Origin of the sequence: Rhizobium sp. BK602 (assembly GCF_014195095.1) — a bacterium.
Classification (GTDB): domain Bacteria; phylum Pseudomonadota; class Alphaproteobacteria; order Rhizobiales; family Rhizobiaceae; genus Rhizobium.
The window spans coordinates 1-86753 of record NZ_JACIBC010000014.1; the positions used below are offsets into that span (position 1 = coordinate 1).

The following is an 86753-nucleotide window of genomic DNA, read 5'->3' on the forward strand; positions in this document are numbered from 1 at the left end:
CGGCTTATAATCCCACCCCCAGAGACAAGTCAACACACCTCTCGTAAAAATTCTGACATTTTTATATCTACCCGTTTTTATTAAGCTTTTTTGAAGTCCGGAATGGAACTATCCCCATTGCCGCGCGATTGCCGGCAAAAATATTGTCCAGATGGTCAAAATTTTCGATTTGCGGCTTCCGGAAGACGCTTTTGTTGCGGCGGCAATAATCGACATCCCGGTTTTCCGTGCGCCAATGCCATCGAAACGGATCTTGGCGGCGGCGGCGGCTTCCATCCCTTTACTCAAGCAAAGCCTTATAAAAACCGAGATTTCGCAGGAAATTTCTGCTATATATGGGTGAAAAGGGAGGACACAATGAACATAACAAGGCCAGAAAGCATCATCGAGGTCAGTATCGACAGCGCCACCGGACGGCGGGCGCTCGGTATCATGAGCATGCGCCAGGCGCTGGATCTGCCCGATCTGGTGAAGTTCACCTATACGCATCCCGACCCGCGAAAGGCCGCCGCCGGCATCGTCGTCAGCCGGGAGGAGCTCAAGCGCTTCCTGACCTGCCATTGACGGCCTGAACGCCGGAGAGCGAAGCGCGCGCATGCGCGAACCCCTTATCACGCCCTGTCCTTGATAGGCCTCCTTCAGGCCGCGGCCCGATTGCCCGCCGCAAGCCGAAGCAGCACGATGGCGTTAAGACCGCCACCCTCACGGTCCTCCAGACAAAGCGCGCCATGATGCGCATCGAGGATCTGCCGGACGATCGTCAGCCCTAGCCCGCTTCCCCCCAGATCGCGATTGCGCGACTCCTCCAGGCGGATGAAGGGCTCCAGCACATCCTTGCGTCGCTCTGCCGGAATGCCCGGCCCGCGGTCGCCGATGATGATGGCAGCCCGGTCGCCGCGGCGCTCGACGCGGATATCGGCGCTGCCGCCATAGCGCAGCGCATTGTCGATCAGATTGTCCAGCACCCGTGCAAGCGCCGTCTGCGGTATCGTCACCGCCAGTTCGCGCCCAAGCGCCGAGAGGGAGACGAGGCCTTGCGCATCCTGGCGTTCCGCGATCAGGGCATGCACGGCGGCATCGAGATCGGCGACGTCCCTGTCGCCGGAAACGACCGTGCTGCGGGCGAGCCCCAGCGCCTCCTCGACGAGATGCTGCATCGCCTCGACATCGGCGATCGCCCGCTCGCGATGCGGCGTGTCCGGCATCATCTCCATGCGCAGGCGAAAGCGGGTGAGATAGGTCCGCAGATCATGGGACATGGCCCCGAGGATCAGGGTGCGGTTGTTGACCAGCGCGGCGATGCGCAACTGCATGTCGTTGATGGCGCGGATCAGCATGCGCAGCTCGCAGGCGCCGCGCTCGGGAATATGGATCGGCTGCAGGCTCTTGCCGATGGAATTGACAGTGCGCGACAGCCGCGTCAGCGGCCGGGTCTCGCGCGCCACGGCGGCGACCGCGATCACCGCGACCAGCATGCCGAGAATGCCGGCGATCAGGCCCACGGGAATTCCGCTCAGCCGCACGGTCGGCGTGTCGGCAAGCCGGAAGACCGCCACCTTGCCGCCGGCAACCCCGATCGAGACCTCGATGATCCGATCCGGCGCACCGACAGAAAACCAGCCCTGCGGCCGTTCGGGAAGCGAGCGCATGCCGAAATAGCGGTTGCCCAGGGCAAAATTGGCAAAATCGCGGGCCAGCCGATCGCCGAACGTCGCATCGGTGCCGCTGTCCTGCCTCTGCGCCGGGACATCGGCCAGATGCAGATCCAGGCCGCTGGCATTGAGCGCGCGCACCGCCTGTTCCTGCGCCTCGGGCGGGATGGCATCGAGCAGGCGCACCGCCGATTTGATCTGCGCGCCGGGAGACAGGCGCGAGCCCATCGGCGCATCCGTCTTCCAGCCGACGGCGACAAAAGCGGCCAGCTGGATGACCGACAGCGCCACGGCAACGATCATGATGATGCGGGACACGAGGCCGAGTTTCATCATCGCTCACACATCCCTTACATCCGCGGTCAGGAGATAACCGGCATTGCGCACTGTCGTGATGATCTGCGTGCCATCTGGCAGATAATGCGCGAGCTTGGTGCGCAGGCGCGAGACGGTGACATCGATGGTGCGGTCGAAGGGGTCGGCACCGCGGCCGCGTGTCCAGTCGAGCAGCTGGTCACGCGACAGCACCCGGCGCGGCCGCTCGAGGAAGCAGACAAGCAGGTCGAACTCGGCCGTGGTCAGGCGCACCGGGCCTTCGCCCTCGACCTCGATCGCCCGGCCGTCGAGATCGACGACGAGACCGGCAAAGCTCTTGCGCCGGCGCGGGAGATCGATTTCCTCGACGCGCTCGGGGCCGACCCGTCTCAGGATGGCGCGGATGCGCGCCAGCAATTCACGCGGGTTGAAGGGCTTGCCGAGGTAATCGTCGGCGCCCATCTCCAGGCCGAGAATGCGGTCGATATCCTCGGATTTCGCCGTCAGCATCAGGATCGGCACGCGGCTGCGGGCGCGAATGCGGCGGCAGGCCGACAGGCCGTCCTCGCCGGGCAGCATCAGGTCGAGAATGATGAGATCGGGAAAGCCCCTGGCAAGCGCGCGGTCCATGGCGGCGGCACTGTCGGCCGCCTCGACGGCAAAACCCTCACGGCTCAGGAACTCCTCGAGGAGTGCCCTTATTTCGCGGTCGTCCTCGACCAGAAGAAGCGATGCGGAAACCATGGCTCATCCATGCGAGGCAAAGGGCGGCTTTGACAATAAGGAAACGGCCGGCGTTACAAACTGTAACAAATTTCCGCTTCCTTGAAAAATCCCGGCAACAGAAGCAGGGCAGCTTGCGGTCGTCCCTCCGGAGCAAAGGCGACAACGACCCCGACGTCGCCCTACCGACCCATCGCCGCTCCGGACTCCCGGCAGGGTTCGTGTCGACCAGGCGCGAGCCCTGCCTATTCACCTCGATGCCCGTCCTCCCCCCCCAGCCATGACGATTTGCTTCGCAGCCGCGCTCATGCGAAAGGATGGGCAATGGCCGGCGCGCGCCGGCGATCGTCATACAGGCATGGGGCAAGGCGTGGGCCAGAGGCATTCTCCGCAAAGATCGGGCAAGACGGCGAAAAGCCGCGAGGCGGTCGACGGCAAGCGCGTGACCCTGCCGCGCGCGCTGTCGAAGCTCGGCTATTGCTCGCGCACCCAGGCGGAGGCGCTGATTGCGGCCGGCCGCGTCACGGTCGACGGGCGCCGGATCGTCGATCCCGCCGCCTGGATCGATCTCGACCGCGCGCGGATTGCCGTCGACGGCGCTGCCATAGCCGCCGAGAAGAAGCTCTATTTCATGCTGAACAAGCCGCGCGGATTGGTGACGACGCGCGACGATCCCGAAGGCCGCCCGACAGTCTATGACTGCTTGAGGGAGATCGACGCCCGGCATCTCGCGCCGGTCGGCCGGCTGGACAAGGCCAGCGAAGGACTGCTTCTCTTCACCAACGACACGGTGCTGGCGCAGGCCTTGCTGGATCCGATCACGCATGTCGCCAAGACCTATCATGTGCAGGTCAAGCCGATCATGGACCAGGAATTGCTGGAGCGGATGGAGAGCGGCATCATCGATGACGGCGAGCTTCTGACCGCAACCGCAGCCCGTCCGCTGCGCAGCGGTGAACGCGGCGGCTGGATCGAGGTCGAGCTTCGCGAGGGCCGCAATCGGCAGATCCGCCGGATGCTGGAGGTGCTCGACGTCGAATGCCTGCGCCTGGTGCGTGTCGCCTTTGGCGATATCGTGCTCGGCGATCTGGCGAAAGGCGCGGTCAGGGCCTTGAGCGACGCGGAGGTTGCCGGGCTCTACCGGCGCGCCGGCATGGACAGGAACGGACGTAACGCAGCCAAGGCGGGACGCAATGCAGCCCCATGATTTCTGGCAGTCCTTCGATCCGCCGCGCAGCTTCGAGACATCCGGCGAATTCCGGGATTTCTACGTGGCGGAACTGCCCGACGGGCGGCAGTTGCGCCTGCCGATCCGCGTGCTGGCCGATGGCGAGCATGCGCTGGCGTCGCTGATCGTCAATCAGGCGAGCTTTTCGGTGCAGGAAGCCTTGGCCGAAGCGCTGGCCGCTCGGATCGCGGCCCATGACGTCGAGGTGGTTGCCGGGCTGCCGACCCTGGGGCTGACGCTGGCGAGCGCGACCGCCCGCGCGCTCGGCCATGAGCGCTATGTTCCCCTCGGGACCTCGCGCAAGTTCTGGTATCGCGAGGAACTGTCGGTGTCGCTGTCCTCCATCACCACGCCCGAGCAGCAAAAGCGGCTCTATATCGATCCGCGCATGCTGCCGTTGCTGCAGGGCCGGCGGGTGGCGCTGATCGACGATGTGATCTCAAGCGGCGCCTCGATCGCCTCCGGGCTGGAACTCTTGACCGCCTGCGGCATCGAACCGGTGATCATCGGCGCCGCCATGCTGCAATCCGACCGCTGGCGCGAGCGTGTCGATGCCGGCGGAAAGCCATGGAGCGCGCGGATCGTCGGCGTGTTTTCGACTCCGATCCTGGAAAAGACCGAAAATGGCGGCTGGCGCAGACCGGCTTGAATCTGGGAGCGGAGGCTCTTTCCATAGGGAAGGATGGGCGATGCCTGCCGAAAATCGATTCCGATTTGCGGCATTATGCGCTAAGGGTCCAGTCAAGAAGCGTCCGCCGGGGCGGATGCATGAGCCTGCTGGTGACCGTATTGCGAATTCTCTCCGAAGCCCATTTTCCGGAACTGCCGAACTATTATCGCGGCAAGGTGCGCGAGAACTACGATCTGCCGGATGGCAGCCGCATCATCATCAGCACCGACCGGTTGAGCGCCTTCGACCGTATCCTCACCTGCATCCCCTACAAGGGCCAGGTGCTGACGCAGACGGCGCGCTACTGGTTCGAGGCGACCAAGGATATCTGCCCGAACCATGTCATCGCCTATCCGGACCCGAACGTCGTGGTCGGCAAGCGGCTCACCATCCTGCCGGTGGAGATCGTCGTGCGCGGCTACCTCGCGGGCACGACCGGCACCTCGATCCTGACACTCTATAAGAAGGGTGAGCGCGAGATGTACGGCATCACCCTGCCGGATGGCATGCGCGACAACCAGATCCTGCCCGAGCCGATCATCACGCCGACCAGCAAGGAATTCGACGGCGGCCATGACGAACCGCTGACGCCGGCGCAAATCGTCGAGCAAGGGCTGCTGACGCAGGAACAGTGGCAGACCTTGTCGCGTTACGCGCTTGCCCTCTTCGCCCGCGGGCAGGAGATGGCCCGCAAGCGCGGACTGATCCTCGTCGATACCAAATATGAATTCGGCACCGACGAAACCGGCGCCATCATCCTGGCCGACGAGATCCATACGCCGGACAGCAGCCGTTACTGGCTGGCCGACAGCTATCAGGAGCGCTTCGACAGGGGCGAGCGGCCGGAAAGCTTCGACAAGGATTTCGTGCGCGCTTGGGTGACCGAGCGCTGCGATCCCTATAAGGACGAGATTCCGGAGATCCCTCTCGACCTCATCGAACAGACGTCGAAAGTGTATATCCGCGCTTACGAAGCGATCACGGCAACGCCTTTCGTGCCTGATGACCGCGACGCAACACCGCGCGACCGGGTTCGCGCAAGTCTCGAGCGCTACTTCCCGTAAGGATTGCCGCACGGTTTCCCGGCCGGAAATCGCAGGCCGGGAGCCGACCGAAAGTTGCAACGGCGACAAAAACCCGCTTTGCGCACCGCCTCAGGTGGCAATCGGAGGGTATGTTTTTTGCAACACTTTATAATTTTTTTACCCAGACCCTGATATTTGGCACGATCCCACATATGTTCGCCGACGAGAAATGGCAAAAGGCACTGTGCTATTGCAAAACTCGTTGATAGATTGGCGCCGACCGCTTCGGTTCATTTTTGTAATGCGTAGGCAGGAGCGCCGACACATATGGGGCCACACAGGCCTTGTAAGATAGTGATCACGTAGATTGAATTGTGGGATAATGTGATGGTTTCCATTCGTACTGCCGCCCCCGCCCTGCTGCTTTTGCTGGCAGGCTGCGTCAGCGGCCCCGATCATAAGCCACCGGAAATGCCTCTCCCGGCCAAATTCTCTGAGGGCGGTACGAAGATCAACGGCGACGTCGCCGGTTCGAAATGGTGGACTGCCTTCGGCGACTCGAGACTGAATGCATTTGCAGACCAGGGCCTCAGCCAGAACCTGAGCATTCTGCAGGCTCTGGAACGCATCAACCAGGCACAGGCCACGGTCATCACCGCCGGCGCCGGCGGATTGCCGAACCTCAGCGTCTCCGGCGGCCACACCGTGAGCGGCCAGAAGGGCAGCCTGCGCACCCAGACCGAAACGGAGAACACCACCAGCGGCGGTCCGTCAGTTTCCTGGCTGCTTGACCTCTGGGGTCAGTATCGCCGCGCGCGGGAAGGCGCCCTCGCCTCGCTCGATGCCGCCTATTCCAGCGTCGACACGGCACGCCTGACCTATCTGCAGGATCTGGCGAATAGCTACGTCAACGCCCGCTACTACCAGACGCTCATCTCGATCGCTCAGGAAAACCTGAAGTCTCGCCGGGACACGCTCTCGCTGACGAAGTTCCAGCTCGATGCCGGCGCGGCGTCCCGTCTCGACGTCGTTCAGGCCGAAGGCCTCGTCAATTCGACGCTGTCGACCATTCCTGGCTTCGAGATCAGCTATCGCCAGGCGGTCCATCACATCGCGACCCTGTTGAACGTGCCGTCTTCGACCGTAATCGCCCAGATGCAGGGCGGCGGCAAGCAGCCGGTCTTCCGCGGCCGCGTCAATTCGGGCGTCCCGGCCGATCTCATCCGCAACAGACCCGACATCCGTGTCGCCGAGCGTAATCTCGCCGCCGCAACGGCGCAGATCGGCGTGGCGGAAGCGCAGCTCTTCCCGACGATCACGCTCAGCGGCGCGATCACGCCGTCCTATATCCATACCTCGTCCAGAAGCGGCGGCCTGACCTCCTGGTCCTTCGGTCCGTCGCTGACGCTGCCGATCTTCGACGGCGGCACGCTGCGCGCCAACGTCAAGAGCGCTGAATCGAGCAGCCGTGAGCAATATGTGGTCTGGCAGCAGACGGTACGGTCGGCTGTCGAGGATGTCGAGAACGCCCTGTCGGCCGTCTCCCGCGACGCGCAAACCGTCTCGGCACTGCGCGCGCAGGTGAAGTCCTACCAGGAAGCCCTGCAGCTCTCGACCGCCAGCTATAAGGACGGTGCCTCCTCGCTGCTCGACGTTCTCGACGCACAGCGCAACGTGACCAGCGCTCAGCAGAGCCTGGCACAGGCTGTCCAGCAGAGCGCGATCGACTACATCTCGCTGAACATTGCGATCGGCGCCGGTTATGTTCCGGCTGAAAAGGGACCGGTCGCAAAGCCGGTCAAGGTCGCCGCGAAGGCCGCGAACTAAGGGAATAAGGGCTCGGCTCTGCCGGGCCTCGCTCTACGACAAAGCCGCCGCAGGCAACTGCGGCGGCTTTTCTTTGCGCCCTGGATGATCGGCAAAATAAAATGGCGCGCTCCGCTTCCGCAAAGCACGCCCCTGACAGCCCAAAACCAAGCAGCCAAAAAACAAAAAGGCCGGAGTAATCCGGCCTTTCGTCATCCATCCTCACGCCAGTGCCAGTACATCCGTGGTCAAAGGGAAGGCGGAACCGCAGCCAGAGTGACCATGAAAGGTTAACACGGGGTCAACGCCACTTTCACAATCTCAGCAAGTGCAAATGGGCTCGCTTTGAAGCGCGCCACGCACTCGCCGGCTGCATGACTGAAATCTATATCGGTGGCGATTGCGGTGTTTTCAAGGCCATGGGCATCATTCGTTCCGCCGCGATAATTTCAATCGCTGAATAAAGCGCATGTCGTTCGCGCAAAACCGCTGCACACTTTTGCACGACATGCTTTAGAGCCGCAGTAATGCCGAAAATCCTAAGCAAGACTTCCTAAAAATTATTCGAGCCTTGAGGATATCACCTGCCTCCGTTCAAGCTGCATTCATGCAAATCTGCTTAAAACCACGGAAAAGATTGAAGGAATAGCGTGGGATCTTCCAAAGTCCCGCACATGCTCCAACTTTGATCTTATCGAAACTGGTAAGACCATGCCGAATCCTGTAACCGCGTCGAGCCGATTGCCGGCCATGCGAGAACGGATGGCGACAACAGGCGCAGCCGCCGCACGCATCCGTGACGCTGGCGACACGCAAGGGAGAGCATTCATGAGACACAAGCTTCTAGCCGCGATCACGCTGACCGCATTCGTCGCGCTGCCGGCGCTCGCAGAAGCCGCAGCCGGCTTTGCCACCGCCAATGTCAACATGCGGTCCGGCCCGAGCACGCAATATCCGGCGGTCACCATGATTCCCGTCGGTGCCCCGCTCGAGATCAATGGCTGCCTCAACGAAACGCCCTGGTGCGACGTCAGTTTCTACGGTGGCCGCGGCTGGGTCGCCGGCCGCTATATCCAGGCGAGCTATCAATCGCGCCGCATCTATGTCGGTCCGCAATATTACCGCCCACTCGGCATCCCCACCATCACCTTCGATTTCGATGATTATTGGGGCCGCTATTATCGCGACCGCGATTTCTACCGCAACCGCGACCGTTGGCGCCGTGGACCGGGCTGGATCGATCGCCGTCCGAGCCAGGGCTGGGATCGCGGATCGGATTGGGATAACGGATCCGGCCGCAACTGGGACCGCCGTCCCGACCGCAACCGCGACTGGAACGACCAACAGGACTGGGGCCGCCAGCAGCCCGACGGGGACTGGAACCGGCGCAACAATGATGACGACTGGAACCAGCCGCGCAGGGATCGCAATCGCGATTGGAACCGCCAGCCGGACAACAACCAGGATTGGGGCAGCCGCCCCGACCGCCGTCGCGACGACAATCGCCAGGACAACCGGCAGCGCCAGCCCGACCCGCAGCAGGCACAGCCACGGCCTCAGCCGCAGCCGCAGCCGCAGCCGCAGCCGCAGCCGAATAATCGCCCGAACGCCGGTCAGCCAGGCCCCTATAGCCCCGACCATGTCGATCCCTGCCCGGCGTCGGAGCCGAATTGCCGCATGTCGATCAGAGGCTCGAACCGGTAAGACTCCCGGCGGTATGAAACAGATGAAGGCCAGCGGCTCCACAGCCGCTGGCCTTTTTCATTGGCTTGTTCACGATAATCGACCGACCCTGCACCGAAGGGACACGGCAGCCGAGGGAAGGGGTAATTCTGGGGAAGCGCCGGTTCCAAGGTTGCGCGAAACGGTTCGGCATTCGCCGGCGGGAAGGATTGACGATCAGGCGGCGCCGGGCGCCGCGCCGCCTCAATGAACTTTCAGATGCGCCTCGCGCATTGCCGAGATGAACATCTCGCGGGCTTCCTCGGCAGACTTCCTCCCGTCGATCGCCGCCCGGCAAACGCTTCTCGCAGCCACGTAAAACGGACCGCGCCGATCCGGCCAGAGATTGGCCATGCAATTCAGCGCCTCGGAAGGGCCGGTCACCGTCTGGGAGCTGCCTTGAGCGAAGCCGATCTCGATCGGGTTGCTCCATTTGATGTGTCGCATGAATTATCCTCCTCACGCGCTATCAAGTGCCCGAGCCATCCGGCGAGACGGCTTCGTGCAATGACTATAATCTCAATCAGACAATTCGAAAATATGGAACATCGCAAGCACGGAAGGTGAAGCGAGAGACAATCAGAGAAGGGAGATGCGGGTTCATATGCAGCCGCCCGGCTCTGTCATGCTTCACGCCATGGCGATGTTCATTGCGTGAAACCACTTTGGAAAACGGCAAGGAAAACCGATCCAGCCTATTTTTCCCGCGCGATACGCTTGGCGTCATCGGCCGAGAAGCCGGCGCGGCGTGCGAGTTCTTCCAGCCCGAATATCCGGTCCAGCAGATCAACCAGCCAAAGTTCAAATCGTTTCCACATGGTAAGCCTCCACCGCAGCAGATAGTGCCGTTGTAGCGATCCCGCGATGAACACCTCATGAACACCGCGCCGGCTTACCGGTCGTCTCAACGAAACAGGGGTGGCCGCTGCGCGTTCGAGAGCAGCTCCTGCTTCGTGGCGAAGTCGCCGAACAGCCTTTTCAGCCGTACCTCCTCCTCCTTGCCGATCCTGTGGCGCCGCGCGAAATCCTCGATGCTCCAGACTTCCCGCAGCTTGGTTTCGCCAACGCTTTCTACCGAAATATGTGAACTCATCGCGCTCGCCCTCTTTTTTGTTAAAAAAGATAATGCCCGAAACCGGCAAAAGTTCCCCGCCTCATCCCGTCATGAATGGACGGATGTCGTCGTCATGACCGGCCGGGATATTCTTAATCCCCCGTTAAATCGCCGCATTTACAGTTCAACGCCGGGCTTCGACGTCTTCACGACCATTTCGTGAGCGAATGCCGGCGGCGCAGGGTCCCGAAAATGGCGATCATTTTCAGACTTATGCACCGGCAAGGCGCTGGCTGCGCTCCTGCGCGTCCCAAAAGACGCGGAGTACGGCCCCAGCGGCTTCGGCAGCAAGTATCGGCACAGGAACCAGGGGCACGACCGGTCCGCAATGGCAGGCAAGAGCAGATCAGGCCAGAGGATAGAACCCTCCTTCTCAGGCGGCAGGGAGCCCGATGACGACGGCTTCAGCGCCGGAGAACGCGTTGCCGGCGGCGGGCGATCCTCCGAGCGTGAAAGCCCCAGGCGCAACAGTGCGCCAAAAGCCGAAAAGCCACGCCGTTCCAGCCGCCGGCGCAAGCAGCAGCGGCGCTCCGGCGGCGGCGTCTTCGGCTTTCTCCGCAGGGCGGTCTATTGGGCAATCGTGCTTGGGCTGTGGGCCGGCATCGGCCTGGCCGGGCTGGTCGCCTATTACGGATCGCGCATGCCGAGCGCCAGCACCTGGGCCATCCCGGAACGCCCGCCCAACGTCAAGATCGCCGATCTCGACGGCAGCATCATCGCCAATCGCGGCACGACCGGCGGCGAAGCCCTGGCGCTCGGCGACATGTCGCCCTACATTCCCGAGGCGCTGATCGCCATCGAGGACCGCCGCTTCTATTCCCATTACGGTTTCGACCCGATCGGCCTCGGCCGCGCCGTCGTCACCAACATCCTGACCGGCCATGCCGTGCAGGGCGGCTCGACGCTGACGCAGCAGCTCGCCAAGAACCTGTTCCTGTCGCCGGAGCGCACGCTGGAGCGCAAGGTGCAGGAGGTTCTGCTCGCCATCTGGCTGGAGCACAAGTTCACCAAGGACCAGATCCTGGCGATGTATCTCAACCGTGTCTATTTCGGCTCGAACGCCTATGGCGTCGAGGCGGCGGCGCGGCGCTACTTCAACAAATCCGCCCGCGACGTCAACCTCGGCGAGGCGGCCATGCTCGCCGGTCTCGTCAAGGCACCGTCGAAACTGTCGCCGGCGCGCGATCCGGCCGCCGCCGAAGCCCGCGCCCAGCTGGTGCTGCAGGCGATGCGCGACCAGGGCTATATCAGCGAAGCCGATATCAAGACGGCGATGTCGCAACCGCCGACACGCGCCAAGAGCTATTGGAGCGGCGCGGAAAACTATGTCGCCGACATGGTCATGGGCCAGCTTCCCGGCCTGATCGGCGGCGACATCAAGGAAGACCTGACCGTCGACACCACCATCGACATGTCGCTGGAGGAAAAAGCCGAGCAGGCGCTGAACGACGTGCTCGCCAAGGACGGCAGGAAACTCAATGCCTCGCAGGCGTCGCTGGTCTCCGTCGACGCCACGGGCGCGATCCGCGCGCTGGTCGGCGGCCGGGACTATGGCCAGAGCCAGTTCAACCGCGCCGTCACCGCCAAGCGCCAGCCGGGCTCGGCCTTCAAGCCCTTCGTCTATACAGCGGCGCTCGAAATGGGCCTGACGCCGAATTCGATCCGCAACGACGCCCCGATCAGGATCGGCAACTGGGCGCCGGAGAATTACGAGCAGAAATACAATGGGCCGGTGACGCTGGCGACGGCCGTCGCCCATTCGCTGAACACCATCGCCGCCCAGCTGGCGATGGAAGTCGGGCCGGACCAGGTGGTCAAGGTCGCCCATAGGCTCGGCATCGAATCCGACCTGCAGGCCAATGCCTCGATCGCGCTCGGCACGTCGGAGGTCTCGCTGCTGGAACTGACCTCGGCCTATGCTTCCTTCATGAACGGCGGCTACAAGGCGACGCCGCATGTCATCACCAGGGTGACGACCGCCAACGGCAAGGTGCTCTACCAGGCGAATTTCGACAATCCGCCACGGGTCCTGAACCCCGACGTCGTCACCAACATGAACACGATGATGACCGGCGTCATCAATTTCGGCACCGGCAAGGCCGCCCGCATTCCCGGCTGGCAGGCCGCCGGCAAGAGCGGCACGACGCAATCCTTCCGCGACGCGCTGTTCGTCGGCTTCACCAGCCACCTGACCACGGGGGTCTGGTTCGGCAACGACGACGGCAAGTCGATGAAGAAGGTGACGGGCGGCGGATTGCCGGCCAAGGCCTGGAAGGAATTCATGGTCGCCGCCCACAAGGGCCTGACGCCGACGCCGATCTTCGGCGGCGGCCAGATCATCGACAACGGCGTGCCGATGGCGCAGACGGCGCCGGGTACGGATCAGCCGACGACGATCGGCTCCATCATCTCCGGCGCGCTGGGCGGCGGCGAAGCCGCGCAGCCGCACGGCCAGCCGACGGTCCAGCAACGGCCGTCGCAGCAGCCGATGCCGCCGCAAACGATCGATCAGGCGATTGCCGCCGGCGATTCGGAGGATCTGCCGCCCGCCGGCCTCGCGGACGACAGCAACCCCTATAGCGACAACGGCATGATCCCGCCCGCCGACGTCGGCGATCCCGGTCCGACGCCGGTGAGGGCCAGGCCGCATCGCAGCTCGCTTCTGGATGTCATCCTCGGACGATAAGGCCGCATTTCCCGCGATTGGCGCTTGCATGGCCGAAGCAAGGCTGATCTGATAGCTGGTCGCGCCAATTCTCCAGGTCCGCAGGCGCAAAGCGGCACTGTTGAATTCGCGCGACAAACCATTCGTTTTGCTGGATTCCGGGTGATTTCCCGCCTTGCAGTCAGTAAAACCGCTACTTATATACGCGGCATCACCGCAGTCATGGCTGCGCAATCCTCAAGACCATCCCGTAAGGGGCTGTCAATGGAATGCCTGACAGGGGTTCCGATAGCTTGCTTCAAGGAGAGAATGACATGGCAAAAGTAATTGGTATCGACCTTGGAACCACGAATTCCTGCGTCGCCGTCATGGACGGCAAGGACGCGAAAGTGATCGAAAATGCCGAAGGCGCCCGCACCACCCCCTCTATGGTAGCCTTCACGGACGACGGCGAACGCCTCGTCGGCCAGCCGGCCAAGCGCCAGGCGGTCACCAACCCCACCAACACCCTCTTCGCCGTCAAGCGCCTGATCGGCCGCCGCTACGAAGATCCGACCGTTGAGAAGGACAAGCACCTCGTTCCTTTCCAGATCGTCAAGGGCGACAATGGCGACGCCTGGGTCGAGGCACAGGGCAAGGGCTATTCGCCCGCACAGATTTCCGCAATGATCCTTCAGAAGATGAAGGAAACCGCCGAATCCTATCTCGGCGAAAAGGTCGAAAAGGCCGTCATCACCGTTCCCGCCTACTTCAACGACGCACAGCGCCAGGCAACCAAGGATGCCGGCAGGATCGCCGGTCTTGAAGTGCTGCGCATCATCAACGAGCCGACGGCGGCTGCGCTCGCCTACGGCCTCGACAAGAAGGACGGCAAGACCATCGCCGTCTACGACCTTGGCGGCGGCACCTTCGATATCTCCATCCTCGAAATCGGTGACGGCGTCTTCGAAGTGAAGTCGACCAACGGCGACACCTTCCTCGGCGGTGAAGACTTCGACATGCGTCTCGTCGAATATCTCGTTGCCGAATTCAAGAAGGACAACGGCATCGACCTCAAGGGCGACAAGCTCGCTCTGCAGCGCCTCAAGGAAGCTGCCGAAAAGGCCAAGATCGAGCTGTCGTCCGCGCAGCAGACCGAAATCAACCTGCCCTTCATCACGGCAGACGCCACCGGCCCGAAGCACCTGACGCTGAAGCTGACCCGCGCCAAGCTGGAAAGCCTGGTCGACGATCTGATCCAGCGCACCATCGCGCCTTGCAAGGCTGCGCTGAAGGATGCCGGCGTCACGGCTGCCGAGATCGACGAAGTCGTTCTCGTCGGCGGCATGAGCCGCATGCCGAAGGTCCAGGAAGTCGTCAAGCAGCTGTTCGGCAAGGAGCCGCACAAGGGCGTCAACCCGGATGAAGTCGTCGCCCTCGGCGCCGCCATCCAGGCCGGCGTTCTCCAGGGCGACGTCAAGGACGTCCTGCTCCTCGACGTGACCCCGCTGTCTCTCGGCATCGAAACGCTGGGCGGCGTCTTCACCCGTCTGATCGAACGCAACACGACGATCCCGACGAAGAAGTCGCAGACCTTCTCGACCGCCGACGACAACCAGTCGGCCGTGACCATCCGCGTCTCGCAGGGCGAGCGCGAAATGGCCGCCGACAACAAGCTGCTCGGCCAGTTCGACCTCGTCGGCCTGCCGCCGGCACCGCGCGGCGTGCCGCAGATTGAAGTCACCTTCGATATCGACGCCAACGGCATCGTCCAGGTTTCGGCCAAGGACAAGGGCACCGGCAAGGAACAGCAGATCCGCATCCAGGCTTCCGGCGGTCTCTCCGACGCCGACATCGAGAAGATGGTCAAGGATGCAGAAGCCCATGCTGCCGAAGACAAGAAGCGCCGTGAGGGTGTCGAAGCCAAGAACCAGGCCGAAAGCCTGATCCACTCCAGCGAAAAGTCGCTGAAGGATTATGGCGACAAGGTCACGGAAGCCGATCGCAACGCGATCAGCGACGCGATCGCAGCGCTGAAGACGGCGACCGAGGCTTCCGAGCCGGACGCCGAAGACATCAAGGCCAAGACCCAGACGCTCATGGAAGTATCCATGAAACTCGGCCAGGCCATTTATGAGGCCCAGCAGGCGGAAGCCCCCTCGGCTGATGCCTCGGCAGGCGGCAAGGACGACGTCGTCGATGCCGACTACGAGGAAATCAAGGACGAGGACGACCGCAAGCGGTCTGCATAAGCGCGAACCTTGATGGTTTTGCGGAAACTTAGCTCCGGCTGCCTTCTGGCAGCCGGAAATCCATTTCCGGGGTCTTATCGTTAATGGCAAAAGCGGATTTTTACGACACGCTGGGTGTCGCCAGAACGGCGGATGAAAAGGAGCTCAAGAGCGCTTTTCGCAAGCTGGCAATGCAATTTCATCCGGACAAGAACCCGGACGACAAGGACGCCGAGCGCAAGTTCAAGGAAATCAACGAGGCCTACGAGACGCTCAAGGACCCGCAGAAGCGGGCCGCCTATGACCGTTACGGCCACGCCGCCTTCGAGCATGGTGGCATGGGCGGCGGTGGTTTCGGCGGCGGCGGCTTTGGCGGCGGCGGTTTCTCCGATATTTTCGAAGATATTTTCGGCGAGATGATGGGCGGCGGACGCGGACGCGCTCGCTCCTCCGGCGGTCGCGAACGCGGCGCCGATCTTCGCTACAATATGGAAATCTCGCTCGAGGAAGCCTTTGCCGGCAAGACAGCGCAGATCCGCGTGCCGACCTCGATCACCTGCGACGTCTGCTCCGGATCCGGCGCCAAGCCGGGCACGCAGCCGAAGACCTGCGGCACCTGCCAGGGTTCGGGCCGGGTGCGCGCCGCTCAGGGTTTCTTCTCGGTCGAACGCACCTGTCCGACGTGCCACGGCCGCGGCCAGATCATTCCCGACCCCTGCGGCAAATGCCATGGCCAGGGCCGCATCACCGAGGAGCGTTCGCTCTCGGTCAACATTCCCTCGGGCATCGAGGACGGTACGCGCATCCGCCTGCAGGGCGAAGGCGAAGCCGGCCTGCGCGGCGGACCGTCGGGCGATCTCTACATCTTCCTGTCCGTCAAGCCGCATGAATTCTTCCAGCGCGACGGCGCCGATCTCTATTGCGCCGTGCCGATCTCGATGACGACGGCCGCCCTCGGCGGCACCTTCGACGTTGCCACCCTCGACGGCACGAAATCGCGCGTCACCGTTCCCGAAGGCACGCAGGTCGGCAAGCAGTTCCGCCTGAAGGGCAAGGGCATGCCGGTGCTGCGCTCGAGCCAGGTCGGCGATCTCTATATCCAGATCCAGATCGAAACGCCGCAGAAGCTGACCAAGCGCCAGCGCGAATTGCTGCAGGAATTCGAACAGATCTCCTCGAAGGACAACAATCCCGAATCGACGGGCTTCTTTGCCCGCATGAAGGATTTCTTCGACACGTTCAGCGACTGAGTGGCGAATCACATCGCTTTTGCAAAAACCGGCCGGTGATTCGGCCGGTTTTTTGTTTTGATGGGCGAATCACCCGCCCTCGTGCTTCGAGACGGCCCTGCGGGCCTCCTCAGCGTGAGGGCTCATCCTCTCATCCGGCCTGCAGCGTCACATTCCACCGCGGGCCTGCAGTTCACTCCACCCTCATCCTGAGCCCGTCGAAGGACGAGGGTGGCCACGGACGCCGCCGTTTCATTGCCATCAAGGAACTGCGGCAAGCTCTCCCACTCATGCCGAGGTGCCTTGGCGCAACGCGACAGGGCCTCGAAGCATCGAGGCGGCCCCGATTTTTCCCAATATCCTTGCGCTGAGCCCTGCTTCGGCATACCCCTCGCCCATCGATTAAAGCGCGTCGCGATCTTTCAGATTCGCTTTATGCGCTTTAGGTCTTTGATGTTGCGCATGTCGTTCTCGCAAAACCGCTGCACACTTTTGCGCGACATGCTTTCAGAATCCGGATGTCCGATGCCACACAAGGTTTTCATCTCGCGACTGAAGCTGACCGACTTCCGCAATTATGCGGCGGCGGCGCTTACGCTTGACGAGCGGCATGTGGTGCTGACCGGCGACAACGGCGCCGGCAAGACCAATCTGATGGAGGCGGTCTCCTTCCTGTCACCAGGGCGCGGTCTGCGGCGGGCGGCCTATGCGGATGTCGTCCGTGTCGGGGCGCCCAACGGCTTTTCGATCTTCGCCGAGCTTGAGGGCATGGAAGACAGCGTCGAGATCGGTACCGGCGTCGATGCCACCGACGAGACGACGGCGCGCAAGCTCAGGATCAACGGCACGCCGGCCAAGACCGTCGACGAACTGACCGACCATCTGCGGGTGCTTTGGCTGACGCCGGCCATGGATGGGCTGTTTACCGGCGGCTCCTCCGAGCGCCGCCGCTTCCTCGACCGGCTGGTGCTGTCGCTCGATCCGGCGCATGGCCGCCGCGCCAGCGATTTCGAGCGCGCCATGCGCAGCCGCAACAAATTGCTTTCGGAGGGCCGATTCGATCCGTCCTGGCTCGCCGGAATCGAGGAACAGATGGCAAGCCTCGGCATCGCCATGGCGCTGGCACGGCAGGAAATGCTCGGCCTTCTGTCGCGGCTGATCGCCGAGACGCGCGAGGCGACGCCCTTTCCCTCGGCGGCGCTCGAACTATCCGGCTTTCTCGACGGACAATTCGACCGGCCGGCCGTCGATCTCGAGGATACCTACGCCGCCATGCTGCGCGAAGGCCGCTATCGCGACGCGGCCGCCGGGCGCACGCTGGACGGACCGCACCGCGCGGATCTCCTGGTGCGCCATCGCGAGAAGGACATGGAAGCGGAGCGCTGCTCGACGGGCGAGCAGAAGGCGCTGCTGGTCGGCCTCATCCTCGCCCATGCTCGCCTCGTCGGCAATCTCACGGGCCATGCGCCCATCCTTCTGCTCGACGAAATCGCCGCGCATCTCGACGAAGGCCGACGCGCCGCCCTCTTCGACCTGATCGACACGCTCGGCGGCCAGGCCTTCATGACCGGCACCGACAAGGCAATGTTCTCCGCACTCGGCGAACGGGCGCAATTCTTCACCGTCGCGCATGGCGGCATTACGAAATCGTAGCGGCGCATTTTCCGCGGAGCATGATACAATCATCGCCATGGACCCTTTGACCCCAGACGAAATCGCCCGTTATCAGCGTCACATCCTGCTTCCCGAAGTGGGCGGCGCGGGCCAGCAGAAATTGAAGGCGGCGCGCGTTCTGGTGATTGGCGCCGGCGGGCTCGGCGCGCCGGTGCTGCAATATCTCGCCGCAGCCGGCATCGGCACGATCGGCATTGCCGATGACGACCGGGTTTCGCTCTCCAATCTGCAGCGGCAGGTGATTCATGACACCGGCACCATCGGCGATCTGAAGACGCAAAGTGCAGCCGATGCCATCGCCAGGCTCAACCCGCATGTGCGCGTGATTCGCTTCGAGGAACGGTTTTCGACGGAGACCGCAGCACGGCACCTCGCGGGCTTCAACCTCGTCGTCGACGGCTCCGATAACTTCGACACCCGCTATGCCGCCGCCGATGCGGCGGAGCTCGCCCGCCTGCCGCTGGTGACCGGCGCGGTCGGCCGTTTCGACGGATCGGTGACGACGCTGAAACCCTATGAGACCAATGCGGACGGCACGGCGAATCCCGGCTATCGCGACCTCTTCCCGACGCGCCCGCCCGAGGGGCTCGTTCCCGCCTGCGCCGAGACCGGTATCATCGGCGCGCTGACCGGCGTCATCGGCACGCTGATGGCGATGGAGGCGATCAAGCTGATCACCGGCATCGGTGAACCGCTGATCGGCCGGCTGCTGCTCTATGACGGGCTCGCCGCCCGTTTCGACACCATCCGCTACCGCCGCAAACGCGCCAAAGCCGCCGCCGAATGAGCGAAATCACCCTGCAACGCCTTGATGAGCGCTTCGAGCGCTGGGACGAACTGCTCGCGCTCATCCTCGCCTCCTTCGCCTATATGGACGGACTGATCGATCCGCCCTCCTCGGCCCTGTCGCTGACGCCGCAATCGCTCAGGGAAAAGGCAAGGATCGAAATCGGCTTTGCCGCGCTGGACGAACATCGATTAGCCGGCTGCGTGTTCTGCCGCCCGGAGCCGGAAAGCCTCTATGTCGGCAAGCTGGCCGTCCTGCCGGCTGCGCAGGGCAAGGGGATCGGCAAGCGCCTGCTGGCACTCGCCGAGGAAACCGCGCGAGAGCGTGGTCTTGGCACATTGCGGCTGGAAACACGGATCGAGCTGACCGGCAATCATGCCACCTTCGCCGCCTGGGGCTTCCGCAAGACCGCCGAGAACCGCCATGCCGGCTTCGACCGCACCACGTCGATCGAGATGCGCAAGGCTCTGATCTAGGCTGCGGCCATGATGACATGCGCCTGAATTTTGGCGGCAACCGCGCCGTTGCCATGTCTTTCTGCAATCGCGGATGCGGCGTGGTCGGTCGCCGCTTGCAGTTTTCCCGCTTCCCTGGTCTCGATTTCGTTGCGCAGAAGCGTTCCCTGACAATAGGCGATCGCTGGAATGTATGGCGAGGATGCGCGGCTTTGTTCGGCTCTCGTTTCGATCGTCACATGGGAGAAGCCTGCCTCCTCCAGCTCGCGGCGGATGAGGTCCGTGTCGTGATAGCCGTGCGGCGTGCGTGCCAGAAAGCGCGGCGGATCGTCGGGAAAGATCTCGGCGAGCGCATTCGTCACATCGTCCGCGAATATATTCTCCCCGATGCGATCCCACACGTTGAACAGAAAATGTCCTCCGGGCTTCAGGACCCGCTTTGCTTCGCGATAGGCCAGCACGCGGTCGGGAAAGAACATCGCGCCGAACTGACAGAAGGCGAGATCGAAGGCGGCATCTTCGAACGGCAGGGCCAAAGCATCCGCCTGGCGCCATTGGATGCGGCTGTCGGCAGCCTGTCGCGTCGCCGCATAGTCGAGCATCGGCTGGTTGAGGTCGGTGACGACATAGCGTGTTTCGGGCGCCAGTTTCGGCGCCAAGGCACGGGTGACGACCCCGGTGCCCGCGGCGATTTCCAACACGGCGCCTGGTGCCAGGGAGGCTGCTCGTTGCGCAAGATCCGCGGCAAACGGCTCGAAAATCAACGGCACCATGTAGCGGTCGTAGTTTTCCGGAATCGAGCCGGCGAACACCTTGTCGGTTTCCAGCATCGTCATCACCCGTCATCCGTTTGACAGGCCGCAAGTATAGCACATGATTTTACGCTTCGGTCGTTTTCGACCTGGAAATATCCGACGACGGACGCAGCCGCGGCCCGGCTCAGCGGAACGGCAAGACCCGGTTCGGCGGGCGATGACCGTCGATGAAGGTGCGGATGTTGATGATGACCTTGTCGCCCATGTCGATGCGGCTTTCTAGGGTGGCCGAGCTCATATGCGGCAACAGCACCACCTTGCCCTCATTGGCGAGCTTCACCAGCTTCGGATTGACGGCCGGCTCGTTTTCGAAGACGTCGAGGCCAGCACCGGCGATCCTGCCCTCGCGCAGGATCTTGATCAGCGCCGTCTCGTCGATGACGTCGCCGCGCGCCGTGTTGACGATATAGCTGGTCGGTTGCAGCAGTGCCAGGCGCCGCGCCGAGATCAGATGGAAGGTCGCGGGTGTCGACGGGCAATTGACGGAGACGATATCGACGCGCGCCAGCATCTGGTCGAGGCTGTCCCAATAGGTCGCCTCCAGCTCGTCTTCCGTTGTCGCGCTGACGCGCTTGCGGTTGTGATAGTGGATCGACAGGCCGAACGCCTTGGCGCGGCGGGCGACGGCGGTGCCGATGCGGCCCATGCCGACAATGCCGATGCGCTTGCCGTGAATGCGGCGGCCGAGCATCCAGGTGGGCGACCAGCCGGCCCATTCGCCGGGCTTGTCGGTCAGCACGCGCGCACCCTCGGCAAGACGGCGCGGCACCGCGAGGATCAGCGCCATGGTCATGTCGGCGGTGTCCTCGGTCAGCACGTTCGGCGTGTTGGTGACGGTGATGCCCCGGCGGGCGGCGGCCTCGACGTCGATATGGTCGGTGCCGTTGGAGAAGCTGGCGATCAGCTTCATCTGCGGCCCGGCCTCCTCGATCAGCGCGGCATCGATGCGGTCGGTGACGGTCGGCACCAGCACATCGACCGTCCGCACCGCGTCGATCAGCTCCGCCTGCGTGCGCGGCCTGTCGTCAATATTCAGTTCGGCATCGAAGAGCTCGCGCATGCGGGTTTCCACCGCATCTGGCAGTTTGCGCGTGACGTAGACCTTCGGTTTTTTCTTCGTCGTCATGGCGGCCGGGGATGCCTTGTTCAGATGTTCTTAACCAAGAAGCAGGATAATTTTCCCGTTCCGGGCATTTCTACCAGACCCGCAGGCGAAGACAAACAAAACTCGCGGGCGCGATCTCAGGATTTGCCGATGGTCGGAGCGAAAGGCAGCCAGACGGCGCCTTGATCATGATGAGCGAACGGGAATCCCATGCGTGGCAAAGTACTCAAGTCCTGCGCTGTTTTCGCGATCGGCCTGATGATGGCCGGCGCCACCGCCGACCTTGCCGCGGCCCAGGCCGCGAAGGGGCCGAGCGGCCTGCCGCTGCCGCGCTTCGTCACGCTGAAATCGAAGCGCGTCAACCTGCGCGTCGGCCCGAGCGCGGACTATGCCGTCTCGTGGCTTTACCTCAAGCAGGGCCTGCCAGTCGAGATCATCCAGGAATACGATAATTGGCGCCGGGTGCGCGACGCCGACGGCACCGAAGGCTGGGTCAACCAGTCGCTGCTCTCCGGCCAGCGCTCGGCGCTGGCGGCACCGTGGATGAAGGGCAAGGGCAAGGCGGTCTTCGTCAATATGCGCCGCGATGCCCAACCGTCCGGCACCGTCATCGCCAAGCTCCAGCCGGGCGTGATGATGAACATCCGCGAATGCACCGGCGACTGGTGCCTGGCGACCGCCGACGGCACCGAAGGCTGGGTCGCGCAATCCGAGATCTGGGGCGCCTATCCGGGCGAAGCCTTCAAGTAAGCGATAGCCCCCTGCAGCCCGACAAAAAACCGCCCGCGACGATCTGTTGCGGGCGGTTTCGATTCGATTGCAAGCACGAACAGATCTTTAGAGAAGCCCGAATTCCCTGGCGGCTTCCGACAGCGACTTCATCGGCCGCGGCCCGATCTGCTCGATGACGATTGCGGCGGCGAGGTTGCCGAGCTTGGCGCAATCTTCGAGACTGCGGCCCTGGGTATAGCCGAAGAGGAAACCGGCGGCGAAGAGATCGCCGGCGCCTGTGGTATCGACACGCTCCTCGATCGGATGGGCGTCGACGACATGGCGTTCGTTGCCGCGCACGATGACGGCGCCGTCCTTGCCTGTCGTCACGGCGGCGATCTTGCAATCGGCTGATATCAGATCCAGCGCCTTGTCGAAATCGTCGGTCTCGTACAGCGACAGGGCCTCGTCGCGATTGGCGAAGACGATATCGACCGTGCCTGAACGCATCAGATCGAGGAATTCGTCACGATAGCGGCCGACGCAGAAGCTGTCGGACAGCGTCATCGACATTTCCCGGCCATGGGCATGGGCGATACGCGCGCAGTCGCGGATCGCTTCCTTGGCGCGCGGCGGGTCCCAGAGATAGCCCTCGAAATAGGTGACCTTGGACTCGGCGACGACATCGGGCTCGACATCTTCCGGCCCGAGTTCGACGCAGGCGCCGAGATAGGTGTTCATCGAGCGCTCGCCGTCCTCGGTGACGAAGATCATCGAGCGCGCCGTCGGCGGAAACTTGCCCTTCGGCTTGGTTTCGTAATGGACGCCCTGGGCGCGGATGTCGTGGGCGAAGATCTCACCGAGCTGATCTTCGGCGACCTTGCCGAAATAGGCGGCCTTGCCGCCGAAATTCGCCACGCCCGCGGCCGTGTTTCCAGCGCTGCCGCCGGACGCTTCGAGCGCCGGCCCCATGCGCGAATAGAGCAGCTCCGCCCGCTCGGCATCGATGAGGTTCATGGCGGCCTTGGTGATTTTGTTGTCGATCAGGAACTGATCATCGCAGCGCGCGATAATGTCGACGATAGCATTGCCAACGGTCAGTACATCGAAACGAGTCATCGATAAGGAGGTCCCAGTATTGGTGATAGCCGGTAATCGGTATTATCGGTTTTTCGGAAGTTTGAAAGAAAAATCCGCGCCCCTGTCAGCAACTAAATCCCGATCAGTCATTTGCCTGTCACTTTCCATCTGTAAATGCTTATCAAGCGACTGGCGGAGAACGTCGATACGGCATTCACGGTCAGTCTCGGAAGGTATGATACCTTCCGCCTCACCGGTACGCGCGCCGACCACGGATGAACTGGCGGCCTGTGCACCGGGAGGATTCCGGCGGGACCGGAAGCGGAAAAGCGGGCCGAGCCCGCTTTTTTTGCGCTTCTCCGCTTTTCAGCTTTCCACGATACGTCAAGCTGGTACAACTTGCGGGTCAGTTCGCTTCTCCCGCCCCTCACACTCCACGCGTGGCATGTCCGAAATCTTTTCCGATGTCCTGCCGGTCTTCCTGCTGATTCTCGTTGGCTGGGTGATCGTTCGCACCGGCGTATTGACGGCCAGCGTCGGCGAGGCGATGAGCGAATTCGTCTTCAAGATCGCCGTGCCGCTGCTGCTGTTCCGGACCATCGCGGAAGCGGATTTTCGCGGGACCTCGCCGTTCCGGCTGTGGATTGCCTATTTCGCGGGTGTCGCCGTCACCTGGACGGCTGGACATCTGGCCGCGACGCGGCTGTTCGGACGGGATGCGCGCATCGGCGTGCTCGCCGGCGTCTCCTCCGCCTTTGCCAATACCATCTTCATCGGCCTGCCGCTGGTGGGGCGCACGGTCGGGCCGGAGGGCATCATGGCGATGTCGATCCTGATCGCCGTGCACCTGCCGACCATGATGATCGCCGGCACGCTGCTGATGGAGCAGGCCGAGCGCCGGGAAAACGGCGGCGCCGGCCGCAGCATGGGCGAACTGCTGACGCAGGTCGGCAGGAATCTCATCCGCAATCCTCTGGTCATCGGCCTCCTGTGCGGACTTGTCGTGCATCTGGCCGGCATTCCGCTGCCGGCAACGCTCGGAACCGTGGTCGACAACATCGCCAATATTGCCGGCCCGGCGGCGCTGATTTCACTCGGCATGGCGCTCAGGCAATACGGCGTTTCCGGCAATCTCGGCATCGCCAGCGTCACTGCGGCCTTCAAACTGGTGCTGCTGCCCGCCTGCGTGCTGGCGGCCGGCTATCTCCTCGGCCTCAATCCGCAATGGCGAGCGGCCCTCGTGCTGACCGCCGCCGTCCCGACCGGCGTGAATGCCTGGCTGATTGCCAATCGCTTCGGCGTCGGTCACAGTCTCGCCGCATCGACGATCACGCTGACGACGGCGCTCGGCGCCTTCTCTGTGTCGGTCTGGGCCTATCTGCTCGGCTAGAAGACAGCCCACTTTGGGTGAGCCAGGGCCGGCAAAGACCGCGATACTCTATCTCCACCCTTTTGGAGAAGCAGGCAGGAAAATGGTCATATATTTGCGCATAGCCGCCGTTAAGGATGGAGCGCAGCAAAGGATGGAACCATGAATATTGCAGCTCCCCTCGCCACCAATCCCGCTTCGGCCTATGCGCAGAAAGTCTTCGTGCTCCAGGGCGGCGGCGCGCTCGGCTCCTATCAGGCCGGCGCCTTCGAAGCGCTGAGAGAGCATAATATCGAGCCGGACTGGATCGCCGGCATCTCGATCGGCGCCATCAACGCCGCGATCATGGCCGGCAACGTGCCGGGCGAGCGGCTGGAGAAGCTGCGCTCCTTCTGGAACAAGGTGAGCGTGCAGATGCCGGTCGATCTCCTGATGGAGAAGCGGCGCGAAACCAATCCTTTCTACCGCACGGTCAGCAGCTGGTGGGTCTCGGCCTTCGGCGTGCCCGGCTTCTTTTCGCCCTGGCAGATCCCCAGCTGGTTCCAGGCGCGCGGGTCGGCCGGCGCCACCAGCATCTACGACACCGGGCAGCTGCGCCAGACCTTGCTCGACCATGTCGATTTCGATCGCATCAATCACGGCCCCGTCCGCCTCAGCCTCGGCGCCGTCAATGTCCGCACCGGCAATTTCGCCTTCTTCGACAATCACGATATCGAGATCGGCCCCGAGCATGTCATGGCAAGCGGCGCCCTGCCGCCGGGCTTTCCGGCGATCAAGATCGGCAATGAATATTACTGGGACGGTGGCCTGGTCTCGAACACGCCGCTGACCTATGTGCTCCGAAACGGTGCGGCGATCGACACGGTGGTCTTCCAGGTCGACCTCTTCAGCGCCGTCGGCCCGCTGCCGCAGGATCTCGAAGAGGTGGAAGAGCGGCGCAAGGATATCACCTATTCCAGCCGTACCCGGCTCAACACCGATCTCTTCCTCGAGCGCCACCGTCTGCGGCGCAGCATCGCGGAACTCTATGCCCGGCTGCCGGACGAGGCGAAGGCGGACCCCGCCATCCAGAAACTCCGGGACCATTGCTCCGAATACAGCGTCACCATCATCCACCTGATCTACCGCAACAAGCAGTTCCGCTCGCATTCCAAGGATTACGAATTTTCGGCACTGTCGATGCACGAGCACTGGGAAGCCGGCCGGCACGATGCCCGCAAGGCGCTGAACGCCGAGGACTGGCGGGTGCCGCCGAGCGCCGAGGACGGGCTGAAGGTCTATGATCTCGACCAGAGAACGCGGTCGCGCCGGCATTCGAGCTGACCCAGGGAGCAATTCCAGCAAAAGTGCGCGGCGGTTTCCCGTCCGGAACTGCATCAGGACTCTTGGCACGAAAAACCCGGCCGAAAGGCCGGGTTCCGGTAAACCTCCGCTGAAAGCAGGCTCAGTTCGTCGCTGCGGGTGCTGCGTTCGGATCGGGCAGCGGCACCGGCGTATCGGCCAGCGTGCGCAGATAGGCGATCAGGTCGGCGCGATCCTTTTCCTTCGGCAGGCCGGCAAAGCCCATGGCCGTTCCGGGGATGAATTTCTTCGGCGCCGCTACGAAGTGATAGATGTGGTCGTAAGTCCACTTCTCCGAGCCGCCCTTGGAAAAATCCTTGATCGCGGCCGAATAGGCGAAGCCCTCATGCTCGGCAACCGGACGGTCGACGAGACCCCAGAGATCCGGGCCGACCTTGTTCGGCCCGCCCTTCTCTCCGGAATGACAGGCCTGACACTTCTTGAAGATCGCTTCGCCGGCCTTGGCATCGGCGGTCTGCAGCAATTGCGCGATCGGCGTTTCCTTCGCCTCGGCGGCCTTGCCGCCGGCACCGGCGGCCGGCTCCTCAGCGGCGACGATTTCGAAACCGGGCTTTTCCGGCGTCTCCGAATGGAAAATATATCCTGACGCGAGCGACACGGACTTCAGCACGAAAAGCGTGGCCAGAAGTGCCCCGACACCCATGTTCACGTAGGATGAATTCATCTGCTATGCTCCCCTCGCCTCCGGCAGCGACTGCCGGCCCATCTTGAATTCGCGCGAAACCTATGTCTTTTGGCTGTTTCTTGCAACTCTGTAAACGGTCTCCACCATGAGACCTTTTGACACTTTTACGGCGAGAATAGAAGGCCCAACGATGACAGATTCCAACTTAGACAAGACGCTGGTACTCATTCCGGCCCGGATGGCCTCCACCCGCCTGCCGGGCAAGCCGCTCGCCGATATTTGCGGCCTGCCCATGATCGTACAGGTTGCCAAGCGCGCGCGCGAGGCGGCGATCGGTCGCATCGTCGTCGCCGTCGATCATCAGGATACCTATGCCGCCGTCGCCAATGCCGGCTTCGAGGTGGTGATGACCCGCGGGGATCATCAATCCGGCTCCGATCGCATCCACGAGGCGCTGCAGGCCGTCGACCCTGATGGACGGGTCGAGTTCATCGTCAATGTCCAGGGCGACCTGCCGACCATCGATCCGAAGACCATACATGCGGCCCTGCGTCCGCTCGACAACCCTGCCGTCGACATCGGGACTTTGACCGTCGAGATCAAGGACGAGGAAGAAAAGACCCTGCCGAGCGTCGTCAAGGTCGTCGGCTCGGCTGTTTCCGACAGCCGCCTGCGGGCGCTCTATTTCACCCGCGCCACCGCGCCCTACGGCAAAGGCCCGCTCTATCATCATATCGGCCTCTACACCTATCGCCGCGCGGCGCTGGAGAGGTTCGTCAGCCTCGGCCCCTCGCCGCTGGAACTGCGCGAATCGCTGGAGCAGCTCAGGGCGCTGGAAGCCGGCATGCGCATCGATGTCGAGATCGTTGACACGATCCCGCTCGGTGTCGATACTGCCGCCGACCTCGAAAAGGCCCGACGCATCCTTTCCGGCGCCTCTCGCTGACATCCCCCCTCAAAGGCAGCCCCATGACCATCAAGACCAACAAGATCTCCTTCCAGGGCGACTATGGCGCCAATTCTGACATGGCCAGCCGCGACATGTTCCCGACCATGGAGCCGCTGCCGTGCCAGACCTTCGAGGATGCCTTCAGCGCCGTCGACAATGGCGAGGCCGATCTCGGCATGATCCCGATCGAGAACACGATCGCCGGCCGTGTCGCCGACATCCACCACATGCTGCCGGAATCGCACCTGCATATCGTCGGCGAATATTTCATGCCGATCCGCTTCCAGCTCATGGTGCTGCCGGGCGTGAAGAAGGAAGAAATCCGCACGGTGCACAGCCATATCCACGCACTCGGCCAATGCCGCAAGATCGTGCGCGCCAATGGCTGGAAGCCGGTCATCGCCGGCGACACGGCGGGGGCGGCCAAGCTGGTGCAGGAAACCGGCGACCGTAGCATGGCGGCACTGGCGCCGCGGCTGGCGGCCGATCTCTACAAGCTCGATATCATCGCCGAAAATGTCGAGGATACCGAGAACAACGTGACGCGCTTCGTCATATTGTCGCGCGACGAAAGCTGGGCTGAGCGCAGCTCGCCGGAGGAAAAGATCGTCACGACCTTCGTCTTCAACGTCCGCAACATTCCGGCGGCCCTCTACAAGGCGCTCGGCGGCTTCGCCACCAACGGCATCAACATGACGAAGCTGGAAAGCTACCAGCTCGACGGCCGTTTTGTAGCGACGCAATTCTACGCCGACATCGAAGGCCATCCGGACGACGAGAATGTGCGGCATGCGCTGGAGGAACTGCGGTTCTTCTCCGAGAAGGTCCGCATCCTCGGCGTCTACAAGGGGCATCCGCTGCGCGGGCAGCTCTAAGGGTCACAGTTCGAAAGCCCCTCATCCGGCCTATCGGCCACCTTCTCCCCGCAAGCGGGGAGAAGGGGATAGACGCACCCACAGCCTTCCATCCAGCCAACGAGCTAGACGCGGATATAAAGGTTGCCCCCTCTCCCCGCTTGCGGGGGGGGTGGGCTAGGGTGAGGGGCAAAGCCACATACCCTGCCATTTACTTATCCGGCTCACAGACCCTCAACCGATGGCCATCCGGGTCGAGCACGACAAAGGTCGGGCCGAAATCCAGCGTCGTCAGTTCCTGGGCGACCGGCAGGCCGCGGGCCCTCCAATCCTTATAATGCTCCGCCACCGCCCCTTCGCCCTCGACCATGAAGGCGAGTTCGCCGCGATTGCCGATGGCGGAGGGCTGCGGCTCGACGCTGCTGCGACGCCAGAGGCCGAGCGTAAAGCCGTTGTCGAGGGGAAAAGCTGCGAAATTCGGGGCGGCGACGGCCGGTTCGCGGCCGAGCAGATCGCGGTAGAACGGGATGCTCTCGGCGGGGTCCTTGACGTAGAAGATGATGAGATTGGGGCTGGTCATCGGGATATTCCTCTTGGTTTTGGAGATATGAAGGCAATGCTTTCCCGCTCCCGGAAAGCCATGACAGGTCTTGCGGGCGAGGTGATCGGTGAATGTTTGCGATGCTTCTATCTGCGCTATCGGAAGCGCTCGTCCTCGCGATAGGGCGTGCGACCGTCGAGAAAACCGAGATCGCGCTTCAGGAAGTCGGATGATTCGTCGAGATCCAGACGCGGATGGCGGCGGCCGAAAGACTGAAGCACGATCTCAGCGAGACGCTGCAGCCCAAGCTGCGCGAAGGGCAGGCCGTAGACATCGGCCGCGGAACCATGCCTGTCCTTCTTGGCGACGAGAACGGGGCTTTCCATGAACGCTCCTCCTTGTTGGAATGGAACGGATCATAGCCCCTCATACTGACAGTTTCTGGCAGCAGCCTATCGCCGATCGATCAATCGTGACGCATGCCCTCGCGCGCATGCCATTCCCTGGCAAGCGTCACGCGACGGCGCGGGTAGCGGGCCTCCAGCACGGCGAAATCGATGATGCGATCGGCGCGGAAATGGCGAAAATCCTGACGCAGTTCGCACCATGCCATGACGATTCGCGCATTGTCGAAATAGCCGAGCGCGAAAGGCCAGATCCGCCGGGTGGAAATGGCGCCGTTGACGTCGCCATAGGTCAATTGCACCATGCGTTCGCCATGGATCGCCTTGCGCATCAGGGAGAGGTCGGCCTTGTCTTCGGTCACGCGCCGCGTCGCAACGACCACGGCGGCCTGATCGATCGCCTCGCGCATATCGGCCGGCAGGACGGCGGCGATCTTGGCGAGCGCATCGGCACCGGCCGCCGCCAGCCGCGAATCGGTTGCGCGCGCCACCCAGCGGGAGCCGAGCACCAGCGCCTCGATCTCATCCTGGGAAAACATCATCGGCGGCAGCATGAAGCCGGGCTTCAGCACGTAGCCGATGCCGGGCTCGCCCTCGATCATGGCACCCTGCGACTGAAGGCTGGCGATGTCGCGATAGAGCGTGCGCAGGCTGACGCCGGTTTCCTCGGCCAGAACGGCACCGCTGACCGGACGACGATAGCGCCTCAGCGTCTGCAGCAGGGCCAGCAAGCGTTCCGAGCGCGCCATGACGGAAAGAAGCCTATCGCTTCCACTCCACCCAGTCGCGCATCAGGCGATGGGCGATGGCGCCCTTGGGCGGAGAGGTATTGCCGGAGGCCGAGACGCGGTCGAGCATCTCGAGCGTCTCTTCCGGCGTGAACCAGCGGCAGTCGTCGAGCTCGGTGGCGTCGATATGGATGTCCGTCGATTTCGCCTCGGCATAGCAGCCGATCATCAGCGAATGCGGCATCGGCCAGGGCTGCGACGCATGATAGCGCACGCGGCCGGTATGGATGCCGGACTCCTCGAAGGTTTCGCGGCGCACGGCATTTTCGATGGTTTCGCCCGGCTCGACGAAGCCGGCGAGACAGGAATACATGCCCGGCGCGAAATGATGGCTGCGGCCGAGCAGGCAGCGATTCCGCTCCTCGTCGACCGTCAGCATGATGACGACAGGATCGGTGCGCGGGAAGATCATGTGTTCGCAGGCGGTGCAGACCCGCTTGTAGCCGCCGATGCGGCTTTCCATCACCGAACCGCAGCGGCCGCAGAAGCGGTTGTCGCCGTTCCAGCGCAGGAGGCTCATGCCCTGCGCCGCCTCGCCGAGGATCTCGCCTTCCAGCAGGAACTCGCGCCAGAGCGAGCGCATGTCGGCCGGCTTGTAATGGCTGGCAAGCTCGTCGGCATTGATGCGTACCGGCACGGCCAGCCGCGGCTCGCCGGTCTTGCGGTAGCCGAGCAGCACGGCCGCCTCCCAATCGGGATCGAGCTCCTGCAGCTCGTAGCGGGCAAACAGCGGATCGAGCACCTGCCCGTCATGTTTCAGAACCAGCCGGTCCCTGGCAAAGGCGAGGATATGCGTGCCGTCCTTGGAGAGGGCGCGCTGGATCGACTCCTCGTCGCGATGCTCGGCGTCCCGGTTGAGCTGGTTTTCCGCAAAGGCCGTGAGGCTGCTGGGTTCCGGGTGGGGCGCATCGGAAGAGAAGATCGAATAGGTCATTGTGACAGCGTGTCCCGCAGCTTGGCTATGAAGTCGTTCATGTCTTCGTCCGTATAGGGTTCGGCCTTGCCGTGGCCCCAGATCGGGCCGGGCCAGTTCGCGTCCCCCTCGAACCGTGCAATGACATGAACATGAAGCTGACGGACGATATTTCCAAGAGCCCCGATGTTGATTTTTGTCGCGCCGGTCACCGTCTTCAGGGCATCGGCGACCTTGTTGGTCTCGAAGGTCAGCAAGACCTGGTCGAGCGGTGTCAACTCGAATATTTCCGAGATGCCGGGCCGGCGGGGCACCAGAACCAGCCATGGCCAGCGGCTGTCCTTCGACAGGCGCACGTCGCAAAGGCCGGTGATCGTCACGGAAACGCTGTCATTCGCCAGACGTTCGTCGAGCGTAAATTCCTTCAATGGGTGGTCCTCCAGAGTGTTTTATCAAATGTTTAGCAGTTTTTTTTGACCTTGGCTTGCTTTTGATGACGATATTGCCGATATGTGCCTCCGGGAGGTTGGTGGTGGACGAGCCACTCGCCAACCGGGTCAGGTCCGGAAGGAAGCAGCCCCAACGAGCCCGGCACGGGTCATCGTGCCAGCCTCCCACCCTTTTTGAAAGCAAGGCCCGGCTTTCTGCGGGCAATAAGCAGGGCCATGAGCGACACCGAGCGACAAGCAAAAGATGCCGCTTCGACCGGCACCGGTTACCGGGTGCTGGCCCGCAAATACCGTCCCAAGGATTTCACCGACCTGATGGTCGGCCAGGAGCCGATGGTCCGCACGCTAACCAACGCGTTCGAGACCGGCCGCATCGCCCAGGCCTATATGCTGACCGGCGTGCGTGGCGTCGGCAAGACGACGACGGCCCGCATCCTGGCGCGCGCGCTCAATTACAAGACCGCCGAGACCGATCGTCCCACAATCGACCTGCGTGAACCCGGCGAGCATTGCCAGGCGATCATGGAAGGCCGGCATGTCGACGTCATCGAGATGGACGCCGCCTCCCATACCGGCATCGACGATATTCGCGAGATCATCGAGCAGGTGCGCTACCGCCCGGTTTCGGCGCGCTACAAGGTCTATATCATCGACGAAGTGCACATGCTGTCGACGGCCGCCTTCAACGGGCTGCTGAAGACACTGGAAGAGCCACCGGAGCATGTGAAGTTCATCTTCGCCACCACCGAAATCCGCAAGGTGCCGATCACCGTGCTGTCACGCTGCCAGCGCTTCGATCTGCGCCGCATCAGCGCGTCGGATCTCGTCGGGCTGTTCACCACCATTTCGGCCAAGGAAGGCATCGAGGCGGAGCCGGAAGCGCTCGCCATGATCGCCCGCGCCGCCGAGGGCTCGGCCCGTGACGGCCTGTCGCTGCTCGACCAGGCGATCGCCCATGGCAGCGGCGTGGTCGCGGCCGATGCCGTACGCTCGATGCTGGGCCTTGCCGACCGCGCCCGCATCGTCGATCTCTTCCATCACATCATCAAGGGCGATGTCGCAGCCGCTCTGGCCGAATTCAACAGCCAATACGAGGCCGGCGCCAATCCCGTGGTCGTGCTGACCGACCTCGCCGATTTCACCCATCTCGTCACCCGCCTGAAATATGTGCCCGACGCCGCCGACGATCCGTCGCTGAGCGAAATCGAGCGCGGCAAGGCGAGCGAATTCGCGCAGAGCGTGGCAGTGACCGCGCTGTCGCGCATCTGGCAGATGCTGCTGAAGGGCATCCCCGAGACGGAAAGCGCGGCGCGCACCGCCGGTGCTGCCGAAATGGTGCTGATCCGGCTGGCGCACGCCGCGCATCTGCCGGCACCGGAAGACGCGGCGCGCAGGCTCGCCGAATTTTCCGACGGCAATGGCGGCGCGCGTCCCGTGCCCGCTTCGCCGAACGGCAATGGCGGCGGAGCCCCCGTCTCCTATCAGGGCAACGTCATGGCGCGGGCGGTCGAGACCCCCGCTCCCCGGCCAACGCCGGCGGCACCCGTCGCCATGCTGCGCTCGGTTCCGAACACGCAAGCCGATGCTCCTCCGGTCGGCCGCATCGAGCAGAAGCCGGCCGAGGCGCCGAAACCGCTGGTTCCGGTCAATTCGATGGCCGACATCGCCGAACTCGCCAGCCAGAAGCGCGATCCGAAACTGAAGGCGATGGTGCGCAGCTTCGTGCGCCCGGTGCGGCTGGAGCCCGGCCGGCTCGACGTCAGCCTGACACCGGGGGCACCGGGAACGCTCCTGAACGAGCTTGCCGTCAAACTGAAGGAATGGACCGGCATTCACTGGATCGTCAGCCTCAGCCGCGACGAAGGCGAGCCGACGCTGGTGGAGGCCGAGGCGAACATCAAAAAGCAACTAGTGCAGGATGCACTGCAAGATCCCGATATCGCGGCAATCGTTGCGCGCTTCCCGGGCTCCAAGGTTTACGTCACGGTCAAAGAACCCGAAGCACTTGAAGAAGAACAGACCGCCGCTCCGGCAACGGCCGAATCCGTCGACGGCGATATCCTGCCGGGTGATGACATCGAATTCTAAGGATACGATGGCGAACCGAAGAGCCGCCCAGTAAAATCTGCTGGGTGGCTTTCGAATGATATTGTACTAAATCCTAACGAAAGACACGGGAAGAAGGACGAGCAACGATGCGCGACATCATGGGCATGATGGGCAAAGTGAAGGAAATGCAGGCCAAGATGGAGAAGATGCAGGCGGAGATCGCCGACATCCGCGTCGAAGGCAAGGCCGGCGGCGGCCTCGTCACCGTGACCGTCAACGGCAAGGGCCTGATGCTCGGCCTCAAGATCGATCCGTCGCTGTTCAAGGAAGACGACGTCGAAATCCTCGAGGACCTGATCGTCGCCGCCAACAAGGACGCCCAGGACAAGGCCGAGGCGATCACCGCCGAAAAAACCCGCGAACTGACCGCCGGACTGCCGATCCCGCCCGGCTTCAAGATGCCGTTCTGAGGAAGACGCATCCGACGAAGGTCAGCGCGCCGTCGCCTTGCGGATCAATTCGCGGCCGATCGGTTTCGCCGGCTCGTTGCGCAGCACCAGCGATGTCGTCACGGCGCCGTGCCGTGCGATGGAATCGACGATGGTTTCAAGGTCTGATGGTGAGGGCACAAGGACCTTCAGCAGAAAGCAATCCTCACCCGTCAGCCTGAGGACCTCGATGATCTCCGGCATCTCCGAGAACTGCTTCAGGTAGGGACGGATATGCTCATGCGTCGTCCTGAGCCGGATCACCGCCATCATGCCGAGGCCGACAGCATTGGGATCGACGACGGCGCGATAGCCGGCAATGATGCCGCGCTCTTCCAGCCGCTTCAGCCGTTCGGAGGCCGCCGGCTGCGACAGGCCGACCCGGCGGCCGAGCTCGGAAACCGAGATCCTTCCATCCTGCTGCAGGATCTCGATGATCGACAGATCCGTCGGATCAAGCCCTCTTTCGATACTATCCATTCGTCACCTTCAATTCATCGGCTGACAGCAGTTTTATCCGATGAAGTGCAATGTCAATCGATAAGGCGGCATGTCAGCTTCTCTCCGTCGAAACAACGAGAGAGGACAGAATGCGCGACATCATCATATTGCCGGGCCTCGGCGGCTCCGGCGACGGCCATTGGCAGACGCTGTGGGAACGCCAGGACCCGCGCATGCGCCGGTTCCAGCCGTCGAGCTGGGACAGGCCGGAATTGACAGATTGGATCGCGGCGCTCGACCAGGAGATCAGTCGCTCGAAGACGCCGCCGATCCTTGTCGCCCATAGCCTTGCCTGCCAGTTCATCGCGCATTGGGCGGCTTCCGCGAAAACGAAAATCCTTGGCGCTTTCCTCGTTGCCGTGCCCGATCCCAGCGGCGATATCTATCTGAGCGAAGCTCCGAGCTTCGCCAATCCGCCACGCCGAAGGCTGCCGTTTCCGTCGCTCCTCGTCGCCAGCACCGACGATCCCTATGGGCCGTTCGGCTATGCCAAGGAAAGCGCTTCCGTCTGGGGCAGCGAACTCGCCGATGTTGGTCCGCTCGGCCACATCAATGCCGCCTCGGGGCTTGGCGGCTGGCCGGAGGGCCAGGCTCTTTTCCGGCGTTTCACGGCCGGGCTCGATTGAAGAAGGCCATGCGACCCGTATGTTTACCGGCGCCGGTCCAATCCCTCTTCTTGCGCAGTCCGCTGAGCAGCGCCAGGATAAAAGACTGGAATTTTCATCGGCCGATCCTTCCTGCGTGATTCCGTTCCGTCAGCTTATCGGCTAAAAGCCTCCCATGGCAAAGCGAGTCACCGGTCCCGAAATCGAAAAACTGATCCAGCTTCTGGCGAAGGTGCCGGGGCTCGGCCCGCGCTCGGCGCGGCGTGCCGCGCTGCATCTGATCAAGAAGAAGGATCAGCTCCTCGGCCCGCTGTCCCATGCGATGGGCGAGGCCTATGACAAGGTGAAGGTCTGCTCGCGCTGCGGCAATGTCGATACCGTCGATCCCTGCACCGTCTGCACCGACGACCGCCGCGACCAGGGCGTCATCATCGTCGTCGAGGATGTCGCCGACCTCTGGGCGCTGGAGCGTGCCGGCGCGATGAATGCCGCCTATCATGTGCTCGGCGGCGTGCTCTCGCCGCTCGACGGCGTCGGCCCCGACGATCTCAACATTCGCGGCCTGATCGAACGCGTCGGCGAAGGCGGCATTCGCGAGATCATCATCGCCGTCAACGCCACCGTCGAGGGGCAAACCACAGCACACTATATAACCGACCAGCTCGCCGGCCTGGAGGTGAAGATCACTCGATTGGCGCACGGCGTGCCCGTCGGCGGCGAACTCGACTATCTCGACGAGGGCACGCTGACGGCGGCGCTTCGGGCACGGACGGCGATTTGAAGGAGGAAATGGATTGGTGCGAAGACATTGCCTTTCGCTCACGCTCAAGGCGCTCGTCGCCAATGCTTCTCGTAACCTCCCTCTGCCCTTTCGGGCATCTCCCCCACAAGGGGAGAGATCAGTAACCCGCAGCACCAACAGACCTCAAATTGAGATTGTCTCCTCAGAGACTGAAGCATATCGGGTTGGTGAAAGGTGCGGCAAACTCCCGACAATCTCCCCCCTTGCGGGGGAGATGTCGCGAAAGCGACAGAGAGGGGTTCGGGAGGCTCGGCAAACTCGACATTTCCTTTCCCTAATCTGCATCCTCCTCCTCACCCTCCTCCCTCTGCCCGCTTTCGCCGCCTCCAAGGCCGACGTCGAAGCGCAATTCCAGACTTGGATCCAGAAAGACCTGTGGCCGGAAGCCAAGAAGGACGGCATTTCCGAAAAGACCTTTCGCGCCGCCTTCGCCGGGGTCACCCTGAACTGGAGCCTGCCGGATCTCGCGCCGCCCGGTTTTCCGAAGCCGAAGGAGCAGAAGCAGACACAGGCGGAATTCTCCTCGCCCGCTCCCTATTTCGACGAGGGGCGGCTGCAGAGATTGGCGACGACGGGGCGTAGCTTTGCCACACAATATGGCCCGGCACTGAAGCGGATCGAGAAGGCCTATGGCGTGCCCGGCCCGATCCTGCTCGCCATCTGGGGCCGCGAGACCGGTTTCGGCGCGGCCAAGCTGCCGAATTCGGCGGTGCAGGTGCTGGCGACCAAGGCCTTCATGTCGACCCGCAAGGAGATGTTCCGCACCGAGCTCATTGCGGGCCTGCGCATTCTCGACCATGGCGACGTCACACCCGACCAGTTCATGGGCTCCTGGGCCGGCGCGCTCGGCCAGCCGCAATTCATGCCGACCAGCTACCTGAAATATGCCGTCGATTTCGACGGCGACGGGCATCGCAACATCTGGACGTCTGTGCCGGACACGCTCGCTTCCATCGCCAACTATCTGGTGCAGAAGGGCTGGCAGCGCGGCCGCGGCTGGGGTTACGAAGTAACGATCCCGGCCAATGTCTCCTGCGCCCAGGAAGGGCCGGATCTCGCCAAGCCGATCTCGCAATGGGCGTCGCTCGGCATCGCCAGGATCTCCGGCAAGGCATTTCCCTCCGACGAACTGGGCGCCGGCGGCATGATGCTGGTGCCGGCCGGCCGCGACGGGCCGGAATTCATCGTCACGCCGAACTTCTACGTCATCAAGGAATACAATAATTCCGACCTCTACGGCCTTTATATCGGCAATCTCGCCGATCGGATCGCCTATGGCGCCGGCGCCTTCCAGGGCCAATGGGGCGATGTCGGCAAGATGCTGCGCTCGGATGTCGCCGGCATGCAGAAGACGCTGGAGCGGAAGGGCTACGATGTCGGCGGCACCGATGGCCTGCCGGGCTACAAGACACGGCGCTCGATCGGCCAGTGGCAGGAAAAGAGCGGCCTGAAGCCCACCTGCTATCCCGAAAGCTCGATGCTCGGCGTGCTGAAATAGGCGGCACGGCCGGGTTTCGGCGCGAACAGCTTGCAATTTGCCGGGAACGGGCTTATATCCGCATCAAATTCTTGATCGTCTGATGAAGAGTGGGCCGCAAGGACCCGCTCTTTTTTATTAGCTCGATCTCCAAATGCATGACAATGCAGGAGTGAACGCTTGTCGGAAGAGACAAACGCAAACAATGCCAATGAACCCAGGCTGATCGTCGAGACTGGCCTTGACCAGCGCGTCGCCGCCATCATCGAGCCGGTCCTCGTCGGCATGGGCTTCCGCCTGGTGCGCGTGCGCCTCATGAACCAGAACGGCCTGACATTGCAGGTCATGACCGAACGCAACGACGGCACGATGGATGTCGAGGGTTGCGAAGAGGTCTCCACCGCGATTTCGCCGGTGCTGGATGTGGAAGATCCGATCGATAAGGCGTATCATCTGGAAGTATCTTCGCCGGGTATCGACCGCCCGATGGTGCGCAAGTCCGATTTCCAGCGCTGGATCGGCCATCTCGTCAAGTGCGAGACCTCGATCCTGGTTGACAACCGCAAGCGCTTCCGCGGCAAGATCGCCGAGGTCAACGACGATGGCTTCACGATCGAACGCGACCAGGTCGCTTACGGCGAGGAGCCGAAGGTAACCATTCCGTTCAGCACGCTGGCCGAAGCCAAGCTGATCCTGACGGACGATCTCATCCGCGATGCGTTGCGCGCCGACAAGCAGGCCAAGGCCGAGGCTGCGAACCAGAACGAAGCGGACGACGAAGAATAACCGATCAACGAACCGCCTAACGGGACGGGAACCCCGAGGCAGGAAGACGGAGACTAAAGACAATGGCAGTCAGTGCGAACCGGCTCGAACTTCTGCAGATCGCAGATGCTGTGGCCCGCGAAAAGGTCATCGACCGCGAGATCGTGCTTGCCGCAATGGCGGACGCGATCCAGAAGGCCGCGCGCTCCCGTTACGGCACGGAGTCGAACATCCGCGCCGACATCAATCCGAAGACCGGCGAGATCCGCCTGCAGCGCCTGCTCGAAGTCGTCGAGAAGGCCGAGGACTATTCCACGCAGATCCCGCTGGAACTCGCCCGCGACCGCAATCCGGACGCAGCCCTCGGCGACTTCATCGCCGATCCGCTGCCGCCGATGGATTTCGGCCGCATCGCCGCACAGTCGGCCAAGCAGGTCATCGTGCAGAAGGTGCGCGAAGCCGAGCGTGACCGTCAGTTCGACGAATTCAAGGATCGCGTCGGCGAAATCGTCAACGGCACGGTCAAGCGCGTCGAATACGGCAACGTCATCGTCGACCTCGGCCGTGGCGAAGGCATCATTCGCCGCGACGAGATGATCCCGCGCGAAAACTTCCGTTACGGCGACCGCGTCCGCGCCTATGTCTACGACGTCCGCCGCGAGCAGCGCGGTCCGCAGATCTTCCTGTCGCGCACGCATCCGCAGTTCATGGTCAAGCTCTTCACCATGGAAGTACCCGAGATCTATGACGGCATCATCCAGGTGAAGTCGGTTGCCCGCGATCCCGGCTCGCGCGCCAAGATCGCCGTCATCTCGAACGATTCGTCGATCGACCCGGTCGGCGCCTGCGTCGGTATGCGCGGTTCGCGCGTCCAGGCCGTCGTCGGCGAGCTGCAGGGCGAAAAGATCGACATCATTCCCTGGTCCAACGAGCCGGCGAACTTCGTCGTCAACGCGCTGCAGCCGGCGGAAGTCGCCAAGGTCGTTCTCGACGAGGACGCCGAGCGCATCGAAGTCGTGGTTCCGGACGAACAGCTGTCGCTGGCCATCGGCCGCCGCGGCCAGAATGTCCGCCTCGCCTCGCAGCTGACCGGCTGGGACATCGACATCATGACGGAAGCCGAGGAATCGGAGCGCCGCCAGAAGGAATTCAACGAGCGCACCAACCTGTTCATGGAAGCGCTCGACGTCGACGAGATGGTCGGTCAGGTTCTGGCCTCCGAAGGCTTTGCCGCCGTCGAGGAACTGGCCTATGTCGATCTCGACGAAATCGCTTCCATCGACGGTTTCGACGAAGAGACCGCCCAGGAAATCCAGGAGCGCGCCCGCGAATATCTGGCGCGCCTGGAAGCCGAAATGGACGAGAAGCGCAAGGCGCTCGGCGTTGCCGACGAACTGCGTGAGATCAACGGCATGACCGCGCAGATGATGGTTGCGCTCGGCGAGGACGGCATCAAGACGATCGAGGACTTCGCCGGCTGCGCCGCCGATGATCTCGTTGGCTGGAGCGAGCGCAAGAACGGCGAGACGAAGAAATTCGAAGGCCTGTTCTCCAAGCTCGAAGTGTCGCGCGTCGAAGCTGAACAGATGGTCGTGCAGGCTCGCCTGCTGGCCGGCTGGATCACCGAAGCCGATCTTGCCGCCGAAGCCGAAGAGGCGTCGGAGGATGAGACCGAGCAAGACGCATGACGAGCGCCGAAGGGCCGCAGGCACCCTCCGAAGACGATGATCTCGGGGGTGCCGTCAACGGCCGCATGTGCATCGTAACACGCGAAAGCGGATCGCCGGACGAGCTGATCCGCTTCGTCGCCGCTCCGGACGGGACCATCGTCCCCGATCTGAAGCGGCAACTGCCGGGACGCGGCTGCTGGGTCAAGCTCGACCGGGCGCTGGTGGACAAGGCGGTGGCGAAGAAATTGTTTGCCCGCGCCCTGAAGGCGGAGGTGACGGCACCGAGCGATCTCGGCGCCATCGTCGATCGTCTTCTCGTGGCGCAGCTTGCCGGGATGATGCACATGGCGCGCAAGGCGGGCCAGTTCGTCAATGGCTCGTCGAAAGTGGACGGTGCCGTTCGCAACGGTTCGGCGCTTGCCGTGTTCCACGCGATCGATGCCGCCGCCGATGGCGTCCGCAAGATCGACCAGGCGCGAAAGGCCTGGCATCTCGGCATGGAGACCGAAAAGGAAATACCGTCATTCCGTGTCTTCACGGAGGCGGAAATGGAAGAACAGATGGGCCAGAACGCTTTTATCCATGCCGCAGCGCTTGCGGGGCGGGCGGGTGAAGGTGTAGTGAAGCGCGCAAACCTGCTCGAACGGTACCGCAACGGCGGTCAGTCCCGGGCAACGGGCGGCGCTGGCCGGCGAAAACAATGACGCGGTCACCGGCCAATGCCGGACGCCTCATTAAGGTACATGCATTGAACGACAGGGTCTGACGGACGATTCCGTGCCCTGTCCGAAGGAACGGGAACGGAATGACCGACAATCAAGACGACAAGACGCTAAGTGTTTCGGGTAAGAAGACCCTCACCTTGAAGCCCTCAGGCGTGAACCAGGGCACCGTGCGCCAGGACATGGGCCGCGGTCGCACCAAGGCGGTCGTGGTCGAGACACGCAAACGCCGCCCGCTGCGCCCTGAAGACGAAAAGCCGACGATAACGGCCGCCCCCGTCACGGCATCCGTGACGCGTGTCGCCGAACCGACACCGCAGCCGCCGCGCCCGCCGCAGCCGGCTCCGCGCATTCATCAGCCAGGCGGCCAGCAGCAGCGTCCGCAGCAGTCCAACCAGGGCAATCAGCAGCGCCCGCAGCAGGAGCGTTCCTCGCGGCCGGTGGTCCTGAACCATTTGTCGGCCGGCGAAATGGACGCCCGCCGCCGCGCGCTCGCCGAAGCCCAGGCCCGTGACGCCGCCGATGCGATCCGCCGCGCCGAGGAAGAGGCACGCCGTGCCGAGGAAGAAGCTGCCCGCGTGATCGCCGAGCAGGCCGAAGCTGCCCGCCGCGCCGCCGAAGAGGCCGCCCGTGCCGCCGAAGCCAAGACCGCGGCGCCCACGCCCGTCGCCGAAACCCAGGCGGAGGCGCCGAAGCCCGCCGCACAGCCGGCAGCCGCTCCCGTCGTTGCCCGTCGCCCGGATGCGGCGCCGCAGGCGGCACGTCCCGGCGCAGCCGCTGTCGAAGCCCCCGGCAACCGCCGCCGGGTCAATCAGGAAGACGATGATCGCGGTCCTGCGCGCGGCGCTCCGGCGCGCGGCAAGCTCGTGCGGCCGGAACCGGCAAAGCCGGTCACCACCCGCCCGAAGACGGAGGACGACCGCCGTCGCGGCAAGCTGACGGTGACGACGGCCGATGTCGACGAAGACGGCAATGCCCGTGGTCGCTCGCTGTCGGCCATGCGCCGCCGCCAGGAGAAGTTCCGCCGCAGCCAGATGCAGGAAACGCGCGAGAAGATCTCGCGTGAAGTCGTGCTGCCGGAAACCATCACCATTCAGGAACTGTCGCAGCGCATGTCCGAACGCGCCGTCGACGTCATCAAGTACCTGATGAAGGAAGGCCAGATGATGAAGCCCGGCGACATCATCGACGCCGACCTGGCCGAGCTCATCGCCGGCGAATTCGGCCATACGGTCAAGCGCGTATCGGAATCCGACGTCGAACAGGGCATCTTCAACGTTGCCGACGAGGAAGGCGAACTGGTTTCGCGTCCGCCGGTCGTCACCATCATGGGCCACGTCGACCACGGCAAGACCTCGCTGCTCGACGCCATCCGCCATGCCAACGTGGTCGCCGGCGAAGCCGGTGGCATCACCCAGCATATCGGCGCCTATCAGGTCGAGCAGAACGGTCAGAAGATCACCTTCATCGACACGCCCGGCCACGCCGCCTTCACGGCGATGCGCGCTCGCGGCGCCCAGGCAACCGATATCGCCATCCTGGTGGTCGCGGCCGACGACAGCGTGATGCCGCAGACGATCGAATCGATCAACCATGCCAAGGCGGCGGGTGTTCCGATCATCGTGGCGATCAACAAGATCGACAAGCACGAAGCCAATCCGCAGAAGGTCCGCACGGAACTCCTGCAGCATGAAGTCTTCGTCGAATCGATGGGCGGTGAAGTGCTTGACGTCGAAGTCTCCGCCAAGAACCGCGTCAACCTCGACAAGCTGCTCGAAGCCATCCTGCTGCAGGCGGAAATCCTTGATCTCAAGGCCAATCCGAACCGCACGGCCGAAGGCACGGTCATCGAAGCCCAGCTCGATCGCGGCCGCGGCTCCGTTGCCACCGTTCTCGTCCAGAAGGGCACGCTGCGTCCGGGCCAGATCGTCGTCGCCGGCGATCAGTGGGGCCGCGTGCGCGCTCTGGTCAACGACAAGGGCGAGCATGTCAAGGAAGCGGGTCCGGCCATGCCGGTCGAGGTGCTCGGTCTTTCCGGCGCACCGCAGGCCGGCGACAAGTTCGCCGTCGTCGAAAGCGAAAGCCGCGCCCGCGAGATTTCCGAATATCGCCAGCGTCTCACCCGCGACAAGGCGGCTGCCCGCCAGTCTGGCCAGCGCGGCTCGCTGGAACAGATGATGACGCAGCTGCAGAGCACGGGCGTCAAGGAATTCCCGCTGGTCATCAAGGGCGACGTGCAGGGCTCGATCGAAGCCATTGCCGGCGCGCTGGAGAAGCTCGGTACCGACGAAGTTCGTGCCCGCATCGTCCATTCCGGCGTCGGCGGCATCACCGAATCCGATATTTCGCTGGCCGGCGCGTCCGACGCGGCGATCATCGGCTTCAACGTCCGCGCCAATGCCCAGGCTCGCACGCTGTCCGAGCGCGAAGGCATCGAGATCCGCTACTACAACATCATCTACGACCTCGTGGATGACGTGAAGGCGGCGATGTCGGGCCTGCTCTCTCCGGAACGGCGCGAGACCTTCCTCGGCAATGCCGAGATCCTCGAGGTGTTCAACATCACGAAGGTCGGCAAGGTCGCGGGTTGCCGCGTCACCGAAGGCAAGGTCGAGCGTGGCGTCGGCGTCCGCCTGGTGCGCGACAACGTCGTCATCCACGAAGGCAAGCTCAAGACGCTCAAGCGCTTCAAGGACGAAGTCTCGGAAGTCAACATGGGCCAGGAATGCGGCATGGCCTTCGAAAACTACGAAGACATCCGCGCCGGCGATACGATCGAATGCTTCCGCGTCGAACACATCACGCGCACGCTGTAAGGTCATAAAGTTTAAACGATGGGACGGGCGCCGGAACATGCAGTCCGGCGCCCGAACCTTTAGAGCCATTCCAGGAAAACTGCGCAGCGGTTTTCCGTCCGGAATTGCGTCAAAACACGAAGATAGAGCGGTCCAACGTTTCTCAGGAAGAGCTGAACCGCTCTAGGAACCAAAGCCAATGGCAACAAGACCAACCTCCTCCGCGCCCTCGCAGCGCATGCTGCGCGTCGGCGAACAGGTGCGCGCCGCGATCACGCAGGTCCTGCAGCGCGGTGAAGTGCGCGACGACCTGATCGAGCGCACCGTGATCTCCATTTCCGAAGTGCGGATGTCGCCGGACCTGAAGATCGCCACCGCCTATGTGACGCCGCTCGGCGTCAGCGATCACCAGACCGTCATCGACACGCTCAATCGCCATGCGAAGTACATTCGCGGCCGTCTCGGTCCGCAGCTCCGGCAGATGAAATACATGCCGGAAGTCCGCTTCCGCGACGATACCAGCTTCGACAATTACAAGAAGATCGATGCACTGCTGCGCTCGCCCGAGGTGAGCCGCGATCTCGAAGACGACAACGATCAAGATCAATAACAGAGACAGGCAATGTCCAAACCACGCAAGCCCAAAGGCCGCCCGATTTCCGGCTGGCTGATCCTCGACAAGCCGGTGGATTTCGGCTCGACCGAGGCCGTTTCCAAGATCAAGTGGCTGTTCAAGGCGCAGAAGGCCGGCCATGCCGGCACGCTCGATCCGCTTGCCTCCGGCATGCTGCCGATCGCGCTCGGCGACGCCACCAAGACCGTTCCCTATGTCATGGACGGCCGCAAGATCTATGAATTCACCGTCACCTGGGGCGAGGAACGCGCCACGGACGACCTCGAGGGCGAGGTGACGCAGCGCTCCGACAAGCGTCCGGGCGAAGAGGACATCCGCGCGCTGCTGCCGAAATATACCGGCGTCATCAGCCAGATCCCGCCGCAGTTTTCCGCCATCAAGATATCAGGCGAACGCGCCTACGATCTTGCCCGCGACGGCGAAGCGGTCGAAATCCCCTCGCGTGAGGTCGAAATCTTCCGCCTGACGCTGCTCGCCTGTCCGGACGCCAACACGGCGCATTTCGAGGTGGAATGCGGCAAGGGCACCTATGTCCGGGCGCTCGCCCGCGACTTCGGCCGCGAGCTCGGCTGCTACGGCCATATTTCCGGCCTGCGCCGCAGCTTCGTCGCACCCTTCGCCGAGGAAACCATGGTGCCGCTCGCCGATCTGGTGGCGCTCGAGGCGATCGAGGACGCGGATGAGCGTCTCGCCGCCCTGGATGCCTTGCTGATCGATACGGCCGAGGCGCTGTCGTCGCTGCCGCATCTCGTCGTCAACGACGACCAGGCGCATCGCCTGAAGATGGGCAACCCCATCCTCGTGCGCGGCCGCGACGCGCCGGTCGCCGAAAGCGAGGCCTATGTGACGGCGCGCGGCAAGCTGATCGCCATCGGCGAGATCGGCCAGGGCGAATTCCGCCCCAAGCGGGTGTTTGTGTAAAAGGTGCCTTCGCCCCCTCGGGGCGAAGGTAAAACTGAGTCTCTTCCCTTCGCACCTTAAATAGTCTATAGGCAGCGCCAGCATCGGGCCTGCCCGATTGCATTCGCGGCCAATGCTGGACGACATCCCGGCGTTTGGCGACTTTATTTCCTCTTCATAGAAAGGACCATCCGATGTCGATCACTGCTGAGCGCAAGGCTGCGCTGATCAAGGAATACGCGACCGTCGAAGGCGACACCGGTTCTCCGGAAGTCCAGGTTGCGATCCTGACCGAGCGCATCAACAACCTCACGGACCACTTCAAGGACCACAAGAAGGACAACCACTCCCGTCGTGGCCTCCTGACCATGGTCTCCAGCCGGCGCTCGCTTCTTGACTACCTCAAGAAGAAGGACGAAGCCCGTTATACCAAGCTGATCACCAGCCTCGGTATCCGTCGCTAATCGCTTTTTCCGGCGGGCGTTCGCATGAACGTCCGCCGGATGCCTATCAAGGGTTTGAAACCCGCCAAGCTTGTTTCCGTCGCGCGTTTCGTTTGCGCGATGTGAGGCAGTCGGCAGACCGGATGGGCCGGTTCTGCCCATTACAACCGTTGACCTGTCATGGGGCAGGATTGCCGGATGCTTTCAGCCGAAGCCTCGCGCTTCGGCCGATCTTCGAAAGCCTCTCGTTGTCTTGCCCGTGATGCGTCACATTTCGTGCGGTTGAAGATGCGCCTTGCCGATTGATGGCGAGGGCGCCTTTTCCCGCATCACGCAAGGACAAGATATGTTCGATATCCATACCGTCGAAATCGAGTGGGCAGGCCGCCCGCTGAAGCTCGAAACCGGCAAGATCGCCCGCCAGGCCGATGGCGCCGTCGTCGCCACCTACGGCGAGACCGTGGTTCTGGCCACCGTCGTTTCCGCCAAGGCACCGAAGCCGGGCCAGGACTTCTTCCCGCTCACCGTCAACTACCAGGAAAAGACCTACGCGGCCGGCAAGATCCCCGGCGGCTACTTCAAGCGCGAGGGACGTCCGAGCGAAAACGAGACCCTCGTTTCCCGCCTGATCGATCGCCCGATCCGCCCGCTCTTCCCGGAAGGCTACAAGAACGACACGCAGGTCGTCGTCACTGTCATCCAGCATGACCTGGAAAACAATCCCGACATCCTGTCGATGGTTGCCACCTCGGCAGCCCTGACGCTCTCCGGCGTTCCGTTCATGGGCCCGGTCGGCGGCGCTCGCGTCGGTTACATCAACGGCGAATACGTCCTCAACCCGCATCTCGACGAGATGGACGAATCGAGCCTCGACCTCGTCGTCGCCGGCACGCAGGACGCCGTGCTGATGGTCGAATCCGAAGCCAAGGAATTGCCCGAAGACGTCATGCTCGGCGCCGTCATGTTCGGTCATCGCGGCTTCCAGCCGGTCATCGACGCGATCATCAAGCTCGCTGAAGTCGCCGCCAAGGAGCCCCGCGACTTCCAGCCGGAAGACTATTCCGCTCTCGAAGCCGAGATGCTCGGCCTTGCCGAGGCAGACCTGCGCGACGCCTACAAGATCACCCAGAAGGCCGATCGCTACGCCGCCGTCGATGCCGTCAAGGCGAAGGTCAAGGCACACTTCCTGCCGGCCGAAGGCGAAGCCAAGTACACCGCCGAAGAAGTCGGCGCCATCTTCAAGCACCTGCAGGCCAAGATCGTTCGCTGGAACATCCTCGACACATCAAGCCGTATCGACGGTCGCGACCTGTCGACCGTTCGCCCGATCGTCTCGGAAGTCGGCCTTCTGCCGCGCACGCACGGTTCGGCGCTGTTTACCCGCGGTGAAACGCAGGCGATCGTCGTTGCCACGCTCGGCACCGGCGAAGACGAACAGTATGTCGACAGCCTGACGGGCATGTACAAGGAGCGCTTCCTGCTCCATTACAACTTCCCGCCCTACTCGGTTGGCGAAACCGGCCGCATGGGTTCCCCGGGTCGTCGCGAAATCGGTCACGGCAAGCTCGCATGGCGCGCTATCCGCCCGATGCTGCCGACGGCGGAACAGTTCCCCTACACGCTGCGCGTCGTCTCCGAGATCACCGAGTCCAACGGCTCGTCCTCGATGGCGACGGTTTGCGGCACCTCGCTCGCCCTGATGGACGCCGGCGTTCCGCTGGCCAAGCCGGTTGCCGGCATCGCCATGGGTCTGATCCTGGAAGGCGATCGCTTCGCCGTTCTCTCCGACATTCTCGGTGACGAAGATCACCTCGGCGACATGGACTTCAAGGTCGCCGGCACTGCCGACGGCATCACCTCGCTGCAGATGGACATCAAGATCGCCGGTATCACCGAAGAGATCATGAAGGTCGCTCTCGGCCAGGCACAGGGCGGTCGCACCCACATCCTCGGCGAAATGGCCAAGGCAATCACCGAAAGCCGCGGCCAGCTCGGCGAATTCGCACCGCGCATCGAAGTCATGAACATCCCGGTCGACAAGATCCGTGAAGTCATCGGCTCCGGCGGCAAGGTCATCCGCGAAATCGTCGAAAAGACCGGCGCGAAGATCAACATCGAAGACGACGGCACCGTCAAGATCGCCTCGTCCTCCGGCAAGGAAATCGAAGCGGCCCGCAAGTGGATCCACTCGATCGTCGCCGAGCCGGAAGTCGGCCAGATCTACGAAGGCACGGTCGTCAAGACCGCTGACTTCGGCGCTTTCGTCAACTTCTTCGGCGCCCGCGACGGCCTCGTCCACATCTCGCAGCTCGCTTCCGAGCGCGTTGCCAAGACGCAGGACGTCGTCAAGGAAGGCGACAAGGTCTGGGTCAAGCTCCTCGGCTTCGACGAACGCGGCAAGGTCCGCCTGTCCATGAAGGTCGTCGACCAGACGACCGGCCAGGAAATCGCCGCCGACAAGAAGAAGGACGACGCGGCCGAATAAGCTGCGCCTTCATCCAGGTTCCGGGGCGCGGGATTCGTTTCCGCGCCCTTTTTATATTGAATGCCGCCGGTCCCGCCTGCTTTTGCTGAAACTATGTGCCCGGCCCCTCACCCTAGCCCTCTCCCCGCATAGGCGGGGAGGGGGGACATGATCGTGCTCGATAATCGCCCTTCGTTAAATTGGGCATGTTGTCTTGCGCCGTCGTCCCCTCTCCCCGTCCCAACGGGGAGAGGGTTAGGGTGAGGGGCAAGCACGAGGTTACGATAAAGACGCGCATATCCGACGATCCAAGTCCACTTCCCACGACGAGACCCCGCCCATGAGCCGCGATGCCCTGAAAACCCTGTTCCATCCCTTTGCCTCCGGCACCGTCACCCCACCCGGCGAAGGCGAGCGCATCCTGTTTCTCGGCGCGGAAGCGGGCTTTTCGCTGCCGCAGGGCTTTGCCGGCGATCTTGCCGCCGTCCAGGGTTTCCGCCCCTTCTTTCGCCAGCTTCAGGCGCAGCGCATCAATGTGACGCCACAGATCGAAGGCGGCGACTTTGACGGTGCGCTGGTGCTCTCCACCAAACACAAGGGCGAGAACGAGGCTCATATCGCCGAAGCACTGATGCGCGTGAAGGCGGGCGGGCTGATCGTCGTCGCCGGCGGCAAGGAAGACGGCATCCAGCCGCTGCGCAAGCGGGTGGAAGGTCTCGGGCTCGATGTCGAGCACATGCCGAAATATCACGGCGTCGCCTTCTGGTTCACCCGCCCCTCCGACGGCGATGCGCTGGCCTCGCAGCTGATCAAGCCGGCCGCCCGCGTCGACGGACGCTTCACCACGGCGGCGGGGATGTTCTCGCATGACCGCATCGATGCCGGCTCGGAACTGCTGGCCTCGCGCCTGCCGAGCGATTTTTCCGGCGACGCCGCCGATTTCGGCGCCGGCTGGGGCTATCTCTCGGTGGAACTGGCGACCCGGTCACCGGGGATTGCGCGTCTGGACCTCTACGAGGCCCATTATGACGCGCTGGAAGCCGCCAGGGCCAATCTGCTGGAAAACTGCCCGAAGGTCGCCCAGCGCTTCTTCTGGCACGATCTGGCCAGCGAGCCGGTCAAGGAAAAATACGATCTGATCATCATGAACCCGCCCTTCCATGAAGGCCATGCCGCCGAGCCTTCGCTCGGCCAGGCGATGATCAAGACCGCGGCCTCAGCGCTGCGCGGCGGCGGCCGGCTGATGCTGGTCGCCAATCGCGGCCTGCCCTATGAGCCGGTGCTGGCGGAGAATTTCCGCGAGCATGGCGAGGCCTGCCGCAATGCCCGCTTCAAGGTTCTGTGGGCCAAGAAGTAAGCGCGAGCCTGTTGGGCAGGTGCCTTGGTATCAGCGATGCACATATCGATCGCGAAGGCGCAGGAAGGTTTTCTCCACCAGAAACCACAGCGCCGTCGCGACGATGAAGCAGGTGGCGAAATAGACCACGAAGCCCGACAGCCCCAGCAGGTTCTCCTTGCCGAAAATCATCTTGTCGAGGTGATAGACGCCCTTGTGGGTGAGATAGAGGCTGTAGGACAAGGTCGCGACCGCGGTGGCGCCGGCAAAGCGCCAGCCTCCGAATGCCCGCTCCAGATCCAGCATGCCGCCGAGCACCAGCGCCACGCCGGCCGAGAGTAACGGGAAACCCGCGACGGAGCCGACGAGGGATTGCGCCACCAGCGGCAGGTCCGCGCCGGCGAACGCGCCGCGATGGGAAAAGGCGAGAAGAGCGGCGATGACGAGGACTGCGCCGAAACCGAGCGAGACGGGGATCGGCAGATATCGCCGCCACAGTTCCGGCCGGAACAGCCTCGCCGCCGCCAGAAGCACGCCGAACATCAGCCCGTCCAGCCGGTTATAGGTCGGGTAATAGACCTCGCGCAGATAGGCGGCGAAAGCCTCCCGATACGTCCCGGCATCGGCAAGGGCACCCACCTCGCCTTGCCAGAGCGCGTAGCGCAGAAGCACGCCGGCCGCCAGCAGCGTCCCGGCCAGAGCGAGCACGGTTGCAGGCGTGGCGCGCTTGTAAAGCAGGAGCGCCAGCAGCGGCAGAACCAGATAGAAATGCTCCTCGACGCTCAGCGACCAGGCTTCGGTGAAGGTGCCGCCATAGCGCGGATCGAGCCCGAAATTGACGGTGAAGGTCGCAAACCGCCAGACCGGCTGCATGGCCGGCGCATCGCGCAGCACCGGGAACAAAGCATAGGCAGCCAGCACCACGAAGAAGGCCGGCAGGATGCGGAAGGCGCGGCGCAGATAGAAGGATTTCAGATCGACGCGGCCGTGACGCGCCACCTCGCCCAAAAGCTGGGTACCGATGAGATAGCCGCTCAAGACGAAGAAGATATCGACGCCGATCCAGCCATAGGACCGGATCCCGACCAGCACGCCCGGCGTCGCCTCGATGGGCAGGTGCACCAGCATGACCAGCAGGATCGCCAGCGAGCGCAGCATATCCGGCCCGCCTGCCCTGGAGCCGGTGGCGACCGCCACATCGGAGTAGGCACTCTTCTTCGACGGCGCAAGCGCCTGGGAATCGGCAATATCAACGGTGTTCACGGCTGGGGTTCCCGTAAATGGTTAACAAGCGCGGCGATGACGATGCAGGAGATGTCTTGAACGAGAGGGTTGTAGCGGATTTATCCCGGCGCGTAATGAGCGGCGCCTGGAAGGATAAAATTAACCTAAATTTTCCGTAAATTTTTAGCGAATCGCTGTGGAAAGTCGTCGCTGCGCCCGCTTATACGGGATCGGACTACCGATCAGATCCCGGCGAACAGGTGGTCTCCCGCGGAAGCCTATCCCCCGCAGCCGATGGCCGCGAGGGATAAATCCGGATGAAGACTTACTCGGCGTCGGCCTGGGCCAGCGCTTCCAGCGTCGGCATCGAGGTGATGTTGTAGCCGGCGTCGACATAGTGGATTTCGCCGGTGACACCTGCCGAGAGGTCGGAAAGCAGGTAGAGCGACGACGACCCCACCTGGTCGATGGTCACCGACCGACGCAGCGGCGCATTGCGCTGGTTCCACGACAGGATGGCGCGGGCGTCGGAAATGCCGGCGCCGGCGAGCGTGCGGATCGGGCCGGCGGAAACGGCATTGACGCGGATGCCGCGCGGGCCGTAATCGGCGGCGAGATAGCGCACCGAGGCTTCCAGAGCCGCCTTGGCGACACCCATGACGTTGTAGTTCGGGATGACGCGCGTCGAGCCGTTATAGGTCAGCGTCAACATGCTGCCGCCCTCCGACATCAGGTCGGCGGCGCGCTTGGCGATCTCGGTGAAGGAGAAACAGGAGATGACCATGGTGCGGGTGAAGTTTTCCCGCGTGGTGTTGGCGTAGAGCCCCTTCAGCTCGTTCTTGTCGGAAAAGCCGATGGCGTGGACGATGAAATCCAGCTTGCCCCAGCGCGCCTTGATCTCTTCGAAGACCGAATCGACCGAGGCGAGATCCTCGACGTCGCAGGGCAGAAGGAAATCCGAACCGACTTCGGCGGCGAGCGGCTTGACGCGCTTGCCGAGCGCTTCGCCCTGGAAGGTGAATGCCAGTTCCGCGCCTTCGGCCGCGAGTGCCTTCGAAATGCCCCAAGCAATGGAATGATTGTTTGCGACGCCCATGATGAGGCCGCGCTTACCCTGCATGATTCCCGTCATTGCTTTATCCGTTGTAGCGCTGGAATACGAGCGTGGCGTTGGTGCCGCCGAATCCGAAGGAGTTGGAGAGAGCTATGTCGATCTTGGCATTGTCGATACGCTTGCGCACGACCGGCACACCCTCGAATTCCGGATCGAGTTCGGTGATATGCGCGCTTTCGCCGATGAAGCGGTCCTGCATCATCAGGATCGAGTAGATCGATTCCTGCACGCCGGCCGCGCCCAGCGAATGGCCCGTCAGCGACTTGGTCGACTGGATCGGCGGGATCTTGGCTCCGAAAACCTCGCGGATGGCGCCGATTTCCTTGCTGTCGCCGACCGGCGTCGAGGTGCCGTGCGTATTGATGTAGTCGACATCGCCCTTCACGGTGGCGAGCGCCTGGCGCATGCAGCGCACCGCGCCCTCGCCCGATGGTGCGACCATGTCGTAGCCGTCGGAGGTGGCGCCATAGCCGACGATTTCGGCATAGATCTTGGCGCCGCGCGCCTTGGCGTGTTCAAGCTCCTCGAGCACCAGCACGCCGGCGCCGCCGGCGATGACGAAGCCGTCGCGGCTGACATCATAGGCGCGGGACGCGGTTTCCGGGTGATCCTCGTTGAACTTGGACGACATGGCGCCCATGGCGTCGAAGAGGTTCGACATGGTCCAGTCGAGATCCTCGTGGCCGCCGGCGAACATGACGTCCTGCTTGCCCCACTGGATCATCTCGGCGGCATTGCCGATGCAGTGCGCCGAGGTCGAGCAGGCCGACGAGATGGAATAGTTGACGCCGTAGATCTTGAACCAGGTGGCGAGCGTCGCAGACGCCGTCGACGACATCGCCTTCGGCACGGCGAAGGGGCCGACGCGCTTCGGGCTGTTGTTCTTGCGGGTGATGTCGGCGGCTTCGATCAGCGTGCGGGTCGAGGGGCCGCCCGAGCCCATGATGATGCCGGTGCGCTCGTTGCTGATATCGCTCTCTTCGAGACCACTATCGGCGAGCGCCTGCTTCATGGCGACATGGTTCCAGGCGCCGCCCTGCGACAGGAAGCGCATGGCGCGGCGGTCGACCAGCTCGGTCACGTCGATCTTCGGCGCGCCCCAGACCTGGCACTTGAAACCATGCTCGGCGAAATCGTTCGAAAACGAGATGCCGGACTTGGCCTCGCGCAACGACGCGGCAACCTCTTGCGCATCGTTGCCGATGGATGAAACGATACCCAGACCCGTGACAACAACCCGTCTCATGTCGATGACCTTTTCTAAAACATCTCTTCTTTGTGGCGGCGGCGGCGCCGCGGTTCAGGCAGTCTTGTCCTTCGACAGACCGACGCGCAGATCCGTTGCCTGGTAGATGACCTCGCCGTCGGCCTTCAGCCAGCCGTCGGCGGTGCCCAGAACCAGGCGGCCGCGCATGACGCGCTTGAAGTCGATGCCGTATTCGAGGAGCTTCGTGTCCGGACGGACCATGCCCTTGAACTTCACTTCGCCGGTGGACAGCGCCATGCCGCGGCCGGGTTCGCCGAGCCAGCCGAGGAAGAAGCCGGTCAACTGCCACATGCCGTCAAGGCCGAGGCAGCCCGGCATGATCGGGTTGCCGGCGAAATGGCATGGGAAATACCAGTCGTCGGGGCGCACGTCGTATTCGGCGCGGATGTAGCCCTTGTCGAAGGCGCCGCCGGTTTCGGAAATATCTGTAATGCGATGGACCATCAGCATCGGCGGCAGGGGAAGCTGTGCGTTGCCGGGGCCAAACAATTCGCCGCGGCCGCAGGCCAGGATTTCCTCATAGTTGAAGCTGGACTGTCTCGTCGTCATAAAATTCCGTTTCCCCCGCATGGATGCCGATGGATTGTGAAGCTTTAGTGCAAGATCGACGGAAAATGAAGCGCAAGCATGGCACTCTCATTTCGCCGTTCGACCGGGCGCACTTCCAGTATGTGGTGGTCGCATACAGGAACGCTAGGGCCGCTACCAGTGGCAAATGCGCCAAAAGCCGGTTTTTTAAGGCTTTCAGCCACCTTCCTGCCCCATTGAAACTATTGAAAGCAATCAAGGCTAAAGTTATATGGCTTAGGAAAGAATTATAGAGATCAGGAATCCGGAGCTCCCTGAATGGCGGAACAAGCCGAAATCGCGATCGAAACCAGGCTGCGCAATGTCGGCCTGAGGCCGACCCGACAGCGCATCGCGCTCGGCGATCTGCTTTTCGCCAAGGGCGACCGGCACCTGACCGTCGAAGAACTGCACGAGGAAGCGGTCGCGGCCGGCGTGCCGGTCTCGCTCGCCACCGTCTACAACACGCTGCATCAGTTCACCGAAGCCGGCATGATCCGCGTGCTCGCCGTCGAGAGCGCCAAGACCTATTTCGATACCAACGTCTCCGATCACCACCACTTCTTCGTCGAAGGACACAATGAAGTGCTGGATATCCCGATCAGCAATCTGACGATCAACAATCTGCCGGAGCCGCCGAAGGGCATGGAAATCGCCCATGTCGACGTCGTCATTCGCCTGCGCCGCAAGCAGCAGTAGGCAGTAGGCAGTAGGCAGTAGGCAGTAGGCAGTAGCGAGCAACTGCCGAGCGCTCGGGCGGTCAAGCCTTTCCATCCCTTTTTCTACTGCCCATTGCCTACTGCCTCCCACTACATCACATCGTCGGGATGCCGGCCGGGCTTATGGTGATAGGTCGGGAAGGTCCAGCCGAACCAGAGCGCGCCGCCGCGCACGGCGAAAGCTGCGATCACGCCCAATCCAGCCGAGGCATAGAGCGGCAGCGCCGTCGCATTGGCGGCGGTGAAGACGCCGGCGCCGACGAGGGCGGCGGTCACGTAGATTTCCGGCCGCAGCAGCACCGAAGGCTCGTTTGCCAGCAGATCGCGCAGGATACCGCCGAAAGTCGCCGTCAGCGCGCCGGTGACGATGGCGACCGTCGGCGAGCCCGTCGCCGCCATGCCCTTGGCCGCGCCCATGACGCAATAGGCCGACAGGCCGATCGCATCGAGCCAGATCAGCAACCGGTAGCGCGATTCGAACAGATGCGCGGTGAAGAACAGCAGCACGCCGACAAGAGCGCAGATGATGACATAGGTCGGGTTCAGCACCCAGAAGACCGGCACGCGACCGAGGATGATGTCGCGCAGCGTGCCGCCGCCGGTGCCGGTGACCGCGGCGAAGAACAGGAAGCCGATCAGATCGAGCTGCTTGCGCGAGGCCGCCAGCGCACCCGTCGCGGCGAAGAGGGCGACGCCGGCATAGTCCAGAAACGAAAGAAGCGACATCGGGAGCTCCAACGGAAGGCCGGCAGCAATTTCGCCGGAGTGAATCACGGCGGCAAGGGCCGCGCAAGCAGGCAGGCGTAAAGATGTCGCAGCGGTTGCGGCAAATTTCGCGGCCCGTGCCGCTTTAGAGCAGTTCCAGGAAAAGTGCGCAGCGGTTTTCCGTCCGGAATTGCGTAACAACAAAGAGATAGAGCGTTTTCGCAATTCGGAGAAAAGCGGAAATGCCCTAGAAGAGGAACTCCCGGTGAAATCCCTGCTGATCGTGATCCTGAATCTCATCGCGCTCGTCGTCATGCCCGTCATGGCACAAGCGCAGCAATCGATCCTGCAGGACCCGGTGGCCTTCGAAAAGGAACACTTCAGCAAGCGCTGCGCGGGCCAGGCGAGCTTCGGCGACGGCTTTGCCACCGAACGGGACATCAACAACGACAAACTGATGGATCTGGTCGTCAACGAAGGCGAGATCACCTGCAAGGGCGAAAAAGGCCCCGATTGCACCGACGAGGGCTGCCCCTATAATTTCTATATCCGTGTCGCCGAGGGCGGCTATCTGCTGGTCGCCACGGCGCGGATCTACGGCTACGATTTCATCCAGCGCTTCGGCAACATGGTGCTGGTCATGAAGATGCATCCGCGCTTCTGCGACCGCACCGACGGTGATCCCTGCGAGATCACCGTCCGTGTGCGCGGCGTCAAATTCGTCACCATCTCGAAAAAGTAGAGCCGGCAGCGCGCTCGCACGCCGTCGCGACCGGATTGGGCGCGTTACGGCGCGGACACGTGGTTACGGTCCGGGACACGTAGTCACGGTCCGGGATAAAAGGCCGAGGTGCGGCCGACGGCATAATAGCCCGCAAGACCGATCCACTCGCGCACGCCGGTCGCGAGCAACTGCGCGTTCAGCGAGGGCTGCGTGAAATCGAAGCCCGGCGTCTCCTTGCCGGTGCTGCGGTAATCGACCGGCCAGGGTACGACGTCAATGCCCTGCTTGCGGAAAATGCCCATCGAGCGCGGCATGTGGAAGCCGGAGGTGATGAGCAGGCAGCCGGACAGGCCGTTCTGCGCCAGCAGCTCCTTCGTATTGACGGCGTTTTCGAAGGTGGTTCGCGAGGTCGTGTCTTCGACGAGGCGATCCTTGCCGATGCCGAGCGCCGTGAAGAAGCGTTCGGAGATGACGGCATCGCCCTCGTAGTCGCCGCCGATCGAACCATCGCCGCCCGACACGACGATGCGCGCCTGCGGATATTTCTGCGCCAGCCGCAGCGCCTCGATCAGGCGGTCGCCGGCCGAATCGAGCTCATAGCCGCCGCGCACCGTCGTCACCTGGTTCTGGGTGGCGCCGCCGAGAACGATCATGCATTTGAGATCCGCCGGGTCTGCCGCCGCACGCGGAAAGCGCTCCTCCAGGCCCTGCACGACATAGGCGCCGGCGTTCGTATAAAGGGCGACGAACAGGATCAGCGCCGACAGCAGCGACGAGGCGAGAACGAGCCAGCGCCGGCGGAAAAGACCGCCGATGAAGGCCAGCAGTCCCAAGAAAAACGCCAGCGACAACGGCTGACCGAAAATCCAGACAAGTTTGGAAAAAACGAACAAGATCTATCCTCGCGCTTGTCGAGCCGCGGCCGCAGGGAGCCTCGGCGAAAAACGATTCGTCTTCTCCTAGCAGATTTTTGTGCACTGCAATGTGGCTATTTCGGTCGCGGCGGTGCTCTTGCGCCGCGCGCGCTTTTTCGGCATAGAGACGGGGTTGCTTCAGATCGAAGCTCCGTAAGCGTTTACGTCAATCAACGCGCAACCCGTCAATCGGCGCTGCGCACATGCTCTGATTGGCATCTTACGGAGATCCACCATGCCAAACGGCAAACTTCCCAAACATTACGGCGCGGTCGTCATGCCGCTCATCCTGTCGCTGCTGATGACCTCCATCGTCTCGGCGATCAGCATTCTGCGGTCGCAGGGCATGACGGCGCAGGCATTCGCCCTGTGGCCATCCGCCTGGGGGCTGTCATGGGCAATCGCCTTCCCGGTGCTGTTGCTTTTGCTGCCCTTCGTTCGCCGCGTCACCGCCGCGATCGTCGAAGCGTGATCCACCTTGCCCGGCGGACCGCAAGAGCGGTTCGTCGGGCGCAGGGTCGGATGGCCGGGATATCTATTTCGAGCGCGGCACCGTCGGAGCGGCGTTCGTGAAGCGCTGGTTGAACCGGCGCTGCAATGGCCGCGGAATGAAAAGCGTGGCGAGCGCGAGCAGGAGCGCAATCATCGACACCAGCCAGAGCGCATGCGACCCGAAGGCTCCCGCCAGCAGCGCGCCGAGGACGGCGCCGACGATCATGCCGCTCCAGGGCACGATCTGCACCGTCCATAGGAAATCGCGGTCACCGAGGATGAAGCGGCCAAGCCCGCGACCGAAGCGCGACAGCGCGCCGGTGACATAGGTCAATCCGATCGGCAGGCCCTCGATATGTTCGACGGTGGCGTTGACCATGCCCATGGCCAGCACGACCAGATAGAATTGCACGAGCACCAGCGACGGCGTCTCGAAGCCTGCCGCCAAGGCGAGAACGATGCTGACGCAGGCGAGCACCACGAAAGCCCGCCGGTCGGCGGCATGCGCCACGACGATGCCCAGCGCATTGCCGCCGATAAAGGTCAGGATGGCCGCAAACAGCACCGCCGCATGGCCGATCTCCCCCGTCCCGAGCGCAATCGCCGCCCGCGTCGTATTGCCGGTCATGAAGGACACGAAATTCCCCGTCAGCATCAGCCCGACGGCATCGGTCATGCCGGCAATGAAGGAAATCGAGGCGACAAGAAGGAACCCCGTCACGGTACGACGGGTCCTGATAAGGCGACGGCGGCGCTGTCTGGTCATGGGGCGAATCGAAGGCGTTGGCGTGGATGGAGGAGGCTAGCATGAAGTGGGTGGGAAGTCCGATCCGTCGAAAATAATTGCGCCTAGACCAACCTCTTCTTGGCAAAAGCCCGTCCGGAGTGAGACTTCAAATACGTCTCGAACTCCAGCGCCCTATGCTTGTCCGAAAACGCCGAATACCAAAGCAGGGTCCAGGGTGCGAATTTCGCCGTATGAGTGGACTTGCCCGCATTGTGATCGGCCAATCGCTGCCTCAGATCCGAGGTCAGCCCAGTATATTGCTGCTCAGGCGAATCGACGCTTTCAAGGATGTAAACATACCACATTCGCATCCCGATGCGTCATCGACGCAAGATGATTCGGATATCGCGCGATCTTATCGCTTAGCTGCTTGATGTTGGAGAATTATTTTAAGACTTTAGCCCGTCGTCGCCCTGCGGGCTATGCCGGGCACTGCTTCGGCCTAACGGTTTCCCGCGGCTGCGCCACGCGAAGCCCGTAAGGGCGAAGCGTGGTGGAGCTAAGCGGGATCGAACCGCTGACCTCTTGCATGCCATGCAAGCGCTCTCCCAGCTGAGCTATAGCCCCATCAAGGTGGTGCCGTTTGACCGGCCCTGGGTCCCTTCGAAGCGCTTGGCCCGTCGGGGTGGCGGCTTATTACTTGTGGTTTTCACAGATAGCAAGCCGAAAAATTCGGCCCGGGAAATTTTTCTTAATTACCGGGCCGATTGTCTGCAGATCAAACGTCGTCGTCGTCGCCGGTGACGCCGATGATGTCGCTCATGTCGTCATCATCCTCGTCCTCGTCGGCTTCGAGGAAGGTGTCGTCGTCATCGTCGCCGATTTCGACATCGTCGTCGCCCATGTCCGGAATATCGTCGCCGGCGGCAGCCTCGTCGGCATCCTCGAGCGAAACGAGTTCGACTTCCGTGTTTTCGGTATCGACCTCGGCCACTTCATCCTCTTCCGGAACTTCCTTCGAAGCGGAGGTTTCCTCGAAGAAGGACAAGGGCCAGGACTTGCCGGTATAGGGCGAGACGACCGGGTCCCGGTTCAGGTCATAGAACTTCTTGCCGGTATCGGGATCGGTACGTTTTGTTCCAAGTTCCGCTTTCGCCACTGTCAAAGCCTCATGAATGGCCGAATGAAAATTCGGCGATGCCGGGGAAACCGGCGTATTTAAGGGAAATCATCAGCCGGTCCCCTTAATCGTTACCGCCCTTTCTGTCAAAGCCAAACTTCATATGGCTTCGTTGCGGTTTTTCCCACAATTGCAGGATGACCGGGCAACGGCTCTGTGCTATCGAGCCCGCGTGAACCGCAGGTCAGCTGACGCAACCGGACCGAAGTCAGCGATAATGCGGCCTAAATAACGGCATCGCAAAGGAATTGCCCATGCCGCACGACAATCATCCGCGGCCCGCGACGGCGCGCCGCTCGGCCAATCTTTCCGGCACCATCCGCGTCCCCGGCGACAAATCCATCTCCCATCGCTCCTTCATGTTCGGCGGCCTTGCCTCCGGCGAGACCCGCATCACCGGCCTGCTCGAGGGCGAGGATGTGCTCAACACTGGCAAGGCGATGCAGGCCATGGGCGCCGCGATCGAGAAGGTCGGCGCCGAATGGATCATCAAGGGCGTCGGCAACGGCGCGCTGCTGGCCCCCGAGGCACCGCTCGATTTCGGCAATGCCGGCACCGGCAGCCGCCTGACCATGGGTCTTGTGGGCGTCTACGATTTCTCGACCACCTTCATCGGCGATGCCTCGCTCTCCAGACGGCCGATGGCCCGCATCCTCGATCCGCTCCGGCAGATGGGCGTTGAGGTCAAGTCCAGCGAAGGGGACCGGCTGCCGGTGACGCTGCGCGGGCCGGCGGTGGCCAATCCGATCAGCTATCGCGTGCCGATGGCCTCGGCGCAGGTCAAATCCGCCGTGCTGCTTGCCGGCCTCAATGCGCCGGGGGTCACCACCGTCATCGAACCGGTGATGACCCGCGACCATACGGAAAAGATGCTGGCCGGTTTCGGCGCCGAGCTTTCGGTCGAGACCGATCGCGACGGCGTGCGCACCATCCGCCTCCAGGGCCGGACCAAGCTCTCCGGCCAGACCATCGACGTTCCGGGCGATCCCTCCTCGACCGCCTTCCCATTGGTAGCGGCGCTGATCACACCCGGATCGGACATCACGATCAGCAACGTGCTGATGAACCCGACCCGCACCGGCCTGATCCTGACATTGCAGGAAATGGGCGCCGATATCGAAGTGCTCGACAAGCGTCTCGCCGGCGGCGAGGATGTCGCCGATCTGCGCGTGCGCTCCTCCGCGCTCAAGGGCGTCACCGTGCCGGCCGAGCGGGCACCGTCGATGATCGACGAATATCCGGTGCTCGCGGTCGCCGCCGCCTTCGCCGAGGGCACGACGCTCATGCTCGGCCTGGAGGAACTGCGGGTCAAGGAATCCGACCGGCTTGCTGCGGTCGCCGAGGGACTGACGCTCAACGGCGTCGATTGCACGGAGACCAGGGATTCGCTTAGTGTGCGCGGCCGGCCGGATGGGAAGGGCCTCGGCAATGCTGCCGGCGGCACGGTCAAGACCCATCTTGACCACCGCGTCGCCATGAGTTTCCTGGTAATGGGGCTCGCCTCGGAACATCCGGTCGCGGTAGACGATTGCACGATGATCGCCACCAGCTTTCCCGAATTTTTCGATCTGATGGCAGACCTTGGCGCCGATATGGAAGTGGAAGGACGCAGAACTCCGTGACGACACCGTTTACGATCGCCATCGACGGACCGGCCGCGGCGGGCAAGGGAACCCTGTCGCGCCGGATCGCCGAGGAATATGGGTTTCATCACCTCGACACCGGCCTGACCTACCGGGCAACCGCCAAGGCGCTGCTCGATGCCGGCCTGCCGCTCGACGACGAGGCCGTGGCGGAGGCGATGGCGCACAGGGTCGACCTCGCCGGGCTCGACCGCGCGGTCCTGGCGACGCATGAGATCGGCGAGGCGGCCTCGAAGATCGCCGTCATGCCGGCGGTGCGCCGAGCGCTGGTCGAGGCGCAGCGGGCCTTTTCGCTGAAGGAGCCGGGCACGGTTCTGGACGGGCGCGACATCGGCACCGTCGTCTGCCCGGACGCGCCGGTGAAGCTCTATGTCACGGCATCGGCCGAGGTACGCGCCAGACGGCGCTACGACGAGATCATTCATGCCGGCGGCAACGCCGATCATGCGGCGATTTTCGCGGACGTGAAGCGGCGCGACGAGCGCGACATGGGCAGGGCCGACAGCCCTTTGCGGCCGGCGGAAGACGCGCACTTGCTTGATACCTCGGAAATGAGTATAGAAGCGGCGTTTCAGGCGGCAAAATCGATCATCGATGCCGCCCTGAGCCGAAATGCCTGATATGCGAGCGGCTTTCGCGTGCCTTGCGCACGAAGCCGCCGATTTTTAAAGCCTGACATTCCGTCCAAGCGCCGGATAGCTTTCCCCAGGGGAAGGCGGACTGGATGCAGGCCTGTTCAACACGAACCACCGGCGCATCAGTGTCCAAATGCAAAATAAGGACACGCCAGGAGATTTTATGTCTGTAGCTACCCCCTCTCGCGAAGATTTCGCAGCTCTTCTCGAAGAGTCCTTCGCCAAGAACGACCTGGCCGAAGGCTATGTCACCAAGGGCATCATCACCGCCATCGAGAAGGACGTTGCCGTTGTCGACGTCGGCCTCAAGGTCGAAGGCCGCATCGCGCTGAAGGAATTCGGTGCACGCGCCAAGGACGGCACGCTCAAGGTTGGCGATGAAGTCGAAGTTTACGTCGAGCGTATCGAAAACGCGCTGGGCGAAGCCGTTCTGTCGCGCGAAAAGGCTCGCCGCGAAGAAAGCTGGATCAAGCTCGAAGCCAAGTTCGAAGCTGGCGAACGCGTTGAAGGCGTCATCTTCAACCAGGTCAAGGGCGGCTTCACCGTCGATCTCGACGGCGCTATCGCCTTCCTGCCGCGCTCGCAGGTCGACATCCGTCCGATCCGCGACGTGACCCCGCTGATGCACAACCCGCAGCCCTTCGAAATCCTCAAGATGGACAAGCGCCGCGGCAACATCGTCGTTTCGCGTCGTACGGTTCTGGAAGAGTCCCGTGCCGAGCAGCGTTCTGAAATCGTTCAGAACCTCGAAGAAGGCCAGGTTGTTGACGGCGTCGTCAAGAACATCACCGATTACGGTGCGTTCGTCGACCTCGGCGGCATCGACGGCCTGCTGCACGTCACCGACATGGCATGGCGCCGTGTGAACCATCCGTCGGAAATCCTGTCCATCGGCCAGCAGGTCAAGGTACAGATCATCCGCATCAACCAGGAAACCCACCGCATCTCGCTCGGCATGAAGCAGCTCGAGAGCGATCCGTGGGATGGCATCCAGGCCAAGTATCCGGAAGGCAAGAAGATCTCCGGTACCGTCACGAACATCACCGACTACGGTGCGTTCGTCGAGCTGGAGCCGGGCATCGAAGGCCTCATCCACATCTCGGAAATGTCCTGGACCAAGAAGAACGTTCACCCCGGCAAGATCCTGTCCACGAGCCAGGAAGTCGAAGTCGTCGTTCTCGAAGTCGATCCGACCAAGCGTCGTATCTCGCTCGGCCTGAAGCAGACGCTGGAAAACCCGTGGGCAGCATTCGCCCGCAACCATCCGGCTGGCACCGAAGTCGAAGGCGAAGTCAAGAACAAGACCGAATTCGGCCTGTTCATCGGCCTCGACGGCGATGTGGACGGCATGGTGCACCTCTCCGACCTCGACTGGAACCGTCCGGGCGAGCAGGTCATCGAGGAGTTCAACAAGGGTGACGTCGTCAAGGCTGTCGTTCTCGACGTCGACGTCGAGAAGGAACGCATCTCGCTCGGCATCAAGCAGCTCGGCAAGGACGCAGTCGGCGAAGCAGCAGCTTCCGGCGACCTGCGCAAGAATGCAGTCGTTTCCTGCGAAGTCATCGCAGTCAACGACGGCGGCATCGAAGTGAAGCTCGTCAACCACGAAGACATCACCTCGTTCATCCGCCGCGCCGATCTGTCGCGTGACCGTGACGAACAGCGTCCGGAGCGTTTCTCGGTTGGTCAGGTTGTCGACGCTCGCGTCACCAACTTCTCCAAGAAGGACCGCAAGATCATGCTGTCGATCAAGGCTCTGGAAATCGCAGAAGAGAAGGAAGCCGTTGCTCAGTTCGGTTCGTCCGACTCGGGCGCTTCGCTCGGCGACATCCTGGGTGCGGCTCTGAAGAACCGCAACGCCGAATAATCCTCGGCAAGCCTGATAGAAATGAAGAACCCGCCGGAGCGATCCGGCGGGTTTTTGTTTGACCTAGCAGCATCATTCAAAAGACAGGAGCGACAGCCGCCCAACGACTTACTTTGATGTAGAACTAGATTGGATACTGATCGGCGGGAGACCGAGTCCTACGGGAGTTTGCGATGTCTAGAGCAGTCGTCATCAGTGGAGGAGGCCCGCTTGCAGTTGCATGGGAGTGCGGACTCGTCAGTGGTTTGGCTCAGTCGGGGCTTTCGCTGTCGACGACGGATTTCCTTCTTGGGACCTCCGCCGGTGCAATCGTCGGCGCCCAGATTGCCGCAGGCCGCGATCCGATCAAAATGACGGAGGCCATCATGGCCGAAGCCACGCGCACGCCTGGAGCGGCCAGCAACTCACCACCTCCCATGGCAGCAATCGCCAAGTTGCCGGAATTATTCGCGAAAGCGCAGAAGAGCGAGAGCGAGCGTATTGAGGTCGGAGCCTACGCCTTGGCAGCTTCGACGTCAGATAATCTGCAGACCCACGTTGGGAGATTTTCTACGATTGTCGGCACCGACGACTGGCCGGAGACCATCGGTATCGTCGTAGTCGACGTTGCTGACGGCAAAGCGAGGGTAGTACTGCGGCAAGATTGCGGCGTGACGCTCGGGACAGCTGTCGCGGCAAGCTGCTCCCTGCCCGGTCTTCACCCAACGGTCCCGATCGGCGGAAGGTATTATATGGATGGCGGCCTGCGCTCTGCTGCCAATGCCGATCTCGTCGGCCAGTTCGATACCATTCTGATCCTGAGCTTCAATCCGGCAGGATCAGTGGGACAGCGAATGATTTCCCGGACAGCGGCCCAAGTTGATGAACTCCTTGCGGCCGGAATGCAGGCCCTTGCCATCACTCCCGATGAGGCATGCCTCGAAGCGATAGGTTCCGATACGATGAACTTTTCATCTCGCCCCGCCGTTGCGCGGAACGCTGTAATGCAAGGCCTTGGGATTGCATGTGAACTTGCGGAGTTCTGGCGGTAAGAGAGCAGCCGCTGCTTTGCAAATGAGCGCCTAATGCCCTCGGTCCAGCTTATTCCCAGCCCACCATGCGCTGAAAGAAATCGAAGACATGGCCGGGCGGAGGTTCTGCCGGCGAGGCCGCTGGCAAGGCGGGAAGACGCGGGGCGGCCAATGCGGTGGGTGCGGCTTCGGCCTCGGCTTCCATTCCATCGGGCACCGGATCGGTATTCTCCGCGGCTGGATGTTCCTGCTCGTCAGCCTGCCGATCATCCTCGCCGCGATCCTGCGCGGTCTCGCCGCCTTGCCCGTCCCGGCGCTCCTCATCGGCCGGATCGACACGGTCGACCCGCTTCGGATCATCCTCGCCGGGAACGTCGGCCGGCAGATAATGGGCGACGGCAAAGGGAACGCCGAGCAGGGAGGCGATCGCCGCACCAGCCTGCATCGGCGTATCCGGCATGTCCATGGCTTGTGGGGCTGGCGCGTTGACGGGCTGCTTGCCGATCAGCGCGGACGCGGCGGCGGACGGAGCATCCGGCGCCGCCTCGGAGACAGACGGCATCCCGCCCGCCAAGACGGCGGCATTTCTGACCTTCTCGTCGGGGCCTGCTTGCGGCGATGGCTGCAGATCTTCCCGATCGACGGCCAGCGCCTGCGCAATGATTCGCTCGGCCGGGAGCATGTCGTTGGGACGGACCTGCACCAACCCGGACGCGGCAGCGTCGACTGCAGTGGCGACGGCGACCTGCAATCCTTCCTTGATGTCGGCGCGGATCTGCTGGATTTGCCGCGGCAGCGGCGGCGGATCGATGGGCGACCGGATCAAGGCGATTTCCGTCGGAAGCTTGCCCTCGGCCGATACCGTCGGCGGCGGTGGCGTGGCGGGCGGCGCATTGTCCTTGCCGGGAACGGCAGGCTGCGGAGGGGCGATCTCCCCCGCAGCGGCGGCGGTATTGTCGGCGAAAGCGCCAATCACCTGCAGGGGGATGGCAATCCGTTGGTCGGGCAAGGCCTGCGGCGGCGCAAATTCAGTGTCCAATGCGGCCTCCGGATCCGCGGAAGCCATGGGCAGAGGCACAGCTTCGAGGGCGGCAACAACCGCCGCCAGCGTTTCCCGTGCGGCTTGCGCGACAGGCGCGGCCGGCGCAGCCGCTAACGGCGGGGCCGAGGACACCACCGGCGTCTCCGCCGGAGCGGACGGCGACGTCACCCCAGCATTCGCATTCCCGGCGGCTACAGCCCTTTGCGGCGCCTGCGAGCCGGCCGGCTCAGCGTCCGCGGCATTCTGGCCATAGGAATTGACGACCGCCTTGATGATGGCGTCGGGTTCCGGCGCGGAAGCCGTTTCCAGGCTCATGGCAAGCCGGACCGCCTCGGGTGCGTCGGGATTATCCAGCGCCTCGGCAATCAACGGCAGCGGGAGCGGCACATTGGCCTGCACGTTCAGCCGCTGCTGAACCGCGGCGAGTTGCTGCGGCGGCAGGCTGCGGATGGCGTCGGCCAGCCGCTGCGCGAAGGCGGCGTTGCTCTCGTCCGGATCGCGGGGAAGGTCGAGCGCGACGCTGGCGGCTTCGATGGCCGCAAGCAGGCTTTCGAACATCCGCTCGCGCGCCGCCACCAGCAGCATGTTCAACTTGCCCTCGACGCTGGCATTCACCGTGCTCGACAAGACGGCAACCGGCGTCGCCGCTGTCTGCACGCTGGCGGTTTCGGCGGTCGCGACCACCGGCTTTTCCGTGGGCACCCCCACGACGGACACGGCACCAATCGGAGACAACATGATATGCTCCTCTGTCCGGCGGGACGATGGTGGAAGCAGAAGGCAGGTTTCAATCAGGTCCGCTCATGCGGCCGTTTGCGATTCGAGAGCCGGAAGGCCATGCCGCGCGGGGAAGCGCCGGTCGAATGCATAAAATCTAAAACAGGATAGCAGGACGTTTGTTAACAGATCGCTAAGGCGTATCGCGATCCTTCAGATCCGCGTCTCGCGCTTTAGGTCTTTGATTTTGCGCATGTCGTGGTCGCAAAACCGCCGCACGCTTTTGCGCGACATGCTCTCAAGAAAAAGGCCGGCGACGCAAAGCGGCACCGGCCTTTTTTCGATCCCGCGCGGCCGATCAGCTATGCGCGAAGATATCCGCCTCTTCCCAGCCGAGAAGATCGAGCTTGGCCCGCGTCGGCAGGAAGGTGAAACAGGCATCGGCATGCTCCATACGGCCGTCGCGCAGCAGGCGTGCCGTCAGCTTGTCACGCAGCGCATGCAGATAGAGCACGTCGGAGGCGGCATATTCGAGCTGCGCCGGCGACAGCGTCTCGGCCGCCCAGTCGGAGGATTGCTGCGCCTTGGAAATATCGACCTCGAGCATCTCTTTCAGATTATCCTTCAGGCCGTGGCGGTCCGTATAGGTACGGCAGAGGCGCGAGGCGATCTTGGTGCAGAAGACCGGCGTGGTGGTGACGCCGAAGGTATGGAACAGCACGGCGATGTCGAAACGGCCGTAGTGAAAGATCTTGACGCGGGCGGGATCGGCAAGCATGGCCACGAGATTGGGCGCTTCCTTCTGGCCGGCGGCAATGCGGATGATATCGGCGGTGCCGTCACCCGGCGAAAGCTGCACGACGCAAAGCCGGTCGCGACGCGGAATGAGGCCGAGCGTCTCGGTGTCGATCGCGATGGCGCCGGTGTAGCGGGCGGCATCGGCGGCGGAAATATCGCCTTCGTGATAACGGATGGTGGCGGCCATGATACTCTCCTGGCTTACTATCGTCTGAACATCGTTTTCGCCCGTTTATAGGACAGACGCGGAGATGACGATACCGTGCGGGCTCAAAATGTCGGCGGCGTGTTGATCCAGAGCAGGATGGTCTCGCCGTCGTGGCGATTGCGCCAGGAATGATAGCGGCGGCTCTCGAAATAGAGGGAATCGCCCGGCGACAGATCGAAGAACTGGTCGCTGTCGAGCACCAGCTCCAGCCGGCCGGCAAGGACATGGATGAATTCCTCGCCGTCGTGGCGATAGGCGCCTTCGCTCGCCGCGCCCGGCGCCAGGACGAAACGATGGCAATCCATCATCGTCCGTCCCTCGGCCAGCAATTGCACGGTGACGCCCGGCGTCGTTTCCGGCCAGGCTCGCCATTCGCCGGAACGGATCAGCGCCGGGACATGCTCACGCTCCTCGCCCGACAGCCGCGAGACCGTCGTGCCGTAATAATCGGCGAGATCGTGCAGGGTCTTGAAGCTCACGCCCTGCGAGGTCCGCTCCAGCGTCGACAGCGTCGACGAGGTCATGCCGAGATCGACGGCAACCTGTTCCAGTGTCTTGCCGGCGGCATGGCGCAGGGCGCGCAGCCTGCGGCCGATGTCGGAGGTGCCGGCCTGCTCGCCATTTTCCGCCGTCTGGGTCGTCGTGTCCTCGCTCTCCAGCGCCTCACGGATCGCCGCCGGATTGAGCCCACGCTCGGCACGGAACCAGGCAATCCGCTTCAGCCGGGCGACATCATCGGCGCTGTACTGCCGGTGTCCGGTCTCGGAACGGCCGGGAATGACCAGGCCCTGGCTCTCCCAGAGCCTGAGCGTCGAGGCCGATACGCCCGCCAGACGCGCCGCCTCCGCCACCTTGTAGCGCACAGGCTCGATGCTGTTCATGTGCCAATGATTCCCGATCTTCGTCTTTCGACCTGCTTAGCACGGATGGCGGGCATCCGTGAGCCTTGCGCTTTCTTGTCACCCCTACAAAATGCCGCTTGAAATCTTGCAGGAAAAATGTAGGAATTTTCTACAGAACTTGCAGAAGTTCTGCAAGATATTAAGTCCCCTCTCATTTCGGAGCACCTCGATGACCCTGACCGAGCGGAAGAACGCCGCCATTTCCCGCGGCGTCGGCATGACGACGCAGATCTATGCCGACCGCGCCGAAAACGCGGAAATCTGGGACAAGGAAGGGCACCGCTACATCGATTTCGCCTCCGGCATCGCCGTGGTCAACACCGGCCATCGCCATCCGCGCGTCATCGCCGCCGTCAAGGAGCAGCTCGACCGCTTCACCCACACCTGCCATCAGGTCGTGCCCTATGAAAACTACGTGCATCTGGCCGAGCGGCTCAATGCGCTGACGCCGGGCGATTTCACCAAGAAGACCATCTTCGTGACCACGGGTGCGGAAGCGGTCGAGAACGCCATCAAGATCGCCCGCGCCGCCACCGGCCGCTCCGCCATCATCGCCTTCGGCGGCGGCTTCCACGGCCGGACCTTCATGGGCATGGCGCTGACCGGCAAGGTCGCACCCTACAAGATCGGCTTCGGCCCGATGCCGGGCGATGTCTTCCACGCGCCCTTCCCCGTGCCGCTGCACGGCGTCACGGTCGAGCAATCACTCGCAGCGCTGAAGAAGCTGTTTGCCGCCGATGTCGATCCGCAGCGCGTCGCCGCCATCATCATCGAGCCGGTGCAGGGCGAAGGCGGCTTCTATCCGGCGCCCGCCGCCTTCATGAAGGCGCTGCGCGAGATCTGCGACCAGCACGGCATTCTGCTTGTTGCCGACGAGGTGCAGACGGGCTTCGCCCGCACCGGCAAGATGTTCGCCATGGACCATCACGAGGTCGCGCCCGATCTGATCACCATGGCCAAGAGCCTTGCCGGCGGCTTCCCGCTGGCCGCCGTCACCGGCAGGGCCGAGATCATGGACGCGCCAGGACCGGGCGGCCTCGGCGGCACCTATGGCGGCAATCCGATCGGCATCGCCGCCGCCCATGCGGTGCTCGACGTCATCGCCGACGAAGGCCTGTGCGACCGCGCCAACCAGCTCGGCTCACGGCTGAAGCAGCGGCTGGAATCGCTGCGCGACAGGGTGCCCGAGATCGCCGACATCCGCGGCCCCGGCTTCATGAACGCCGTCGAGTTCAACGATGCGGCGACGAAGCTGCCGAGCGCGGATTTCGCCAACAAGGTGCGGCTGACCGCCCTCGACAAGGGCCTGATCCTGCTCACCTGCGGCGTCTACGGCAATGTCATCCGCTTCCTCTCGCCGATCACCATTCAGGACGGCGTGTTCAGCGAGGCGCTCGACATTCTCGAAGCCTCGATGCTGGAAGCAAGCGCCGGCAAATAACCGCGCCGGCATCAAAACCCATTCTCAGAACGCCCGGCGCGATGGCCGGGTCAAATCCTCTCCGGAGTGCATGACATGTCCTTCACGACCGCAATGACCAAGCATGTTCCCTTTTCCTCGCCCTTCCTGCGCGACGCCGGCTATATCAACGGCGTCTGGACGGCCGGCGGTGCCACGAAGACCTTCGACGTCCTCAATCCGGCGACCGGCGAAGTGCTGGCGAGCCTGCCGGACATGGGTGCCGCCGAGACGACGGCGGCGATCGATGCCGCCTATGCCGCGCAAGCCGCCTGGGCCGCCCGTCCCGCCAAGGAGCGTGGTGCCATCCTGCGCAAATGGTTCGACCTCATGGTTGCCCATGCCGACGAGCTGGCGGCGATCCTGACGGCCGAAATGGGCAAGCCGCTCCCGGAAGCCAGGGGCGAGATCCTCTATGCCGCCTCCTATGTCGAATGGTATGCGGAAGAAGCGAAGCGCATCTATGGCGAGACCATTCCGGCTCCCTCCAACGACAAGCGCATGCTGGTCATCAAGCAGCCGGTCGGCGTCGTCGGCACGATCACGCCCTGGAACTTCCCGGCGGCGATGATCGCCCGCAAAGTTGCGCCGGCGCTCGCTGTCGGCTGCACGGTGGTTTCCAAGCCGGCCGAGCAGACGCCGCTTTCGGCAATCGCTCTGGCGGTACTGGCCGAGCAGGCCGGCATTCCCGCCGGCGTCTTCAACGTGATCGTCGGCGTCGACGGCCCGGCGATCGGCCGTGAGCTTTGCGGCAATGCCAAGGTGCGCAAGATCAGCTTCACCGGCTCGACCGAGGTCGGCCGCATCCTGATGCGCCAGTGCTCCGACCAGATCAAGAAGGTCAGCCTCGAGCTCGGTGGCAACGCGCCCTTCATCGTCTTCGACGACGCCGATCTCGATGCCGCCGTCGAAGGGGCGATCGCCTCGAAATATCGCAATGCCGGCCAGACCTGCGTCTGCGCCAACCGTATCTATGTCCAGTCGAACGTCTATGACGCCTTCGCCGCCAGGCTCGCCGCCAAGGTGACCGAGCTCTCGGTCGGCGACGGCTTCACGCCGGGCGTCGCCATCGGGCCGCTGATCGACGAGCAGGGGGTTGCCAAGGCCGAGGATCATGTCCGCGACGCCGTCACCAAGGGCGCGAAGGTGCTGATGGGCGGCAAGCGCATCGAGGGCGCCGGCACCTTCTTCGCGCCGACCATCCTCACCGGTATCGACCGGACCATGAAGGTCGCCCGCGAGGAGACCTTCGGCCCGGTGGCGCCGCTTTTCCGCTTCGAGACGGTGGACGACGTGATCGCGCAGGCGAACGACACCGAATTCGGTCTCGCCGCCTATTTCTTCGCCGGCGACCTGAAGAAGGTTTGGCGGGTTGCCGAAGCGCTGGAATACGGCATGGTCGGCATCAATACCGGCCTGATGTCGGCGGAGACCGCCCCCTTCGGCGGCATCAAGCAATCCGGCCTCGGCCGCGAAGGCTCGCGCCATGGCGCCGACGACTATCTCGAGATGAAGTATCTCTGCATCGGCAACCTGTAACCCGCCGATCAGGTCGACATGATGTGGACGCGGCCCTGCCATAGCCGGGCCGCCGTCAGCCTGCCGGACCGGAAGGCACCGGTGTCGAGATTGAGCCGCAGCCCATCGGCTTGCGCGGCCTTGACCGGCGTATGGCCGTGAATGATCAGCTTCGGCAGCGGCTGGGCGCTGTCGATGAAGTGCGAGCGGATGAAGACGAGATCCTCGTCGGTCTGCGCGGAGATCGGCCGGTCGGGATTGATGCCGGCATGCACGAACAGCACCTGCGGCGTCTCCAGCAGGATCGGCAGCCGGCGCAGGAAATTGATGTGATCGTCGGGAAGCCAGGTGCGGATGAAGGTATCGAGTTTCTTCGGTTGAGGATATTGCTGGCGTAGAGCCGGGATATCCACGCCATAGGATTTCAATGTGGCGTCGCCGCCGACCGCCACCCAGTCCGAGAGCGATATTTCGCCATCGACATAATCGAGCATGGCCATTTCATGATTGCCGGTCAGGCAGATGCGGTCGAACCCCTGCGGCGGCTGCGCCATCAGCCGGCCGACGACCTGCGCCGAGGCCGGACCGCGGTCGATATAATCGCCGAGCATGATGATCAGCTTGCGGCCAGGCAGCTCGGCGGCATCGGCGACGATCTTGCGTTCGAGCGCGCTCAAGAGGTCGTAGCGGCCGTGTACATCGCCGATCACATAGGTCGGCCTGTCCAGGGCATCGAGCCAGTCGCGACGCCGGCGCTGGCTAAAGCCGCGCATCCCTTTCCCGCCCGTCAGATTTTCCGCCATGAAACTCTCTCACCGAATGTCCGCATTCCCGGCACGTCCACTCCCGTCGGCAGAAACGACCGAAAAACGACGATTCTTAGCCGAAGACGGGAGCGAAGGCTTGCGCCCGGTCTCTACGTGGCCGCAAGCCGTCAAGAAAGCGTTACCTTGCGGCAAAGCGTCCCGAAAATAGCCGATCGGCATCGCGAAAGTTGACATGACCTATCCACAATCCTATCGGCTCGATAGCGCAATGGGAGGATTTTTCATAGCCACGACCATCACCAGCCCCGGCCTTGCCGCCGTTTTCGTCCTCGCCCTTGCCGGCCGGGCCTTCCCACCCGCGCATCTGGCGTCCGCGACGACGGACGAAAGCACGGTCGCCTCGCCGCGCGAACCGGCCCTCACCTTCACCGTGCAGCCTTGATCGACCTCGGCACAGCGATTGCGGCATGCCGCTTCCTTCACGATGCATCGCTGATGCTGCTGTGGGGCGGTTCGGCATTTCTCTGCCTTCTGGTGCCCGACGCATTGGCCGACAGGGTCTGGCGCATGTTCGCCGGCGCGTCCATCGTCACGGCGCTGATCGCCGGCCTGAGCGCCCTCACCTCGCTGCCGCTTGCCGCTGCCGCCATCGGCAATGGCTGGAGCGACGCCGTGGATGCGGATACGATCCGGGCCGTCCTGCTCGACACGACGATCGGCCGGGCCTGGTCGGCACAGGCGGGTGCCGCGCTCATTCTCCTCACCGCACTCCCGCTATCGCCGCGTTGGCGCCGGCCGGGCGTAATGCTGGGTTCGGGCCTTGGCCTTGCCGCGCTCGTGCTCACCGGCCACGCCTCCATGCATGCCGGCCTCTTGGCGCTGGCGCATCGGAGCAACGATATGCTCCATGTCCTGGCCGGCGGCGGCTGGCTGGGAGCATTGGTGCCGCTCATTGCCATTCTGCGGCTGCTGACCCAGCCGGAACATCGGGCCGAGGCGGCGCTGGCACTGCGGCGCTTCTCGACAGCCGGGCATCTCGCGGTGGCGCTGGTCATCCTCTCGGGCATCGTCAATACGATGCTGGTCCTGAAGCGCCTGCCGACGGACTGGTCCTCGCCCTATCAGGCGCTGCTGGCGCTCAAGATCGCGCTGGTTATGGGCATGAGCCTGCTGGCAATCGTCAATCGCTACGTCTTCGTGCCCCGCATCGCAAAAGATCGGGCACGGGCGCTGACCGCCATCCGCCTCGGCAGCATCGCTGAAATCGCCCTCGGCATCGCCGCCATCGCGCTGGTCGCCGCCTTCGGCATGCTCGAACCGGCCTGACCGTCAGGCGGAGAGACGCTCCGCCACCGCCCGGACCGCCTCGGCATCTCCGCTCTTCGGCCGGTATTCCAGCCCCACCCTGCCTTCATAGCCCTGGGCGAAGAGCCAGTTCAGCCGCGCGGCAAGATCGATCTCGCCGCTGCCCGGTTCGTTGCGGCCGGGATGATCGGCGACGTGGAGATGGACGATGCGATCGACGCGCCCGGCCACCACCTCCTCGGTCCGCTCGCCCATCACGGCCGAATGATAGATGTCGTAGACGATGCCGATCTCCGGCCGGCCGACAGCATCGACGATATCGAGACCTTCCGTCGTCGAGGACAGATAATAGCCGGCATGGTCGACTAGCGTGTTCAGCGGCTCGAGGCCGAGGCGCACGCCCGACCCTTCGAGGATATCGGCACCGGCGGCAAGGGCCGAGATCAGGGCGACGCGCTGCTCGGCGCGGGAAAATCCCGGCTGTTCGTCGCCCGCCTGCGCAATCAGCACCGGAGCGCCGAGGCGCCGCGCCACTTTGACGGAGGCTTGCAGGCCGTCTAGCCAGGCCTCCTTGTTAGCCGGATTCGTCAGCGCGATCATCGGCTCGGCCACGAGGGCGGAAATCGCCATGCCGGTTTGCGCGGCAGCGGCGGCAAGCGCATCCACATCCTTGTTCGTCCAGCGCCAGAACTCGACCGCGCTCAAGCCCGCCTCGCGTGCCAGCCGGATGCGATCGGCGACATCATCGCCGTCGCGGGCAAACAGCCATTCGATGCATGCCGAAAATTGCCGCATGAAAATCTCCTCTCCCAAACTGGTCTCGAGACGTGCGACAGATCGAAGGCGGTGGCAAGGGGGCTGCTCCGTTCCATTGTTCTTACGCAATTGCGGACGGAAAACCGCTGCACATTTTTCCTGGAATTGCTTTCTAGAATTGCGGCGCGCCGCGCCGCATCGGCGGTCGGACGACCTCGACATTCATCGCGGTCAGGACCCGCATGTCGCGGCGGAAATCCGAGGGCGTCATGCCGGCAATATGGCGGAAGGACTTGTTGAAGGCGCTGATCGAGCCGAAGCCGCTGTCCATCGCCACCTGCAGCACATTGGCGCCATCGTGCATCAGCATCGCCTGGGCGCGCGACAGGCGCAGCAGGTTGACATATTTGCCGAGCGTCATGCCGGTGCATTTCTTGAAGAGGTTCATCGCATATTTCGGATGCAGATCCGCCGCCTTGGCGATATCGACGGTATCGATGTCGAGCAGGAAATTGCCGGCGATGAAATCGCACATTCGCGCCAGGCTGCGCGAGGATTGCGGATGGACCTGCCCGTTCATTTCGGGCTCCCGTTTTTCCGGCAGCATCTGATAGGGCTCGAAGGCGATGCGCTCCAGCCGCAGCAGCAATTCGGCAACCGCATGGCCGGCCTTGGCCGGGTCGCCGGAGACGGCATAGCGATACCAGCGCGCGAAATTCTCATTGTCGGCGGCATCCGTCGCCGAGGTCACGAGGATCTGGCCGCGCATCAACCGGCTGGAAATATCGAGCGGCAGGCGCATGCGGAAGAAATGCACCAGGGGCAGATGCGCACCGGCATAGATCGAATCTTCCGAAGATTCGTCCATCTGATGCGGCTGGCCGCCCCAGAACAGGCAGATATCGCCGGCCTGAAGCTGAATTTCATGATCATTCATGCGATAATGCACGGTGCCGTGTATGATATAGTTCACCTCGACCTGCGCGTGCCAATGCGGCTTGACCATCGGTGGCGGATGGTTGTGAAACATCTGCAGGGTCGTCGGCAGCCCCTCGATGCTGCTCGCACCCGGCTGATAAACCGCTCGATCGCCCACCTTACTTTTCGCCAAGTCCATGTTCCTTTTTTAGGAGACAGAAGCGTACCGACGGATAGTTTAAGCTCGTTCGTTAGAGGACGGCAATTGAAAAGGGAGGATTTTCAATGCGTTTAAAACTTCTTGGCGCGACAACGCTCGCCGCCATGCTTGCTTCCGGCTCCGCATTCGCGGAGCAAACCACGATCACCGTCTGGAGCTGGAACGTCGCTGCGTCGGCGCTGAAATCCACGGTCGAGGGCTTTAACAAGAAATATCCGGATATCAAGGTCGATGTGCAGGACATCGGCAATCCGCAGGTCTTCGACAAGATGCTGGCCGCCTGCGCCGCCGGCGGCGACGGCCTGCCCGACGTCATGTCGATCGAGAACCACAAGGCCTCGATCTTCTGGAACCGCTTCCCGGACTGCCTGACCGACCTGACGAAGCTCGGTTATACCGATGATATCAAAAAGCTTTTCCCGGACTTCAAGCGCGCCGAGCTTGAAGTGGGCGATGCCGCCTACGCCATGCCTTGGGATTCCGGCCCGGTCGCGATGTTCTATCGCCGCGACTTCTATGAGAAGGCCGGCGTCGATCCGGCAACGATCAAGACCTGGGACGACTTCATCGCCGCCGGCAAGAAGATCTCCGCTGCCAATCCGGGCGTGATCATGTCGCAGGCCGACTTCAACGGCGACAGCGAATGGTTCCGCATGCTCTCCAACGAGCAGGGCTGCGGATACTTCACGGCCGACGGCCAGAGCATCGCCGTCAGCCAGGCCGGCTGCGTCGCAGCGCTCGACAAGGTCAAGGCCATGAAGGACGCAGGCCTGCTGACGTCCGCCAACTGGGACGAAAAAATCCAGTCCAACACCGCTGGTAAGGTCGCCACGCAGATGTATGGCGGCTGGTATGAGGGCACCATCCGCTCCACCTCGCCGGATCTTGCCGGCAAGTGGGGTGTCTACCTCATGCCGAGCATGACGGCTGACGGGCAGCATGCCGCCAATCTCGGCGGTTCTTCGCTGGCGATTTCGAACACGTCGAAGAACAAGGAAGCCGCCTGGAAGTACCTGAACTATACGCTCGGCACCAATGAAGGCCAGGTCACGATGCTGAAGTCCTTCGGTCTCGTACCGTCGCTGCTGTCAGCGGTCAAGGACCCCTTCGTCAACGAGCCGCTGCCCTATTGGGGCGGTCAGAAGGTCTGGGCCGACATTCTCGCGACCCTGCCGAAGATCAACCCGAGCCCGGGCACCCAGTATTTCGGTGATGCGGACGCGGTCATCAAGGCGGTGCAGACCAAGTACCTCGCCGGCGGCTATCCGGACGCCAAGGCAGCGCTTGACGATGCAGCCCAGCAGATCGCCTCGGCGACCGGACTGCCGATCGCAAAATGAGCGACATAGCCGGGCGTGCGTCCCAAGCCGCGCCCGGCATCCCCGCCGCCTGGAAGGCGGCGGGGATGTGGCCTCGCACGCCACCCTATCGGGTATAAAAGGAGAAGGCTTTCATGCGGCTGCGAAACCGGAGCGCCTATGCGTTCCTTGCGCCCTATCTTCTGGTGTTCGCCACCTTCTGGATCTGGCCGATCATCGATTCGTTCCTGATTTCGTTCCAGAACACACGCGTCAATCCCTGGGTATTCAGCGCCTCGGTCAATTGGGGGCGCCTGTTCGGCGACCCGGCCTTCTACAACGCGCTCTTCAACACGCTGATCATCCTGGTGATCCAGGTGCCGGTAATGATTTCGCTCGCCACCGTCATGGCGGTGCTTTTGAACTCGCCGCTCCTGAAGGCCCGCGGCCTTTTCCGCTTCGCCTTCTTCGCCCCTGTCGTGGTCGGTGAAGTGGCCTATGCCGCCGTCTTCCGGCTGATGTTCAACGTCGATTTCGGCATCGTGAACAAGCTTCTCGGCGGCGTCGGCATCGCGCCAGTTTCGTGGTTTTCCGAATCGCATGCCGCGATGCTGCTGATCATCATCGCCGTTACGTGGCGCTGGGCCGGCTACAACGCCATCATCATCCTGTCCGGCCTGCAATCGATCCCCGAGGATGTCTACGAGGCCGCCACGCTCGATCGCGTCAGTCATATCAAGCAGTTCATCCACATCACATTGCCGCTCCTGAAACCGATCATTCTTTTCTGCGTGGTGCTGTCGGTCATCGGCACGATGCAGCTCTTTACCGAACCCTTCCTGATCACCAACCGCGGCGGCCCCGGCGGCGCGACCGAGACGCTCGGCATCCTGCTCTACCGGCAAGGCTTTACGTCGCTCAACTTCGGCTATGCCTCCGCGATCGCCTATACGATGGCGGCACTCGCCGTGGTCATCTCTCTTCTCAATCTCTGGGTGGGGCGCGAACCGAAATGAAAAGCAAATCCAGATCCACCCTGATGCGTTCGATCGCGCTACACGCGCTGCTGACACCGCTCGCCATCATCTGGCTGTTTCCGCTGTGGATGATGTTCATCTTCTCGACCATGCCGGACTATGGCATCTTCAGCCCGGACATCGTCCTGACGCCCTCGACGAGCTTCTTCGACAATGTCCGCAACCTCCAGGCCGATACCAATTTCGTGGGCGCACTGACGATCTCGATCGGCGTCGCGGTCATCTATACCGTCCTGTCGGTGCTGCTGACCTCGATGGCCGGCTGGGCGCTCGCCCGCTATCGCTTCCTCGGCCAATCCCTGGTCATCGGCATCATTCTCGGGACCATCACGCTGCCCTATTCGGTCGTCGTCATCCCGCAATTCATCATGGTGGCGCGCAATTTCGGGCTGGCCAATACCTGGGTCGCGCTGATCGTGCCGCCGCTGTTCAATTCGCTCGGCGTGCTGTTCATGCGCCAGGCCTTCTCGATGATGCCGGCCGAGCTTTTCGACGCCGCCCGCGTCGAGGGCGTCAAGGAATGGCAGATCTTCCTGCGCATCGCCCTGCCCTTGGCGCGGCCCACCATGGCCGCACTCGCCATCATCCTGTTCCTCGCCTCCTGGAACAACTACCTCTGGCCGCTGCTGATCAATTCCCGGCCGGGGATGATGACGGCGCCGGTGGCGCTCGGCACGCTGATCGGCCTCACCAAGGTCTCCTGGGGCGGGATCATGGCCGGCGCGGTGATGCTGACGGCACCGATCCTGGTCGTCTTCGTTCTCCTGCAACGTCATTTCATCGCCGGCATCGCCGCCGGCGCCATCAAGTAGTTCCGGGAGATCCCGTATGGCAGAACTGTCCCTCACCAATGTCATCAAGCGCTACGGCTCGCTGGAAATCATCCATGGCGCCAATCTCGACGTCAAGGACGGCGAATTCGTCGTCTTCGTCGGCCCCTCCGGCTGCGGCAAGTCCACGCTACTGCGCATGATCGCGGGACTGGAGGATATTTCCGACGGCGAGATCAAGATCGGCGGCCGCACCGTCAACGATGTCGAGCCGGCCGATCGCGGCATCGCCATGGTCTTTCAGTCCTACGCGCTTTATCCGCACCTGACCGTCGAGCAGAACCTGAATTTCGGCCTGCGCATGAACGGCAATCCGAAGGCCGATACCGACCGCCGCGTCAAGCAGGCGGCCGAGATCCTGCAGATCACCGAGCTGATGCAGCGCCGGCCGAAGCAGCTTTCCGGCGGCCAGCGCCAGCGCGTCGCCATCGGCCGCGCCATCGTGCGCGAGCCGCAGATCTTCCTGTTCGACGAGCCCTTGTCCAACCTCGATGCCGAACTGCGCGTGCAGATGCGCGTGGAAATCTCGCGCCTGCACAAAAAGCTCGGCACGACGATGATCTATGTGACGCACGACCAGACGGAGGCCATGACGCTGGCCGACAAGATCGTCGTGCTGCGCGGCGGCAATATCGAACAGGTCGGCGCGCCGCTCGATCTCTACGACGACCCGGCCAACCAGTTCGTCGCCGGCTTCGTCGGCTCTCCGAAGATGAATTTCCTGCGCGCTGAGGTCGTCGACAACCAGGCGGGCCGCGTCGCGGTCGTGCTGCGCAACCAGCGCAATGTCCGTCTGTCGCTGCCCATCGCCACCGCCAAGGTCGAAATCGGCGAACAGGTGACGCTCGGCATCCGGCCGGAGCATTTCCTCGAAGCCGGACGTGGCGATGTCGACCTGACGGTCGACGTCGACGTCGCCGAACATCTCGGCAATACCAGCTACATCTACGCCAATATCGCCGGTGACGAGCAGATCGTCATCGAGCGCGAGGAATCGCGCAATACCAACAACAAGGACACGCTGACCGTCGCGCTCTCGGCGGCCAAGACATTCCTTTTCGACAACGCCGGCAACCGATTGCGATAGGCGCCGTCGCCGGATCTCCCAAGACAGCATGCAGATTTAGAAAGGATCGTTCCATGAGCACAGACGCAACCATCCGCTGGGGCATCATCGGCCCCGGCCGGATCGCCCAGACTTTTGCCGAAGGTGTCGCCCATTCCCGCAACGGAAAACTCGTGGCGATCGCCAGCCGCAATCCCGACAAGCCGGGCCTTGGCGACAATTTTCCGGGTGCACGCATCGTCAACGGCTATGAGGCGCTGCTTGCCGACAAGGATGTCGACGCCGTCTATATCGCCACGCCCCATACCGGCCATGCCGAATGGGCGATCAAGGCGATCCGCGCCGGCAAGCATGTGCTCGTGGAAAAGCCGATCGCGCTGTCGGCCTATGATGCCGAGGCGATCTACTACGAGGCCAAAAAGGCTGGCGTCTTTGCCGGCGAAGCCTTCATGTACCGCGTGCATCCGCAGACGGCGAAGCTGATCGAACTGGTGAAAAGCGGCGTCATCGGCGACATCCGCATCATCCGCTCGTCCTTCGGCTTCAACATGGGCACGGTCAAGCCGGAGCATCGCCTCTTCGCCAACGACATGGCTGGCGGCGGCATCCTCGATGTCGGCGGCTATCCGGTGTCGATGGCGCGGCTGATCGCCGGCGCTGCCGATGGCAAGCCGTTCCTGGAGCCGGAAAAGGTCTCCGGCGTCGCCCATCTCGGCCAGACCGGCGTCGACGAATGGGCCTCCGCCGTCCTGAAATTCCCCAACAACATCATCGCCGAAGTCTCGTGCTCGATCATGGCGAACCAGGACAACACGCTGCGCATCATCGGCTCGGACGGCCGGCTGGAGGTCAAGGACTTCTGGTTCGCCTCCGGCCACAAGGGCGGCGTCGGCAAGATCGAGATCATCAAGGGCGCGGAAACGCAGGTCATCGAAGTCAAGGAAGACCGTTGGCTCTACTCCTTCGAAGTCGACGCGGCGGGTGACGCCATCCGCGCCGGAGCGAAGGAATTCGCCTATCCGGGCATCGGCTGGGCAGATTCGATCGGCAACCTCAAGGTCCTCGATCAGTGGCGCACCTCGATCGGCCTGGAATATGGGGTGGAAAAGGCGTCGCAGCGGACGAAGAATATCGCCGGTGCAACCGTTACCAAGGGCAACAGCATCCCGAAGCGCAGCATTCCCGGCATCGCCAAGCCGGCATCGATCGTCACGCTCGGCTTCGAATTCTTCCCGAACTTCGCCGCCGCCTCCCTGACGCTCGACGCCTTCTACGAGGCCGGCGGCAACGCCTTCGACACGGCCTATGTCTATGGCGGCGGCAAGACGGAGAGCGTCTTCGGCGATTGGCACACCAGCCGGAACGTTCCGCGCGAGGAGATCGTGCTGATCGGCAAGGGTGCGCATTCGCCGCTCTGCTACCCCGACATGATCGGCAAGCAGCTCGACCAGTCGCTGAACCGCCTGAAGACCGACTATGTCGACATCTACTTCATGCATCGCGACAACACGGCCATTCCGGTCGGCGAATTCGTCGATGCCATGGATGCCGAGGTTAAGGCCGGCCGCATTCGCGGCATCTTCGGCGGCTCCAACTGGACCCGCGCCCGCTTCGACGAGGCCATCGCCTATGCGCAGAAGAACGGCAAGGCGGCACCCGCTGCTCTTTCCAACAACTTCTCGCTGGCGGAAATGCTCGATCCGATCTGGGCCGGCTGCGTCGCCGCCTCCGACGACGAGTGGAAGGCTTGGCTGAACGCCAAGCAGATCCCGAACTTCGCCTGGTCGAGCCAGGGCCGCGGCTTCTTCACCGACCGCGCCGGCCGCGACAAGCAGAGCGATGAGGAACTGGTGCGCGTCTGGTATTCCGACCGCAATTTCGGCCGCCGCGACCGCGCGATCGAACTGGCAAAGCAGCTCGGCCGCAATCCGATCCATATCGCGCTCGCCTATGTCGTCGCCCAGCCCTTCCCGGTCATCCCGCTGATCGGCCCGCGCACGATCGCCGAGCTGGAAGACAGCCTCTCGGCGCTCGACATCAAGCTGACGCCGGAACAGGTGACCTGGCTGGAAGGCTGAGATGCGCTGGCCCGCGAAACAGGCGGGCCGCCTTGCCAATCACATACTTCGAAATGCAAATAACTCATTCGCTCTGCGAATGGGTTATTTGTTTTCATCACCTTGCCGGCAGCATGTGGATCAGGCCGCGAAATCGAATGCCTTGGTCTCGGCCCCCTCGAAGCCCAGAAGATAGGTCTTGCGCTCGAGGCCGCCGGCAAAGCCGCGCAAGTCCCCGGCGGAACCGACGACGCGATGGCAGGGCGCGATGATCGAGATCGGGTTCCTGCCATTGGCGGCGCCGACCGCGCGGACCGCCCTGGGTGCACCGATCTGCTCGGCGATCTCGGTATAGGAGCGCGTCTGGCCGAAGGGGATGGTGAGCAGCGCCTGCCATACCTTTCTCTGAAACTCCGTGCCGGCAAAATCGAGCGGCAGATCGAAATCCCGCCGTTCGCCGGCGAAATATTGCGCGAGCTGGCGGGCCGCCGCCACCAGAACGGGATGACCCTCATCCTGCGCAACGATATTGAGCGGCACGCGCTTCGGCCGGTCGTTGTCCCAAAGGATCGCCGCCAGGCCCGCATCGCTGGCGACAAGCTTCAGCCTGCCGACCGGCGAGTCCATCAGGCGATAGACATGATCCTTTCCCGGACCGCGCACTGTTCTGGCCATATCGATATCCTCCTGTTTGAAGCCGGACGGATGGGACAAAACGGCAATCCCGCCGGCTCCGGCCCCGGCGGCGAATCCCTGTCGCCGCCTTTCACAAGGATATGATCAGAACCGCCTGTCATCGCCCACCCGAAAAGCGATTTCACCGGAGGAAGACACATTATTTTCCGTCCAACGACAGCCTTCTCGACCTTCGAGGGTCTCAGATCAGCGCCGCCGCAACGGCTTCGGCCGCGACAACGCCGCTTTCATAGGCTCCGTGCGCGGTGGAATAACGGGTCGGCGAACAGGCTTCGCCGGCGAAGAAAATGCGCCGGTCGCAGGGGGTGGCGAGAACCTGGCGCAGGCCGGGTGCACCGGGCGTCGCATAGGAATAGGACCCTCCGACAAAGGGCTCGCCCGCCCATCCCGACATCACGGCGGGCGACAGATGCTTTCCGACGTCGGAGCCGAAGACACGCTTCATCTCCGCGACGGAGAAATCGAAAGCCGCATCCATCCCCTGCCGCTCCAGATCGCGGGCGAGATCGCCGGCGAAATAGGCTTCGACGATGGGGGCGCCGAAAGGCTTGAGCTGATAGGCGCCGGTTCTGCGGCTATGGTGGGAACCGAGAAGATGGGTATCGGCCGGAAACATCTCCGGCCTGTGCGCTTTCAGGAAGAGCTTGTTCGCCAGCCCGAGCGGCAGGCGCGCCGCAGCCTCGATCTTGTCCGGAAGCGGCGGCCAGAAGGCGATCTTTTCCGCCGCCAGAACATTCGTCGAAACGGCGACGATGACCGCCTTGGCTTTCAGGTCGCCCTTGCCCGTCGAAAGCAGGATATGGCCGGCGCCGCTGTGATCGATGCGGCGGACCTCGGTTTTCGTATGGACCGGAAGCGGCGCCGCATAGGTCGCAACCAATGTCCCATAACCCTGCCGTATCCGCCAATCCGGGCCGGGGCCGGGATCATATTGGCCGAGATCGATGACCGAGGACCGGTCCAGCTCGTCGCCGGTCATGAAGGCACCCACTGCATGGACCTGCGCCGTCCAGGGATCATCCGCAGCAAGCATCGCCGAGAGAGGCAGATCCTCCTCGCCGTCATAGCTGTAAACCCTCTCGAAAAAACCGTTGACGGCGGCGCGCGCCGCCCTGGCTTCGGCGTCCTTTTCCTCGATCTGGCGGCCGCCCTCGCTCCAGGGGGCGGGAGTGCGGTCCACCGTAAGCCCGACCTCCTCGGCAATCGCCGTCCAGGCATTGGTCCTCGCCCCATGCAGCCAGCCGCAGCCGAGATCGATCGCAAGACCGTCGAGTTCGGCGGGATGATCCGTCCTGGCCCGTCCGCCGATACGCCCGGAGGCTTCCAGGAGCGCCAGCGCGAGATCGGGTCGCCGCGACTGCAATGCCCGGGCCGCCGCAACGCCGGCGGCTCCCGCACCGATAATGGCAACGTCGACGCCGCTTCTCCAGGATTCCATGGGCATTCCGTCTCCTCGTATCGCGATCGGACACCTAAAGCATGTCGTTCTCGCAAAACCGCCGCACACTTTTGCGCGACATGCTCTAGCTTTTATCCGCTTCGCGCGGCCTGGCAACATAGCGTCTCTACGACGCCATCATGAAGTGCCGGACCACTCGCCTCCTTGCGGATAATCGTCGCAACCAAGGATCATGTGAAGTGAGATCCGTATTCCCGCCCAGCCCGTCTTCGGAGCGTGGGCGGGAATACGACAGCTATTGCGGCGCGACCATCGCGCGGCAGCCTTTATTTCCCGACTCTCGCCTGGAGATGGGCAGGATAGCGGTCACCTGAGATGGTGATCGCCGACAGGGCTTCCTCGATATCGCGAAGGTCTTCGGGCGTCAGCACGATGGCGGCGCCGCCCAGATTCTCCTCCAGCCGATGCAGTTTGGTCGTGCCGGGGATCGGCACGATCCACGGCTTCTGCGCCAGGAGCCAGGCCAGCGCCACTTGCGCCGAGGTCGCCTGCTTTCCGGCAGCGATGCGGCCGAGCAGATCGACGAGCGCCTGGTTCGCCTTACGCGCTTCCGGCGAAAAGCGCGGAACGATATTGCGGAAATCCTTGCTGTCGAAGGAGGTCGTCTCGCTGATCGCACCGGTGAGAAACCCCTTGCCGAGAGGGCTGAAGGGCACGAAGCCGATTCCGAGTTCTTCCAACGTCGGAATGATCTCCTTTTCCGGCTCGCGCCACCATAGCGAATATTCGCTCTGCAGCGCCGCGACCGGCTGCACGGCATGCGCTCTGCGGATGGTCTGTGCGCCGGCTTCCGACAGGCCGAAATGCTTCACCTTGCCCTCGGCGATCAGATCCTTGACGGTGCCCGCCACATCCTCGATCGGAACGTTCGGATCGACGCGATGCTGGTAGAAGAGGTCGATCACATCGGTCTTCAGACGCTTGAGCGCCGCATCCGCGACGGCCCTTATATGATCCGGGCGGCTGTTCATGCCGCTCTGCCCGCCCTCGGCGTCGAAATCGAAGCCGAACTTGGTGGCAATCACCACCTCTGAGCGGAAAGGCGAGAGCGCCTCGCCCAGCAGTTCCTCATTCCTGTAGGGACCATAGGCCTCCGCCGTATCGAAGAAGGTGACGCCGCACTCGAAGGCGGTGCGGATCAGCCCTATGGCCTGCTGCGTCTCTGTCGCCGGGCCATAGCCATAGCTCAGGCCCATGCAGCCCAGACCGAGCGCCGACACTTCCAGATTGCTTTTTCCCAGTTTACGTTTCTGCATATCACTCTCCAAGGATCATGCCACGCGCGTCGCGCACGCGCGCGGCTCCGGATCAGCTTGAGGCGGGCTTTGCGCCCCCTCGACGATCTCGACAGGCGCCGCAATTGCGTGGCGCCGGACGATGAGCGCGAAAACCAATAGACATGCGAGGCCAAGCATGATCGCGCCGGCGGTCAGCGACGTCGCGACACGATGGGCGAGCAACAGGCGGCCGTCGAGCCCCGAAGCCCCGATCTGCGCGACGGCGACAAGCACCGCAAGGCCGAGGGAATTGCCGGTCTGATGCGCCACATTGACGACGCCGGACGCTGCACCGGCATCCTCGCGAGCGACGCCGGCGATACCCGAACTCGTCAGCGGACTGAGCGCCAGGCCCTGACCCGCGCCGATCAGGATCATCGGCAAGGCGATCCCGGTCAGATAATCCGCATCGACGGAAAGACGGCTCAGCCAGGCCATGCCGAGCAGGCCGCAGGCAAGCCCGCTCGCGAGCAGACGGCCGTTGCCGAACCGGCGCGCCAGTTGCGGCACGGCCATTGCGACGACGAAATTCACCAGCGTCGCCGGCAGGAAGGCAATGCCGGTCATGGATGGGCCGTAACCGGCGACACCCTGGAGATATTGCGTCGTGAAGAAAAAGAAGCCGATCATGGCACCGAGAAACAGGATGCGCGCGACATAGGCGGCGGCCCGTTCCCGGCTTGCAAACAGGCGCAGCGGCATGATCGGCTGTTTGGCGTAACGTTCATTGACGATGAAAAGCGCGAGCAGTACGAGCGCGCCGCCGATCGCGGCAATCGTGATCCCGTCGCCCCAGCCGGCGCTGGCGGACCGGATGAAGCCGTAGACGAGCCCGCTGACACCGACAGTCGATGTCAGGGCGCCGATGATGTCGAAGGCGCCGGACCGCCGTTCGCTCTCGCCGACATAACGCCGGGCGGCGATGATCATGGCAATGCCGATCGGCAGGTTGATGAAGAAGCCGACGCGCCAGGAGATCCATTCCGCCAGCAGACCGCCGAGCACCAGCCCGACGCTCGCGGCGACGCCGGCAACCGCACTATAATAGGAGATGGCGCGAGTGCGCTCTGGACCTTCCGGAAAGGTCGTCTGCAGGTGAGCAAGCGTCGAGGGGGCCAGGATCGCAGCGCCGATGCCCTGCACGGCGCGCGCGCCGATCATCCAGGCCGGCGACGGCGCCGCCCCGATCGCCAGCGACGCCATGGTGAACAGCACAAGACCGGCAATCAGCATCAGGCGCCGGCCGAGAATGTCACCGGCCCGCCCGCCAAGCAGCAGGAAGCCGCCGAAGGTCAGCGTATAGGCGCTCTGCACCCAGGCGAGGCCGGTATCGGTGAAGCCCAGATCGCGATGGATCTGCGGAAGGCCAGTGAGGACGACGGATGTGTCCAGCACGATCATCACGTAGCTAACGAGGATGATGGCAAGAATGGCCGCCTTATGGGGCGGAGCGGGTGCGGTTTCGAACTGCGCGGACATGGGTTTCCTGTTCCACCCGCCGATCTGCATGATCGCTGCTTTTGAATGGCCGGATGGTCCGCATGATTTAGCGCGTGCGATTACGCACGATTAGATGGTAGAAGCGGCAAGGGCCTATGAGAGGGATTCATGAATGCCGCGCCAATCCATCAATGATCTCATCGCCTTTCTCGCCGTGGCGAGGGAAGGCAGCTTCACCAAGGCGGCGGCGCGGCTCGGCGTGTCGCAATCGGCGCTCAGCCATACGATCCGCAGCCTCGAGGCGCGGCTGGGCATCCGCCTGCTGACGCGGACGACACGGAGCGTCTCGCCGACGCAGGCCGGAGAACGGCTGCTTCTCACCATCGGGCCGAGATTCGACGAGATCGAGAATGAGGTGGCCGCACTCAGCGAATTCCGGGAAAAGCCCGCCGGCCGTGTCCGGATCACCACCGGAGAACACCCGGCGCTGACCGTGCTATGGCCTGTCCTCGCCAAGCTCATGCCGCACTATCCCGACATCCAGGTGGAAGTGAATGTGGATTATGGCCTGACCGATCTCGCCGCCGAGCGTTACGACGCGGGAATTCGGCTGGGCGAGCAGGTCGCCAAGGACATGATCGCCATTCCGATCGGCCCGCAAATGCGCATGGCGGCCGTCGCCACGCCCGGCTATTTCGCACATCATCCGCCGCCGCAGATGCCGCAGGATCTGACCCACCACATCTGTATCAACATGCGTCTGCCGACGCATGGCGGGATTTATGTCTGGGAATTCGAGAAGGATGGACAGGAATTGCGGGTGCGGACGGATGGGCAACTGGTGTTCAACACCATCGCGCTCCGAATGAATGCCCTGCTTGCGGGGCTGGGCGTGGCCTTCCTGCCGGAAGATCTGGTGGCGCCACATGTGTTGGAGGGACGGCTGGTACGCGTGCTGGAAGACTGGTGCGCGCCCTTTCCCGGTTATCACCTCTATTACCCCAGCCGGCGGCAATCGTCGCCAGCGTTTCAGGTTCTTGTCGACGCACTGCGCTATAGGGGCTGAAGGGAAGCGAGATACGGTTGCGCACCCCTTCCCCTTAAGGTTTGGTTGCTTGGACGCCTGGTTCGGAATGGGACGAAGCGCGCGAGGAGCTAGCATCGCCAGCGAAGATGAAGTCTTGGCGCCAGCGCTATCTGTTGTATTTGGGAAAGATTGGTTGCGGGGGCAGGATTTGAACCTGCGGCCTTCAGGTTATGAGCCTGACGAGCTACCGGGCTGCTCCACCCCGCGTTACCAACGT

General features: G+C 63.1%; 83 protein-coding genes, 2 tRNA genes and 1 other RNA gene. 49 read left to right on the plus strand and 37 right to left on the minus strand.

The features are described from left to right. Window positions 1-108: 108 nt before the first annotated feature. On the minus strand, window positions 109-276 hold the full coding sequence (locus FHX11_RS29070; RefSeq protein ID WP_184364701.1) for a hypothetical protein: 168 nt from the start codon (window positions 274-276) through the stop codon (window positions 109-111). An 81-nt stretch (window positions 277-357) separates the two neighbouring features. Here FHX11_RS29070 and FHX11_RS29075 point away from each other — a divergent pair, with 81 nt between their 5' ends. Next, window positions 358-564, plus strand: a complete 207-nt coding sequence (locus tag FHX11_RS29075) for a hypothetical protein (RefSeq protein ID WP_184364703.1) — start codon at window positions 358-360, stop codon at window positions 562-564. 74 nt (window positions 565-638) lie between these two features. Here FHX11_RS29075 and FHX11_RS29080 read toward each other — a convergent pair whose 3' ends face one another. Beyond that, window positions 639-1988, minus strand: coding sequence for an ATP-binding protein (locus FHX11_RS29080; RefSeq protein WP_184364705.1), 1350 nt, complete (start codon window positions 1986-1988; stop codon window positions 639-641). A gap of 3 nt (window positions 1989-1991) precedes the next feature. After that, window positions 1992-2711, minus strand: coding sequence for a response regulator (locus FHX11_RS29085; RefSeq protein ID WP_184364707.1), 720 nt, complete (start codon window positions 2709-2711; stop codon window positions 1992-1994). A gap of 349 nt (window positions 2712-3060) precedes the next feature. Between FHX11_RS29085 and FHX11_RS29090 the strand changes: the two genes are divergently transcribed. From FHX11_RS29090 to FHX11_RS29110, 5 genes are all read left to right on the plus strand, one after another. Next, window positions 3061-3897: a pseudouridine synthase gene (locus tag FHX11_RS29090; protein ID WP_348649751.1), complete on the plus strand. Its 837-nt coding sequence runs from the start codon at window positions 3061-3063 to the stop codon at window positions 3895-3897. Continuing rightward, window positions 3884-4567, plus strand: coding sequence for a phosphoribosyltransferase (locus FHX11_RS29095; protein WP_184364712.1), 684 nt, complete (start codon window positions 3884-3886; stop codon window positions 4565-4567). The genes FHX11_RS29090 and FHX11_RS29095 overlap by 14 nt, the downstream gene beginning before the upstream one ends. 140 nt (window positions 4568-4707) lie before the next feature. Next, a complete protein-coding gene (locus FHX11_RS29100) occupies window positions 4708-5652 on the plus strand; it encodes a phosphoribosylaminoimidazolesuccinocarboxamide synthase (protein ID WP_184364869.1) in 945 nt (314 codons plus the stop codon). Between the two features lie 348 nt (window positions 5653-6000). Continuing rightward, window positions 6001-7440 (plus strand): efflux transporter outer membrane subunit, encoded by a 1440-nt coding sequence (locus tag FHX11_RS29105; protein ID WP_184364713.1) that lies wholly within the window; start codon window positions 6001-6003, stop codon window positions 7438-7440. A gap of 807 nt (window positions 7441-8247) precedes the next feature. Further along, window positions 8248-9123 (plus strand): SH3 domain-containing protein, encoded by an 876-nt coding sequence (locus tag FHX11_RS29110; RefSeq protein WP_184364715.1) that lies wholly within the window; start codon window positions 8248-8250, stop codon window positions 9121-9123. Between the two features lie 222 nt (window positions 9124-9345). Here FHX11_RS29110 and FHX11_RS29115 read toward each other — a convergent pair whose 3' ends face one another. The 3 genes from FHX11_RS29115 to FHX11_RS29120 form a co-directional block, all read right to left on the minus strand. Then, on the minus strand, window positions 9346-9588 hold the full coding sequence (locus FHX11_RS29115) for a DUF982 domain-containing protein (protein ID WP_184364717.1): 243 nt from the start codon (window positions 9586-9588) through the stop codon (window positions 9346-9348). Window positions 9589-9836: 248 nt separating this feature from the next. Beyond that, complete coding sequence (locus FHX11_RS30110) at window positions 9837-9959, minus strand: hypothetical protein (protein ID WP_281411658.1); 123 nt, start codon at window positions 9957-9959, stop codon at window positions 9837-9839. A gap of 86 nt (window positions 9960-10045) precedes the next feature. Continuing rightward, window positions 10046-10234 carry a hypothetical protein gene (locus FHX11_RS29120; protein ID WP_184364720.1) on the minus strand — a complete coding sequence of 63 codons (189 nt, stop codon included), beginning with the start codon at window positions 10232-10234 and terminating at the stop codon, window positions 10046-10048. Between the two features lie 349 nt (window positions 10235-10583). On the opposite strand from FHX11_RS29120, the gene FHX11_RS29125 reads away from it, so the two are divergent. The 6 genes from FHX11_RS29125 (at window position 10584) to FHX11_RS29150 (ending at window position 19296) form a co-directional block, all read left to right on the plus strand. Continuing rightward, a complete protein-coding gene (locus FHX11_RS29125; RefSeq protein WP_184364723.1) occupies window positions 10584-12941 on the plus strand; it encodes a transglycosylase domain-containing protein in 2358 nt (785 codons plus the stop codon). A 293-nt stretch (window positions 12942-13234) separates the two neighbouring features. Continuing rightward, window positions 13235-15151: a molecular chaperone DnaK gene (gene dnaK / locus FHX11_RS29130; RefSeq protein WP_184364732.1), complete on the plus strand. Its 1917-nt coding sequence runs from the start codon at window positions 13235-13237 to the stop codon at window positions 15149-15151. A gap of 83 nt (window positions 15152-15234) precedes the next feature. After that, complete coding sequence (gene dnaJ / locus FHX11_RS29135; protein ID WP_184364734.1) at window positions 15235-16380, plus strand: molecular chaperone DnaJ; 1146 nt, start codon at window positions 15235-15237, stop codon at window positions 16378-16380. A 504-nt stretch (window positions 16381-16884) separates the two neighbouring features. Beyond that, the gene (gene recF / locus FHX11_RS29140; protein ID WP_184364736.1) at window positions 16885-18012 is read left to right on the plus strand and encodes a DNA replication/repair protein RecF; all 1128 of its coding nucleotides are present in this window, start codon (window positions 16885-16887) and stop codon (window positions 18010-18012) included. Between the two features lie 37 nt (window positions 18013-18049). Further along, entirely contained in the window at window positions 18050-18820 is a 771-nt protein-coding gene (locus tag FHX11_RS29145; protein WP_184364738.1) for a molybdopterin-synthase adenylyltransferase MoeB, read from the plus strand. Window positions 18821-18825: 5 nt separating this feature from the next. Continuing rightward, a complete protein-coding gene (locus tag FHX11_RS29150; protein WP_184364871.1) occupies window positions 18826-19296 on the plus strand; it encodes a GNAT family N-acetyltransferase in 471 nt (156 codons plus the stop codon). On the opposite strand, the gene FHX11_RS29155 is transcribed toward FHX11_RS29150, so the two are convergent. Both FHX11_RS29155 and FHX11_RS29160 read right to left on the minus strand, forming a co-directional pair. Next, complete coding sequence (locus tag FHX11_RS29155) at window positions 19293-20105, minus strand: class I SAM-dependent methyltransferase (RefSeq protein WP_184364873.1); 813 nt, start codon at window positions 20103-20105, stop codon at window positions 19293-19295. The genes FHX11_RS29150 and FHX11_RS29155 overlap by 4 nt on opposite strands. Before the next feature lie 109 nt (window positions 20106-20214). Continuing rightward, window positions 20215-21216 (minus strand): D-glycerate dehydrogenase, encoded by a 1002-nt coding sequence (locus FHX11_RS29160; protein ID WP_184364740.1) that lies wholly within the window; start codon window positions 21214-21216, stop codon window positions 20215-20217. Window positions 21217-21405: 189 nt separating this feature from the next. On the opposite strand from FHX11_RS29160, the gene FHX11_RS29165 reads away from it, so the two are divergent. Next, a complete protein-coding gene (locus FHX11_RS29165; RefSeq protein ID WP_184364742.1) occupies window positions 21406-21945 on the plus strand; it encodes an SH3 domain-containing protein in 540 nt (179 codons plus the stop codon). Window positions 21946-22032: 87 nt separating this feature from the next. Here FHX11_RS29165 and FHX11_RS29170 read toward each other — a convergent pair whose 3' ends face one another. After that, a complete protein-coding gene (locus FHX11_RS29170; protein ID WP_184364744.1) occupies window positions 22033-23025 on the minus strand; it encodes an adenosine kinase in 993 nt (330 codons plus the stop codon). A gap of 406 nt (window positions 23026-23431) precedes the next feature. On the opposite strand from FHX11_RS29170, the gene FHX11_RS29175 reads away from it, so the two are divergent. Then, window positions 23432-24376 carry an AEC family transporter gene (locus FHX11_RS29175; RefSeq protein ID WP_184364746.1) on the plus strand — a complete coding sequence of 315 codons (945 nt, stop codon included), beginning with the start codon at window positions 23432-23434 and terminating at the stop codon, window positions 24374-24376. 141 nt (window positions 24377-24517) lie between these two features. Continuing rightward, window positions 24518-25678, plus strand: coding sequence for a patatin-like phospholipase family protein (locus tag FHX11_RS29180; RefSeq protein ID WP_184364747.1), 1161 nt, complete (start codon window positions 24518-24520; stop codon window positions 25676-25678). Window positions 25679-25799: 121 nt separating this feature from the next. Here FHX11_RS29180 and FHX11_RS29185 read toward each other — a convergent pair whose 3' ends face one another. Beyond that, window positions 25800-26381 carry a cytochrome c family protein gene (locus tag FHX11_RS29185; RefSeq protein WP_184364749.1) on the minus strand — a complete coding sequence of 194 codons (582 nt, stop codon included), beginning with the start codon at window positions 26379-26381 and terminating at the stop codon, window positions 25800-25802. 151 nt (window positions 26382-26532) lie between these two features. Between FHX11_RS29185 and FHX11_RS29190 the strand changes: the two genes are divergently transcribed. After that, window positions 26533-27288, plus strand: coding sequence for a 3-deoxy-manno-octulosonate cytidylyltransferase (locus FHX11_RS29190; RefSeq protein ID WP_184364751.1), 756 nt, complete (start codon window positions 26533-26535; stop codon window positions 27286-27288). Between the two features lie 23 nt (window positions 27289-27311). After that, complete coding sequence (locus FHX11_RS29195) at window positions 27312-28166, plus strand: prephenate dehydratase (protein ID WP_184364754.1); 855 nt, start codon at window positions 27312-27314, stop codon at window positions 28164-28166. A 190-nt stretch (window positions 28167-28356) separates the two neighbouring features. Here the strand turns inward: FHX11_RS29195 and FHX11_RS29200 are convergent, their stop codons facing one another. From FHX11_RS29200 to FHX11_RS29220, 5 genes are all read right to left on the minus strand, one after another. Further along, a complete protein-coding gene (locus FHX11_RS29200) occupies window positions 28357-28725 on the minus strand; it encodes a VOC family protein (RefSeq protein ID WP_184364756.1) in 369 nt (122 codons plus the stop codon). Between the two features lie 116 nt (window positions 28726-28841). After that, window positions 28842-29072: a hypothetical protein gene (locus FHX11_RS29205; RefSeq protein WP_184364881.1), complete on the minus strand. Its 231-nt coding sequence runs from the start codon at window positions 29070-29072 to the stop codon at window positions 28842-28844. Window positions 29073-29152: 80 nt separating this feature from the next. Next, window positions 29153-29839, minus strand: coding sequence for a YafY family protein (locus FHX11_RS29210; RefSeq protein WP_184364758.1), 687 nt, complete (start codon window positions 29837-29839; stop codon window positions 29153-29155). A gap of 13 nt (window positions 29840-29852) precedes the next feature. Continuing rightward, complete coding sequence (gene nudC / locus FHX11_RS29215; RefSeq protein WP_184364760.1) at window positions 29853-30812, minus strand: NAD(+) diphosphatase; 960 nt, start codon at window positions 30810-30812, stop codon at window positions 29853-29855. Beyond that, the gene (locus tag FHX11_RS29220; protein WP_184364762.1) at window positions 30809-31219 is read right to left on the minus strand and encodes an HIT family protein; all 411 of its coding nucleotides are present in this window, start codon (window positions 31217-31219) and stop codon (window positions 30809-30811) included. The genes nudC and FHX11_RS29220 overlap by 4 nt, the downstream gene beginning before the upstream one ends. 93 nt (window positions 31220-31312) lie before the next feature. On the opposite strand from FHX11_RS29220, the gene ffs reads away from it, so the two are divergent. From ffs to FHX11_RS29235, 3 genes are all read left to right on the plus strand, one after another. After that, window positions 31313-31409: signal recognition particle sRNA small type (gene ffs, locus FHX11_RS29225), an RNA gene on the plus strand. Between the two features lie 47 nt (window positions 31410-31456). Further along, window positions 31457-33328 carry a DNA polymerase III subunit gamma/tau gene (locus FHX11_RS29230; RefSeq protein WP_184364764.1) on the plus strand — a complete coding sequence of 624 codons (1872 nt, stop codon included), beginning with the start codon at window positions 31457-31459 and terminating at the stop codon, window positions 33326-33328. A gap of 107 nt (window positions 33329-33435) precedes the next feature. Then, window positions 33436-33759 carry a YbaB/EbfC family nucleoid-associated protein gene (locus FHX11_RS29235; RefSeq protein WP_184364766.1) on the plus strand — a complete coding sequence of 108 codons (324 nt, stop codon included), beginning with the start codon at window positions 33436-33438 and terminating at the stop codon, window positions 33757-33759. A gap of 21 nt (window positions 33760-33780) precedes the next feature. Here the strand turns inward: FHX11_RS29235 and FHX11_RS29240 are convergent, their stop codons facing one another. Continuing rightward, window positions 33781-34257, minus strand: coding sequence for an Lrp/AsnC family transcriptional regulator (locus FHX11_RS29240; RefSeq protein ID WP_184364768.1), 477 nt, complete (start codon window positions 34255-34257; stop codon window positions 33781-33783). Between the two features lie 110 nt (window positions 34258-34367). Between FHX11_RS29240 and FHX11_RS29245 the strand changes: the two genes are divergently transcribed. From FHX11_RS29245 to FHX11_RS29300, 12 genes are all read left to right on the plus strand, one after another. Further along, on the plus strand, window positions 34368-34904 hold the full coding sequence (locus FHX11_RS29245; RefSeq protein ID WP_184364771.1) for an alpha/beta hydrolase: 537 nt from the start codon (window positions 34368-34370) through the stop codon (window positions 34902-34904). A 154-nt stretch (window positions 34905-35058) separates the two neighbouring features. Continuing rightward, a complete protein-coding gene (gene recR / locus FHX11_RS29250; RefSeq protein ID WP_184364773.1) occupies window positions 35059-35664 on the plus strand; it encodes a recombination mediator RecR in 606 nt (201 codons plus the stop codon). A 235-nt stretch (window positions 35665-35899) separates the two neighbouring features. Further along, window positions 35900-37183, plus strand: coding sequence for a lytic murein transglycosylase (locus tag FHX11_RS29255; RefSeq protein WP_246781199.1), 1284 nt, complete (start codon window positions 35900-35902; stop codon window positions 37181-37183). A gap of 159 nt (window positions 37184-37342) precedes the next feature. Then, window positions 37343-37948 (plus strand): ribosome maturation factor RimP, encoded by a 606-nt coding sequence (rimP, locus tag FHX11_RS29260; RefSeq protein ID WP_184364775.1) that lies wholly within the window; start codon window positions 37343-37345, stop codon window positions 37946-37948. A gap of 62 nt (window positions 37949-38010) precedes the next feature. After that, complete coding sequence (nusA, locus tag FHX11_RS29265; protein ID WP_184364777.1) at window positions 38011-39615, plus strand: transcription termination factor NusA; 1605 nt, start codon at window positions 38011-38013, stop codon at window positions 39613-39615. Continuing rightward, window positions 39612-40301 carry an RNA-binding protein gene (locus FHX11_RS29270; protein WP_184364779.1) on the plus strand — a complete coding sequence of 230 codons (690 nt, stop codon included), beginning with the start codon at window positions 39612-39614 and terminating at the stop codon, window positions 40299-40301. The genes nusA and FHX11_RS29270 overlap by 4 nt, the downstream gene beginning before the upstream one ends. 101 nt (window positions 40302-40402) lie before the next feature. Next, on the plus strand, window positions 40403-43135 hold the full coding sequence (gene infB / locus FHX11_RS29275) for a translation initiation factor IF-2 (protein ID WP_184364781.1): 2733 nt from the start codon (window positions 40403-40405) through the stop codon (window positions 43133-43135). A gap of 178 nt (window positions 43136-43313) precedes the next feature. Further along, window positions 43314-43724, plus strand: a complete 411-nt coding sequence (gene rbfA / locus FHX11_RS29280; protein WP_184364783.1) for a 30S ribosome-binding factor RbfA — start codon at window positions 43314-43316, stop codon at window positions 43722-43724. A gap of 12 nt (window positions 43725-43736) precedes the next feature. After that, the gene (gene truB / locus FHX11_RS29285) at window positions 43737-44669 is read left to right on the plus strand and encodes a tRNA pseudouridine(55) synthase TruB (RefSeq protein WP_184364785.1); all 933 of its coding nucleotides are present in this window, start codon (window positions 43737-43739) and stop codon (window positions 44667-44669) included. A 173-nt stretch (window positions 44670-44842) separates the two neighbouring features. Then, complete coding sequence (rpsO, locus tag FHX11_RS29290; RefSeq protein ID WP_184364794.1) at window positions 44843-45112, plus strand: 30S ribosomal protein S15; 270 nt, start codon at window positions 44843-44845, stop codon at window positions 45110-45112. A gap of 325 nt (window positions 45113-45437) precedes the next feature. After that, a complete protein-coding gene (pnp, locus tag FHX11_RS29295; RefSeq protein ID WP_184364796.1) occupies window positions 45438-47576 on the plus strand; it encodes a polyribonucleotide nucleotidyltransferase in 2139 nt (712 codons plus the stop codon). 319 nt (window positions 47577-47895) lie between these two features. Then, window positions 47896-48912, plus strand: coding sequence for a class I SAM-dependent methyltransferase (locus tag FHX11_RS29300; protein ID WP_184364798.1), 1017 nt, complete (start codon window positions 47896-47898; stop codon window positions 48910-48912). A gap of 30 nt (window positions 48913-48942) precedes the next feature. Here the strand turns inward: FHX11_RS29300 and FHX11_RS29305 are convergent, their stop codons facing one another. The 4 genes from FHX11_RS29305 to fabA form a co-directional block, all read right to left on the minus strand. After that, complete coding sequence (locus tag FHX11_RS29305) at window positions 48943-50154, minus strand: acyltransferase (RefSeq protein ID WP_348649752.1); 1212 nt, start codon at window positions 50152-50154, stop codon at window positions 48943-48945. A gap of 286 nt (window positions 50155-50440) precedes the next feature. Further along, on the minus strand, window positions 50441-51247 hold the full coding sequence (gene fabI, locus FHX11_RS29310; protein ID WP_184364800.1) for an enoyl-ACP reductase FabI: 807 nt from the start codon (window positions 51245-51247) through the stop codon (window positions 50441-50443). A 4-nt stretch (window positions 51248-51251) separates the two neighbouring features. After that, window positions 51252-52475: a beta-ketoacyl-ACP synthase I gene (fabB, locus tag FHX11_RS29315; protein ID WP_184364803.1), complete on the minus strand. Its 1224-nt coding sequence runs from the start codon at window positions 52473-52475 to the stop codon at window positions 51252-51254. A gap of 54 nt (window positions 52476-52529) precedes the next feature. Further along, window positions 52530-53045, minus strand: a complete 516-nt coding sequence (fabA, locus tag FHX11_RS29320; protein WP_028754668.1) for a 3-hydroxyacyl-[acyl-carrier-protein] dehydratase FabA — start codon at window positions 53043-53045, stop codon at window positions 52530-52532. A 297-nt stretch (window positions 53046-53342) separates the two neighbouring features. Here fabA and irrA point away from each other — a divergent pair, with 297 nt between their 5' ends. Next, on the plus strand, window positions 53343-53762 hold the full coding sequence (gene irrA, locus FHX11_RS29325) for an iron response transcriptional regulator IrrA (protein WP_184364805.1): 420 nt from the start codon (window positions 53343-53345) through the stop codon (window positions 53760-53762). A gap of 110 nt (window positions 53763-53872) precedes the next feature. Here irrA and FHX11_RS29330 read toward each other — a convergent pair whose 3' ends face one another. Next, entirely contained in the window at window positions 53873-54508 is a 636-nt protein-coding gene (locus FHX11_RS29330; RefSeq protein WP_184364807.1) for a trimeric intracellular cation channel family protein, read from the minus strand. Window positions 54509-54752: 244 nt separating this feature from the next. Between FHX11_RS29330 and FHX11_RS29335 the strand changes: the two genes are divergently transcribed. Further along, window positions 54753-55229 carry a hypothetical protein gene (locus FHX11_RS29335; protein WP_184364810.1) on the plus strand — a complete coding sequence of 159 codons (477 nt, stop codon included), beginning with the start codon at window positions 54753-54755 and terminating at the stop codon, window positions 55227-55229. 83 nt (window positions 55230-55312) lie between these two features. On the opposite strand, the gene FHX11_RS29340 is transcribed toward FHX11_RS29335, so the two are convergent. Beyond that, entirely contained in the window at window positions 55313-56104 is a 792-nt protein-coding gene (locus FHX11_RS29340; RefSeq protein ID WP_184364812.1) for a YdcF family protein, read from the minus strand. Window positions 56105-56360: 256 nt separating this feature from the next. On the opposite strand from FHX11_RS29340, the gene FHX11_RS29345 reads away from it, so the two are divergent. Next, window positions 56361-56597 (plus strand): DUF2798 domain-containing protein, encoded by a 237-nt coding sequence (locus FHX11_RS29345; protein ID WP_184364814.1) that lies wholly within the window; start codon window positions 56361-56363, stop codon window positions 56595-56597. 63 nt (window positions 56598-56660) lie between these two features. Here FHX11_RS29345 and FHX11_RS29350 read toward each other — a convergent pair whose 3' ends face one another. From FHX11_RS29350 to FHX11_RS29365, 4 genes are all read right to left on the minus strand, one after another. Next, window positions 56661-57383: a YoaK family protein gene (locus tag FHX11_RS29350; protein ID WP_184364816.1), complete on the minus strand. Its 723-nt coding sequence runs from the start codon at window positions 57381-57383 to the stop codon at window positions 56661-56663. Between the two features lie 83 nt (window positions 57384-57466). Further along, on the minus strand, window positions 57467-57709 hold the full coding sequence (locus FHX11_RS29355) for a GIY-YIG nuclease family protein (RefSeq protein ID WP_184364818.1): 243 nt from the start codon (window positions 57707-57709) through the stop codon (window positions 57467-57469). A 186-nt stretch (window positions 57710-57895) separates the two neighbouring features. After that, window positions 57896-57971 (minus strand) — tRNA-Ala (locus FHX11_RS29360). A gap of 151 nt (window positions 57972-58122) precedes the next feature. Then, window positions 58123-58503 carry a TIGR02300 family protein gene (locus FHX11_RS29365; RefSeq protein ID WP_184364820.1) on the minus strand — a complete coding sequence of 127 codons (381 nt, stop codon included), beginning with the start codon at window positions 58501-58503 and terminating at the stop codon, window positions 58123-58125. Between the two features lie 275 nt (window positions 58504-58778). Between FHX11_RS29365 and aroA the strand changes: the two genes are divergently transcribed. From aroA to FHX11_RS29385, 4 genes are all read left to right on the plus strand, one after another. After that, on the plus strand, window positions 58779-60146 hold the full coding sequence (aroA, locus tag FHX11_RS29370) for a 3-phosphoshikimate 1-carboxyvinyltransferase (protein ID WP_184364822.1): 1368 nt from the start codon (window positions 58779-58781) through the stop codon (window positions 60144-60146). Beyond that, window positions 60143-60787 (plus strand): (d)CMP kinase, encoded by a 645-nt coding sequence (gene cmk, locus FHX11_RS29375; RefSeq protein WP_184364824.1) that lies wholly within the window; start codon window positions 60143-60145, stop codon window positions 60785-60787. Before aroA ends, cmk begins: the two co-directional genes overlap by 4 nt. 178 nt (window positions 60788-60965) lie before the next feature. Beyond that, window positions 60966-62669 (plus strand): 30S ribosomal protein S1, encoded by a 1704-nt coding sequence (rpsA, locus tag FHX11_RS29380; RefSeq protein WP_184364826.1) that lies wholly within the window; start codon window positions 60966-60968, stop codon window positions 62667-62669. 173 nt (window positions 62670-62842) lie between these two features. Next, a complete protein-coding gene (locus tag FHX11_RS29385; protein ID WP_184364828.1) occupies window positions 62843-63700 on the plus strand; it encodes a patatin-like phospholipase family protein in 858 nt (285 codons plus the stop codon). A gap of 49 nt (window positions 63701-63749) precedes the next feature. Here FHX11_RS29385 and FHX11_RS29390 read toward each other — a convergent pair whose 3' ends face one another. From FHX11_RS29390 to FHX11_RS29400, 3 genes are all read right to left on the minus strand, one after another. After that, complete coding sequence (locus FHX11_RS29390; protein ID WP_184364831.1) at window positions 63750-65459, minus strand: hypothetical protein; 1710 nt, start codon at window positions 65457-65459, stop codon at window positions 63750-63752. A gap of 337 nt (window positions 65460-65796) precedes the next feature. Beyond that, entirely contained in the window at window positions 65797-66423 is a 627-nt protein-coding gene (locus FHX11_RS29395) for a ribonuclease D (protein WP_184364833.1), read from the minus strand. An 83-nt stretch (window positions 66424-66506) separates the two neighbouring features. Beyond that, window positions 66507-67325, minus strand: a complete 819-nt coding sequence (locus FHX11_RS29400) for a MerR family transcriptional regulator (protein WP_184364835.1) — start codon at window positions 67323-67325, stop codon at window positions 66507-66509. A 190-nt stretch (window positions 67326-67515) separates the two neighbouring features. Between FHX11_RS29400 and FHX11_RS29405 the strand changes: the two genes are divergently transcribed. Then, the gene (locus tag FHX11_RS29405) at window positions 67516-68787 is read left to right on the plus strand and encodes a 4-aminobutyrate--2-oxoglutarate transaminase (RefSeq protein ID WP_184364837.1); all 1272 of its coding nucleotides are present in this window, start codon (window positions 67516-67518) and stop codon (window positions 68785-68787) included. A 75-nt stretch (window positions 68788-68862) separates the two neighbouring features. Then, on the plus strand, window positions 68863-70344 hold the full coding sequence (locus FHX11_RS29410) for an NAD-dependent succinate-semialdehyde dehydrogenase (RefSeq protein ID WP_184364839.1): 1482 nt from the start codon (window positions 68863-68865) through the stop codon (window positions 70342-70344). An 8-nt stretch (window positions 70345-70352) separates the two neighbouring features. Here FHX11_RS29410 and FHX11_RS29415 read toward each other — a convergent pair whose 3' ends face one another. Then, window positions 70353-71096, minus strand: a complete 744-nt coding sequence (locus FHX11_RS29415; protein WP_246781203.1) for a metallophosphoesterase family protein — start codon at window positions 71094-71096, stop codon at window positions 70353-70355. Between the two features lie 226 nt (window positions 71097-71322). Here FHX11_RS29415 and FHX11_RS29420 point away from each other — a divergent pair, with 226 nt between their 5' ends. Both FHX11_RS29420 and copD read left to right on the plus strand, forming a co-directional pair. Further along, on the plus strand, window positions 71323-71532 hold the full coding sequence (locus FHX11_RS29420; protein ID WP_184364843.1) for a hypothetical protein: 210 nt from the start codon (window positions 71323-71325) through the stop codon (window positions 71530-71532). Then, window positions 71529-72416 (plus strand): copper homeostasis membrane protein CopD, encoded by an 888-nt coding sequence (copD, locus tag FHX11_RS29425; RefSeq protein WP_210292643.1) that lies wholly within the window; start codon window positions 71529-71531, stop codon window positions 72414-72416. The genes FHX11_RS29420 and copD overlap by 4 nt, the downstream gene beginning before the upstream one ends. Window positions 72417-72419: 3 nt before the next feature. On the opposite strand, the gene FHX11_RS29430 is transcribed toward copD, so the two are convergent. Then, window positions 72420-73190, minus strand: a complete 771-nt coding sequence (locus tag FHX11_RS29430; protein ID WP_184364845.1) for a TIM barrel protein — start codon at window positions 73188-73190, stop codon at window positions 72420-72422. 133 nt (window positions 73191-73323) lie between these two features. Continuing rightward, a complete protein-coding gene (locus FHX11_RS29435; protein WP_184364847.1) occupies window positions 73324-74268 on the minus strand; it encodes a helix-turn-helix domain-containing protein in 945 nt (314 codons plus the stop codon). Between the two features lie 86 nt (window positions 74269-74354). Between FHX11_RS29435 and FHX11_RS29440 the strand changes: the two genes are divergently transcribed. From FHX11_RS29440 to FHX11_RS29460, 5 genes are all read left to right on the plus strand, one after another. Then, on the plus strand, window positions 74355-75629 hold the full coding sequence (locus tag FHX11_RS29440) for an ABC transporter substrate-binding protein (protein WP_184364849.1): 1275 nt from the start codon (window positions 74355-74357) through the stop codon (window positions 75627-75629). 113 nt (window positions 75630-75742) lie between these two features. After that, on the plus strand, window positions 75743-76603 hold the full coding sequence (locus tag FHX11_RS29445) for a sugar ABC transporter permease (RefSeq protein ID WP_184364851.1): 861 nt from the start codon (window positions 75743-75745) through the stop codon (window positions 76601-76603). Then, complete coding sequence (locus FHX11_RS29450) at window positions 76600-77436, plus strand: carbohydrate ABC transporter permease (RefSeq protein WP_184364853.1); 837 nt, start codon at window positions 76600-76602, stop codon at window positions 77434-77436. Before FHX11_RS29445 ends, FHX11_RS29450 begins: the two co-directional genes overlap by 4 nt. Window positions 77437-77452: 16 nt before the next feature. Beyond that, window positions 77453-78541: a sn-glycerol-3-phosphate ABC transporter ATP-binding protein UgpC gene (ugpC, locus tag FHX11_RS29455; protein WP_184364855.1), complete on the plus strand. Its 1089-nt coding sequence runs from the start codon at window positions 77453-77455 to the stop codon at window positions 78539-78541. 53 nt (window positions 78542-78594) lie between these two features. Next, entirely contained in the window at window positions 78595-80598 is a 2004-nt protein-coding gene (locus tag FHX11_RS29460; RefSeq protein WP_184364857.1) for an aldo/keto reductase, read from the plus strand. Between the two features lie 120 nt (window positions 80599-80718). Here the strand turns inward: FHX11_RS29460 and FHX11_RS29465 are convergent, their stop codons facing one another. The 4 genes from FHX11_RS29465 to FHX11_RS29480 all read right to left on the minus strand — a co-directional run bounded on the left by FHX11_RS29465 (window position 80719) and on the right by FHX11_RS29480 (window position 85488). After that, window positions 80719-81252 (minus strand): methylated-DNA--[protein]-cysteine S-methyltransferase, encoded by a 534-nt coding sequence (locus tag FHX11_RS29465; protein ID WP_184364859.1) that lies wholly within the window; start codon window positions 81250-81252, stop codon window positions 80719-80721. Between the two features lie 202 nt (window positions 81253-81454). Beyond that, window positions 81455-82717, minus strand: a complete 1263-nt coding sequence (locus FHX11_RS29470) for an NAD(P)/FAD-dependent oxidoreductase (protein WP_184364861.1) — start codon at window positions 82715-82717, stop codon at window positions 81455-81457. A gap of 281 nt (window positions 82718-82998) precedes the next feature. After that, entirely contained in the window at window positions 82999-83988 is a 990-nt protein-coding gene (locus FHX11_RS29475; RefSeq protein WP_184364863.1) for an aldo/keto reductase, read from the minus strand. 15 nt (window positions 83989-84003) lie between these two features. After that, complete coding sequence (locus FHX11_RS29480; protein WP_184364865.1) at window positions 84004-85488, minus strand: MFS transporter; 1485 nt, start codon at window positions 85486-85488, stop codon at window positions 84004-84006. A gap of 133 nt (window positions 85489-85621) precedes the next feature. On the opposite strand from FHX11_RS29480, the gene FHX11_RS29485 reads away from it, so the two are divergent. Next, window positions 85622-86515, plus strand: a complete 894-nt coding sequence (locus FHX11_RS29485) for a LysR family transcriptional regulator (protein ID WP_184364867.1) — start codon at window positions 85622-85624, stop codon at window positions 86513-86515. 151 nt (window positions 86516-86666) lie between these two features. Here FHX11_RS29485 and FHX11_RS29490 read toward each other — a convergent pair. Further along, window positions 86667-86743, minus strand: a tRNA-Met gene (locus tag FHX11_RS29490). Window positions 86744-86753 lie beyond the last annotated feature (10 nt).

Bases quoted from the DNA above. Each gene is read 5' to 3' on its own strand.
- FHX11_RS29070 (WP_184364701.1), bottom strand. From the start codon at position 276: ATGGAAGCCGCCGCCGCCGCCAAGATCCGTTTCGATGGCATTGGCGCA.
- FHX11_RS29075 (WP_184364703.1), top strand. From the start codon at position 358: ATGAACATAACAAGGCCAGAAAGCATCATCGAGGTCAGTATCGACAGC.
- FHX11_RS29080 (WP_184364705.1), bottom strand. From the start codon at position 1,988: ATGATGAAACTCGGCCTCGTGTCCCGCATCATCATGATCGTTGCCGTG.
- FHX11_RS29085 (WP_184364707.1), bottom strand. From the start codon at position 2,711: ATGGTTTCCGCATCGCTTCTTCTGGTCGAGGACGACCGCGAAATAAGG.
- FHX11_RS29095 (WP_184364712.1), top strand. From the start codon at position 3,884: ATGCAGCCCCATGATTTCTGGCAGTCCTTCGATCCGCCGCGCAGCTTC.
- FHX11_RS29105 (WP_184364713.1), top strand. From the start codon at position 6,001: ATGGTTTCCATTCGTACTGCCGCCCCCGCCCTGCTGCTTTTGCTGGCA.
- FHX11_RS29110 (WP_184364715.1), top strand. From the start codon at position 8,248: ATGAGACACAAGCTTCTAGCCGCGATCACGCTGACCGCATTCGTCGCG.
- FHX11_RS29115 (WP_184364717.1), bottom strand. From the start codon at position 9,588: ATGCGACACATCAAATGGAGCAACCCGATCGAGATCGGCTTCGCTCAA.
- FHX11_RS30110 (WP_281411658.1), bottom strand. From the start codon at position 9,959: ATGTGGAAACGATTTGAACTTTGGCTGGTTGATCTGCTGGACCGGATA.
- FHX11_RS29120 (WP_184364720.1), bottom strand. From the start codon at position 10,234: ATGAGTTCACATATTTCGGTAGAAAGCGTTGGCGAAACCAAGCTGCGG.
- FHX11_RS29125 (WP_184364723.1), top strand. From the start codon at position 10,584: ATGGCAGGCAAGAGCAGATCAGGCCAGAGGATAGAACCCTCCTTCTCA.
- dnaK (WP_184364732.1), top strand. From the start codon at position 13,235: ATGGCAAAAGTAATTGGTATCGACCTTGGAACCACGAATTCCTGCGTC.
- dnaJ (WP_184364734.1), top strand. From the start codon at position 15,235: ATGGCAAAAGCGGATTTTTACGACACGCTGGGTGTCGCCAGAACGGCG.
- recF (WP_184364736.1), top strand. From the start codon at position 16,885: ATGCCACACAAGGTTTTCATCTCGCGACTGAAGCTGACCGACTTCCGC.
- FHX11_RS29145 (WP_184364738.1), top strand. From the start codon at position 18,050: ATGGACCCTTTGACCCCAGACGAAATCGCCCGTTATCAGCGTCACATC.
- FHX11_RS29155 (WP_184364873.1), bottom strand. From the start codon at position 20,105: ATGCTGGAAACCGACAAGGTGTTCGCCGGCTCGATTCCGGAAAACTAC.
- FHX11_RS29160 (WP_184364740.1), bottom strand. From the start codon at position 21,216: ATGACGACGAAGAAAAAACCGAAGGTCTACGTCACGCGCAAACTGCCA.
- FHX11_RS29165 (WP_184364742.1), top strand. From the start codon at position 21,406: ATGCGTGGCAAAGTACTCAAGTCCTGCGCTGTTTTCGCGATCGGCCTG.
- FHX11_RS29170 (WP_184364744.1), bottom strand. From the start codon at position 23,025: ATGACTCGTTTCGATGTACTGACCGTTGGCAATGCTATCGTCGACATT.
- FHX11_RS29175 (WP_184364746.1), top strand. From the start codon at position 23,432: ATGTCCGAAATCTTTTCCGATGTCCTGCCGGTCTTCCTGCTGATTCTC.
- FHX11_RS29180 (WP_184364747.1), top strand. From the start codon at position 24,518: ATGAATATTGCAGCTCCCCTCGCCACCAATCCCGCTTCGGCCTATGCG.
- FHX11_RS29185 (WP_184364749.1), bottom strand. From the start codon at position 26,381: ATGAATTCATCCTACGTGAACATGGGTGTCGGGGCACTTCTGGCCACG.
- FHX11_RS29190 (WP_184364751.1), top strand. From the start codon at position 26,533: ATGACAGATTCCAACTTAGACAAGACGCTGGTACTCATTCCGGCCCGG.
- FHX11_RS29195 (WP_184364754.1), top strand. From the start codon at position 27,312: ATGACCATCAAGACCAACAAGATCTCCTTCCAGGGCGACTATGGCGCC.
- FHX11_RS29200 (WP_184364756.1), bottom strand. From the start codon at position 28,725: ATGACCAGCCCCAATCTCATCATCTTCTACGTCAAGGACCCCGCCGAG.
- FHX11_RS29205 (WP_184364881.1), bottom strand. From the start codon at position 29,072: ATGGAAAGCCCCGTTCTCGTCGCCAAGAAGGACAGGCATGGTTCCGCG.
- FHX11_RS29210 (WP_184364758.1), bottom strand. From the start codon at position 29,839: ATGGCGCGCTCGGAACGCTTGCTGGCCCTGCTGCAGACGCTGAGGCGC.
- nudC (WP_184364760.1), bottom strand. From the start codon at position 30,812: ATGACCTATTCGATCTTCTCTTCCGATGCGCCCCACCCGGAACCCAGC.
- FHX11_RS29230 (WP_184364764.1), top strand. From the start codon at position 31,457: ATGAGCGACACCGAGCGACAAGCAAAAGATGCCGCTTCGACCGGCACC.
- FHX11_RS29235 (WP_184364766.1), top strand. From the start codon at position 33,436: ATGCGCGACATCATGGGCATGATGGGCAAAGTGAAGGAAATGCAGGCC.
- FHX11_RS29240 (WP_184364768.1), bottom strand. From the start codon at position 34,257: ATGGATAGTATCGAAAGAGGGCTTGATCCGACGGATCTGTCGATCATC.
- FHX11_RS29245 (WP_184364771.1), top strand. From the start codon at position 34,368: ATGCGCGACATCATCATATTGCCGGGCCTCGGCGGCTCCGGCGACGGC.
- recR (WP_184364773.1), top strand. From the start codon at position 35,059: ATGGCAAAGCGAGTCACCGGTCCCGAAATCGAAAAACTGATCCAGCTT.
- FHX11_RS29255 (WP_246781199.1), top strand. From the start codon at position 35,900: ATGTCGCGAAAGCGACAGAGAGGGGTTCGGGAGGCTCGGCAAACTCGA.
- nusA (WP_184364777.1), top strand. From the start codon at position 38,011: ATGGCAGTCAGTGCGAACCGGCTCGAACTTCTGCAGATCGCAGATGCT.
- FHX11_RS29270 (WP_184364779.1), top strand. From the start codon at position 39,612: ATGACGAGCGCCGAAGGGCCGCAGGCACCCTCCGAAGACGATGATCTC.
- infB (WP_184364781.1), top strand. From the start codon at position 40,403: ATGACCGACAATCAAGACGACAAGACGCTAAGTGTTTCGGGTAAGAAG.
- rbfA (WP_184364783.1), top strand. From the start codon at position 43,314: ATGGCAACAAGACCAACCTCCTCCGCGCCCTCGCAGCGCATGCTGCGC.
- truB (WP_184364785.1), top strand. From the start codon at position 43,737: ATGTCCAAACCACGCAAGCCCAAAGGCCGCCCGATTTCCGGCTGGCTG.
- rpsO (WP_184364794.1), top strand. From the start codon at position 44,843: ATGTCGATCACTGCTGAGCGCAAGGCTGCGCTGATCAAGGAATACGCG.
- pnp (WP_184364796.1), top strand. From the start codon at position 45,438: ATGTTCGATATCCATACCGTCGAAATCGAGTGGGCAGGCCGCCCGCTG.
- FHX11_RS29300 (WP_184364798.1), top strand. From the start codon at position 47,896: ATGAGCCGCGATGCCCTGAAAACCCTGTTCCATCCCTTTGCCTCCGGC.
- fabI (WP_184364800.1), bottom strand. From the start codon at position 51,247: ATGACGGGAATCATGCAGGGTAAGCGCGGCCTCATCATGGGCGTCGCA.
- fabB (WP_184364803.1), bottom strand. From the start codon at position 52,475: ATGAGACGGGTTGTTGTCACGGGTCTGGGTATCGTTTCATCCATCGGC.
- fabA (WP_028754668.1), bottom strand. From the start codon at position 53,045: ATGACGACGAGACAGTCCAGCTTCAACTATGAGGAAATCCTGGCCTGC.
- irrA (WP_184364805.1), top strand. From the start codon at position 53,343: ATGGCGGAACAAGCCGAAATCGCGATCGAAACCAGGCTGCGCAATGTC.
- FHX11_RS29330 (WP_184364807.1), bottom strand. From the start codon at position 54,508: ATGTCGCTTCTTTCGTTTCTGGACTATGCCGGCGTCGCCCTCTTCGCC.
- FHX11_RS29345 (WP_184364814.1), top strand. From the start codon at position 56,361: ATGCCAAACGGCAAACTTCCCAAACATTACGGCGCGGTCGTCATGCCG.
- FHX11_RS29350 (WP_184364816.1), bottom strand. From the start codon at position 57,383: ATGACCAGACAGCGCCGCCGTCGCCTTATCAGGACCCGTCGTACCGTG.
- FHX11_RS29355 (WP_184364818.1), bottom strand. From the start codon at position 57,709: ATGTGGTATGTTTACATCCTTGAAAGCGTCGATTCGCCTGAGCAGCAA.
- aroA (WP_184364822.1), top strand. From the start codon at position 58,779: ATGCCGCACGACAATCATCCGCGGCCCGCGACGGCGCGCCGCTCGGCC.
- rpsA (WP_184364826.1), top strand. From the start codon at position 60,966: ATGTCTGTAGCTACCCCCTCTCGCGAAGATTTCGCAGCTCTTCTCGAA.
- FHX11_RS29385 (WP_184364828.1), top strand. From the start codon at position 62,843: ATGTCTAGAGCAGTCGTCATCAGTGGAGGAGGCCCGCTTGCAGTTGCA.
- FHX11_RS29390 (WP_184364831.1), bottom strand. From the start codon at position 65,459: ATGTTGTCTCCGATTGGTGCCGTGTCCGTCGTGGGGGTGCCCACGGAA.
- FHX11_RS29395 (WP_184364833.1), bottom strand. From the start codon at position 66,423: ATGGCCGCCACCATCCGTTATCACGAAGGCGATATTTCCGCCGCCGAT.
- FHX11_RS29400 (WP_184364835.1), bottom strand. From the start codon at position 67,325: ATGAACAGCATCGAGCCTGTGCGCTACAAGGTGGCGGAGGCGGCGCGT.
- FHX11_RS29405 (WP_184364837.1), top strand. From the start codon at position 67,516: ATGACCCTGACCGAGCGGAAGAACGCCGCCATTTCCCGCGGCGTCGGC.
- FHX11_RS29410 (WP_184364839.1), top strand. From the start codon at position 68,863: ATGTCCTTCACGACCGCAATGACCAAGCATGTTCCCTTTTCCTCGCCC.
- FHX11_RS29415 (WP_246781203.1), bottom strand. From the start codon at position 71,096: ATGCGCGGCTTTAGCCAGCGCCGGCGTCGCGACTGGCTCGATGCCCTG.
- FHX11_RS29420 (WP_184364843.1), top strand. From the start codon at position 71,323: ATGACCTATCCACAATCCTATCGGCTCGATAGCGCAATGGGAGGATTT.
- FHX11_RS29430 (WP_184364845.1), bottom strand. From the start codon at position 73,190: ATGCGGCAATTTTCGGCATGCATCGAATGGCTGTTTGCCCGCGACGGC.
- FHX11_RS29435 (WP_184364847.1), bottom strand. From the start codon at position 74,268: ATGGACTTGGCGAAAAGTAAGGTGGGCGATCGAGCGGTTTATCAGCCG.
- FHX11_RS29440 (WP_184364849.1), top strand. From the start codon at position 74,355: ATGCGTTTAAAACTTCTTGGCGCGACAACGCTCGCCGCCATGCTTGCT.
- FHX11_RS29445 (WP_184364851.1), top strand. From the start codon at position 75,743: ATGCGGCTGCGAAACCGGAGCGCCTATGCGTTCCTTGCGCCCTATCTT.
- FHX11_RS29450 (WP_184364853.1), top strand. From the start codon at position 76,600: ATGAAAAGCAAATCCAGATCCACCCTGATGCGTTCGATCGCGCTACAC.
- ugpC (WP_184364855.1), top strand. From the start codon at position 77,453: ATGGCAGAACTGTCCCTCACCAATGTCATCAAGCGCTACGGCTCGCTG.
- FHX11_RS29460 (WP_184364857.1), top strand. From the start codon at position 78,595: ATGAGCACAGACGCAACCATCCGCTGGGGCATCATCGGCCCCGGCCGG.
- FHX11_RS29465 (WP_184364859.1), bottom strand. From the start codon at position 81,252: ATGGCCAGAACAGTGCGCGGTCCGGGAAAGGATCATGTCTATCGCCTG.
- FHX11_RS29470 (WP_184364861.1), bottom strand. From the start codon at position 82,717: ATGCCCATGGAATCCTGGAGAAGCGGCGTCGACGTTGCCATTATCGGT.
- FHX11_RS29475 (WP_184364863.1), bottom strand. From the start codon at position 83,988: ATGCAGAAACGTAAACTGGGAAAAAGCAATCTGGAAGTGTCGGCGCTC.
- FHX11_RS29480 (WP_184364865.1), bottom strand. From the start codon at position 85,488: ATGTCCGCGCAGTTCGAAACCGCACCCGCTCCGCCCCATAAGGCGGCC.
- FHX11_RS29485 (WP_184364867.1), top strand. From the start codon at position 85,622: ATGCCGCGCCAATCCATCAATGATCTCATCGCCTTTCTCGCCGTGGCG.